Raw genomic sequence first — 114220 nt, forward strand, 5'->3', positions numbered from 1 at the left:
ATCGCCCCTGGCGCCCTTGCCCCCCTAAACACCGCCCCCACTGGACCCTCCCTCCCCGACCCGCCCATTGGCCAAGAGGTCTCGTGGGGCCCCCCCCGGCCGGGGGGCGCCCCACTTCACGTCTGGACCATGTGTGGATCACGTCTGGACACTGCGGCTGAGCGGCAGGACTCGCTGCTCACCTGGCCGTACAGTCCCCACCCCACCGCACCGCACCCGCCCTGCCCGCACCGGGCGCAGGGGGGCGCGAGGCCCGGTCGGTCTCAGCCCGCGAGGAGCTTCTTGACCTGGGCGGCCACCCGGCCGCCCTCCGCGCGCCCCGCGACCTTCGGGTTCACGATCTTCATGACGGCGCCCATCGCACGGGGGCCCTCGGCGCCGCCGGCCTTCGCCTCGTCGACCGCGGACGCCACGATCGCGGCCAGCTCGTCGTCGCTCAGCTGCTGCGGGAGGTAGGCGTCGAGCAGCTCGCCCTCCTTCTTCTCCCGCTCGGCCTGCTCGGTCCGGCCGCCCTGCGAGAAGGCCTCGGCCGCCTCGCGACGCTTCTTCGCCTCCCGGGCGATCACCTTCTGCACCTCGTCGTCGGAGAGTTCGCGGGCCGACTTGCCGCTGACCTCCTCCTTGGTGATCGCGGTGAGGGTCAGTCGGAGCGTGGACGAGGTCAGCTCGTCGCGCGCCTTCATGGCCGTGGTGAGGTCTTCCTTGAGCTTGGACTTGAGCGTGGTCATGTGGTGATTGTGGCAGGTGCGGGGCCTCCGCCGCCCGCCGGTTTTCCCGTGGACACGAACCGTCTGCGACGATGGGCGCATGCGCGCACGCTACGGAGTACCCCTGAAAATCACGGCGGTCACCGCCGCGGCCGGCGCCGCCGGTCTCGCCTACGCGGCCGGATTCGAGGCCCGCTCGTTCCGCCTGCGAAGGGTCACGGTCCCCGTACTCCCGCACGGAGCACGTCCGTTGCGCGTCCTGCAGATCTCCGACGTCCACATGGTGAGCGGTCAGCGGAAGAAGCGCGCCTGGCTGCAGTCACTCGCGGGCCTGCGGCCCGACTTCGTCGTGAACACCGGCGACAACCTCTCCGACCCCGAGGCGGTCCCGGAGCTGCTGGACGCGCTGGGCCCGCTGATGGAGCTCCCGGGCGTGTACGTCTTCGGCTCCAACGACTACTACGGGCCCAAGCTCCGTAACCCCGTCCGCTATCTCTTCGAGAAGACCGCGGGCAAGCACGGCCTCAACGGGAACGCCCCGGCGGTCAACGTCGTCCACAACCCGTGGGAGCCCATGCGGGACGCCTTCGACGAGGCGGGCTGGCTGAACCTGTCCAACACCCGCGGCCGCCTCAAGCTCGACGGCCTGGAGCTCGCCTTCACCGGCCTCGACGACCCGCACATCAAGCGCGACCGCTACGCGGAGGTCTCGGGCGGCCCCGAGACGGGCGCCGACCTCTCGATCGGCGTGGTCCACGCCCCCTACCTGCGCTCCCTGGACGCCTTCACGTCGGACGGCTACCCGCTGATCCTGGCCGGCCACACCCACGGCGGCCAGCTCTGCATCCCCTTCTACGGAGCCCTGGTCACCAACTGCGACCTGGACACGGACCGCGTGAAGGGCCTCTCCTCCCACTCGGTGGACGGCAACCGCGCCTATCTCCACGTCTCGGCCGGCTGCGGCACCAACCGCTACACCCCGGTCCGCTTCGCCTGTCCCCCCGAGGCGACACTGCTGACCCTGACGGCCCGGGACACGTAACCCCTCGGGCACTCTCTGACACACCTGCCTGGCACGAGCCCGGCACACCCCTCAGCCCCCTCCTCGTGCGGCCCTTCGCCCACACCATCAGGCCTACCCCACCCCGGTACCCCTCACCCACACCTCGATCGGGATAAAAACCGGATTTCGTCTCCGGCCGCAGGTGGGCTAAAGTAATCGATGTCGCCGGGACACTGGCGGCGATCGGGGTGTAGCGCAGCTTGGCAGCGCGCTTCGTTCGGGACGAAGAGGTCGTGGGTTCAAATCCCGCCACCCCGACAGCCAAAACAGCAGGTGAGGCGCCTACCGGATTCGGTAGGCGCCTCACCTGTCTCTGCGTGCGTGTGGGTCATGCCCTGGATACCCGGCGGGGTGTGCTGCCGAGCAGCGCCAGGAGATCCGACATCGGTCTCTGAGGTGGGCTCGGTTCATGACCGGGAGAAGGGGACCCGGCGACCGGCAGCCACCTGCCGAGCATGACGGTCGTTCCAGCTGGTCACCGGTGGCGGTGGCCGCGTTGGCGGGTATGCGCGGCAAGCGGCTGCGGGCCTTCTACGCCGTGGCGTTGTTCATGGCGGACGCAGCCGTGGTGGCCGCCGTGTGGACGTAGTCCCGCGGTGAGGGTCCCTGTACCACTGCGCAGCCCGGATCTAAGGTGTGTCGAACGGATCGTGACTCAGGGGAGCACTCTCATGGACCCGATCACAGCAGCGGCACTCACGGCACTGGCGTCAAGCGCGGGCGGCGAGGCCGGCCGGCAGACCTGGCAAGGGCTCACGGCGCTGGTGAGGCGTCCGTTCCGGCGCGGTACGGCGCAGGTCCCTGGAGAGGACGGATCGCCCGTGGTCAGCTCGGGCGAGCTGGAGGCCGCCGCTCTGGCGGCCGATCCCGCCGATCCCCTGCACGCACAGGCACTGGTGACGGCGCTGGGCGTACGGGCCGCCCTGGACGGGGAGTTCCGTGCACTCCTCGACGAGTGGTGGCGGGCCGCTCAGGCGGGCGCGGGCGGGTCCGTGCACAACAGCATCAGCGGTGGCTCACAGACCGCCCCGGTGATCCAGGCCCGTGACGTCTCCGGTCTCACCTTCCACATGCCCCCGGACACCGACCGCTGAGAGCCGGGCGCAGGGCGCCTCCGGCCGTGCCGCGGGCCACGAACGGGCCCCGCGCCCTGGTTTCCGGGACCCGGACCTCGTCGTCGGTCTACTGTCGAATCCGCCGAACTGCCCACCGTGGGCAACTGAGGAGGAACCCTGTGTCATCGCCCTGCGATCCCCAGAACGCTCCGGCCGGCGATGTGGGGACGGCGATCATGATGATCGACTCCAGGCTCAGATACGTCCACGCGGGCAGGTCAGAGACCGACCCCGAACAGCAGCAGATGGACGACCAGTTCGCCGCGTCCCTGGGACCGGAGGGGGCTCAGGATCTGCTGGACGGCGCGTGCACGCTCATCTTCATGTTCATGAAGTGGCTGCGGATGACTCACGAGGAAGTCGACAAGGACGTCATCGAGTACGTGGTGCCCACTCTGGTCGCCTCGATGCGCATGATGCCCAAGAGCTGCGCACCCGAGGTCATTCCCACCATGGCCGGCCTCGTCATCGCCGCGGGCACCGGGCTGAGCCCCAATCTCTGGCGCCAGCAGTACGGGGACTGGACCGAGGCGGAGATGACTCCCCTTGAGGCCACCGCGTTCCTGCTCGCGGAACACATCAACCGGATCGCCGACGACCCCGACTTCGCCACCCGCATGATTACCGAAGCGTTGTCCAGCGCGGACGCTGACTGATCTGCTGCGGTCACGGGTTCGGTGAGGCCGGGGATGAGGGCTTGCTGGGGTGCCGTGCGGTGGTGCGGTAGTTACTTCGGGTCGCGGTTGAAGGTCGATGTCGACCAGCGGTAGCCGAGGGCGGCGAGGGCGAGGGACCAGGCGATGGTGAGCCAGCCGTTGTTGCCGATCTCGGTGCCGAGGAGGAGTCCGCGCAGTGTCTCGATGGCGGGGGTGAAGGGCTGGTACTCGGCGATGGGCCGGAACCAGGCGGGCATGGTGTCGACGGGGATGAAGGCGCTGGAGAGCAGGGGCAGCAGGATCATCGGCATGGCGTTGTTGCTGGCGGCTTCGGCGTTGGGGCTGATGAGGCCCATGCCGACGGCGATCCAGGTGAGTGCGGTGGCGAAGAGGACGAGCAGGGCGAAGGCGGCGAGCCATTCCAGGAGCGTGGCGTCGGTGGACCGGAAGCCGATCGCCACGCCCACGGCCCCGACGAGGACGACGCTCATGACTGCCTGCAGCACGCTGCCGACGACGTGTCCGACGAGTACGGAGCCGCGGTGGATGGCCATGGTGCGGAAGCGGGCGATGATGCCTTCGGTCATGTCGGTGGAGACGGACACGGCGGTTCCGACGACCGTGCTGCCGATGGTCATGAGCAGGATGCCGGGGACGATGTAGGCGATGTAGTCGGAGCGGTCCCCGCCACCGCCGCCGAGGCCGGCGCTCATCACGCCGCCGAAGATGTAGACGAAGAGCAGGAGCAGCATGACGGGGGTGAGGAGGAGGTTGAGGGTGAGGGAGGGGTAGCGGCGGGCGTGCAGGAGGTTGCGGCGCAGCATGGTGGTGCAGTCACGGGCGGCGAGGGACAGAGTGCTCATCGGGATGTCTCCTTCAACTGGCCTGGGATGTCGGGGGTGGTGGGGGTGTTGGGGGACGCGGTGAGGGCGAAGAACACGTCGTCGAGGTCGGGGGTGTGGACGGTCAGCTCGTCTGCCTGGATGTCGGCGGCGTCGAGGCGGTCCAGGATGGTGCGCAGTTCGTGCTGGCTGCCGTTGCTGAGGATCTGCAGGGAGAGCCCTTCGTCGTCACGGGTGGCGTCCGGCAGGGCGGTGGCGGCGTGGCGGTAGGTGGCGGGGTCGGTGAAGCGGAGGCGGATGTGTCCGCCGGGGATGAGGCGTTTGAGTTCCTCGGCGGTGCCTTCGGCGGCGATCTTTCCGTCGTTGAGTACGGCGATGCGGTCGGCGAGTTCGTCGGCCTCTTCGAGGTACTGGGTGGTGAGGAAGATGGTGACGCCGTCGGAGACGAGTTCGCGGATGATCTGCCACATGTTGTGGCGGCTGCGGGGGTCCAGGCCGGTGGTGGGTTCGTCGAGGAAGATGATCCTGGGGCCGCCGACCAGGGTCATCGCGATGTCGAGGCGGCGCTTCATGCCCCCGGAGTAGGTGGAGGCGGGTTTCTTCGCGGCCTCGGTGAGGTCGAAGCGTTCCAGTAGCTCGGCGGCGGTGCGGCGGCCCTCGGTGCGGGACAGGTGGTGCAGGTCGGCCATCAGCAGCATGTTCTCCTCGCCGGTGATCAGGCCGTCGACGGCGGAGAACTGGCCGGTGACGCCGATCGCCGCGCGTACCGCCTGCCGGTCCGTGGTCACGCTGTGGCCGCCGACCCGGATGACGCCGGAGGCGGTTCCGGGGTCGGGCGACACCAGCGTGGAGAGGATCTTGACGGCGGTGGTCTTTCCCGCACCGTTCGGGCCGAGCAGCGCGAAGATCGTGCCGGCCGGGACGGCCAGATCGATCCCGTCGAGGACGACCTTGTCCCCGTAGGACTTGCGCAGTCCGATCGCCTCAATAGCCAGGTTCGTCATGTGAGTTGCTCCTCAGAGGCTGCGGGCGACGATGTCGCCCTGGGTGGTGGTCGCGCGGATGTTCAGACCGGCGGCGGCGCCCTCGGTGTTCTTCAGTGCGTTCTCGATCCGGCCGTAGCCGGTGCCGGCGTCCAGGGACGCGGACACGCCGCGGGCGGCGCCGACCGACACATCGCCGGACAGGGTGCGCAGGACGACCGTGCCGCGCACGGCCTCGACGATCCGGAGGTCGCCCTTCTGGGTGCTGATCTCCGCGGGGCCGCCCAGGTGGCCGACCGAGATGTCACCGGCGAGGAGGCTGATGCGTGCGCCGGCGACCTGGTCGAGCTTGACCGAGCCCTGAGCGCCCTCGAAGGCGACGTCACCGAGCCGCCCGACGCCCCGGAGATCGGCGGCGGCCGCGTTCGCCTCGACGCGGGAGTCGACGGGGAGTTGGATGGTCACCTCGACGGATCCGGAGCTGCCGAGGACGCGGTTCTTCGGCGGTGCGGCCGCGATCCGCAGGACGCCGTCGTCGTACTCGACGGTGATCCGTTCCGCGGCCTGTACGTCGCGGCCCTTAGAGGCGTCCGCGGGGAGGACCTCGACCGTGGTGTCCGCCCGGTCGGCGGCGATGAGCTGGATGCGTCCGGCGGGGATGTCGAGGACGGCCGAGACGGCGGCGGGGGTGTCGAACTTCTGCATGACGTTCTCCCTCTTCTCCGGCGGCCGCCCCTTGCGTCCGCCGTTTCTGATAGTGGAAACGCTACGTTGTGTTCAGTGAACTGGCAACGTATTCATTGCATAGAAGATTCATTTTTGCAGCTCAGGGCACTCATATCGTTGCAACGGTCGTGAATCTAATGCAACAACCCACCCGATGCTCGTTGCAATGAATTGAAAGTGAACGCTATGCTGACGGCACCGCAGATCACGAAGGAGACCGCGATGCCCGGAGGCAGGCTCACCCAGCAGGAACGTCAGCAGATCGCGCTGGGGCTGGCCGACGGCCTGGCCTACGCGGAGATCGCCAGACGGCTCGACCGTCCGACCTCGACCGTCACGCGCGAGGTCATGCGCAACGGCGGCCCCACCACGTACCGCGCCGACCTCGCCCACCGCGCGACCGAACGCCGCACCCACCGGCGTGCGCAGACCGCGCCCCGGAAGTCCGCGGCGCCCGCGCAGGCCCACGGGCGCGACGCGGAGGCGGTGCGCGAGTACGAGGAGGTCTTCACGACCGCCCTCATACAGTCGGGCACGCCCAAGATGATGGCCCGGGTGATGACCTGCCTGTACACCGCCGACTCGGGCAGCCTCACCGCCTCCGAACTGGTCCAGCGCCTGCAGGTCAGCCCGGCGTCCATCTCCAAGGCCGTCGCGTTCCTCGACAGCCAGGGCCTCGTTCGCCGGGAACGCGACGAACGCCGCCGTGAGCGCTACGTCGTCGACGACGACATCTGGTACCAGTCCATGATCTCCAGCGCCCGGTCAACCGCCCAGCTCGTCGATACCGCACGGCAGGGCGTCGATGTTCTCGGCCCCACCACCCCGGCCGGAGTCCGCCTCGAAAACATCGCCCGCTTCCTCGACTTCGTCACCGAAAGCCTCATCCGCTCCGCGGAGCAGGCCCGCGAGGTCCTCCACACCAAGCCCGAAACGCCGCCGAACAGCGACGACTGACGGGGCTTCAGAGGCGTACGGATACGAGTACGGGCCCGTGGGTACGGGGTTCGCGGGTATCGGGTTCGCGGATATGGGGCTGCTCCGGCAGATGTCCGCTCCGCGAGGGTCCTGCACGGCAAGGTGCGGGGCGGGCGGCTGCTGGTCAGGCACTCGATCGAGTGGAAGTTTCAGTCCATACACGCAGTTTGGGGGAGGTACTCCCGGTGCGGAAGCGATCATTCGGCCGTGATCTCAACAACCAGGACGGCACACCGTCCCAAGCCCCGCCTGCTGGCCGGGCTCGGCGCGCTCGCCGCGCTGACCCTGCTCCCGTCGCTCCCGGCCACCGCCGCGACCGCGACCGCGCCCACGAACGACGCGTCGTCACAGAGCGCCAGGCAGGTCCCGCCCCGTGCGGTGACCCCGGCCGAGCGCAGGACCGCCGCGTACCTCGACTCGTTGCGGAACAGGCCCGCGCGGCTGAAAGCCTTCTTCGAGGACCTGCCCAAGGGCGGTGACCTCCACAACCACCTGTCCGGTGCGGCCACCACCGAGTTCCTGATCAAGCTCGCGATCGAGCGCGGTCTCTGCATCGACGCGACGATGACGGCTGTCGCGCCTCCGTGCGGGTCGGGCACGCGGCCCGCGTCCGACTCCCGGACCGATGCCGCGTTCCGGCAGCAGATCATCAGGGCCTGGTCCATGCAGGACTTCCCGGCCGACCAGTCCGGGCACGACCACTTCTTCGACACGTTCGGCAAGTTCGGAATGGCGACCTGGGACCGCGGCAAGCTCCTCGCCAATGTGGCCGACTCCGTGGTCAAGCAGAACCAGTTCTATCTGGAGACCATGGTCACTCCGGCCTCCGACAGCGCCAAGAAGCTCGCCGACAAGGTGGGTTACGACGCCGACCTGGCCGCCTTCCACAGCAAGCTGCTGGCCGGAGGGCAGCTCGACCGGGTCATCGACGACGCGGTCCAGGAGGCCGATGACGCCGACGTGCAGTTCCGGGCCGCCGCGCACTGCGACACCGCGCGCCCCGATCCGGGCTGCCGGCTGCCCGTCCGGTGGATCTCCCAGGTCTCCCGGGGCAGCACCCCGGCGCGGGTGTTCACGCAGATCGCGGTGGGCATGCGGCTGGCGGAGCGCGACCCGAGGTTCGTCGCGGTCAACCTCGTGCAGCCCGAGGACGGGGAGAGCGCGCTGGCCGACTACCGGCTCCAGATGCGGATGCTGAAGTACCTGCGCGGCCAGTACCCCGGTGCCCACCTCACCCTGCACGCCGGTGAGCTGGCCCCCGGCCTGGTCAAGCCCGAGGACCTGACCTTCCACATCCGCGAGGCCGTGCTCGTCGCCGGTGCCGAGCGCATCGGACACGGTGTGGACCTGGTCCACGAGGACAACTGGCGGCAGCTCGCCCGGACCATGGCGCGGCGCAAGGTCGCCGTCGAGGTGCCGTTCTCCAGCAACAAGCAGATCCTCGGCATCGCGGGCGACGCCCACCCGTTCAACGCCTACCGCAGCTACGGCGTCCCGGTGATCCTGGCCACCGACGACCCGGGGGTCTCGCGGATCGACGTCAGCCACGAGTACCAGTACGCCGCCCGGACCTACGGACTCGGCTACACCGAACTGAAGGACCTGGCCCGCGCCTCGCTGGAGTACGCGTTCCGCGACGGCCGCAGCCTGTGGGCCGACGGCTCCGCGCCCTCCGGCTACCGGCTGGTCCCGGCCTGCAGCGGCGACCGGCCCGGCGCCGGACGACCGGGTCCGCGCTGCTCCCGCTACCTCGCCGCCAGCCCGAAGGCCGCGACGGAGTGGCGCCAGGAGGCAGCCTTCGCCACCTTCGAGCGCGACAACAGCGGACGCGGCTGAGGGTGTGATGGCTGAGGGTGTGATGGCTGCGGATGTGGCTTTGACTGCGGCTGTCGTGACGGTGTGACGGTGTGACGCCCGGTGCGGCTCATCCGTCACGCCCGGTGCGGCTCATCCGTCGGAGGCCACGCGGTCCAGCCACTCCCTCAGCAGGTGCTGCTCCGCGCCACTGAGAACCGTCTGCTCCGGCAGCGCGGCGCGCAGGGCGCGGGCAGCACCGGCCGGGCCCGCGTCCCGTACCGCTGGTTCCCGGTTGGTCACCGCGTCGACCATGGACTCCCGGAGCGTCGTCAACAGCGCGGGGTTGCGCCGGTCCTCGGGCAGGGACAGCCAGGTGAGGACCGCGCCCCGCGCCGTGGCGTGGATGAGCATCGCCGCGAGCTCCTCGTCGACGCGGAGCCAGCCCCCGGCGGCCAGCCGCCTGATCCGCCCCATGAGGATCTCCAGGCCTGCCCTGAAGGCCGCCGACGCGGGTCTCGTGGGCTCGCTGTACATCAGCGTGAACAACGCCGGATTGGCGAGGCCGAACTCGACCGCCAGATCCCATCCGCCCCTCAGGTCCTCTATGAGGTCCGGCGGGTCGGGGTCCACGTGCTTGGTCGCGAGGAACGTGGCGAACCCGTACTCCGCCACCGCGTCGAGCAGCCCGCCCTTGTCACCGAACATGCGGTAGATCGCCGGCGGCTGAACGCCCGCCGCGACCGCGACGGCGCGGGTGGTGACGGCGTCGCGCCCCTCCCGCGCGAGCAGACCGGCTGCCGCCTCGATGATCCGCTGCCTGGGCTGCGCATGCGTATGCGTATGCGTATCGACGTCGCCATCGCCGTCGACATCAGCGGCAGCCGAATCCGCAGCCGCAGCGATACCGGCAGCGGCACGGATGTCGCTGCCGTTGGCATCGCTGATGTCGCTGTCGTTGCTGGTGTCGGTGTCGCGTGAACGTGGTGCCATATATCGATGATACAGATCCACTGGTTCCATCGATAGTTCCAGTGTTACGGTGAATGTGATTCCACTGGAAACGCGGCATTGGAGCACATCATGATCATCGTGACCGGAGCCACCGGAAAGCTCGGGCGTCAGATCGTCGAGGGGCTGCTGACGCGCATGCCGGCGGACCGGATCGGCGTCAGCGTCCGCGACCCGCAGAAGGCAGAGGCGTTCGCGGACCGAGGCATAAGGGTCCGGCGGGGCAGCTTCACCGACCCCGACAGCCTCGCCGACGCCTTCGAGGGCGCCTCCCAGGTGCTCATCGTCTCCGTCGACAAGATGGGCGAGGAGTGCGTACGGCAGCACCGCGCCGCGATCGACGGGGCGGTAGCGGCGGGCGTCGGGCGCATCCTCTACACCAGCCAGATGGGCGCCGGCCACGCCTCGCACTTCCAGGCCTGCCGCGACCACGCCGCCACCGAGGACGCGTTGCGCGCCTCGGGCGTACCGTTCACCTCCCTGCGCAACGGCTTCTACGCCGCCAGCGCGGTGCAGTTCGCCGCCCAGGGTCTGGAGTCCGGTGAAGTCGCGCTCCCCGCGGACGGGCCGGTCGCCTGGACCACGCACGCCGACCTCGCGGAGGCGGCGGCCGCCATCCTGGCCGACGAGGGCCGCTTCGAGGGGCCCACACCACCGCTCACCGGCGCCCAGGCGCTCACGTTCGACGACATCGCGGGCATCGCCGCCGGGATCACGGGCCGCACCATCACCAGGGCCACCGTGCCCGACGCCGAATTCCGGGAACAGCTGTTGAGCCACGGCGCCCCCGCCGAGGTCGGGGACCAGCTGCTCGGCATCTTCGCGGCCGCCCGCGCCGGTGAATTCACCGCCGTCGACCCGACACTGGCCGACCTGCTCGGGCGTGAGCCCATCAGCATGAGCACCGTGCTGCGCGAGCAGGTGACCGGCGACAACAGCGGTCAGTAGGGGCGGGCCACCGGACCGGGGCGCTGTCCTTGCCCGAGCTTGGTCGCGCCCGGGTAGCGGCACCCATACCCCCCATTCACCTGCGTGAGTTCGTGAGGTGGCCGACCGTCGGGGCCACCGTGCCGAAGAGGTCCCCGACGGTGGTCAGGGCGGCGGCCTGGAGGGCGGCTGCGGGCAGTACGCCGCCGTCCGGGGCGGGCAGGGAACGGGTGGCGGTGGCCTCGGCGACAACTGTGGGCCGGTAGCCGTGGTTGAAGGCGCCCTGGGCGGTGAACGTGACGCACATATGGGTCATGAACCCGGCCAGCACCAGCTCCGGACCGGCGCCCCTCTCCCGCAGGACCTTCTCCAGGTCCGTGCCGCGGAAGGCGTCGGGGAACTGCTTGACGACGACCGGCTCACCCGCGATCGGGGCCACCTCCGCGCTGATGGCGCCGATCTCCGCACGAATGTCGTACGGACCGCCCTCACCACCGTCGTTGACGATGTGGATGACCGTCGCGCCGGCCTCACGGGCGGCGGCCAGCAGACGTGCCCCTGCGGCCAGGGCGGGTTCGGCGCCTTCCAGCGCCATGACGCCGGTGCGGTAGGTGTTCTGGAAGTCGATCATGAGCAGGGTGGCCGAGCCGAGGCTGGGCAGCGTGTTGTCGAGGCCGATGACGTCGCGCAGGGTCGTGGAGACGCTCATTACAGAAGGGTCCTTTCGGGCAGAGCATTTCGGACAGAGCAGTTCGGGCAGGACAGTTCGGGCGGGGAGGCCCGAACCTGCTGGGTCGGACAGGCTGGGTCGGGCATGCCGGGTCGGACATGCCGGTCGGACGCGCAAGGGCTGACCGGGCGCGGGCGCGCGTCGGCCGGGCAGTGAGAGGAGCAGGTCAGGTCGTGGTGCGGAAACGGCGGCGGTAGGCGGCCGGGGTGGTGCTGATCTGCTTGCGGAACGCTCGGTGCAACGTCTCCACCGAGCCCAGACCGGCCGCCGCCGCGACCCGTTCCAGCGGCTCATCGGTGGCTTCGAGCAATCGGCGCGCCGCCTCGACCCTGGCCGCTTCCACATACGCGGCCGGACTGGTGCCGGTCTCCTGATGGAAGACCCGGGCGAAGTGCCGCTCGCTCAGGCACATGCGTTCCGCCAGCGCGGGCGCCGAGAGGTCGGCGTCCAGGTGTCCGGTGATGAACACCCGCAGCTCGTCGATGTCCCGACGGCTCGCGGCCGGCCGGCTCAGCGGGACGCTGAACTGGCTCTGGCCGCCTTGCCGTCTGAGGTACATCACCAACTGCCTGGCCACCACCAGCGCCAGTTCCTCGCTGTGGTCCTCCGCCACCAGAGCCAGCGCCAGGTCCATGCAGGTGCTGATGCCCGCACCGGTCCACACCTTGCCGGAGCGTACGAAGATCGGGTCGGGGTCCACCCGCACCTCGGGGTGGTCGGCCGCCAGCTGTGCGGCGGTCGACCAGTGAGTGGTCGCCCGCCGCCCGTCCAGGAGACCGGCCGCCGCCAGGACGTGCGCGCCCACGCAGACCGACGCGATACGGCGGGCGTGCGGAGCCGTGTCCCGTACCCAGGCGACCACGTCGTCGTCGACCCGGGCGACCGGGCCTTCCGGGCGCATGTCGACGGCGCCGGGCACCAGCAGGGTGTCCACCGCGCCCGCCACCTCCGCGAACGCAAGATCCGCGACGAGACGCACCCCCGCCGACGTGACGACGGGGCCCCGCTCGGGGCCGGCCAGCCTGACCTCGTACCCCGCGCCGCCACCGGTCTCCCGGTTGGCCAGGGCGAACACCTCGGCCGGACCGGTGACGTCGAGGAGGTCGACATCGGCGAAGACCGCGATCACGACGCGGTGGGTGCTGGAGGACATGCGTCCATCGTGACCGTAAGAACGCACGGCAGCAATGACAGGGTTCTGTCACATTCGGACACCGCCCCGGACACCCACAAGCATGCGTCGGGCCGTGGCGCGTGTACCTGCGAAGTGACGACCGAGCAGACGTAAACCCCTTGTTTCGGGTGGAGTTCGAGGATTATCTACGCGCGGAGCTACGGGTACCGAACGATCATTCGGGCAATTCCGACAGGTTCCCGCCTGCCTATTACCGACTGGTACCGATAGCTGCTACAACAGGTGACGCTCCATCAACCCCCCACCCACCCCCCACACTTCGGAGGGCTGACAGCTATGTCAGTACGGAGATTCTGGGCGTCCGCATCCACTCTGCTCCTCGCCGCCGCGGCTGCTCTGGGTATGGCCCAGCCGGCCTCGGCGACCTCCTCGGCCGCCGCCGGCGGGTACGTCGCTCTCGGCGACTCGTACTCGTCCGGCGTCGGAGCGGGGAACTACCTCTCCGACAGCGGTGACTGCCGACGCAGCACCAACGCCTACGCCTACCTCTGGGCGGCGGCGAACTCACCGTCCTCGTTCGACTTCGTCGCCTGTTCCGGCGCCACCACGAGCTCGGTGGCGAGCAGCCAGCTCGGCCCGCTGAACTCGTCCACCTCCCTGGTCAGCGTGACGGCGGGCGGTAACGACGTCGGGTTCGCGGACGTCATGCAGGACTGCGTGCTCTCCGGTGAGGCCGCCTGCCTCTCCAGCGTGGCCTCGGCCGTCTCGCAGATGAACGGTTCGCTGCCGGCCGGTCTGAGCTCGCTCTACGGGTCCATCCACTCGAAGGCCCCGCAGGCACGTGTCGTGGTGCTCGGCTACCCGCGCTTCTACAAGATCGGCGGAAGCTGCGTCGCCGGGCTCACGGAAGCGGAGCGCACGGCCATCAACAACGCGTCCGACGTACTGAACGACGTGATCGCCAAGCAGGCCGCCGACGCCGGATTCACCTTCTCCGGCGTCGCGGACGAGTTCACCGGGCACGAGCTGTGCTCCGGCGACCCGTGGCTCCACAGCGTCTCGATCCCCATCGAGAACTCGTATCACCCCAAGGCCGAGGGACAGTCGGGCGGCTATCTGCCCGCCTTCAGCTCGGCCGCGTAGGACCCACGGGAAGCAGCGGCGCGGCAACGGCTCAGGAGCCCCGGCTCCGACGCCCTGCCGCGCCGCTGCCGTGAAGACCGCCACCGTGAAGGCTAGGGAAGCCGTTCCGGGCGGGTCGCCTTGATCGAGTACATCAGCGGGATGCGCGGCCGCTCCGTCGGGAAGCGGAAGCCGCCGTCCGGCTGCCGCTCCAGCACGGGAAAACGTGCGAAGAGTGAGGTGTCGTGCTCGTGCAGGAACTCGATCCGCAGTCCGGCGGCGGCCAGTGCCGAGACCACGCTGCCCAGCGGGTGCTGCCATTCGACGCTGCGGTTGTGGACGGTCGGCGCGTCGAAGTCCGCGTACGTGCCCGGCGTCTCGTCGACCCAGGCTTCGCGGCTGAAGTAGTCGTGCACGATCCGTTCACCGGTCGCGTCGTCGAGGCAGTCGGTCAGCGGGTGGAACTCCGCGAGGTAGAGGAACCCTCCGGGCGCCACGAGCGAGGCGGCCGTGTCGGCCCAGCGGTCGATGTCGGGCAGCCAGTTCAGCGCGCCGATGCCGGTGTAGACGATGTCGTACGAGGAGTCCGGGACGGCCTCCGCCGCGTCGTAGACGTCGGCGGCGACGAAGGCCGCGCGGTCCGGCGGGAGGCCGATCTCCTGGGCCAGCGAGCGCGCGGTCTCGACGGCCGGCTCGGAGAAGTCGAGGCCGACGACCTGGGCGGCGCCGTGCCGGGCCCAGGAGAGGGTGTCGAGCCCGATGTGGCACTGGAGGTGGAGCAGCGACCGGCCCGTCACGTCCCCGACCTCCGCCAGCTCGAAGGCCCGCAGGGCGTCCTTGCCCGCGCGGAAGGAGTCCAGGTCGTAGAAGTCACTGCCGTAATGGATGGGCACACGTTCATCCCACAGTGCGCGGTTGGCTTCGCGCCAGTCGGCAGGTATCGGAGTATGCATGGCGGCGAGGTTATCCACAGGCTGAGGACGGGGCGAACGAATTGTCGTCGGTCCGGCGCAGAATGGTGGGCATGACTGAGACCACTGGTTCGACGACCGATTCCGTTCCGGAGTGGGAGCAGCGTTTCCGGGCTCCCCGGGTGTCCCTGCCCGACTGGGCGGAGGACGCGCCGGACCGCGCGCTGTTCGTCTCCAACGCGACGGGGACGTACGAGCTGTACGCCTGGGACCGGGCCACCGGTGAGCAGCGCCGGGTGACCGACCGCCCCAATGGGACGACGGACGGCACGCTGACGCCGGACGGCGAGGCCATCTGGTGGTTCAACGACACCGACGGTGACGAGTTCGGGGTGTGGATGCGCCGGCCGTTCAACGATGTCGCGAGTGATGGCGGGGGTGACGGCGAGGGGGCGAAGGACGAGCCGGCGGTGCCCGGTCTGGAGGCCTCCTACCCCGCCGGGCTCGCGATCGGCCGGGACGGGACGGCGGTGGTAGGCCGTTCGACGGACGAGGACGGGACGACGGTCCACGTCGTACGGCCCGGGGCGGCGGAGCCCGTCGAGATCTACCGTCACCGCGAGTCGGCCGGGGTCGGTGACCTGTCGCACGACGGGACGCTGATCGCGCTGGAGCACACCGAGCACGGTGACGCGATGCACTCCGCGCTGCGCGTGGTGCGGCCGGACGGCAGCACGGTGGCGGAGCTGGACGACACCGAGGGGGGCACCAAGGAGCTGGGGCTCGCGGTTCTCGGCTTCGCCCCGGTGGCCGGGGACAGCAGGCTGCTGGTCGGGCATCAGCGGCGCGGCCGCTGGGAGCCGATGATCTGGGACCCGGTGGCGGGCACCGAGACGGACCTCGCGATCGACTTGCCCGGCGATGTGGGGGCGGAGTGGTATCCGGACGGTTCCGCGCTGCTGATCGAGCACGGTTTCGAGGCCCGCAGCGAGCTGTGGCGGTACGGTCCTGCGGCGGGCGACGGCACCCTGGTGCGGGTGGAGACGCCCACCGGTTCGGTCTCCGGGGCCACCGCCCGCCCGGACGGCACGGTGGAGTACCTCTGGTCATCGGCCGCGGAGCCGCCCGTCGTCCGGTCCACGAGCGGTGCGGTGGTGCTCGATCCGCCGGGTGCGAAGGCCCCTCGGTCCGTGCCCGTCGAGGACGTCTGGGTGGACGGGCCAGGAGGCCGGGTGCACGCGCTCGTCCAGCGTCCCGCGGCCCCGGCGGAGGGGCCGTTCCCGACGGTCTTCGAGATCCACGGCGGCCCGACCTGGCACGACAGCGACGCCTTCGCGGGCGGGCCCGCCGCCTGGGTCGACCACGGCTACGCGGTCGTCCGGGTCAACTACCGGGGCTCGACCGGCTACGGGCGGGCCTGGACGGACGCGCTCAAGCACCGGATCGGCCTGATCGAGCTGGAGGACATCGCGGCGGTGCGGGAGTGGGCGGTGAAGTCGGGCCTCGCGGACCCGGCGAAGCTGGTCCTGGCCGGTGGCTCCTGGGGCGGCTACCTCACGCTGCTCGGCCTCGGTACGCAGCCCGGTGACTGGGCCGTGGGCCTGGCCGCGGTCCCGGTCGCGGACTACGTCACGGCGTACCACGACGAGATGGAGGCGCTGAAGGCGATGGACCGCACCCTGCTGGGCGGTACGCCGGAAGAGGTGCCCGAGCGGTTCGAGGCCTCGTCACCCCTGACGTACGTCGACGCCGTACGGGCCCCGGTCTACATCTCGGCGGGCGTCAACGACCCGCGCTGCCCGATCCGCCAGGTGGAGAACTACGTGGACCGGCTGAAGAGCCGCGACGCGGTGCACGAGGTCTACCGCTACGACGCGGGGCACGGCTCGCTCGTCGTGGAGGAACGGATCAAGCAGGTGCGCCTTGAGCTCGACTTCGCCGCCCGCCACCTGGGGCCGCCCGACGGCCTCGCCGGACAGGGCTCCGGGGCCGCGTAGGGGCCGTATAAGGGGCGGCGCCACGGGTGCCCCCGCTCCGGGCGGCCGGAGCGGGGACCGTACCGTGGAGGGGTGTACCGGTTCCTGCTGACCCCGCGATGGTGGGGGATCAACCTCTTCGTCGTGCTGGCCATCCCGTTCTGCGTGTTCATGGGTACCTGGCAGCTCGGCCGCTTCGAGGACCGCGTGCAGACGCACGAGGCCGCCGAGAAGCAGCCCGCTCCTGGCACGAGGGCCGCCAAGCCGATCGATGAGCTGCTGCCCGTCGACACGGTGACCTCCGGGCGTCCCGCCACCGCGACCGGCCGGTACGCCGACCAGTTCCTGGTGCCCGGCCGGAAGCTGGACGACCGGACCGGCTTCTACGTCGTGGGCATGCTGCGCACCGACAGCGGCAAGGCGCTTCCCGTGGTGCGCGGCTGGCTCCCCGGGAAGGCCGGGCACACCTCCGTTCCGCCCGCGCCGACCGGCGACGTCACCGTGACCGGCGACCTCCAGGCCTCGGAGAGCACGGGCACGGCCGGGGTCGACGCGACGGGCGGGCTCCCCGACGGTCAGGTCGGCATGATCAGCGCCGCGTCGCTCGTCAACCTCGTGCCGTACGACGTGTACGACGCGTGGGTGACGCTCCAGCGGTCCGACGTCCGCACCGGCGGCGCGGAGACAGCGGGGAAGGGCGGAAAGGGCACAGCCGCCGCCACCGCCCTGCGTCCCGTACCGGCCGCCGCGGCGCAGGGCACCGGGCTCGATCTGAAGGCCTTCCAGAATCTGGGCTACCTGTGCGAGTGGTTCGTCTTCGCGGCGTTCGTGCTGTTCATGTGGTTCCGGCTGGTCCGGCGCGAGGCGGAAGCCGTCCGCGACGTGCGTTTGGGCCTCGTCGCGGACCCGGCCGCCGCGGCTTCGGACCCGAGCACCGCGACCTCGGAAGCGACGCCGGACCCGGAAGCGGCCTCGGACCGCCGAGCCAGTACGCCCACCATCTCCTGAACGGCGGCTCCCGCGGCGGCTCCCGCGATCGCCCCCGCGACTACTCCTGCGGCGAAGGCTCCAGCGCGCCCGTCCGGTAGATCGTGCCCGCGCAGGCGTTGCTGATCTTCGTCTCCGCGACCGGCGCTCCCGGCTCCGCCGTGTGCTTCACGGCGACGCTGCCCTCCGCCTTCCCCGGATCGTCCTCGCTGCCGAGCTGCGTGTCCGTGCCCGTCTCGGTTTCCCCGGTACCGTCGCCGCCCGTGCTCGACCCGGCCGAGCCCACCGCGCTGCCCGCCGTACCGTCCGTCGGGGTCGGTGACGGTGAACCGCCGGTCGTCGGACAGGTGTCCTCCGGAACCCAGGCGAACTGCACCTCGTACGCCATCTCCGGGGCCAGCAGCACCGTCGCCTCCTCCTCCGCGGGGTCGGGCAGCCCCGAGGCGGCGTCCCCCTGGGTGTGCCGGACGACCGCGATCTTGGCCGGGTCCGCCGCGCCCATCGCCTCGAAGCCCACCGTGCCGCCGCTGCTCACCGAGCAGTCCTTACCGGAGACATTGGCGATCCGGAACGTTCCGTACACCGTGCCGTCGGCGCCGGTCGCGCCGGTCTTGGCGGAGGCGACCCCGAGCTGGTCGGGCGAGCAGACCGGCATACCGGCCGCCTCGCTGGCCCTCGGGTCGGCCGAACCGCCGACCGCCGTGCCGCCCTCCACACCCTGGCCGCTGCTGGCGGACGGGCTGGCCGAGGTGTCCGGGACACCGCCGCCGGTGTCCTTGTGCCCCTCGCTCCCGCCGCCGTCGTCCGCGCCGCCGGCGCCGGGACCGGGCTCCTCGCCGCTGCCGCCCTGCGCCTGCTCGCCGTGACCGGCGATCGCGGGGCTGGCGGCGTTCGAGCCCTCGGAGTTCGCGACGTGGAGGAACGCGGGGATCGCGGTGCCGATGAGCAGGGCCGCCGCCGCCGCGCCCACGAGCGCCTGCCGCCGCCGGGCCCGGCGGGCGGGCACCGCGCGGTACAGGTGGTCGAGGGTGCCGTCGCGGGGTTCGAGCCCCTGCACGGCGCCGCGCATCATCCGGCGCAGGGCGTCCTCGTCGGCATCCGCACCCGTGCCGGTGCCGGCTCCGATACCGGCTCCGAAGAGGGCTGCCAGCGGGTCGCGGTCCGTGCCCGGAGTGCTGTCCGGGGCGCTGTCCTGGGTGCTGTCCGGGCTGTTCACCGGGGTGCTGTCCGGCCCGTGATTCACAATTCCGTTTCCAGTCCGGTCATTCCGATGTCCGAATGAGGGCCCGTGCCGGTGTCCGTGCCCGTGGTCGTCGCGCCGGCTCATGCCTGCGCCTCCATCACCACGCGCAGCGCCGCGATGCCGCGGGAACCGTACGCCTTCACCGAGCCCAGGGATATCCCCAGGGTCGTGGCGACCTGAGCCTCGGTCATGTCCGCGAAGTAGCGCAGCACCAGCACCTCCCGCTGGCGCCGTTGCAGCCCCCGCATCGCCTTGATCAGCGCGTCCCGCTCCAGCTGGTCGTACGCCCCCTCCTCCGCGCTCGCCATGTCCGGCATGGGCTTCGAGAGCAGCTTCAGCCCGAGGATGCGGCGGCGAAGTGCGGAGCGGGAGAGGTTGACGACGGTCTGGCGCAGGTACGCGAGCGTCTTCTCGGGCTCCCGTACCCGGTTGCGCGCCGAATGCACGCGGATGAACGCCTCCTGCACGACGTCCTCACAGGACGCCGTGTCGTCCAGGAGCAGGGCCGCGAGACCGAGCAGCGAACGGTAGTGGGCGCGGTAGGTTTCGGTGAGATGGTCAACTGTAGTTCCGGCCGCCACGCTGTCTTCAGCGCCCTCGCGCTGTGACGGCAGCCCCGCCTGGCGCGCGGCGGGCATGGGCGCGATCACCGGCATGCCGCCGGGCGTACGGGGCCGTCTGAGCGGCCGCACCGAAGCGCCGCGCAGGGGGCCCACCACTGTGATATCGAGTACCTCTGCCACGCCAGTTGGACACGTTTCCCCCCGTCAGGGTTGTACGCATACGGCACCGCGTTTGACACCATGCGATATGCCTTCATACGTAACCGCTCTTCCCCAAATACCCCGAATGTGCGCCTCGCCGCGCAAGAAGTGACGGCTTAGACGCGTGCTGCCCGACCGGCGGTTGCAGCGGGCCGAAAGGTCATCGTCGGACACCGCCGCGTCCCAGCTCAAGAGGTTCAGACCAGCAACTTGCTCACAGGTGCTTCACAGACCGTACAAAACAGGTTCGATCAGGACCGTGAAATTCAGGACGCGGAGAATTCAGGACGCGAGGACCTCAGGACGCCGGGAACTCAGGACGCGGGGAACTCAGGACGCGGAGAACTCGGCCGCCACGGCTTCGGCGATCTGCGCCACATTGAGCGCGGCACCCTTGCGGAGGTTGTCGCCGCAGACGAAGAGCTCCAGCGCCATCGGCTCATCCATCGAGCGGCGGACCCGGCCGACCCAGGTCGGATCGGTGCCCACCACGTCGGACGGGGTCGGGAAGTCGCCCGCTCCGGGGTTGTCGTACAGCACCACGCCGGGCGCGGTCGCCAGGATCTCGTGCGCCCGGTCGACCGTGACCTCGTTCTCGAAGCGCGCGTGCACGGACATCGAGTGAGTGGTGAGCACGGGGACGTACACACAGGTCGCCGCCACCCGCAGGGTCGGCAGGTCGAGGATCTTGCGGCACTCGTCGCGGATCGCCAGCTCCTCGGACGACCAGCCGTCCCCGGCGTCCGTCCCGGCCCACGGCACGACGTTGAGGGCGACGGGTGCGGCGAACGGGCCGCCGTGGGTGTCCCCCACGACCCGGCGCACGTCACCCGGCTTCGTACCCAGCTCGCTGCCGGCCACCAGCGAGAGCTGCTCGCGCAGGGCGGCGACGCCGTCGCGCCCGACCCCGCTCACGGCCTGGTACGAGGACACGACGAGTTCCCGGAGTCCGAATTCGGCGTGCAGCGCGCCGACCGCGACGATCAGGGCCAGCGTCGTGGAGTTCGGGCTCGCGACGATGCCGCGCTGCCTGATCCGGGCGGCGTGGGGGTTGATCTCGGGGACGACGAGCGGAACGTCGCCGTCCATCCGGAAGGCCGCGGAGTCGTCGATGACGACCGCGCCCCTGGACGCGGCGAGCGGCGCCCAGCGTTCGGACACCGCGTCGGGTGTCAGGAACAGCGCCACGTCCACGTCGTCGAAGATGTCCTCGGAGAGTTCGAGGACCTCGGTCTCCTCACCGCGCACGACCAGCTTGCCGCCGGCCGAGCGCGGTGAGGCGATGAGCTTCACCGCGCCCCAGACATCCGCGTGTTCGGAAAGGATCTGGAGCATGACGCCGCCGATCGCCCCGGTCGCGCCGACGACCGCGAGCGAAGGGCGGCGTGCGGTCATCGGCCGGTGCCCCCGTACACGACTGCCTCGTCGGAGTCGCTGTCGAGGCCGAAGGCGGTGTGCACGGCCCGCACTGCCTCGTTGACGTCGTCGGCGCGGGTGACCACCGAGATGCGGATCTCGGAGGTCGAGATCAGCTCGATGTTCACACCGACGTTGGACAGCGCCTCGAAGAAGCCCGCGGTGACGCCAGGGTTGGTCTTCATCCCGGCGCCGACCAGGGAGATCTTCGCGATCTGGTCGTCGTAGCGCAGCGACTCGAAGCCGATGCCGCCACGGCTGCGCTCCAGCGCGTCGATGGCCTTGCGGCCCTCCGTCTTCGGAAGCGTGAACGTGATGTCGGTCAGCCCGGTCGACGCGGCGGAGACGTTCTGCACCACCATGTCCATGTTGATCTCGGCGTCCGCGATCGCACGGAAGATCGCTGCCGCCTCGCCCGGCTTGTCGGGTACACCGACGACGGTGACCTTGGCCTCGGAGACGTCATGGGCGACTCCGGAGATGATCGCGTGCTCCACCTGCTGGTCCCCTAGCGGCTCGTTGCTGACCCAGGTTCCGCGCAGTCCCGAGAAGGACGAGCGGACGTGGATCGGGATGTTGTAACGGCGTGCGTATTCCACGCACCGGTGCAGCAGCACCTTGGAGCCGGACGCGGCCAGCTCCAGCATGTCCTCGAAGGAGATCCAGTCGATCTTCTGGGCCTTCTTGACGACCCGCGGGTCGGCGGTGAAGACACCGTCCACATCGGTATAGATCTCACAGACCTCGGCGTCCAGCGCGGCGGCGAGGGCCACTGCGGTGGTGTCGGAGCCGCCGCGACCCAGGGTGGTGATGTTCTTGCCCTCCTGGCTCACCCCCTGGAACCCGGCGACGATGGCGATGTTGCCCTCGTCGATCGAGGTCCGGATGCGGCCCGGCGTGACGTCGATGATCCGCGCTTTGTTGTGGACCGAGTCGGTGATGACACCGGCCTGGCTGCCGGTGAACGACTGGGCCTCGTGGCCCAGGTTCTTGATCGCCATGGCAAGCAGCGCCATGGAGATCCGCTCTCCGGCGGTCAGCAGCATGTCGAACTCGCGCCCGGCGGGCATCGGTGACACCTGCTCCGCGAGATCGATCAGCTCGTCCGTCGTGTCGCCCATCGCGGACACCACGACAACCACCTGGTTGCCGTTCTTCTTGGCATCGACGACTCGTTTGGCGACGCGCTTGATGCCCTCGGCATCGGCTACGGAGGAACCCCCGTACTTCTGCACGACAAGGCCCACGTGCGCTCCTCGCTCAATCCATTGCTGTCGGCTCAGTTTAACGAGCAGTCCGGAAACGCCTCGCTGATATCAGATGCTGAGATGTCCCGCTCAGCACGTGATCACCGACGCGTCATTCCGAACTGCTCGTACGAGGCTGTTGCCCGCCGATCCGCCGGGCACTCCCGGATGTGTCCCAGCCCACACAGTCGGGCCGGGACACATCCGACGCCGGAATCAGCAGCCGAGGCAGGGATCCGAGCCGAACCCGAGCTGGTTGACGGAGCTCTCGCTCAGCGCTCCGGAGAAGGCCTGCACCTCGTCGACCGAACCGTGCAGGTACTCGCCCCAACCGTCACCCGTACGGCTGCGCCCCAGCTGGAGGCCGCCGGTGCCTGTCCAGGACGAATGAAACTCCACTGCGGTGCTTGCCTGGCCGTCCAGGTACAACGTGATCCGGTCGGAGGCGGCGTCGTGGACGACAGCGACGCGATATCCCCGCCCCGAGTCGCCGTCCGGCAGCGCCCGGATGCCCACCACAGTCTCGTCGGCGTCCTGCGCGTCCGCGTGGTCCATCACGAGCTCGAACGTCAGCGTCGAGGGCACGTACCGCACCTTGAAGGCGTCCCCGTGCGCTCCGCCCTGTGACAGCACGGTCATGGGGTGCGCCGGTTCCCGGTCCGCCAGGTGGACCACCGCGCCGATGGTGAAGCTGTCTCCGGTATCGACGACCGGTCCCTCCGTGGCGGCGTACCCGCCGGCCCCGTCGAGTACCAGGTGCCCGGAGTCGACGAGGGGATCGGCAACCGGGACGCAGTCCGGATCGGCGGCCGGGTCGCACGCGTCGGCCGGGCGGTTGTAGATCGAGGCGCCTGCCGCGAGCCTCAGCGGCTGGCCGCCGTTCGCCTCCGGGCTGAGTCCGTCCGGTGCGGACTCCAGGGACCAGTGGCCGCGCTGCTGCGGGATGCGACGGGCCAGCTCGACGGCCTCCTCGGAAACGACGACCCGGTCGTAGGTACGGACGTCTCCGACTTCGCCGTGCCAGCGGTCCCGGTAGCCTGCCGCGCCACGCGCCCGGCCGATCTGGAAGGCACCGGCCACTGTCGCGGGGGTGGCCGCGACGGCTGTGCCCGTCTCCTGACCGTTCACGTACAGGTGCGCCATCCCGGTCTCGGCGTCGAACAGCCCGATCACCTGGGCCCATTCGCCGGCCTCCGGACGGCCGCCGCTGACGCGCGCGCCCCCGATGCCGAACGACCAGACCGGATCACCGCCGCCGGTACGGACTCCGAGGGTGAACGCCCTCCCCGTGCCGGAATCCTGACTGGCGATCGTCATGTCGTGGCCCACCGTCGCGGGCCGCGCCCAACCGCTGACCGCGAAGGTCTTCCCGGTATCGACGACCTGCGCGGCAGGCGTCAGAAACCCGTGCCCCGTCCCGTCGAGCGTCGCCGTGGACGTCAGCGGGGTGCCCGGCGGGACCGGGCCGCCGAAGGTGACACCCGCTCCGGCTCGGGCCGCGGGCCCCGCGGTCGCTGCGGCGGACCTGGAACCCGCCGGGTCGGAGAGCTCCCACTGTGCGACCGGGGTACGGCCCGCCTGTACGTAGAAGTTGTAGTACGTGGTCGAACTGCGCCGCCCGGAGCGGTCGTTCGCGTACACCTCAAGGATGCCCGGCGCCCTCGACGTCGGCATGAAGCGGACCTCCCCCGTGCCGTCAGGCCCGTCCGCCTTCACGGTTCCGCGCGGGCCTCCGAGGAAGCTGTACGTGTAGTCGACGACATCGTCGGACGGCGAGTCGAAACGGAATGTGCCGTAGACACCGACCCCGTCCGACCAGAACACGTCCTCCGGGTACTCGGCCGAAGTAACCGTCGGCTTCTCCGGGCTCGTGTCGTCGATCACGAATTCACAGCCCGCACCACTGGCATCGGCGGCGCTCCACGGTGAGACCGCGGCGCCGTCGTCCGCCCGCACCCGCCAGGAGATGACCGTCCAAGCCGGCAGATCGGAGGGCAGCTGCCAGAACGAGGTCGTTCCCGACGGCGTGGAAGCGGGCGTGTGGCGGCTCCGCCGCTGCTCGACGCCGTCCGCGTCCGTCCACCAGACCTCGAACTCACCGGAGACGTAGTTACCGTCGACCGGCCCGTCGTCCTCGACCGGGTCGTTCAGCACCGCCTGCGCCCGGGGGGCGCTTGCCACGTACGGCCGGTCCTCACCCGCCGCGCACGGCTCGGATCCGGTCTTCAGATCCGAGGCGAGCGGCTGGAGTGGCGGCAGATTGTCCACGGGCGCGGCCACGGCCGCGGCCGGCGCCGCCAGCACAGCGGCCACGACGACCGAAAGCCCCCCGAGCCATCTGGCTCCCCTGCGTCTTACCCCTCTTGCCATGCTTACGAGTCCCCTCCCCTGCAAGGCCCGTGATGATCACGGGCGAGGGGAGGCTAGCAGCGTGCACCGACAGAAGGAGCTCCTTGAGGTTGTGCGTGCGCCAGCCCGGACCGAGTCCTCCGGCGCCGCACCGGGCCCCCGCCCACTCCGCTACTTGACCGGACGCAGCCCCAGCGGGCCCGCGATCTCCTCGGCCATCACCCGGCCCGCCTCCTCGGCCAGGTCGTCGTCGCCGGCGTCCTGGTCGGTGTCCAGGCCGTCGAGGGCCTGGAGGGGCTGGTTGAGGCGGATGTGGGCGATCAGGGACTGGAGGGCGCGCAGGGCGGCGGAGGCGGTGGAGCCCCAGTTGGAGAAGTAGGAGAACTGCCACCACCACAGGGCCTCCGTGGTGCGGTCCTCCTCGTAGTGGGCCAGGCCGTGGCGCAGGTCCGTGACCAGGTCGGCCAGGTCGTCGGAGATGCGGGCCGGGACCGGGGCCTTGCGGGGCTCGTACGGGTCGAAGACCTCGGAGTAGACGTCGATCGGCTCCAGCAGGACCGCGAAGCGCTCGCGCAGGCCGTCCGCGTCCGGCTCCGCGCCGAGGTCGGGCTCGTAGCGCTCGTCCGGGAGGATGTCCTCGTACGCGCCCAGCCTGCCGCCCGCGAGGAGGAGCTGGGAGACCTGGAGCAGCAGCACCGGAACGGCTTCTTCCGGCTCCTCGACCTTGGACACCTCGGTGACCGCGACGATGAACGTCTTGATCTGGTCGGCGATCTGGACCGCGAAGTCGTCGGGGTCCTGGGTGACAGTGTTCAGCGTGGCGTCAGACATCGAGGAGACCTCCCGTGGGCACGGTCGCAGACGGTGGGTAGAACATAATCGCGCTGAACATAAAGCCGCCGTGAGTGGCCGGGCCGGTGTCAGACATCGAGCAGGCGCCTTCCCTCGAAGGCGCGGCCGAGCGTGACCTCGTCCGCGTACTCCAGGTCGCCGCCCACCGGAAGACCGCTGGCCAGCCGGGTGACCCGCAGGCCCATCGGCTTGATCATCCGCGCCAGGTACGTCGCGGTGGCCTCGCCCTCCAGGTTGGGGTCGGTCGCCAGGATCAGCTCCGTGATGGAGCCGTCGGCCAGCCGGGCCAGCAGCTCACGGATGCGCAGATCGTCCGGGCCGACGCCCTCGATGGGGCTGATCGCCCCGCCGAGTACGTGGTATCGGCCCCGGAACTCGCGGGTCCGCTCGATCGCGACGACGTCCTTCGGCTCCTCCACGACACAGATGACCGTCAGATCGCGGCGCGGGTCGCGGCAGATCCCGCACTGCTCCTGCTGCGCGACGTTGCCGCAGATCGCGCAGAAGCGGACCTTGTCCTTGACCTCAAGGAGGGCGTGGGCCAGGCGGCGCACATCCGTGGGCTCCGCCTGGAGGATGTGGAAGGCGATCCGCTGCGCGCTCTTGGGACCGACGCCGGGCAACCTGCCCAACTCGTCGATGAGTTCCTGAACCACGCCTTCGTACAACGGAGAGCCTTTCCTGCCGCCTGGTCGGCCGCGTCGTGGTACGTACCGTAGGGGGTGCGTACCGTCTTGGGTATGTCCTGGGTGCGTCCTGGGTCAGAAGGGGAGGCCGGGCATGCCGCCCAGGCCCTGGGCCAGCGGGCCGAGCTTCTGCTGCTGGAGCGCCTGGGCGTTCTCGTTCGCCGCCTGGACCGCCGCGACGACGAGGTCCGCGAGCGTCTCCGTGTCCTCCGGGTCCACCGCCTTCGGGTCGATCACCAGGCCGCGCAGCTCACCGGAGCCGGTGACGGTCGCCTTGACGAGACCGCCGCCCGCCTGGCCGTCGACCTCGGTCCTGGCCAGTTCCTCCTGGGCCTCCGCGAGGTCCTGCTGCATCTTCTGGGCCTGCTGCAGCAACTGCTGCATATTGGGCTGACCACCACCGGGAATCACGGTCACTCCAGGCATTTCGACGACAAATGTTTCGGTACGCCGAGCCTACGTTGTCCCCGGGCGGCGCGCTCCACCCACTGACGAGCAACTCTTTCGAGTGAGATCGAGTCAGTGAAGGCAGGACTCCTATACCTGATCACAGGCCCCGCACACCCAGGAATACCGCGATTCCGACCCCGCGGCCCACCATTCGGCGGTAGGAAGGGCATGCGTCCCGGTACGCGCACGCGCACCAGCCGTCACGCAAGGTTACGCACGGGGCACTGCCGGTCGCAGCGAGCGTCAGTGAGCAGAGGGCAGAGATCCGCCCATCGTCGAGGACGCGGTCGACATCACGCGTCGCAATGCAGCATGCAGAGGAGTACCCCGGTGAGTCAGCCGGAGATGCAGCCCGAAGGGCCGCCCCGCAACGATTCCGGTGCGCCCGGTCCGGCCGGTTCCGCCACTCCTTCCGGTACGGGCTCCGGGGCACCGGGCCGGGATCTGACCGGTACGCCCTTCCCGCTCGGCGACTGGGGCGAACCCGCCCAGCGGCTCGACGAGCTGTACCGCTGGATCGAGGCCGACGCGCTGCGCACCGCCGACTGGTATCTGGGCGACCGGGTGTGGAAGCGGCGCGCGGCCAGGGTGCTGCGGATGGGGACCGCGGTCGGCGCGGTGGCGGGCGCCGCGCTGCCGCTGCTCGATCTGACGGGGGCGCTGCACGGTGCGGCGGGCTGGGGCTATCTGTCGCTGCTGCTGGGCGCCGCGTGCATGGCGTGCGACCGGTACTTCGGCCTGACCTCCGGCTGGATAAGGAATCTCGCCACGGCACAGGCCGTGCAGCGCAGGCTCCAGGTGCTCCAGTTCGACTGGGCCTCCGAGTGCGTACGGGAGGTGCTCGGCCCGACAGAGGGGACGGCGAGCGAGGCCGCCGAGCGGTGCCTCGGTGTGCTGCGGCGGTTCTCGGAGGACGTCACGGAGCTCGTCCGCTCTGAGACGGCGGACTGGATGGTGGAGTTCCGGGCCGGTCCCGCGCCGATGGGGATGCAGGCGCTGGTGTCCGGCGGTACGGGTGGCGGGCGGGCGGAGCCGGGTGCGCAGCCGAGGTTCCCGTTGCAGTCGATGGGCCGGCCGAACATGCCCCGGCAGCGCCCGCCGGAGTCCCCGCGCTGACCGGTGGCCGGTGAATTCCGGCCGGTCACCGGTGCGGGGTTCCGGCGGGCGCCTCGGGCGTCAGGGCGTCCGTCAACTGAAGATGATCATCGAGCCCTGGGCGAGACTGCGGGTGACCGCCGCGTGCAGGCCGAGCCAGACGTGGCGTTCCCGGGCGAACGGGTTGTCGTCGTAAGGGATCGGGACCGCCGGTTCCTCCAGCTCGGTGGGGGCGGCGGGCGGCAGCGGGGCGGCCGGTGGATTGGCCGGATCGATACCGATGGACGGGGCGACGAACTCCAGCTCCCTGAGCAGCCCGTGCGCGGAGCCGAGCGGGCCGCCGCCCGCCAGCAGATCGTCGCTGGAGATCGGGTACGCGAAGTCCAGGGGGACGTACGCGCCCGCGTGGTCGTAATGCCACACCAGGTGCGACTGCAGGGCCGTCGGCTCGAACATCTCCAGCAACTGCTCGTAGTCGCCGCCCAGTTCGTCCACGGGCGTGACCGCGAGGCCGCTGATCTGGAGCAGATAGGCGCGGCGCAGGAAGTGCAGGGCGTCGTAGTCGAAGCCCGCGACCGGGGCCACGTCTCCGGTCAGGCCCGGCATATAGGCGTAGACGGGTACGGGCGGCAGTCCCGCCGCGCCCAGCGCCTGGTCGAAGACGGCTATCTCTTCGGCGAAGGGGTTGTCGGGGCTGTGGCACAGCACATCGACGAGGGGGACCAGCCACAGGTCACAGGCCACGAAGTCTCGCTCTCCAACGGGTGCGTGCGATGGTCGGCACAGCGTAATTCCGGACAGCGTAATGCGGTCGCCACGTCGCGGACAGTGGTCCCCCATGAGCGACTTCGGGGACCGGCGCCGCTCAGCCCTCCGGCGCCGCCGGATCCGGGTCCGCTGCCGCGCCGGGCGGCCGCGGTGCCCGGCCGGGTCGGTCCGGGTCGCCGGCCGCCAGCCGGTCCGCCCAGTTCAGCGCGTGGCCGTTGTAGTGGTCGACCACCGCGCGCAGCGCCTCACGGTCCCGGAGGGTGACCGCGGCGACGAGGTCGGAGTGCCCCTGCCAGAGCCAGTCCCGTACGTCCGCGTCGCCGCGCAGGTAGGGGACGGCGAACATCCAGGCCTGGACGCGCAGCCGGTGCAGGAAGTCACCGATGTACGCGTTGCCGGCGAGCGCGCCCAGCTCCCGCCAGAACCGCAGGTCGTAGCCGATCAGGATGTCCAGGTCGCCGCCGCGGGCCGCGCGGGCGGCCTCGTCGGCCCGGCGGCGCACCGAGACGAGCGCCTCCCGGTACCGCGTCTGCCGTGCGGCGGACGGGGGCGGCTCGCGGAACACGTCCCGGATCACCGCGTCCATGACCAGCGTGCGGGCCTCCACCATCGACCGGTAGTCCGCGACGGAGAACTGGTGCACCCTGAATCCGCGGTGCTGGTCGGATTCGAGCAGGCCCTGCGCGGAGAGGTCGAACAGCGCTTCGCGGACAGGCGTCGCGGAGACGCCGTACTGCTCCGCGATCTGCTTGACGGTGAATTCCCGGCCCGGCTGGAGACGCCCCGCGAGCACCTCGTCACGCAGCGCGTCCGCGATCTGCTGCCGCAGCGTACTGCGGGTGACAGCTCCGCTCGCGCGCATGAGCGCCCCTCCCCTGTTTCGGTTTCGGCCACCTTAGACCGAGCCCGCCGACCGGACCGGTGGGAGGGGAAGGGCGCTGCCGGTGCGCGGTGGTCCTAGACGGTGTAGCCGTCGGCCACCTCCAGCGCGGCGTCCAGTGCCGCCAGGCCCTCCTTGGCCTCGGCCTCGGTGACGTTGCAGGCCGGCACGGCGTGGGTGCGGTTCATGTTGATGAAGGGCCACAGGCCGTGCTTCTTGGCCGCCGCCCCGAAGGCCGCCATCGGAGCGTTGGCGGCGCCGGTCGCGTTGTACGGGACGAGCGGCTCGCGGGTCTCCTTGTCGCGGACCAGCTCCAGCGCCCAGAACGCGCCGATCCCGCGGACCTCGCCGACGGACGGGTGGTTGGCGGCGAGCTCGCGCAGACCGGGGCCGAGGACCGTCTCGCCGATGTGGGCGGCGTGCTCGATGACCTTCTCGTCCTCCATCACCTGGATGGTGGCGACGGCCGCCGCGCAGGCCAGCGGGTGACCGGAGTAGGTGAGGCCGCCGGGGTAGGGGCGGGTCTCGAAGGTGGCGGCGATCTCGGCGGAGATGGCGACGCCGCCGAGCGGTACGTAACCGGAGTTGACGCCCTTCGCGAAGGTCATCAGGTCGGGGGTGACGTCGAAGTGGTCGGCGGCGAACCACTTGCCGGTACGCCCGAAGCCCGCCATCACCTCGTCGAGGACGAAGACGATCCCGTACCGGTCGCAGATCTCGCGGACACCGGCGAGGTAGCCCGGCGGCGGGGTCATGATGCCGGCCGTGCCCGGGATCGTCTCCAGGATGATCGCGGCGATGGTCGAGGGACCCTCGTAGGCGAGGGTGTCCTCCAGGTGCTGGAGCGCGCGGGCGCACTCCTCGGCCTCGGTCTGCGCGTAGAACGGCGAGCGGTAGAGGAACGGGGCCCAGAACCGTACGACGCCCGCGGAGCCGTTGTCCGACGCCCAGCGGCGCGGGTCACCGGTCAGGTTGATCGCGGTGGAGGTGGCGCCGTGGTACGAGCGGTAGGCGGAGAGCACCTTCGTGCGGCCGGTGTGCAGCCGGGCCATCCGGACGGCGTTCTCGACGGCCTCCGCGCCGCCGTTGGTGAAGAAGATCTTGTCCAGGTCGCCCGGCGTGCGCTCCGCGATCAGGCGGGCGGCCTCGGAGCGCGACTCGATCGCGAAGGCGGGCGCGAAGGTCGTCATCCGCCCCGCCTGCTCCTGGATCGCGGCGACGACGGTGGGGTGCTGGTAGCCGATGTTGGTGTAGACGAGACCGCTGGTGAAGTCCAGGTAGCGGTTTCCGTCGTAGTCCCAGAAGTACGCCCCCTCGGCGCCGGCGACGGCGAGCGGGTCGATCAGGCCCTGGGCGGACCAGGAGTGGAACACGTGCGCGCGGTCGGCGGCCTTCACGGCCGCGCCGGTGGCGGGGTCGGCGGCATGACGGGGATGAGGGGTCATACGGCGAGCGTAGGCACCGCCGGGCACGGCCCGGTATGGCCACCTTGTATATGGAGGGGGGCGGGTGGTTCGGCAGGGTGTCGGGTCGCCGCGCGGTGGCAGGTGTCCGGGGCGGTGCCGGGCGGAGCGCCGCCGCTCCCCTCCTGGACCGGCCGCCCGTCACGGGGCGGCGGACGCGGTGCACAGCCCGTCCCGATCCGGGCGAAAGGCCCTGACTCCGGGCACGGACCGGCCACCGCCCCCCGCCGGGGCGCGACCGCGCCGCTATTCTCGACCCGTTCGGCGTGTGGCCGTACGGGGGAGGACTGCACACCATGGAAAAGCTCGGCTCCGTAGATCCGCAACGCATCGGCGCCTACCGACTGCTGGGCAGACTCGGCGCGGGCGGCATGGGGCAGGTCTATCTGGCCCGCTCGGACCGTGGGCGCACCGTCGCGATCAAGCTCGTCCGCGAGGAGCTCGCCGAGCAGCAGGAGTTCCGCGACCGGTTCCGCCGGGAGGTGATGGCCGCCCGCCGCCTCGGCTCCAGCTGGACCGCCCCCGTGCTGGACGCCGACACCGACGCCAACGTGCCCTGGGTCGCCACCGGTTACGTCGCGGGCCCCTCCCTCCAGGCCACCGTCTCGGGCCGCACGATCATCTCGGCGGGCCCCGCCCCCGGCGCGTACGGGCCGCTGCCCGAACGCTCGGTCCACATCCTGGGCAACGGTCTCGCGCACGCCCTGCGGGCCATCCACACCGCCGGGCTCATCCACCGCGACCTCAAGCCGTCCAACATCCTGCTGACGATCGACGGCCCCCGGGTCATCGACTTCGGCATCGCACGGGCCCTCGACACCGTCACCGACGGCGGCCTCACCCGCACCGGGGCGCTGGTCGGCTCCCCCGGCTTCATGTCGCCCGAGCAGGTGCGGGGCGAGCCGGTGACCACGGCGTGCGACGTGTTCTGTCTGGGCTCGGTGCTGGCGTACGCGTCGACCGGACGCCTCCCGTTCGGCGACTCGGCCAGCGGGGTGCACGCGATGCTGTTCCGGATCGCGCAGGAGGACCCGGACCTGACCGGGGTGCCGGTGGACCTGGTGGAGCTGATCCGGGACTGCCTGCGCAAGGACCCGGCGGCCAGACCGACGCCCGACGAGATACTGGACCGGCTGGCCGAGGACGACACCCCGGAGCCCTGGCTCCCGGGCGCGCTCATCGCCCAACTCGGCCGGCACGCGGTGGAACTGCTCGACTCGGAAGACCCCGAGGACGCGACGGACGCTGCGGACGCGGCGGACGCGACGGATTCCGGGGAGCGTGAGGACCGGGAGGAGCCGGGGAGAGCGGCTGAGGCTGAGACCCGTGCGGACGCCGCCCCCGGCGCGCACCCGGAGAGCCCCCAGGACGCGGCCCCGCAGGAGACGCCGCCCCCGGCCCCGATACCGCCCACCGTGGTCGGCCCGTCGCAGCCCGCCCAGCCGTACCCGGCCGCGTATCCGACGGCGACCCCGACCCCGGCTCCGGCTCCGACCCCGGCTCCGGGGTACGGAGCGACTCCCCCGCCGGGATTCGGAGCGACTCCCGCCCCGGGATACGGCTATCCGCCGCAACCGGCCCCCGCCCAGCACCAGGCGTACGGCTACCCGCCCCACCAGACGCCGGGCCAGAACCAGAACCAGGCGTACGGATACCCCCCGCAGACCCCGCAACCGCTGCATCCCCAGCCGCCCGCCGCCGAGCCGGCCCGGCGGCGGACCGGCTCGACCATCGCGCTCGTGGCGATCGCGGTGCTCGTCGCGATCGGGGCCGGCGGTTCCGTCTACGCGCTGATGAGCGACAGCGGCGACCCCGCGGCCGCCCCGGCCCACTCCAGCACGCCCTCTCCCGCGAAGGGCTCCTCCGGGGCCAACTCCGGTTCCCCCGAAGGCGGCCAGGACCCTTCCCCCACCGACGACGGGGGGAACGGCGACGAGGACGGCATCCCCGACGGATACCTGGGCACCTGGTCCACCGGCATCGACAACGCCGTCGGCCACTCCACCCGCCAACTCGTCATCAGGCAGGGCGGGGTCGGTGACACCGTCCTCAGCCTCACCGCCGAGGGCCCGACGGACACCGGCGGCACCTACCGCTGCGTCTTCGAGGCGGATCTGACGGACGTCGTCACCGGGGACGCCCCGCTCCGGATCGGCCCCTCCGAGGTGACGCTCGGCCAGCCCATGTCGTCCTGCACACCGGGCGGCCCGACCACGCTCACCCTGCTCCCGGACGGCACCCTGAGCCGCGAGAACACGGACACCGGCGAGACGCTCACGTACACGAAGTCCGACTGAGTCAGACCAGGCCGCGCAGCATCAGGCCGACGCCCACCGCCAGGACGGCCACCGCGGTCAGCACGCTCCCGTACGGGGTGTAGCGCCGCAGCGCGGGCAGCCGCCGCTCGGCCAGCGCGGCCACCCTGTTCCCGCCTCCGGAGAGCAGCAGCCCGGCGGAGGTGAGAGTGAGGGCCATGCCCACGCCGTAGCCGATGACCAGCAGGATGCCGAAGAACGTACGGCTGAGCGCGATGGCTCCCAGCAGGACGACGAGCGCGGACGGGCTGGGCACCAGTCCGCCGGCCAGCCCGACCCCGAGCAGCGCGGGCAGCCCCTTGCGCCTGTGTGAATGCCCGTGGTCATGTGAGTGCGTGTGCGTGTGCCCGTCCGCACCGTGACCATGTGAATGCCCGTGCGCGTGCGTCCGCGCACCCCCCGCTCTCAGTGCCCGTACCGCCGACAGCACAAGTCCCGCGCCCAGCACGGCGATCACCGCCCCGCTCACCGCGCCCAGCCGGCCCAGCAGCCGTTCCCCGAGGAAGCCGCCGCCCGCGGTCAGCGCGAGCCCCATGGCGAGCACCCCCGCGGTGTGCGTCGCCGTCACCGTCGCGCCGACCGCGAACGCGGCCCGCACCCCGCCCTCCCGGCGCGCCAGGCAGGCCGCGACCGCCAGTTTCGCGTGGCCCGGCAGCGCCGCGTGACCGGCCCCGAGCACCATCGTGAGCAGCACCGCGAGGAGCCCCACCGGCACGGTCAGGTCCCGGTACGAGGTGAGCGCGGTGAGCCGGTCCTCCAGCGCCGGGAAGAGGACCGCACCCCGGTCCACGGCCGGTGCCGCGCCGGGGTGGCCGGGTCCGGCGGCGCCGGCCGCGCCCGGTTCCGTACGGAGGTCCGCGGCCACCACGTCCGACGGCCGGCCGCCGGACGGGTAGCGGCGCAGGACCTCGCTGGTGCTCCGTGCCGGAACGGAGGAGCGGACCAGGCGGACGCCCTCGCCGCAGACCGCCGTCACCTCCTTCCAGCCGGTCCGTCCGGCGTCGGCCGCCGAGGTGAACACCACGTCGGCGGGGTCGGAGAGGTCGGCGTCCGCGCGGAGCTCGCACGTCAGCCGCGCGATGGGCAGGCCCGCCGCGCCGTTGCCGTACGTCAGCGTGCTGCTCCCGACCCGCCAGCTCACCCGCGCGCCGCCCACCGAGGCGCGGGTCCGTCCGGCGAGCGCCGAGCACCGGTCCGCCGCGCGGGCGGCGGCCTCCTCCGCGGAGACGGCGCCGTCGCCGTCCCGGTCGGTCGCGTCCTTGTCCTGGGCGGTGGGGATCTCCGCGCTGTCGACCACGGCGGTGTCCGTGATGCCGTCCCTGGCGAGCCGCAGCCCGTCGTAGTGGTTGAGGCTGAAGTTGCCCAGGGGGTGCGCGGGCCGGACGGACGGGGCGGCGGCCGCGAGGGGCGCGGCGGACAGGCAGAGGAGCAGTGCCACGGGCAGCACGCGGACGGTTCGCATCATCGACTCGGTCTCCGTCGGCTTCAGGTCGTCTTCGTGCCGGTCTCGCTCCGCTCCCGCGCCGGCTTCAACAGCCGTCGCGCCAGCGGTGCGTGGTACGGGGAGAAGTTCGGGTTCAGGGCGAGCGCCTCGCGCAGGTGCCGGTCGCCCCCGGGCAGCCCGAGGGCGTGTTCGATCGCGCCCCGGTGGTACCGGAAGAGCGCGTTGCCCCAGCCCGTCCTGGCGGCCTCGCGGGCGTATCCGACGGCTTCCGCGTCGTGCCCCGCGCGGTGCAGCGCCCAGCCCAGGGCGTCCGCGACGATGACGCTCCGGGCGCGCTTCCACTCGCCCCGCATCAGCTCCACCGCGACGTCCGGGTCGCCGTGGTCGGCGACGTACAGCGCGAGATGCGGATCGACCGCGCCGCCCGACGCCCGCAACAGCCGCACCTGCGCGTCCAGCGCGGCCTTCTCCGACCGCACCGACCCGCCGCCACCACTACCGCTACCGCTACCGCTGGCGCCCAACTCCACCGCTTCCGCGAGGAACTGCGGCAGCGGTGCGCGTCCGGTCAGCTCCCGGTACATGCCCAGGGCCTTCGACCGTTCACCGCGCACGGCGAGCACCCTGGCCAGTCCGGACTCCCCGTACACGTAGCCGGGTACGGCGTCGACCGCGAGCCGGAAGTGCCGCTCCGCCCGGTCCACCGCGCCCTGCGACCAGGCGAGCTCACCCAACCTGGCCTGGGCGAAGGCCCGTTCGTCGGCGGTGGACGAGCTGTCCACGGCCCGTTGAAGGGCGATGGCGGCGTCCTTCGGTCTGCCGTTGGTCTCCAGGTCGTAGGCCGCTCTGCTGTACGCCGCCCCGGCCGGGGCGATGTCCAGCAGGCGCTGCACGGCGGCCCTGGCAGCCGGGTAGTCACCGAGCTGGATCTGCGCGTCGGCCAGTACGGCGTAGCCGTCCGGCCGGTCGGGTGCCATCCGGGTGGCGCGGAGCCCGTAGTCACGGCCCTCGGCGAAGGCGTGGCGGGCGTTGGCCACCACCCCCTGACCCGTCACCGCCGCGTAGTTGTCCGTCTTCCGAAGGGCCAGGGAGTGGCGCAGTGCCTCGTCGGCCGCGTCGAGGCGGCTCGCGTCCAGGGTGACCCGCGCCTCCTCCGCCTCCGCGCGTGCCAGGTCCGACCAGGCCGTCGGGTCGTCCGGCGCGCGCCGCGCGCGCGTGCGGGCGGTGGCGACCGCGAGCCCTGCGGTCGCGGCGGGCGCCGCACCGGCCCGCGGGGCGGTGGCCGCCGGGTGCGGGTCCTCGGCGGGTCCGAGGTACAGGAGTCCCGCCACGCACCCGGCCGCGGCCACCACCCCGCCGGCTGCCAGGAGCGAGCGCCTCACGGGCCCGCGTGCGGCAGGTTGAGATACGGGAAGGTGCGCTGCGCGTCCGCGACCTCCACACCGGCGACCGGCTCGGGGAGCAGTCCGGGGGGCGAGGGCTGCGCGGGCTCGCCCTCCAGCAGCCGCAGCAGCGGGCCGTCGATGTTGTCGTTGAGCCGGCGGCCGTTGGGGAATCCCTGCCGGTCGCCGTCGAGCACGCCCATGGGCCGCGGGGAGGCGGTGACCGGCGTCGTCAGGTTGAGCCGGAGCTCCTCGGCCATCACGATGCGGCCGGGGTCCGCGTCCGCGTTCATGGTGTGGGTGTTCAGGTCGAAGCCGAACGCGGAGCCGTTGTCCTTGCCGATGCCCTTGAGGAAGAGGGCCTGGATGTCGGTACGCGGCGTGTCCGGTGCCTCGAACCCCTGAGCCGTCCGGATGCGGTGGGGCGGTACGGGGTCGAGCGTGTCGGCCAGGAACTCGTTCTCCAGGTGGTCGTCCTTCGGGGCCCGCGCCTGGAACCGGTCCTCGGGCCCGCCCGGCTTGAAGAAGCCGACGGTCGAGCCGTACACCGCGAACGCGAGGTGCGGCGTCCCGGCCCGAGAGACCTGCCGGAACACCGGCGCCTGCTTCGCCAGACTCCGCCCGAGGTCGGCACCCTGCCGCGAGACGCTCGCCCACACGCCGATCACCGGGTTGCGCGTTGGGTCGCCCTTGAGGGCCACCTCCCGCTTGGGCACCTGGATGATCAGGCTGTTCACGTTGAGCGCCGACAGCGGCTGGGCGTCCGGCAGCCAGCCGGGCACGGGTCCACGGGTGCCGAAGGTGTACAGCCCGAACACCTGGCTGTCGGCCTTGAACGAGTCCGCCACCTGGCTCGCCAGCGTCCGGCCGCCGCCCGGCAGGCTGCGGATCGCCTGTCCGCGGAGCTTGCCGTAGTCCGGCATGAGGAACCGGCCGGTGTCGGTGGGCGCGGCGATCGCGTCGTTCAGCAGGGTCGTGACGGCGCCGTCCCCGGTGACCCGCTCCAGGGTGTACTTCTGGCGCACGCCGAGCGACCGGTCGTCCAGCGAAGTCACCGGCGCCGGACCGACCTTGGGGCCGAGCCCGAGCGGCCTGCGGTCGTCGTCGCGGAACGTCCAGCGGTATGTGGTGTCCGGCACCCCGTCCCCGTCGGCGTCGGTGTGGATCTCGTACCGCGCACCCGTCGCGAACGGGTAGTCCACCAGGGCGTTCGCCGCGGTGCCCGGCAGCTCGAAGGGCCGGACGTTCGCTACCAGGGTGACCATGTCCGCGTTGTCGGGGCTGCTGAACGCGTAGACGTCGGTGAGGTCGGCCGCGGTGTCCGTCAGGGAGGACGGCGCGTCGATGTGCCCGCCCGCCTCACTGCTTCCGGTCAGGGGTCCCCAGAGGGACGCGGCGGTCAGCGCGGCGCCGGTCGCGGCCAGTGCGGCGGCGCGGACGCGGGGGACTCGTCGTGGAAGACGCGGTGGCCTGAGGCCAGTTGCGGGCATGCTGCGCTCCAGTGCTCGGCGTTCGGGGTACGCCCAGAGTGGTGCGTTGTTGATCATGACGGAGGTTCACCGCGCCGGTCAGACCCGATCGCGTGGTCGTTTCCGTCGAATAGGTGAGGCGCAGTTTGATCATGCGCACATGTATGCGTTGATGGACATACCCGACAGCCAAGCGAGTCGACGAGCCGGGTCAACCGTTGCGTCGTCAACTGGATTTTGCTTGAAACCTGTTGGAACTTCCCGGACTGCCGCGTCCGGCACCCCCCACACCGCTTCACCAGAGCTGGAAGGTTCATGAGTATGCGCGCAATCCGCCGCCTCGCCGTCCTCGCCGCAGTCGCCGCCCTGACCGTGCCGTTGGGCATGGCATCGGCCGGGGCGACCGCCGCCCAGGTCCCGTCCGCCCGCACGGCGGCCGCCGATCCGCTCCCGGGCGTGTACCTCTCCCCGTGGGGTGACGCCGATGTGGCGCTCAGCGACGAACTGCTCGGCTGGATGCGGGACCACGGCATCACGCTGGACGCCATCAGCCCCTTCGTGATGGCTCCGGACGGCCGCAGCTTCTCCATGCCGATCGGCTCGACGGCGGGCGACGGCCTCGACTCCCAGGGGCGCATCTTCTACCCCGGCGGCCTCAACTTCCACCACGCGCCCTCCGGCAAGACCATCACACTGAAGCCGACCTACATCCGCGTGATGCCGACGCCCGGCTACTCCGCGGGCGTCGCGGTGAACGGCGTGCCGCTCACCGACGAGCTGATGATCGCGGACACGACCCCGGCCGAGACGCTGGCCGGTGCCCGGCCCAGCCTCACGGGGTGGCGGCTGGAGAAGGTGCCGTTCCGCATCACCGCCGAGGCGTCGCGGATGTTCGCCCAGGTGACCGGTGACGAGGGGCCGCGCGTCGGCAGTCTGCTCGGCACGCTCACGCCGAACTTCGACTACATCCCGGGCCGCACCTCGTCCACCGGCTTCCCCGGCTTCTGACCCGGTCAGGTCCGGTCAGGTCCGGTTCCTGCAGGGCTGCCCCGCGCCCCCCACTCGCGGGGCCGCCCTCAGACCAACGGCCGTACCGACATCAGGAGATGCTCGTGCGCGGGCGGCGACGCCCCTTCCGCCGTGTCCAGCGCGTCCTCCTGGGTGTCGTGCCCGGTGAGCATGGCGCGCTGCCCCGGACCCATCAGCCGGAACCGGACGACCGGTGCGTCGAACGAGGCCAGCGCGTCCATCAGGTAGGAGGGGTTGAAGGCGGCCACCATCTCCTCGGCACCCGCCAGCGCGGCGGGCAGCCGCTGGGACGCCACGTCGTCCTCGTAACCGGCCTGGAGCAGCACCGAGTCGCCCTGGAAGGCGAATTGGAGCGGGCTGTCGTTGTCCGCCACCACCGAGACCCGCTTCACCGCCTCGACCAGGGGTTCGCGCTCCGTGACCGCCGTGACCGGGTCCCGCAGCGCGAACAGCTTGTCGTGGCGCGGCAGTCGGCCGTCCAGGAGCCGGACCGTGGTGCGCGTCCCGGCCAGTTCGAATCCGGCGGAGCCGCTGTCCAGCGCGAGGCTGACCATGCCCGCGCGGCCGAAGGAGCGGGCGATCTCGGTGAGCCGCCGGGCCGAGACCACGACATCCGCCGAGACGCCCGCGGCTTCGGGCTTCCAGCCGAGGGTGCGGACCGCGAAGCGGTAGCGGTCCGTCGCCGCCAGGGTCATCCGGTCGCCGTCCAGCCCCAGCCGGATCCCGGTGAGCGTCGGCAGGGTGTCGTCCCGGCCCGCCGCCACCGCCACATCCGCGACGGCCGCCGCGAACTCCGCGCTGTCCACCGCGCCGAGGACCTCCGGCAGCGGCGGCAGCGAGGGGTAGTCGTCGAGCGGCAGCACGGACAGGCCGAATCCGGCGCCGCTGCCCGTCACCGTGAAGCGGGAGCCCTCCACCGCGCACTCCACCGCGCCCTCGGGCAGCACCCGGCACACGTCCAGCAGCCTGCGGCCCATCACGAGGACCTTGCCGGGCCGCAGGATCTCGGCGTCCACCTCGATCCGGGCGGACGCCTCGTAGTCGAGCCCGGAGACGCACAGCCGGCCGTCCACCGCTTCCAGCAGCAGACCGCCCAGCACGGGAACGGGTGACCTCGTGGGCAGCACTCGGGCCGCCCAGCCGACGGCGTCGGCCAGTGCGCCGCGCTCGATCCGGAACTCCATGGTGGTGACCTCTCCTCGTGCGCCGACGACCATCTCTGGTTCCGACGCTAAGGGTCACCACTGACAACGCGGCTCTCGGCGGGAAGGGCGGCCGCGCCGACGACAGCGGCCACCCCCGTGGGCCGCTGCCGTCGTCCCCCGTGCCTCTCCCCCGAAAGGCCCGCAACCGCGTTCGGACTTTAGGCCGCGGGGTAGGGGGCGGTAAAGATTCGGTTCGCACTGTGTGGCCGGTGAGGGGTATCAGTTCGCACAGCCAAACCGGTACTCTGCATTCCGGTTTCTGGCCGGAGCAGGGCAGCAGCAGGGCAGAAGCGGGGGCGGTGTGCACGCGCGGAGTCGCGCCGACGACGTCATACGGATGCACGGACTCGCCCGTGCCGGTGGCTCACGGGAGCTGCTGCGCTGGGTGTCCGGCCGGGCCGCCGGCTGGGCGGGGCTGCTCGGCCGCGACGGGACCGTGCTGTACGGCGTCGCCCGGGACCCCGACGCCGCGACCGCCGGATCGGCCGCCACCGCCGCCGAGGGGGTACGGGAGCTGACGGCGCTCGGAGCCCGTTCCCTCGCCCTCGACCGGGGCGGGCACACCGCGTTGATGTTCGCCCTGGACGGACCGCCGGACAGCGCCGCACCGGTTCTCGCCGTGATCGCCCGCCGCCCGCTCCCGGAGCGGCTGGCCGTGCTCCTGTCCGACGCGGCCCTGCCGCTCTCCATGTGCTGGGCGGCCGAGACCGTGGAGCGCAAGCGGCGCCGGGTCGATCTGGCCGAGTCGCGTGGCCGCGAGGCCGTACTGCACCTGCTCATGACCGGCCAGCTGTCGATCGCGCACCAGGTGGCCGGCGCGCTGAAACCCGCCCTGCCCGACCCCGTCCGGGTCTGCGTCGTCGAGTGCCCCGGCGACAGCAGGGACGAGGTGGCCCGGATCTGTACGGACCTCTCCGGCGGCCGGACCTGGATCGTGCGGTGCCCGGTGTACGCGCGCCATCTGATCCTCATCGCGCCGGCCGGACCGGAACCGGCGGACGGGCGGCTCGGCCCCCGGGTGGCCGGGGTGGTGGACGACTGCGTGGTGGGCATCAGCGAGGACGTACCGCTGTCCGATACGGCGACCGCCTACCGCCAGGCGTTCCACGCGCTGGCCGTCGCCCGCGGGCTGCCCGGCCGGCACGCGGGATTCGGCGCGGCGCCCGAGCCCGCGCTGATGGTCGGCGCCGAGGGGGCGCGGTGGGCCGACGCGCTGCTGGCGCCGCTCCTCGGCCACCTGCCGAGGCGCGGCCAGGACCCGGGCAGTCAGGAGCTCGCGGCGACCCTGGCGTCCTGGCTCGCGTTCTCCTCGCACGCGACCGCGCACCTGAAGATCCACCGCAACACCCTGGCCGCACGGCTGCGGCTGATCGGCGAGCTGCTGGGCCTGGACCTGGACCGGGTCGCCGACCAGGCCGCGCTCGATCTGGCCCTGGCCGTCCGCGCCACGCCCACCCTGCCCAGGCCGGGCCGTCCGGCCGGGGGCGCCCGGACGCCCGCCCCCTCGCTGGACGAGATCCTGCGCACCCCGGCGGTCCGCGCCTGGGCGGCCCAGCAGCTGCGCCCGCTCGGCGCCCCCGGTACGGCCGGCCGCACCGCCGATCCGTACACCACCCTGCGCACCTGGCTGGAGTGCGAGGCCCAACTCGGTGCGACGGCGGCGGCGTTGTCCATCTCCGTACCGGCGGTGCGCAAGCGTCTCACCCGGCTGGAGGCCGTACTGCGGCGCTCGCTGCTGCGGACGCCGAGCGCCCGCTACGACCTGTGGCTGGCCTTCCGGGCGCTGGACCTCACCGGGGGCGGACAGCCGGACGGGGGGCACCCGCGGCCATGAGGCCGCCGGTGCCCCCCGTCCACGGGAGCCCGCGCGTCAGCAGCTCAGGTTGGATCCGGGCGTGGTGCCGAGGATCGATACGAAGGACTGGTAACGGTCGATCCGGCTCTGCACCTGGGCGGGGTTGCCGCCGTTGCACTCGATGGAGCCGTTGATGGAGCGGATCGTCTCGCCGAATCCGGCGCCGTTCACCATGGCGTTGTGGGCCGTCATGGTGCCGGGGCCGTTCTGGGTGTTCCAGTACCAGAGGCCGGTCTTCCAGGCCACGGCCGCGTCCTGCTCGACCAGGTAGGGGTTGCCCAGCAGGTCGATGCCGAGGGCGTCACCGGCGGCCTTGTAGTTGAAGTTCCAGCTGAGCTGGATCGGGCCGCGCCCGTAGTACGCGGCCTGGCCCGCCGGGCAGCCGTAGGGCTGGGTGCTGTCGCAGTAGTGGGGGTAGTTGGCCGTGTTCTGCTCGACCACGTACACCAGACCGCCGGTCTCGTGGCTGACGTTGGCGAGGAAGGCGGCCGCCTCCTGCTTCTTCACCGTGTCGCTGCCGGTGTTGGCGAAGCCGGGGTAGGCGTCCAGCGCGGCGGTCAGCCCGCTGTACGTGTAGAAGGGGTTGCGGCCCGGGAACATCTGGTTGAACTGCGCCTCGCTGACGATGAAGTCCGCGGAGGAGCCCGGGTCACCGGGGTCGGTGCCGCCGCCGCCACAACTGCCCGCGTCCGCCCAGACGTCGGAGCTGCCGGGCGTCTCGTTCTGGGTCCACCACTTGGCGGTCCAGTTGTGCCCGTTGTACGAGGCGGAGCCGCCGCCCGTGTAGACGGACGAGGAGTTCCAGGCGGCCGCGCAGTCGGCTGCCGAAGCGGTGGTGGCGGGGAGGATGACAAGCGTCGCGACGACCGCGCCCAGCGCGGTGAGCAGGCCCATGATGCGTCTGATCATGTGAACACTCCTTCGGCGCGGCGCACCGAGCTCATCGGTGCGCCGCCATGGGGGGTGCCGACACTCAAGCGCCCTGGTCTGGACCTGTCAAGGTCTAGACCATCGTTAGGAAACCTTCCCACTCCACCACCCCCACGCGCACCGATCACCCGGCTCCCACGTGACACGCAGCCCCAACAGCACTGATTTCGGAAGGAGTCGCTCCGCACCCGCCCCGGAGACCGCGACGGGCCCGAAGGTAAAACCTTCGGGCCCGTCCAGCATGCGGGACGTTCTACTGTCCGACCGGTCAGCCGCATCGGAGCCGACGGATCATCAACAGGTCAGCCCGGAACCGGGGTCGGTGCCGATGATCCCGGTGATCCGCTCGTACGCGGCGACCCGCGCCCGCACCGAATCGGGGTTGCCTCCGTCGCACTCCAGCGCGCCGTTGAGCGAGCGGATCGTCTCGCCGAACCCGGCGCCGCCGACCATGGCCTCGTGCGAGGTCATGGTGCCGGGGCCGTTCTGGGTGTTCCAGTACCAGAGCGCGGTCTGCCAGGCGACCGACGGGTCCTGCTCGACCAGCCACGGATCGTTCAGCAGGTCGAGGCCGAGCGCGTCACCGGCGGCCTTGTAGTTGAAGTTCCAGCTGAACATGATCGGGCCGCGCCCGTAGTACGCGGACTGACCGGCCGGACAGCCGAAGGGCTGGCTGTAGTCGCACTTGATCCAGTAGTTGGCCTCGTTGATCTCCTTCACGTACTGGAGCCCGACCGACTCGAAGTCGGCATGGGTCAGGAACGCCGCCGCCTCCCGGCTCCGCATCGCCTCGGTCCCGGTGTTCGCGAAGCGCGGGTAGGCGTGCAGGGCGTCGATCAGCCCCTGGTACGTGTAGAAGGGGGCGCGGTCCGGGAAGATCCGGTCGAACTCCGCCTCGCTGATGACGAAGTCGGAGACCCCTCCCGTACAGGCCCCGGCGTCGGTCCAGACGGTGGTGGCGCCCGGATTCTCGTTCTGCGTCCACCACTTGGCCGTCCAGTTGCGGCCGTGGTGCGAGACGGTGCCGCCTGCCGTGTAGGCGGTCGAGGAGCTCCAGAGCGGCGCGCACGCGGCGGCCGGGCCGGGCTCGGGGGCCGCCGCGTTCGCCGTGGCGGGGAAGAAGGCCGCCGTCGCGATGACGGCACTCAGGACGGTCAGGACGCTCTTGATGCGGTTCAGCGCTGCTCACTCCTTCGACAGGACCTCGGCGGACGGGCCGTCCGGGCATCCCGACACCCAACCCCGATTGGTCTGGACCTGTCAAGGTTCGGACCAATCGCAGTGCTGCGGACGCCTGTTGGTCATATTTCGGCCATCCGTCCGCCCATCGGCGCCCCTACGGTGACGCGCACCCGAACCCGTACAGGCGTCCGACAGGCAGGAGGCCGGAGCGTGGAGTGGCTCAGCGCAGAGAACGTCGTGGCCGTGGCGACCGCCGTACTGGGCGTCCTCGCCTCCGTCGGCGTGCTCTGGTACGAGCGCCGGGTGCCCCGGCGCAAACGCATCGGCTACCGGGTGCAGATGGACACCCCGATCGGCAGTGACGCCGGCCAGGGCCGGGCCAACGTCCGGCTCGGGCTCTTCGACGAGACACCGGACATGTCCGACGCCACCCTCGTCCTGCTGCGCGTCGAGAACGACGGATCGCAGTCCATCGCCCGCGGCGACTACACCGGGCCTGACGAACAACTGCACGGCCTGGTCGTCGAGTTCACCGAACGCCGGGTCCGCGGCATCGCCGTCACCCACTCCCCCGGCGCCGACCACCTCATGGACCACTTCACCCCGTCCGCCGGGCTGCGCGAGAGCGGCTCCCTGATCCGGCTGCCGCGCGTGCCGCTCAACCGGGGCGAGCACTTCAAGCTGCTGGTCCTGCTGACCGGTTCCCGGGTGGGCTCCCCGATCCGGGTCACCGGCGGCATCCGGGACGGCGAGGTGACGCCGAACAAGGCGGCCCGCCCCGACGAGAAGCCCCCGCTGTTCGGCCGGGCCGCCCGGTCCATCACCGTCGCGCTGACCGTCTGTGTCGTCACGCTGGCCGCCATCATCCTGGTACGGGACGACACCCGCCCGCCCATCGGCTGCGCCCGCGGCGAGCTGACCCTGACCGGCTCCACCGCCTTCGCCCCGGTCCTGCGGGAGCTGGCGGCGAAGTACGGCGAGGCGTGCGAGGGGGCCACCGTCACCGTGGACGCGCACGGCAGCACGGCGGGGATACGCGAACTGGCCGACCGGGGTACGGCGGCCGGGAAGTCCGGGTCGCCCGCTCTGGTGGCCTTCTCCGACGGGTCCAAGCCGAGCGGCTTCCCGCAACTGCGCGAGAACCGCGTCGCCGTCTCGCTCTTCCGCCTGGTCGTCAACGACCGGGTCCCGCTGAAGAACCTGACCGGCGACGACATCCGCCGGATCTACCGGGGCGACATCCACGACTGGCGGCAGCTGGGCGGCCCGGACCTGCCCGTACTGCTGGTCAGCCGGGACGCCAACTCCGGTACCCGCGAGGTGTTCCAGCGCCGCGTCCTGGGCCGCAACGAGCCCGCCCAGTCCTCCCGCGACTGCACCACGAAGGACGACCCGCGGGCCCCCGTCATCCGCTGCGAACTCGACTCCACCGAACAGGTCCTGGCCGAGGTGGGCCGGCTCCCCGGCGCGATCGGCTACAGCGAACTGCGCTCCGGCACCAAACCCGCCGGGGCGCACCCGGTCGCCATCGACGGCGACACCCCGTCCGTCGACACGATCGGCACCGGCGGCTACCCGTACCGGGAGATCGAGTACGCGTACACCTACGGCAGCCCGCCCGCCGACTCGCTGGCCTCCAGCTTCCTGGCCTACCTCAGCCGGGGCAGCGGCCAGGACGTCGTCCGCACCCACGGCCACCTGCCGTGCGCGACGCCCCAGGGGCTGCGGATCTGCGGGGAGGAATGAGAGGGGCGGCCGGGGCGCACTCCGCGCCCCGGCCGCCCCTCACGGTGTTCCCTACAGGAACGAGTTGATCTCGATCGTCTCGGTCCGGCCGGGGCCGACGCCGATCGCGGAGATCGGGGCGCCGGACATCTCCTCCAGCGCCTTCACGTAACCCTGCGCGTTCTTCGGCAGGTCGGAGAAGGTCTTCGCCTTGGTGATGTCCTCGGACCAGCCCGGCAGCATCTCGTAGACGGGCTTCGCGTGGTGGAAGTCGGTCTGGTTGTACGGGAGCTCCTCGACGCGCTTGCCGTCGATCTCGTACGCCACACACACCGGGATCCGCTCCCAGCCGGTCAGCACGTCCAGCTTGGTGAGGAAGAAGTCGGTGAGGCCGTTGACCCGGGTCGCGTACCGCGCGATCGGGGCGTCGAACCAGCCGCAGCGGCGGTCACGACCGGTGGTGACACCGCGCTCGCCACCGATCCTGCGCAGCGCCTCGCCGTCCTCGTCGAGCAGCTCCGTCGGGAACGGACCGGCGCCGACGCGCGTCGTATAGGCCTTGAGGATGCCGATGACCCGGCTGATCTTCGTCGGTCCCACGCCGGAACCGGTGCAGGCGCCGCCCGCGGTCGGGTTCGACGAGGTGACGAAGGGGTACGTGCCGTGGTCGACGTCGAGCAGCGTGCCCTGACCGCCCTCGAAGAGGACGACCTTGCCCGCGTCGATGGCGTCGTTCAGGATCAGCGAGGTGTCGGCGACGAAGGGCTTGATCTGCTCCGCGTACTGGAGCATGTCCTCGACGACCTTGGGGGCCTCGATGGCGCGCCGGTTGAAGACCTTGGCCAGCAGCTGGTTCTTCTGCTCCAGGGCCGCCTCGACCTTCTGCTCCAGGATCGACTCGTCGTAGAGGTCCTGGACGCGGATGCCGACCCGGTTGATCTTGTCGGCGTACGTCGGGCCGATACCGCGCCCGGTCGTGCCGATCTTGCGCTTCCCGAGGAACCGTTCCGTCACCTTGTCGACGGTGACGTTGTACGGGGTGATCAAATGGGCGTTACCGCTGATCAGCAGCTTGGACGTGTCCACGCCGCGGTCGTTCAGCCCACTCAGCTCGGAGAGCAGGACGGCCGGGTCGACCACGACACCGTTTCCGATGACCGGGGTACACCCCGGTGACAGGATTCCGGAGGGGAGGAGATGCAGTGCGTACTTCTGGTCGCCGACGACCACCGTGTGGCCGGCATTGTTGCCGCCCTGGTATCGCACCACATAGTCCACGGATCCACCGAGGAGGTCGGTGGCCTTCCCCTTGCCCTCGTCACCCCACTGAGCACCGAGCAGCACAAGTGCGGGCACAGGCGTACACCCCTTCCGGGCGGGGCATGTCCAAGGTCAGGGGGCGTACGTAAACGTCGTACATGCCGTACGACGTTGTACGACAAGGCCTGAACCGTCGAACCGGGTGCCCCGGAATAGACCAAGCCCCTGGCGCAATAGCGCAAGGGGCTCTTGCACCAAGATGCTACCCGAGGAAGGACCGAGGTGTCGGCTGCCCAGCCCCCCGGTAACGGTGCGCCCCATCTGCTGGTGGTGATCGATCCGGTCGCCCGCCGGACGGACGGCGAGTCCGTCCGTATCGCGAAGGACGTGCTGAGCGCGGGCTCGCACGCCAAGATCTGCCTCCCGGACGGGCCGGAGGAGTTCGCCCGCGCCCTCTCCCGCAGGGGCTCCCGGCGGCCGGTGGTGATCGGTGACGACCGGGCGCTGCGGCGGGCGGTGGCCCAGCTGCACCGGGAGCGGGAACCGGCCGGAAGCGCCCTTTCGCTGATCCCGGTCGGCGCGGCGGCGGCCCTGGAACTGGCTGTTTCCCTCGGCGTGCCGTCCAGCGCGGTGGAGGCGGCCCGCACCGCGCTGGACGGGGCCGTGCGGCGGCTGGACCTGATGGTCGACGACAGTGACGGCGTGGTCCTGGGCGCGCTGCGCATCCCGGCCCCGAGCAGCGCCCCGGGCACGGAGGGCTCCCACTCGGCCGTCACGGCGGTCTGGGACACCTGCCGCTCCCTGGTCCGGACCCTGGTGCGCCCGGCGCCCTCCGCCCTGCCCGCGCCGCTGCGCACGCACCGGCTGCGGATCGAGGCGGACGGGGTCCTGCTGAACGACCTGGATCGGCCGGTCGAAGCGGTGACGGTGACCTCGGGGTGCGGCGTCGGCGGCGTCGGCGGCCTCGCGGAGGTCACGATCCACCCGCCGGACGGCGACCCGGTGAGCACCGGGGCCAAGGCCGTCACGATCTCGGGGCCCGACTTCCGCTACCGCGCGGACATACAGGTCGGCGGGCCGGTGCGGACGCGCACCTGGACGGTGCGGGCGGGGGCGTGGGGGCTGATGCTGCCGGTGCAGGCGGCGTAGACCCCCGGTGCGGGCCGCCCCGGGCGGCGCTCAGGGGCCCGCGTATCCGTCCGCCGCCGGGAGGCCGAGCGTCTTGCGGTGGTCGTGCCAGCGGGCCATCAGCCCCTCCAGCTCCGACTGGAGGAACTCGAAGAAAGCCGCCGTCTCCGCGATCCGGGCGCCGGCGGGCGTGTGCTCGCCCAGCGTGCGGGCCCCCTCCCTGAGGGTGCGCTCCCAGCGGGTCAGCACCTGGTCGCGGCTGGCGAAGGTGGTGTACCAGATCTCGTTGTGCAGGCGGTAGCGGTCGCGGCGCGAGCCCGGTTCGCGCTCCCGGCCGACCATGCTGACCTGAGTGAGGTAATTCACCGCGCCGGACACGGCGGCCGGGCTGATCTGAAGCGCCAGGGCGAGCTCGGCGGAGGTCATCGAGGCGTCGTCGTCCGCGAGCAGGGCGGCGAAGACCCGGGACGCCATCCGCTGCATCCCCGCCTCCGTCATCTCGGACGCGAACCGCTCGACGAAGCGCGAGACCGCCTCCGCGTCCCGCTGCACGGGCGCCCCGGCCGGGTCCTGCCGGTCCTCTGCTGTCTCCGCGGATTCGCTGCTCATCAGCCCCATCGTCTCCCTGCGTACCCATCCCGGTCCCGCCCCCGTCACTCGTCCGAGTTTATACGTTTCCTTAACTTCACAAGTTTGTGAAAGTAGCGTACGTTCAAAATCATGACGAAGGCAATCACCGTGGCCGGACTGCACAAGTCGTTCGGCCGGACGCATGCGCTGGACGGGCTCGACCTGACCGTCGAGTCCGGTGAGGTCCACGGCTTCCTCGGGCCCAACGGATCGGGGAAGTCCACCACCATCCGGGTCCTGCTGGGCCTGCTGCGGGCCGATTCGGGCGCCGCCCAGCTGCTCGGCCGCGACCCTTGGCGCGACGCGGTGGAGCTGCACCGGCGGGTGGCGTATGTCCCCGGTGACGTCACGCTGTGGCGCAACCTCTCCGGCGGCGAGGTGATCGATCTGTACGGGCGGCTGCGCGGCGGGCTGGACGACGCCCGCCGCGCGGAGCTCGTGGAGCGGTTCGAGCTCGACCCGACCAAGAAGGGCCGTACGTACTCCAAGGGCAACCGGCAGAAGGTCGCGCTGGTCGCCGCGTTCGCCTCCGATGTGGACCTGCTGGTCCTGGACGAGCCGACGAGCGGGCTCGATCCGTTGATGGAGGAGGTCTTCCAGAGCTGTGTCGCCGAGGAGCGCGAGCGCGGGCGCACGGTGCTGCTCTCCAGCCACATCCTCAGCGAGGTCGAGTCGCTCTGCGACCGGGTCTCCATCATCCGCCAGGGCCGGACGGTGGAGACGGGCTCGCTGGCCGGGATGCGCCACCTGACGCGTACGAACATCAAGGCCGAGCTGGCCGGTGAGCCGGAGGGGCTGTCCGCGCTGCCCGGGGTGCACGACCTGGACGTGCGGGGGCACGAGGTCTCGCTCCAGGTCGATACGGACAAGCTCGACGCCGTCCTGAGATCGCTCACCGCGTCCGGGGTCCGGTCGCTGACCAGCACCCCGCCCACGCTGGAGGAGCTGTTCCTGCGCCACTACACGGCCGACGCGGGCGCGGGCGCCGACACGGGGGTGGCGGCGCGATGACCGCCGTGACCATGACCGCACAGGCCGGCAGCGGCCGCCGGACCGGGACCGGCACCGGACAGCTCGCGGGGACCTGGGCCCTGCTGAGGCTCGCCCTGCGGCGCGACCGGGTCATCATGCCGCTCTGGGTGATCGTGCTCGGCGGCTCCTTCTCCTCCGTCGGGAAGTCCATCTCCTCGCTCTACGGCACCGAGGCCCAACGCGCCGAGCTCGCCGCCTCGATGAACGGCAACAGCTCCCTGCGGGCGATGTACGGGCCGGTGTTCAGCGACTCCGTCGGCGGGCTCGTCAGCTGGCGCATGATCGCCTTCGGCGCCGCGCTGGCCGCGGTGATGAGCCTGGTGGTCGTCGTGCGGCACACCCGAGAGGAGGAGGAGACCGGCCGTCAGGAGATGCTCTCCTCCGCCATGGTGGGCCGCCGCGCCCCGCTGACCGCCGCACTCCTCGCGGCCGTCGTCGCCAACGCCGCGCTGGCCCTGGTGATCATGGCCGGGATGGCCGGCTCCGGGGCGGGCGGCGCGGGGGCGGTGGCGATCGCGCTGGCCGTCGCCGGGGTCGGTGTGCTGTTCGCCTGCACCGCCGCGATCGCCGCCCAGTTCACCGAGAGCGCCCGGCTCGCGAAGGGGCTGACGGCCGCGGTGATCGGCGCCGCGTTCGTCCTGAAGGCGGCGGGCGACTCCGCGACGGACGACGGTTCGTCCGTGTTCACCTGGCTCTCCCCGATCGGCTGGGCGGAGAACGTCAGACCGTACGCGGACGAACGCTGGTGGGTGCTCCTGGTGATCGGCGGGGCCGTGGCGGTGCAGTGCGCCGCGGCGTACGCGCTGACCGGGCGGCGCGATGTCGGCATGAGCTTCCTGGCGACCCGGCCGGGGCCCGCCCGGGGCCGGATCTCCACCGCCTTCGGGCTGGCCGTGCGGCTCCAGCGCGGCGCGCTGCTGGGCTGGACGGTGTCGTTCGCCGCGGTCGGCGCCGTCTTCGGCGGGCTGACCGGCGGAGCCGCCGATCTCGTGGGGGACAACGAGAAGACCAGGGAGATCTTCGAGCGGATGGGCGGCCAGGCCGGTCTGACCGACGCGTTCCTCGCCTCGATGGTCTCCGTGCTCGGCACGGTGGCGGCGCTGTACATCGTCTCCTCCGTGCTGCGCCCGCACGGCGAGGAGACCGCCGGGCGGGCCGAGCCGGTGCTGGCGGGCGGGGTCGGCCGGATCGGCTGGGCGGCCGGCCATCTGCTCATCGCCTTCGGCGGCGCCGCCCTGATCATGGTGGCCGGCGGCCTCGGCCTCGCCGCCGGATACGGGCACGAACTGCCCGCCGTGCTCGGCGCCGCAATGATACAACTGCCCGCCGTCTGGCTGCTGGGCGGGGTGACGGCCCTGCTGTACGGGGCGCTGCCCAAGGCCGCCCCGGCCGCCTGGGGGCTGGTCGGGATCTGTCTGGCCCTGGGCTGGATCGGCCCGGCCCTGGATCTGCCGCAGCCGGTGATGGACCTGTCGCCGTTCACGCACCTGCCGAAGCTGCCGGGGGCGGAGCTGGTGTGGGGTCCGGCGGTGCTGCTCACCGTGCTCGCGGCAGCCCTGACAGCGGGAGGACTGGCCGCGCTGCGGCGGCGCGACATGCTGAGCTGAGGAGTCCGCTCCCCGCGCGTGCGGGGATGCCGCCCGAGCGGGACGGTCCGCAACCACGCGTGGCCCGGTGGGCGTCATCGCCCATATGGATGACCGCAGGGAAGCGCTCGACGGAGTTGCCGGATTCGCCGTGGCCGCAGCCGGGGCCGCCGCGGGGATGCTCGTCTGGGCGCCCTACGCGCGGCGCGGCATCCTGGGCGGCTTCGAGGGTGAGGCCGAGTGGGACATCCTCTGGCAGGGGCTGCCGGTCATGACGCTGGGCGGCGTCGCGGCCGCGCTGGGCACGCTGTGCCTGGTACGGGGGAGATGGCGGCGGGCCCTCGCGTTCGGAGCGCTCCTCACGGCACTGGCAGTCGTCGGGGTCACGTTCCAGGTACTCGAAGGACCGCCCTCGCCCTGCGGGTATTCGCCCTGCTGAGACCCACCGGGGCCCGCCGTTCACAGCTCGACGCGCAGTTCCTTCACGCCACGGATCACGTACCCGGGGTTCCACTCCGGTTCCTCCGCCAGCCGCATGTCCGGTGCCTTGCGCAGCAACTCTCCGAAGGAGGCGGCCAGTTCCACCCGGGCCAGCGGGGCGCCCAGGCAGAAGTGGATGCCGGCGCCGAAGGTGATGTGCGGGTTCTCCTGCCGGGAGAGGTCCAGGGTGTCCGGCTCGGGGAAGCGGGCCGGGTCGCGGTTGGCCGAGCCGAAGAGCAGCGCCACCTCGGAACCCCGAGGGATGACCGTGCCGCCGATCTCGATGTCGTCCAGGACCCAGCGCTCGAACATCTGAAGAGGGGTGTCGTACCGCATCAGCTCCTCGATCGCGGACGGCAGCAGCCCGTGGTCGGCCCGCAGCGCGGCCAGCTGCTCGGGGTGGCGCAGCAGCGTCCACCAGCCGTTCACCGTGGTGTTGACGGTCGCCTCGTGCCCGGCGTTCAGCAGCAGCACGCAGGTGGAGACCATCTCCTGCTCGGTCAGCCGCTCGCCCTCGTCGTGGGCGGCGATGAGCGCGGAGATCAGATCCGTACCCGGGTCGCCGCGCCGCTGGGCGATCAGTTCGCGCAGGTACGCGGAGAAGTCGACCGAGGCGCGCACGGCGGCGCGGGCGGTTTCCTCGGACGGGTTCAGCTCGTACATCCCGCAGATCGCCGCGGACCAGGGCCGCAGCGGTGCGCGGTCGGACTCCGGGATGCCGAGCATCTCGGCGATCACCGCGACGGGCAGTGGCTCGGCCACCGCCGTGAGCAGATCGCCCCCGCCCCGCGCGACGAAGTCGTCGACGAGCCCGGCGGCCAGCCGCCGGACGGTCGGCGCGAGCTGCTCGACGGTGCGCGGGGTGAACGCCTTGGAGACCAGCCGCCGGATCCGGGTGTGGTCCGGGGGCTCCAGGTCCAGCAGCCCCTGCCCGTTGAGCGTCTCGAACGGCTCGTGCTCGGCGGGCGGGGCGGTCCGGCCGAACTCCTCGTGGGTGAACCGGTGCAGGTACGTCCGCCCCAGCCGCCGGTCGCGCAGCAGCGCGGACACATCGGCGTGGTGCGGGACGAGCCACTGGTCCGTGGGCTCGAAGTAGTGCGCCCGGCCGGTGGCGCGCAGCTCGGCGTAGGCGGGATACGGGTCGGCGACGAACGCCGCCGACCACGGATCGAAGGGGGCGGCGGAGCCTGCGGCGGCACGCGGGGGCTGGTTCATGAACCGACGCTAACCGGCCACCCGCCACCGGACCAGCCCCCACCTGCCGAAACCGGAACCGGGGCCCGGCCCGCTCGGCCCAGCCCGGCCCGCTCGGCCCAGTCCCGGCCCGCCCCGGACCGCCCCCTCAGGCCGGCGTGACCAGCCGGGCCTCGTAGGCGAAGACGGCCGCCTGGGTGCGGTCGCGCAGGCCCAGCTTGACCAGGATGCGGCTCACATGGGTCTTGATGGTGGACTCCGCGACCACCAGGTGCGAGGCGATCTCCCCGTTCGACAGACCCTGGGCGATGAGGACCAGCACCTCCGTCTCGCGCTCGGTGAGGTCACCGATCCGGGCGAGCGCGGGCGGGCGCGGGGCGGCCGCGAGCTTGGAGAACTCGTTGATCAGCCGCTTGGTGACGGTGGGGGCGAGCAGCGCCTCTCCGGAGGCAACCACCCGTACGCCGTCCGCGAGCTGCCGGGCCGAGGCGTCCTTGAGGAGGAAGCCGGACGCGCCGGCGCGCAGCGCCTGGTAGACGTACTCGTCGAGGTCGAAGGTGGTCAGCACCAGCACCTTGGCGTCCCGGTCGGCGGCGACGATCTCGCGGGTCGCCTCGATCCCGTTCAGCTCCGGCATCCGGATGTCCATCAGCACCACGTCGGGGCGGAGGGCGGCGACCTGCGAGACCGCCTCGCGGCCGTTGACCGCCTCGCCCACGACCTCGATGCCCGGCATCGCGTTGAGCAGCACGGAGAACCCCTCGCGGACCATCATCTGGTCGTCGACGATCAGGACCCGGATCACCGCGTCCGGGGCGATGGGGGTCGTCATGACTGCTCCACGGGGGCCTCGGAGGGGGTGTGCTGGACCGGGATGAAGGCGGTGACCTCGTAACCGCCTTCCGCGGTCGCCTCCGCGGTCATCTCACCGTTCAGCATCCCGACCCGCTCCCGCATCCCGGTGATCCCGTGCCCGGCCCCCGGCGAGGGTTTCACCGGGCCGGTCGGCGGGCCGTTGACCACGCGCAGCCCCAGCCCGCCCAGCACATAGCCGATCTCGACCCCGGCGGTGGCGCCCGGCGCGTGGCGCAGGGTGTTGCTGAGGGCCTCCTGGATGATCCGGTACGCCGACAGCTCGACGCCCTGCGGCAGTTCGCGCACCGCGCCGGTCACCGTCTTGCTGGTCGTCAGTCCCGCCTCCGCGACATTGGCGAGGAGCCCGTCCAGCTCGGCCAGGGTGGGCTGGGGCGCGTCCGGCGCCTCGTAGCCCTCGGCCCGTACGACGCCGAGCACCCGGCGCAGTTCGGTGAGCGCCGCGACGGCGTTCTCCCGGATCGTGATGAAGGCCTGCTCCAGCTCGGGCGGCGGATTCTCCACCCGGTACGGGGCGGCCTCGGCCTGGATCGCCACGACGGACATGTGGTGGGCGACCACGTCGTGCAGTTCGCGGGCGATGGTGGTGCGCTCCTCCAGCAGCGTGCGCCGGTCGCGCTCGACGGCGGTGACGGTGCGCTGCACGGTGACCTCGCGCTCCGCCTCCCGGCGGATGTGCACCAGGCTCACGACGAGCAGGGCGAACGCGGAGGACACGGCCATGGCAGCCGTGCCCGAGGAGGAGTCCCCGCCGGCGACGTTCACCACGAACGTGCCGAGCAGCAGGGTCAGCCCCCACATCCAGGCGGCGGTACGCGGCCGGGTCCGGGCCGCGACGACGTTCAGCACGACCAGATGGGCGAAGAAGGAGCTCGGCCCCCAAGGCCCGCCCCCGCCGCCGAACAGCGAGGTCACCGGGATCAGCGCCATCGACAGCCAGAACGCCCCGACCGGCCTGATCAGCGTCATCGCGACACAGACGGCGGGCAGCAGCCCGGACAGCAGGACACCGGCGTTGCCCGTCCTGGCGAAACCCTCCATGAACGCGATCAGCGCGGCGCCCAGCACCATCGCGTGCGGGGTCCACCCGGCGCGGGCCCTGAGCCGCGCCGGCAGCCGACGGGTCAGTGGCCCGTCGGTCCGCATGGGCGGCAGCGGGCGGTAGGCGAACGCGTCGTGTATCAGGTCCTGCCGCAGGCCTGCCATCGCTCCTGCGGCAGCCCGGAGCTCAGGGTTCGTGGTCTTGGTCTCGGTCACGTTTCCAAGGTAGGCGGCGCGGCGGGCGGGGTCGTCAGCACAGATACGGATCCTGCGCCGTCCGTCGCAAGTACTACGCGGCCACCGCGCGGGTCCGCCCGCGCCGCCCACCGCGGGTCTCACCAGGCGAGCTGGGCGATCTCCTCTGCCACCACCGCGCACGCGTCGGCCGCCGGATCGATCAGCGGGAAGTGCCCGACGCCGGGCAGCAGGGTCAGCATCACGGTCTCGCCCTCCTTGGCCGCCGCGTCGACGAACGCCTCCACGACCGTCTGCGGAACCGTGAGGTCCATGGTTCCCTGCACCACGGCGGTCGCGATGCCGGTGGGCAGCAGCTGCGCCGGGTCGGCCTGCGCGCTCCGCTCGGCGTAGTCCTCCTCGCGCCCCAGGAACTGCCCGATCGCCCCGGAGCACACATCGAGCCCGGTCGCCGACGCGAAGTCCGCGATGGGTGCGAGGGCCACCACGCCGCGCAGCGCGGGCGGCCGCGGCAGCCGCCACGGCGACCCTTCCGGCAGCACGTGCCGGGCGGCCGCCCACAGGGCCAGCTGCCCGCCCGCCGAGTGGCCGGTGACCACGATCCGCCGGGCGTCCGCCGCGGGCAGCTCCCGCGCCAGCAGCTCGGGCAGCGCGTCCATCGCCGCCGCGACGTCGTCGAAGGTCTCCGGCCAGCGGCCGGCGACCGGGCCCGAGCCGCGCTGCTGCGGGAGCTCGCTGCCGCGCCGGTACTCGACGCTGGCGACGGCGAATCCGCGCCGGGCCAGGAACCCCGCGAACGGGGAAATGTGGAGCCGGTCGTACGGGGCCCGCCACGCCCCGCCGTGCAGGACGACGACGACGGGCGCGCCGGTGCGGCCGTCGTGCGGGGCGTAGAAGTCGATCGTCTGGTCCGGGTGGCTGCCGTAGGAGGCGGAGGCGTCGGGGGCGACGACCGGATGCGAGAACGCGGACTCGGTCTCGGCTGCGTCCTGATCACGCGCGGCAGAATCCGACATGCTGCTCCAACCGTCCCTGACAATGCCCAACTGGGCTGACCTGCGGGGACGGTATCAGTATGAAGGCGCTCCCCGCCCCGGCGGCGGCCACCGCGACCGCCCGCCCGGACGGGGGTGCCGACAGGGGGTCCTAGTAGGCCGGGTCGTACATCCCGTTCCGCAGGTCCCCGAAGAAGTAGACCCAGAGGCTCTCCCTGGAGCTCGCCTCGGAGAAGACGAGCGGGTCGAGGCCGTCGAACTCGGCCTCGACGCCGTCCGCGAACCGGTCGAGCGCGGCCCGCGGCGAGGGAAGGATGAGGGGGCCGGTCCGCTCACGCGCCGTCAGCAGCTGGCGCCGGTGCAGCAGTTCCAGCATGTGCCGGAGCGAGGAGAGGTCCGTGTGCACCGGCCGGAAGTCCCCCTCGAAGAGCGCCATCCCGTCGGGGAACGCGTGCACCGTGCCGTCACCGAGGTGCAGGAAGAGGAACCAGCCCTGAACCGCGCCGAAGAGCAGCAGGTCACCGCAGTCCGCCTCGGCGATCTCGACGTCCGTACCGAGGTCGACCACGCTGGTCGGCTCTGCCTCGCAGTCGTCCGCGACGAGGGCCGGGGCCATCCGGAAGGGGCTCTGCGGGAAGCCCTCGTCGCACAACATGCGGAGGTCGTCCGGCCGCCGCACCACATCGGTGAGGACCGTGCGCGAGGCCCGTACGAAGCCGGAACGGCCGCTTCCGGCCGCCCCGTCGATGTCGAAGATCATGCGGTGCCACCCCCTCCGCCGCCCGCCCGCGACGAGGGCGGAGCCCGTCCGGCGACCGGGGCGAGCCGGTCGCCGGACTGACCCGGGAGCCTACGCCACCGGACAGCCCCTATCCGGCCAACACGTCCGCGAGGAGCCGCGCCGCGCATTCCGCGTCCGCGAATCCCACGTACAGCGGGGTGAATCCGAACCGCAGCACATCCGGGCGGCGCAGGTCCCCGACGACTCCGCGCGCGATGAGCGCGGCCATCACCGGTTCGGCGTCCTCGCACCGCAGCGCGACCTGGCTGCCGCGTTCGGCGTGGGCGGCCGGGGTGACCGAGGTGACGCGCCCTTCGGGGACGTACGCCGCGACGCACTCCAGGAAGAAGTCCGTCAGCGCCAGGGACTTGGCCCGTACCGCCTCGATCCCGACGCCGTCCCACACGTCGAGGGACGACTCCAGGGCCAGCATCGACAGGATGTCGGGGGTCCCGACCCGGCCCCGTACGGCACCTTCCGCCGCCTCGTAGCCGGGGGTCATCGCGAACGGGTCGGCGTGCGACGTCCACCCCGGCAGGGGCGAGTCGAACACCGGCTGGTGGCGGGCGGCGACGTACAGGTAAGCGGGCGAACCGGGCCCGCCGTTGAGGTACTTGTACGTGCAGCCGACCGCCAGGTCCACCCCGTGCCGGTCCAGGTCCACGGGCAGGGCGCCCGCGCTGTGGCACAGGTCCCAGACCGCGACGGCGCCCGCCGCCCGCACGGCGGCGGTGAGCGCGGGCAGGTCGTGGAGCCTGCCCGAGCGGTAGTCGACGTGGTTGAGCAGGACGGCCGCGGTACGCGGACCGAGGGCGTCCGGCACGTCCGCGGGGGCCACCGGGACGATCCGGTGGCCGGTCATCCGGGCGGCGGACGCGGCGATGTAGCCGTCGGTGGGGAAGGTGTGCGCGTCGACGAGGATCTCGTCGCGGCCCTCCGGTGCCAGCCGGGTCGCGGCGACGACGGCCTTGAAGACGTTGACGCTGGTGGAGTCCCCGACGACGATCTGCCCGGCGGCGGCCCCGACGATCGGCGCGATCCGGTCACCGATCCGCTCCGGCGCGGTCCACCAGCCGCTCTCGCCCCAGGACCGGATGCGCAGCTCGCCCCACTCGCGGGTGAGGACCTCCTGGATCCGGGCGGGTACGTGGCGGGGCAGCGCGCCCAGCGAGTTGCCGTCCAGGTAGACGGTGTCGTCGAGCGTGAACAGCTCGCGCAGCGGTGCCAGTTCGTCGGCGGTGTCGAGCGCCCGTGCGCGCTCCTGCAGGTCAGACATGGCTGCGGGCCGTCCAGAGCTCGGGGAACACGTTCTTGGTGGCGCGCTTCTCCAGCCAGGCGACGCCCGCCGAACCACCGGTCCCGGTCTTGGAGCCCATGGCCCGCCGGGTGGCGACGAGGTGGTCGTTGCGCCAGCGCCACACCAGCTCACCGACGTCGGTGAGCGCCTCGCCGAGCCTGACCAACTCGTCGTGCTGATCGGGGTTGGCGTAGATCTCCGCCCAGACGGCCTCGACCTCGGGCGAGGGCTCGTACTTCTGGCTGAGGTCGCGGCCGAGCACGTCCTGCGGGACGGCGTGGCCGCGCCGGGCGAGCAGCGCGAGGGCCTCGTCGTACAGCCCCGGCTCCCCGAGCGCCTTCTCCAGCTCGGCGTGCACGCGGGGCGCGCCCCGGTGCGGCACGAGCATGGACGCGGACTTGTCGCCGAGCAGGAACTCCATCCGCCGGTACATCGCCGACTGGAAACCGGATCCCTCGCCGAGGGCGGACCGGTAGGAGTTGAACTGTGCGGGGGTGAGCTGCGCGAGCGGCGTCCAGGACGCGTTGAGCGCCTCCAGCTCGCGCACGGACCGCTTCAGCGCGTCGCGCGCGACGGGAATCCGGTCCTCGCGCAGGGCGTGCGCGGCGGTCTCCCACTCGTGGACGATGACGGTGAACCACAGCTCCATGACCTGGGTGGTGACCAGGAAGACCATCTCGCCCGGATCGTCGGAGCGCAGGTGCTGGAGGTGGGTCAGGACGTCCGCCTGGACATAGTCCTCGTACGGAGTCGTTCCCGCGAAGTCGAGGTGCGGGGTCTGCGCACCGGTGGCTTCGGGGTCGGGGTGAATCGTCGACATCACTGTCTCCTCGACACGAGCTTCCGGGTAGCGGTCCGCCCCTTCCGTGAGGTGATGGAGCTCCGGTCCCCTGTTCGCATCCTAAACGGCGGCCCCGGGGAGCGCGCAGGCCCCGCGGACGGGGATACGTCTGCGGGGCCTGCGCGGCACGTGGTGCGGGTGGGGTCTAGCCGAGGGTCTCGGCGGCGGTCGGGGAGGAGTCCCGGAGGAACGTCGAGCAGCGCTCGTACTCCTCCTGCTCACCGATCGCCTGCGCGGCGCGCGCCAGGGCGTGCAGGGCGCGCAGGAATCCGCGGTTCGGCTCGTGCTCGAACGGTACGGGGCCGTGGCCCTTCCAGCCGGCCCGGCGCAGTGCGTCCAGGCCGCGGTGGTAGCCGGTACGGGCGTACGCGTACGACTCGATGACCCGGCCGCCTTCGAACGCCTCGTCGGCGAGCTGGGCCCAGGCCAGGGAGGAGGTCGGGTATTTCGCGGCGACCTCGGCGGGAGCGACGTCCGCGGCGAGCAGTTCGCGCGGTCCCGGTTCGTCGGGCAGGTGGGTCGGGGCGGGGCCCCCGAGCAGGTTCTCGTGGATCGACATGGTCCAAGTGTGCCTGGCACCGGCGCCGCCGGTGCGCAAACGGCGGGCACCGGGGCGCAGGGCGGCCTGCGGCCGCTCAGGCGTCGTCCGCCCGGCGTGCCGTTTCGGGGGCCGGTTCCAGCGGCGGGGCGATGACGCCGCAGTTCACCGTGCACTCGGGGCGCGCGGCGTCCCGCACGGCCGCGTGGGGTGTGCGGACGGTCGCCCAGGCGATCAGGGCGCCCACCACCAGCAGCCCGGCGCACATCGGCATCGCGCGCCGGAAGGTCACGGCGAACTCCCCGGCGTCCCGGTAGGCCTCCGGCCCCATCCCGGCGAGCAGCGGCAGCGCGGCCACCGCGATCAGCCCGGCGGCACGGGCCGCGGCGTTGTTGATCCCGCTGGCGAGACCGGCCCGGCCGGTGTCCACGGAGGCCAGGACGGTCGCGGTGAGCGGGGCCACCACGGTGACCAGCCCGACGCCGAGCACGGCGACGGCCGGCAGGACGTCGGTCAGGTACCCGGAGACGGTGTTGGAGCCCGGCCCCACGCGCAGCATCAGCAGCATGCCGGTGGCGGCGATCAGCGGGCCCGCGGTGAGCGGGATGCGGGGGCCGATGCGCTGGCCCAGCTCGCCCGACCTGGCGGAGAACAACAGCATCAGGACGGTCGTCGGCAGCAGCGCGGTGCCCGCGCCGAGCGCCGAGTACCCGGCGACGACCTGGAGCTGGATCGCGGAGAGGAAGAAGTAGCCGCCGAGCGCCGCGTACACGCAGAGGGTGACGATGTTGACGGTGGTGAACTGCCGGGACGCGAACACCGAAGGCGGCAGCATCGGGTGCGCCCGCCGCCGCTCGACCTGGACGAACACGACGCCGAGCAGCACCCCGCCCACCGCGGACCCGATCACCGCAGGGGAGGCGCCCGCCCCCGGCGCCTCGATCAGCGCGTACGTCACCAGCGCGAGGGAGAGCGCGCCGAGCGCCGCCCCGAGGACGTCGAAGCGCCCGCCGGCGTACGGGTCGCGGGACTCCGGTACGTGGCGCAGCGCGATGGGTACGCAGACGGCGGCGAGCGGCAGGTTGAGCAGGAACACCCACCGCCAGCCGGGCCCGTCGACGAGCCAGCCGCCCACGAACGGCCCGACAGCGGCCCCGACCCCGCCGAACCCGGACCACAGCCCGACCGCGCGGGCCCGGTCGTCCGGGTGGAAGCTCGCCTGGATCAGGGCCAGGGAGCCGGGGGTGAGGAGCGCCCCGCCGACGCCCTGGAGGGCACGGGCGGCGATGAGCACGAAGGCGTTGGGCGCGATGCCGCAGAGCAGCGAGGCGAGGGCGAACCACACGACCCCGATGACGAAGACCCGCCGCCGCCCGTACCGGTCCCCGAGCGCCCCGCCGAGCAGGATCAGCCCGGCGAGCGTCAGCATGTACGCGTTGACGGTCCACTGGAGCGCGGCCAGGTCGGTGCCGAGGTCCTCACCGATCCGGGGCAGGGCGACGTTGATGACGGTGGAGTCCAGCATGGCCATGCTCGACCCGAGCACGGTCGTGAGAACGACCCACCGTCCGGCGGCGGAAACAACCCGAATCCCGGGCCCGTCCGCCTCTGACTTCTCCATGCCCCCAGCATCGACGCCACCGCCCCAAGAGGCCACCGGGCAGCCCCGAATCACCCACCGCTCAAGCCACTCAGCCCACCGAATCAACTCCGGCCGGCCGACTCAAGCCCCTCCGGCGATTGAGGAGCGGGGGCCCGGGGGCAGCGCCCCCGAAACCACCCGCGCCCCCACGCCCCGCCGCTACGCGGCGCCCCGCACCGCCTCCACACCCCGGATCAACGCGGCCACCCCCGCCTCCACCTTGCTCCGCGCGCACCCCACGTTCAGCCGCACGAAGCCCTCCGCCCCGTACACGCTCCCCGGCATCACCGCGACCCGCTCCCGCTCGATCAGCACCCGCTGGAGCTCCGCCTCGTCCTCGACGCCCGCCTTCCGCAGGTCGATCCAGGCGAGGTATCCGGCCTGCGGCGGCTCCCACTCCAGCTCGGGGAAGGCCGCGTTCAGGCGTTCCGCGACGAACTCCAGGTTCCCGGTGACGTACGTGCGGACTGCGTCCAGCCAGGCCGCGCCCTCCCGGTACGCGGCGATGTGCGCGGTCAGCGAGAGCACCGCGGGCGAGGCGAGCCCTTCCGCGGTCTCCATCCGGCGCAGGAACTCCGTCCGGTCGTCCTGCCTGCCTATGAGCCCGTAGGAGCCCGACAGCGCGGGGAAGTTGAACGACTTCGAGGCGGACGTGATGAGGGCCCAGCGCCCGTCGCCCGCCACCCGTGTCCACGGCACGTGCCGCCGCCCGCCGTGCACGAAGTCCGCGTGGATCTCGTCGCTGATCACCGCGGCCCCGTGCCGGGCGGCGAGCGAGGCCATCTCCGCGAGCTCGGACTCCGTCCACACCCGCCCGCTGGGGTTGTGCGGCGAGCAGAGCAGCAGCACCTTGCTGTCCGCTCGGGCCAGCTCCCGCTCCAGCGCGTCCGGGTCCCCCAGCGGCACCCCGCGCAGCTCCCGCCCGAGCCCGGTGATCGCCTTGCGGAAACCGTCGTACGTGGGGGTGTGGACGACGACGCCCTCTCCTTCCACCGTCCACATCTGGAGCAGCTGCGACAGCTGGCTGAGCACGGACGGCGCGTACACCAGCCCGCCGGTGTCGACCGTCGTGCCGTAGCGGGTCTCGTACCAGTGCGCGATCGCGGACCTGAAGTCGTCCTGCTGCCAGCTGGTGTACCCGAACACCCCGTGGTCGAGGCGGGTCCGCAGGGCGGCCAGCACCTCGGGGGCCGTCGCGAAGTCCATGTCCGAGATAGTGAACGGCAGCAGCCCGTCCACCCCGAACCGGTCCGCCACCCCGTCCCACTGGACGCACCAGGTGCCTCGGCGGTCGATGACGGTGTCGAAGTCGTAGGACGTGCTCACAGCTGTTACCTCGGATCGTCGTTGCTGCCGGGTGCGGACATGCCGTGGGCCCGGCACCCCAAGGGATGCCGGGCCCACGCACACAGCCGTCCGGGACTACTTCAGCTTGGTGCCGGTGGACCGCAGGTTGGCGCAGGCCTCCGTGACGCGCTTGGCCATGCCCGCCTCGGCGGCCTTGCCCCAGGTGCGCGGGTCGTAGGTCTTCTTGTTGCCGACCTCGCCGTCGACCTTCAGCACGCCGTCGTAGTTGCGGAACATGTGGTCCGCGACCGGGCGGGTGAAGGCGTACTGGGTGTCGGTGTCGAGGTTCATCTTCACGACGCCGTTCTCCAGCGCGGTGGCGATCTCCTCCGCGGTGGAGCCGGAGCCGCCGTGGAAGACGAAGTCGAACGGCTGGCTGCCGGCCGGCTTGCCGTACTTGGCGGAGACGCCGACCTGGAGGTCCTTCAGGAGCTCGGGGCGGAGCACGACGTTGCCCGGCTTGTAGACGCCGTGCACGTTGCCGAAGGACGCGGCCAGCAGGTAGCGGCCCTTCTCGCCCAGACCGAGGGCCTCAGCGGTGCGCAGCGCGTCGTCGACGGTCGTGTACAGCTCGTCGTTGATCTCGTGCGTGACGCCGTCCTCCTCGCCGCCGGTCGGGGTGATCTCGACCTCAAGGATGATCTTGGCGGCGGCGGCCTTGGCCAGCAGCTCCTGGCCGATGGCGAGGTTGTCGGCCAGCGTCTCGGCCGAACCGTCCCACATGTGCGACTGGAACAGCGGGTTCAGACCCTTGGCGACGCGCTCCGCAGAGACCTCGATCAGCGGACGGACGTAGGTGTCCAGCTTGTCCTTGGGGCAGTGGTCGGTGTGCAGCGCGACCGTGATGTCGTACTTGGCGGCGACGATGTGCGCGAACTCGGCCAGCGCGACGGCGCCCGTGACCATGTCCTTGTTGTACTGGCCGCCCAGGAACTCCGCCCCACCGGTGGACATCTGGATGATGCCGTCGCTCTCGGCCTCCGCGAAACCGCGCAGCGCAGCGTGCAGGGTCTGGGTCGAGGTCACGTTGATGGCCGGGTAGGCGAACTTGCCTGCCTTCGCCCGGTCGAGCATCTCGGCGTAGACCTCGGGGGTTGCGATGGGCATCTGTCCGCTCCTTGGGATGTGCGGGTGTGCGTTGCTGGTTCCCTGACCTGGGGGCGACGTCATCGTCGCCCCCATCTTCCCAGACTCCTGGTCCGGCTCCACCCGGCACCTGCCCCCAGTATTCGGGGCAGCCCTCCGCGGACATACGACAAGGGCCGGCTGTTTCACGTGAAACAGCCGGCCCTCGCAAGAAACCGCAGGTCAGGACAGGTCGAGGTCCGCGACCGAGTACACGTGGACATACGGGAGACCGGCCTCGGCGATGGCCGGGGCAGCGCCCCGCTCCACGATCACGGCGACGGCGACGACCTCGCCGCCCGCCTCGCGCACCGCCTCGACCGCGGTCAGCGGCGAGCCGCCCGTCGTCGAGGTGTCCTCGACGACCAGGCAGCGCCGGCCCTTGACCTCGGCGCCCTCGATCCGGCGCTGCATCCCGTGGGCCTTCTGCGCCTTGCGGACGACGAACGCGTCCAGCTCCTGGCCGCGGGCGGCGGAGGCGTGCAGCATCGAGGTGGCGACCGGGTCGGCGCCCAGCGTCAGCCCGCCCACGCAGTCGTAGTCCAGCTCAGCGGTCGCGTCGAGCATGACCTGGCCGACCATCGGAGCAGCCTTGCCGTCCAGCGTGATGCGGCGCAGGTCGATGTACCAGTCGGCCTCCAGACCGGAGGAGAGCGTCACCTTGCCGTGAACGACGGCCTTGTCCTTGATCTGCTGCAGCAGCTCAGCGCGTACGTCTGTCATGGCTACGAGGATAAGGCGCCCGGCAGCACCACGGTTCCGGCGCCCGCCCCGGCCCCCGCCCCGGCTCAGAGCCTGCGCCAGCTCCACGTCGTCGCGATCTCCAGCGGATCGATCGGGGTGACGTAGCGGGGCGCGGTGTTCAGTCCGTTCGGCGGACCGGACTGCGGCTCCACGCAGACCGCCTCGGCCTGCTCGTCGTAGACCACCACCCACTCGGCCCGGCTCTTCACCGTCAGCTCCAGCTGCTCCGGCCAGGTGAGGGTCACGTCGACGCCGTCGGGCATCCCGAAGGCGTCGTCCCACGGGCCGTCCAGCGGCGGGATGCGGCGGCCGGTCGGCAGATGGTCCGCGCCCCGCTCCTCCTGCCAGGCCGCGTCGAACGCGACCCGGACGTCCTCGCCGCCGCCGAGGCTGCGCCGGAACCAGGGGTGCCAGCCTGCCTGCGCCGGGAAGGAGTCCCCGTACGTCTCGATGCCGAACGCCAGCGTGAGCGAGTCCTCCGACAGTTCGAAGGTCTGCGTCACCCGTCCCGGGTACGGCCACGGCTCCGCCAGGTCGTAGTGGAACGAGGCCTCCGTCCCGGTCTCCCGGTCGGTCCGCCAGGCCGTGTCACGGCCCGTGCCGTGGATGGCGTGCGGCGGGGCGGTCAGCGGCATCCGGTGCGATACACCGCCGTTGCGGAACTGCCCGTTCTCCATGCGCCCGCACCACGGCACCATCGGGAAGCAGCCGTACCGCTCCCCCTGCCGCAACAGTTCGGTGCCACCGATCCGCAGGCTGCTGATACGGCAGCCGTTGGCGGGGCTCACGGTCAACTCTGCGTCGCCGGCGGACAGCCGGACGTCCTTCTCGCTGCTGCTCACACGACGACACTACTGGCGCTGCTACCTCCGGCGCCGCAGCGCCCGGCCCACCACCACGGCCGAGGCGAGGGCGAGCGCGGCGGCCGGGGCCACCCAGCGCAGCGTGGCACTCGCACCGGTGGAGCCGGGTGCCGGCACGGGTGCGTACCGGCCGCGCGGCGGAGCGTGGTCGACCTCTTCCGCGCTGCGCCCGATCATGGTGCGCCGGGCATGGGCGGCCTCGGCCGGGGGCTCGTCCGGAACGGTGAACTCGATACCGGCCACCGGGTCCAGCGAGGACGGCGGCACCGACGTGTCGAAGACCGAGGCCCCGTCCGGCAGCGGATCACCCCCGGGCGCCTCGTCGGCGGCGGCGTCGTGCCGGGTCGGGGCCTCCCCGACCCCGGTGTCGTCCGCCTCCTCCGCGGCCTCCTCGATGGCCTTCTCCACGGCGTCCCCGACCGACTGCTCATCGGCACCGGCCACGGAACCGGCCCCGGAGTCCCCCTCCGAGCCGTCCTCGGAGCCGTCCGAGCCGGGCCGCTCGTCCGCACCGGCCCCGTGCTCGGCGAGCGCCTCGGTCACCAGCTGCTGCGCGAACCGGTCCAGCAGGCGGTGGGCCGCGGCGAGCGCTGCCGCCGCCTCCAGCTCCACCAGGCGGCCGTCGCCGCTCACCGTGCCCTCGAAGGTGATCGCCGTACCGCCGTCGTGTTCGGCCAGCCGGACGGCCAGGGCGAGCTTCACCGAGCCGGTGCCGCGCGCCTCCACGCCCTCGCCCGTCACGGAGACGCCGTCGGCCGACTCGGTGAGCCGCAGCGCGCCCCGGTAGGTGATGGTGTGGCCGCCGACCCGTACCTTGAGCCGGCCGGCCAGGGGGCCCGCGGACGCGTCGGCGTCCTGCTGAAGCCCCGGCACACAGCGCGCGACCCGGGCAGGATCGCCCAGCGTCCGCCGCAGGACGGGGACCGGAACCGGAACGAACACCTCATGCTCCATGGAAACCGAGCCTACTCAGCCCCGGCCGTCCCGTCAGCGCTTCGCCCCCTCCGGAACCCCGCTCACGGCTCGTCCCAGTACCTCGGGTGCACCAGGGTCGAGGGCGCCATCCCCGGCAGCCTGCCGGACTCCGCCTGCCGCCCCGCCTCCTGGAGCGCCGGTTCCGTCAGGGACCTCAGCCGGGGCGCCCGCGGGTCCAGACCGAGCGCCGGGGTCCGGCCCAGCCCGGCCAGGACGAACCCCCAGCCGTGCGCCTTCGTATCGTCGCCCGTCGCCCGGTCGGGGCCCGACTCGAAACCGGCGTACCGGCCGCCGATCCGGTAGGGGCGGGTACGCAGCCCCGCCGCCCTCATCGACGCCTCCACCGTCCAGAAGGTGTGCGGCCGGCCGACCGGCGGCCCGCCGTGCACCACCAGCCGGCCGCCCGGCGCGAGGGCCTCGGCGACCAGGCCGTAGAACTCCGCGGAGTAGAGCTTCGTACTGGCCGAGATCCCCGGGTCCGGCAGGTCGGAGATCACCGCGTCGTAGCGGCCGTGCCCCGTCCGCAGCCAGCTGAACGCGTCCCCGGTGACGGCGGTCAGCCGGGGGTCCCGGTACGCGTGGGCATTGAGCGCGGAGAGGGCCCGGTCCGTACGGGCCAACCGGGTGACGGCCGGGTCCAGCTCGACCACCGTGACGCTCCGCACGCCGGGGTAGCGCAGCACCTCGCGGGCCGCCAGACCGTCGCCGCCGCCCAGGATCAGCACCCGGGCGTGCGGGCCGTTCATCACCGGGTGCACCAGCGCCTCGTGGTACCGGTACTCGTCGCGCGAGCTGACCCGCAGCCGCCCGTCCAGGTAGAGGTCGAGGGAGCTGCGGCCCGCACCGGTCAGCACCACCTCCTGGACGTCGGTCTGCATCGCGACCCGCACCCGGTCCCCGTACACCGCCCGCCTCGCCGCCCGCTCGAAGTCGTCGGCCAGCACCGCGACCGTGGCCAGCAGGGCGATCACCGTCACGTTGGCGACGATGAGCAGCCACCGGGACCGGCAGCTGAGGTCCCGCCGGAACACCCACATCACCAGCGCCCCGCCCGCCGCCGCGTTGACCGCGCCGGTGAGCAGCGCCCCGGTGAGCTGTCCGAGCATCGGCAGCAGCAGGAACGGGAACGCCAGCCCGCCGACCAGGGCCCCCACGTAGTCCGCGGCGAACAGATCGGCGACGGCCCCGCCCGCGTCCTGCCGGTCGACGCGCTGGATCAGCGTCATCAGCAGCGGGATCTCCGCGCCGATCAGCACCCCGATGGTCAGTGAGAACCCGACCAGGGCGTACCGCGACTCCCCGATCCAGGCGAACGTCGCGTAGAGCACCAGCGCGGAGGAGCCGCCGACCAGGGCGAGCGCCGCCTCGATCAGTCCGAAGCCGACCGCGGCCCGGCTGCATAAACGTTTCGCGAGCAACGAACCGATGCCCATGGCGAACACCATCACGGAGAGCACGACGGACGCCTGGGTGACGGAGTCACCGATCAGATAGGAGGCGAGCGCGACCAGTTCGAGCTCGTACACCAGACCGCACGCGGCGCAGACGAAGACCGCGGCCAGCACGAGGTACCGGCCGGTCCTCGGCCGTACGGGAAGCCGCGCCGCGCCCCCTCGCAGCGACACCTGCTGGTCGATCATGCCGCGAACGCTACGTCACTGGAGTGTCGCCGCTTGTCACCCACAAGGGTGTAAGTGGTTCCGCCGCAACGGAGTTGCCCCCGTCACAGCACTGCCGCCGGCATCCGCACACCCACCCGGGTGCGCGTCACCACCAACTGCCCCTCCTGCGGGTACGCGTGCCAGGTGCGCCACCGCACCTGTCCCTCGGTCCGCTGGGCGAGCATGGCGGTGAAGGCGTGCGGGCTGCCGGGGAACGTCCCGGCCAGGCCGTGGGGGTGGTCGGAGACGAGCGCGAGGAGCTCCTGCGCGCGCCCCGCGAACGAGCCCGCGCCGAGCGTCTCCACCCGGGCCGCGAACTCGTACTCCCAGTCACCGAGGCGCTTGGAGACGCCGAGGGGCAGCGGGGTGCTGCTGCCGGGCATACAGGCGACGGTCTCTGAACAACTGCCGTCGTCCTCCTCCAGGAGGACCTGATGGGAGGCGCCGAGCAGGCGCAACTGGAGTTGCGCACCGGCGAGATGGAGATCGAGCACGGCGAGCGCCGGGAGCGGTTCACGCCCCAGCGCCCAGGCCAGATCTGCGGCACGGGTGTCGGAATAGGCCGTATGGAGGGTCGTGAGCATGGGTCGGCTCCGCAAACACACATGGACACATGGACAGGGGGGCGTCCCCGAGCGTGATGCACGTGGGAGGTGGGAAGCGCCCGATCAGGTCCAACTGGGGTCCGAGGGCTGAATGTTCTCTCCACTGAGGGAATCACGAACTAAGCCGCACTCGCAGTGTTTTTACCCAACTTGACGTGGTTTCCATCCCCCCGGGGGCCCTCCGGTTCACCTGTTCACCGGTGACTCGCCGCAAGGCCCGACAAAAAGGTGTCCGGCGGGACTCAGGGGCCTCGCGGGCCTCCTGCGAAGCCCGCACCACCCCTGTTCCCGCCGGACACCTCCACCGGCACCGGGCTCGCGTACACCCCGCCCGGTCGCGGACCAGCTGCCCCGTGTCAGCTGCCTCCGCCGCATCCGCCCCCGCCGCCGCACGAAGAACCCCCGCCGCACGAGGACCCGCCCCCGCAGGAATGGCCGCCTCCGCACGAATGACCTCCGGAGTGACCGCCCGAGTGGCCCCCCGAGTGACCGCTGCCGCTGCCGCACGACGAGCCGCCCCCGCCACCCGCCCACCAGCTGCCGCCCGCCGCGCCTCCACCGGCCGCACGACGGCGGCCCTTGCTCCCGGCCAGTGACTTGTTGCGCTTCGTCGTGTCCGCCACCGACGCGACGAGAACCGCCACCGCCATGACCACGAGCACGAGTACCGCACCGATTGCCAGATTCACGGACCTCACGTCCTTCCGTCCCCCGAAGCGAGTCCCCCGCTTCTCACCCGTTTCCTGCGTGCAGGGGGGATGCCCCCGCCCCCGTTCGGCCAAAGCAGACTTGAGCAACTCCAGAGCTTCCGCGCAGGATGGCGGTCATGACACAGGGACGACCGCTGCTCAACCGCCGCCTCGCCGAGTTCGGCACGACGATCTTCGCGGAGATGTCCGCGCTGGCCGTCCGCACCGGCGCCATCAACCTCGGCCAGGGGTTCCCGGACACCGACGGGCCCGAGGAGGTCCGCGAGGCCGCCGTCCGCGCCCTGCGCGCCGGCCACGGCAACCAGTACCCGCCGGGGCCCGGCATCCCCGAACTGCGCACCGCGATCACCGAGCACCAACTGCGGCGCTACGCCCTGGCGTACGACCCCGACACCGAGGTCCTGGTCACCGCGGGCGCCACCGAGGCCGTCGCGGCATCGATGCTGGCCCTCCTGGAACCCGGCGACGAGGTCATCGCGCTGGAGCCGTACTACGACTCGTACGCCGCCTGCATCGCGATGGCCGGCGCCACCCGCGTCCCCGTGACCCTGCGTCCCGAGCCGTCCTCCGGCAGCTACCGGCTCGACCTCGACGAGCTGCGCGCCGCCGTCACCCCCCGCACCCGGCTGCTGCTGCTCAACACCCCGCACAACCCCACCGGCACCGTCCTGACCCGCGAGGAACTCGCCGCGATCGCCGCCCTGGCGTGCGAGCGCGACCTCCTCGTCGTCACCGACGAGGTCTACGAGCACCTGGTCTTCGAGGGCGAACACCTGCCGCTCGCCTCGTTCCCCGGCATGCGCGAGCGGACGGTCACCATCAGCTCGGCCGGCAAGACGTTCTCGTTCACCGGCTGGAAGGTCGGCTGGATCACCGCGAGCCCCGAGCTGGTGACGGCGGTCCGCTCCGCGAAGCAGTTCCTGACGTACGTCTCCGCGGGCCCGTTCCAGTACGCGGTCGCCGAGGCGCTGCGGCTGCCCGACAGCTACTTCGACACGCTGCGCGCGGATCTGCGGGCCAAGCGGGACCTGCTGAGCGCCGGACTTGCCGAGGCCGGTTTCCAGGTCTACCGTCCGGCCGGCACGTACTTCGTCACCACCGACATCCGCCCGCTGGACAGCTCCGGGGACGGCTTCGCGTTCTGCCGGTCGCTGCCGGAGCGGTGCGGGGTGGTGGCGGTCCCGAACGCGGTCTTCTACGACCACCGGGAACAGGGCGCGCCCTTCGTCCGCTTCGCGTTCTGCAAGCGTACGGAGGTGCTGGCGGAGGCGGTCTCCCGGCTGAAGGGCCTGTAGAGCTTCGCGGGCCTGTGACAGAGCCCGGTGGGGTGAACGGTCCGGACGGACCGTTCACCCCACCGGGCTCTCGTGGGACGGGGTGGGGCTCAGGCCTCCGGAGCGTCCTGCTCCGCGCCTTCCGCCTTCTCCTCGGCCGGGGCCAGGCCGAGGCGCTCCAGCAGCCACTTGTCGAACTCGATCGAGGCCCGCACCCAGCTGACCGTCGAGGAGACGAAGTGCTCCAGGCTGACGCCGGTGCCGATGAGCATCTGCGCCTCACCGATCAGGCGGACCGAGGTGGTGGTGTCCTCGGCGCCCTCCTCGGGCTCGTGCGTGTGCGTGTAGACCTTGGGCCACAGGGTGCGGCGGTTCCAGTCGTCGATCGCGTCGAGCAGGACCGGGCGCTGGTCCGTGTCGTGCGGGCGGTCGTAGAACGTACGGACCGAGAAGACCTGCTGCTCGCCCTCACCACGGAACATGAAGTACGTGCGGAAGTCTTCCCACGGCGCCGCGAGGTCGCCCTCGTCGTCGACGACGTACTTCAGCTCCATCTGCTCCAGGAGCTGCTTGACGAGGTCCTGGTCAGGGACGACGGGGCCCTCCGGTCCTGCCGCCTGCGGTTCGGGCTGGCCCCCGAAGTTAGGAATCGAGGACGGATCGATGCTCACCGTAATTTCCCTTCGTGCGGTTGGCTGCCATCCTCTCCCATGCCGGGCGGGGCATGGCAAGCGGGAACGGCCCCGATCCGCCACAAGCTGATATCCAGCCGGTGCGGACCGGGGCCGCCGCTCACCTCGCGGGTGTCCGGGTCAGTTCGCCGCGCCGACGGCCAGACCGTCGCCGTCCCGGTCCACCAGGACCGTGTCGCCGTCCGTGACCTCGCCGGAGAGGATCTCCTTCGCGAGCCGGTCACCGATCGCCGTCTGGATGAGCCGGCGCAGCGGCCGGGCGCCGTACGCCGGGTCGTTGCCCTCCTCCGCCAGCCAGGCCAGGGCGGCCGGGGTGACGTCGAGGGTCAGCCGGCGGTCGGCCAGCCGCTTGGCGAGGCGGTCGATCTGGAGCCCCGCGATATGGGCGAGCTCGTCGCCGGACAGCGCGGAGAAGACCACCAGATCGTCCAGCCGGTTCAGGAACTCCGGCTTGAAGGAGGCCCGCACCACGTCCAGGACCTGCTTCTTCTTCTCCTCGGGCTTGGTCAGGGGGTCGACCAGGTACTGGCTGCCGAGGTTGGAGGTCAGGATCAGGATGGTGTTGCGGAAATCCACCGTCCGGCCCTGTCCGTCGGTGAGCCGCCCGTCGTCCAGGACCTGGAGCAGGATGTCGAAGACCTCGGGGTGGGCCTTCTCGACCTCGTCCAGCAGGACGACGCTGTACGGGCGGCGGCGGACCGCCTCGGTGAGCTGGCCGCCCTCCTCGTAGCCGACGTAGCCGGGCGGGGCGCCGACCAGCCGGGCCACGCTGTGCTTCTCGCTGTACTCGCTCATGTCGATGCGGACCATGGCCCGCTCGTCGTCGAAGAGGAAGTCCGCGAGGGCCTTGGCCAGCTCCGTCTTGCCGACGCCGGTCGGGCCGAGGAAGAGGAAGGAGCCGGTGGGCCGGTCGGGGTCGGCGATTCCGGCCCGGGTGCGGCGTACCGCGTCCGAGACGGCCTGCACGGCCTCGGTCTGGCCGATGAGGCGCCGGCCCAGCTCCGCCTCCATGCGCAGCAGCTTCTGGGTCTCGCCCTCCAGCAGCCGGCCGGCCGGGATGCCGGTCCAGGCGCCGACGACATCAGCGATGTCGTCCGGGCCGACCTCCTCCTTGACCAGCGTCTCCTTGGGCTCCTTCGCGGCCTCCTGCTCGGCCTCCGCGGCCTCGGCCAACTCCCGCTCCAGACCCGGGATCTCCCCGTACAGCAGCTTGGAGGCGCTGTCGAAGTCGCCGTCGCGCTGAGCCCGTTCGGCCTGTCCGCGCAGCTCGTCGAGGCGTTCCTTCAGCTCACCGACCCGGTTGAGGCCCTGCTTCTCCTTCTCCCAGCGGGCGTTGAGGCCGCGCAGCTCCTCCTCCTTGTCGGCGAGGTCGCGGCGGAGCTTCTCCAGGCGCTGCTTGGAAGCGGCGTCGGTCTCGTTCTTGAGGGCCAGCTCCTCCATGTGCAACCGGTCGACGGCGCGCTGGAGTTCGTCGATCTCTACGGGCGAGGAGTCGATCTCCATGCGCAGCCGGGAGGCCGCCTCGTCGACGAGGTCGATGGCCTTGTCGGGGAGGAAGCGCGAGGTGATGTAGCGGTCGGAGAGCGTGGCGGCGGCGACCAGTGAGGAGTCCGCGATCTGCACCTTGTGGTGGGCCTCGTAGCGGCCCTTGAGCCCGCGCAGGATCGCGATGGTGTCCTCGACCGACGGCTCCGCCACCAGCACCTGCTGGAAGCGGCGCTCCAGGGCCGGGTCCTTCTCGATCCGCTCGCGGTACTCGTCGAGCGTGGTGGCCCCGACCATCCGCAGCTCGCCGCGGGCCAGCATCGGCTTGAGCATGTTGCCCGCGTCCATGGCGGAGTCGCCGCCCGCACCGGCGCCTACGACGGTGTGCAGCTCGTCGATGAACGTGATGATCTGGCCGCCGCTCTCCTTGATCTCGGAGAGGACGGTCTTCAGCCGCTCCTCGAACTCGCCGCGGTACTTCGCGCCCGCGACCATCGCGCCGAGGTCCAGCGAGACGAGCCGCTTGTTCTTGAGGGACTCGGGGACGTCGCCCTTGACGATGCGCTGGGCGAGCCCCTCGACGACGGCGGTCTTGCCGACGCCGGGCTCACCGATGAGCACCGGGTTGTTCTTGGTGCGGCGGGACAGCACCTGGACCACGCGGCGGATCTCCTGGTCCCGGCCGATGACCGGGTCGAGCTTGCCCTCGCGGGCGGCCGCGGTGAAGTCCGTACCGAATTTCTCCAGGGCCTTGTACTGGCCCTCCGGGTCGGGTGTGGTCACCCGGCGCCCTCCCCTGCTCTTCTCGAACGCGTCCAGCAGCTTCTTCGCACTGGCCCCCTGCCCGTCGAGGATCTCACCGGCACGGCCGCCCTCGGCCGCGATCCCGATCAGCAGGTGCTCGGTGGAGATGTAGTCGTCGCCCAGCTCCTTGGCCCGCTGCGCCGCGTCAGAGATCACTGCGAGCAGCTCGCGGTTGGGCTGCGGGGGTGCGACGGTCGACCCGGTCACGCTGGGCAGTGCGGACAGCAGCCGCTCCGTCTCGGTGCGGACGGCGATCTGGTCCGCCTCTACGGCGGCCAGCAGATCGACGAGATTCTCGTTGTCCTCACCCGCGAGCAGCGCCAGCAGCAGATGCCCCGGGGTCAGATCGGGGTGCCCGTCCTTCACGGCCCTGCTGGTGGCCGCGTTGATGGCGTCCCGGCTCCTGTTGGTCAGCTCGGCGTCCACGTGCGCTCTCTCCTCCTTGCGACGACTGGCCCGTACTCACTACTGACACGATCAACGTGCACAAAGTTGAGTCTATTCCACTCAAGGCAGAAAGCGGGCCACTCCCGCACCGCCGCACACCCTTGCGCGCTGCCGCGCGCCTCATCTCCGAGTGAACCGGCCGACCGGCCCGCCCGCCACCGCGGAGCGACGGCGGGCTGCCTACGCTGACCCCATGGCAGTCGACGTACGCGATCCCGGCCCCGAGTACCTGGCCTTCTGGCGCGAGCCCCATGTATGCACCCTCACGACACTCCGCCCCGACGGCACCCCGCACGTGGTCCCGGTCTGCGTGACGTACGACCCAGAGGCGGGCCTCGCCCGCATCATCACCGGCAGGCACAGCCGCAAGGTCGCCAACATCCTGGCCGCCGGGCCGGACGGCGCACGGGTCGCGGTCTGCCAGGCCGAAGGACGCCGCTGGGCGACCCTGGAGGGCGTCGCCAGGGTGCGCACGGAGCAGGACAGGGTCGAGGACGCGGTACGCCGCAAGACGGCCCGCTACGGACGCGCGCCGAAGCCCAACCCGGACCGCGTCGCCATCGAGATCACCCTGGACCGGGCACTCGGCCGCGGCTGACCGGCCGGCGCCCTCCGGGCGGGCACAGCACAACGGCGTCACCGTGTTCAGGTCACGGTGACGCCGTTGTGTGGGGGAGTGTCTGAGCGACGTGGAACGACGGGGGATCGCTCAGGCACTGCGGGGGGTGGCGGAGATGGCTTCAGGCTCGAACAGCTGGTGGTCACGCTGTGCGAGATTCACAAAGATCATGTCGTACCGGATGGCGCAGCGCACCTGCTGCGGCGCCCCGCGCGGCTTGCGCAGACAGCGGTAGGCGCGAACCTCGCCGTCATCCTCACGAGCGACGACGACCGGGTCGCCGAACAGAGTGACCATCAACGAATCACCACGGTGGGGGAGTGCCGTGACGAGGTCGATGAAATGCCACCCTGAGCGGTAGGCGGTTGCCATTTCGCGCCTGAAGGTCCGGTCGTCCGGCGGGGTGGTCACAAGTCTGCCCTGTTCTCCGCGGAATTCCCCCAGCCCACGTCGGACTGGTGAAGGTCACCGGCGGCGGCGGGCGCTACGTAGCCCCAGCCGACATCGCCCTGGGCCTGGTCGACGGCAGCGGTTGCCTGCGCATTGCCCCATCCAACGTCCGACGTAGAGCCATGTGCCACGAGCAGCAGTGCAGCAGCCGCGAACGCAGTGCCAAGCACTGACCGAAGCATTCTCTTGTACATAATCGGCTTCGTCCTCACCTGTTGGATTCTCTCCCCCGCTCTTCAGAGACGATGGCTCATTCGGACGCGTCAATGCCACAGGAGCGATGCATCATGTTCCTGAATGTTCAGGACCCTGGGGGGTGGAGTTTTGCCTATAATGGACACGAAACCGACACATACTCATGCGGTCACGAACCTGTGCACCGAGGGTGCGAGGCTGTATGCGGCCGCGCTCAGCGTGGGCCGTCTGGCCCGCGCCGAGGTCAGGCCCGCGCCCTGCCTCGTCCAATTCGGCCTTCTGCTGCCCGATCCGGACGACGCCTCGTGGCTGCGCCCGGTTCCGCCTTCGGCAGCTCTGGCACAGCGTCTCTACCCGCTGGAACGCGAGATCCAGGACCGCAGGCGGACCTCTGTCGAGCTGGCCGAAGCCTTCGAACCGTTCCTGGCCATCAGTGCCCAGAGCCCCGCGCCCACACATGCGATCACGGTGCTTGAAGGCATTGACCGGATCAACGGAGCACTCGACCTGGCCATCGCGGAGAGCCGGACGGAAGTGCTGACCGTCCAGCCCGGAGGCAAACGCAGCGAGGAGGTCCTCAGCGAGGCCCTGACCCGCAGCAAACCTCTCATAGATTCCGGCATCAGCGTCCGCACTCTTTACCAGCACACGGTCCGGCACAGCCAGCGCACGTTCGCCTACGTCGACCTCATGGCGGGCGCCCGGATGGAGATCCGCACGCTCGAAGAGCTCATCGAGCGCCTCATCATCTGCGACGAGACCGTAGCGTTCATCCCCGTCCAGGACGACCTGCCCGTTGCCCTGGAGCTGCGGCACCCCGCACTGGTCGCCTACCTGACGAAGGTCTTCGAACAACTCTGGCGCCGGGCTGTCCCGCTGGACGAGGCCGCTCCGTACGACCCGGCCCGCGACGGCATCACGGGCGTCCAGCGCGCCATCGCCACGCTCCTGATCGAGGGGCACGTCGACGAAGCGATAGCCCGTCGGCTCGGCATGAACGTCCGCACCTGCCGCGCCCATGTCGCCAAGCTGTCCGCGGTGCTGGGAAGCACGAGCCGCGCCCAGCTCGGCTACCTGATCGCCCAGTCGGGAATCCTCGATCAGGACTCCTGAGCGGACGGCACTCCGGAGATCCCCCGCCCCGGGTCGGGCCGGGAGGACTTCCGGCTCCCCCGCAACACCCACAGTGGACCGCGCACTACGCTGCCACCACCGTCATCTTGCTGCACTGCCGAAAGTGGGGGGCACGAATGGGCAGAGATGAGGACACACCGGCGCACGCCCACGAGGACCGCGCCCTGTGCGACACGGCGGTCGGCATCTACACCGAGGCGCTGAGCGCGGGACGGATACCCCGGACCGCCATCGAACCGGCGCCCTGCCTCACCGAGCTGGCGCTGGTCCACCCCGACCCGCAGGACGAGGCCTGGGTACGTCCCGTGCCGCCCTCCGCCGCCCTGGCCCATCTGTTGCAGCCCGTCGTGCGGGAGATCCACGAACGCCTCAGCCTCTCGGCCGCGCTGGCCGACTCGCTGGCACCACTGACGACCGTGGCCAGTACGGACCCCAACCTCGCCATCACCGTCCTCGAAGGCCTGCCCCTGATCGACGCCGCCGTCCAGAACGCGACGGAGAGCGCCACGGAGGAGATCCGGACGCTGCAGCCGGGCAGCACCCGACCGCCCGACCAGCTCCAGAGGGCCCTGTCGCGGGCCAGGCTGACCCTGGAGCGGGGCACCCCGCTCCGGCACATCTACCAGCACCCCGTCCGCTACAACCAGGCCTTCAAGGCCTATCTGAGGCAGATGCCGCCGGGCCTCCTCCAGATCCGCACACTGGAGCAGACGGTCGACCGGCTGCTCGTCTTCGACCACACCGTGGCCTTCATCCCGGCCAACGCCGCGCGCGATGTCGCGCTGGAGATCCGGCACCCCGCGCTGGTCCGCTATCTGATCCAGATGTACGAAGTCCTGTGGGCGCAGGCCATCCCGCTCACGGAGCCGCTGCCGGCCGCCCCGGCCGGCACCTCGGTCACCGCCGTCCAGCTGAGCGTCGCCCGGCTCCTGGTCGAGGGCCACGCCGACCAGGTCGTGGCCGGAAAGCTCGGCATCAGCGTCCGCACCTGCCGCGCCCACGTCTCCAAGCTCATGCACACGCTCAACGCCACCAGCCGCACCCAGCTCGGCGCCCTGCTCGTCAGCTCCGGGATCGCCGGGCCCCGGCCGGGACAAGGCGAGGGCCCGCCGCCCCGCGCGAGCGGGACGACGGGCCTCGGTGAAGCCTGAGCCGAACGAGAAGCACTACTCCTTGGGCCGCTTGGGCCGCCAGACCACCAACGCGCTGGTGTGCTGCACGTCCTGGTACGGCACCAGATCGCGCCGGTAGGAGGCGTGCACCTGGGCCTCGCGCTGCTGGAGCGCCGCGTCCGCGCCGTCCACGGCCGCCGAGAGCTCGGCGATCCGCTGCTGGAGCGCGGCGACCTGGTTCTCCAGCTCGATGATGCGCTTGATGCCGGCCAGGTTGATGCCCTCGTCCTGCGACAGCTGCTGCACGGTGCGCAGCAGCTCGATGTCGCGGGCCGAATAGCGCCTGCCGCGCCCGGCCGTGCGGTCGGGGGAGACCAGGCCGAGGCGGTCGTACTGGCGCAGCGTCTGGGGATGCAGCCCCGAGAGCTGGGCCGCGATCGAGATCACGTACACCGGGGACTCATCGGTCAGCTGGTACGGATTACGCCGGCGGCCGTCCATCTCAAGCTCCCTTCGCTGCCTGGAACAGCTCCGCCCGCGGGTCCTGGTCCGCGGTGGCCTTGCGATAGGCCTCCAGGGCGTCCCGGGCGTCCGTGCCCAGGTCCTTGGGGACCACCACCTCCACGGTGACCAGGAGGTCGCCGCGGCTGCCGTCCTTGCGCACCGCGCCCTTGCCCCTGGCGCGCATGGTGCGGCCGTTGGGCGTGCCGGCCGGCAGTTTCAGGGTGACCGGGGGGCCGCCGAGCGTGGGCACCTTCACCTCGCCGCCGAGCGCCGCCTCCGTGAAGGTGACGGGCACGGTGACCGTGAGGTTGTCGCCCTTGCGGCCGAAGACCGGGTGGGCGTCGACGTGGACGATGACGTAGAGGTCACCGGCCGGTCCGCCGCGCTCGCCCGGACTGCCCTTGCCGCGCAGCCGGATCCGCTGGCTGTCGGAGACGCCCGCCGGGATCCGCACCTGCATGGTGCGGGACGACTTCGCCCGGCCGCTGCCCTTGCAGACGTCGCAGGGGTCCTGGGCGATGAGGCCCCGGCCCTTGCAGTCCACGCAGGGATCGGTGAGCGAGAACCCGCCGCCGGTGCCGCGCGAGACCTGTCCGGTGCCGACGCAGGTCGGGCAGACCCTGGGGGTGCCGTTCTTGTCGCCGGTGCCGGAGCACGCCTTGCAGGGCGCCTGGCTGGACATCCGCAGCGGGACCGTGGCCCCGTCGACCGCCTCGGTGAAGCTGAGCGTCACCTCGGACTCGATGTCCTGGCCGCGGCGCGGCTGCACCCGGGTGCCGGCGCCGCCGCCCCGGTTGAAGAGGCCGCCGAACACGTCGCCCAGGCCGCCGCCACCGCCGCCGAAGCCGCCGGCTCCGCCGCCCTGGCCGGCCCCGCCCGGAGTGCCTCCGAAGAGGTCGCCCAGGTCGAAGTTGAAGTTGCCGCCACCGCTGCCGGGTCCGGGGCGGAAGCCGCCGTTGCCGAAGAGGGCGCGGGCCTCGTCGTACTCCTTGCGCTTCTTGGTGTCACCGAGGATGTCGTTGGCCTCGGAGATCTCCTTGAAGCGCTCCTCCGCCTTGTTGTCACCCTTGTTGGCGTCCGGGTGGAACTCGCGGGCGAGCTTCCGGTACGCCTTCTTGATCTCGGCGTCCGTGGCGTCCTTCGGGACGCCGAGAACCTTGTAGTAGTCCTTCTCGACGAAGTCCTTCGTACTCATCGACGTCCCTCCTTCCGGACGACCGGCCCGGGGCCTCGCGTACGGACCGTGCCGCTGTGCGGCGTGATCCGTACGCGAGGCCCGGTGGCCGGGCGATGTGCTGCCAGGTGGTCGGACAGAATGTCAGACCTCCTCGCCGCCACCGCTCTCCTCGTCGGCTGCCTGCTCTTCTTTCGCGTCCTTCGCGGCCGCGGGCGTCGCCCCCGGCTGGGGCTCGGCCACCGCCACCCGTGCGGGACGGATGGTGCGCTCGCCGATCCGGTACCCGGGCTGCAGGATCGCCACGCAGGTCGTCTCGGTGACGTCCGGCGCGTACGAGTGCATCAGGGCCTCGTGGATCGTCGGGTCGAAGGGCTCGCCCTCCTTGCCGAACTGCTGGAGGCCGAGCTTGGCGACGACCGTCTCCAGCGATTCGGCCACCGACTTGAACCCGCCCAGCAGCTCGCCGTGTTCCCGGGCCCTGCCGACGTCGTCGAGCACGGGCAGCAGCTCGGACAGGAGACCCGCGACCGCGATCTCCTTGACCGTGACCCGGTCCCGCTCCACGCGGCGGCGGTAGTTCTGGTACTCGGCCTGGAGCCGCTGGAGGTCTGCGGTGCGCTCGGAGAGCGCGGTGCGGACCTGGTCCAGCTGTGCCGTCAGACCGGCTGTCTCGTTCGCGTCCCCGGCGGGGGCCGCCGCCTCCTCGGAAGAGGGGGTGGCGGCCTCCGTCCCGGCGTCTTCAGGGGTGGCGCCGGAGGGGACGTCGGGCTTCTCCTCGAAGCCCGGAGTCTCCTCGGTCACGCCGCACCGCCCTTGGTGTCCTTCTCGTCGTCGACGATCTCGGCGTCGACGACATCGTCCTGGGCGTCGCCCTGCGCCTGCTCGGCACCCGGCTGGCCCTCGGCCTGCGGGCCGCCCTCGGCCTGGGCGTTGGCGTACATCGCCTGGCCCAGCTTCTGGGAGACGGCCGCGACCTTCTCGGTGGCGGTACGGATCTCGGCGGTGTCCTCGCCCTTGAGCTTCTCCTTCAGCTCGGTGAGCGCGGTCTCCACCTCCGTCTTCACGTCACCGGGGACCTTGTCCTCGTTGTCCTTGAGGAACTTCTCCGTCTGGTAGACGAGCTGCTCGCCCTGGTTGCGCGATTCGGCGGCCTCGCGGCGGCGGTGGTCCTCGTCCGCGTACTGCTCGGCCTCTTCACGCATCCGGTTGACCTCGTCCTTCGGCAGCGAGGAGCCACCGGTGACGGTCATCTTCTGCTCCTTGCCGGTGCCGAGGTCCTTGGCAGCGACGTGCATGATGCCGTTGGCGTCGATGTCGAACGCGACCTCGATCTGCGGCACGCCACGCGGGGCCGGCGGCAGACCGGTCAGCTCGAACATTCCGAGCTTCTTGTTGTACGCCGCGATCTCGCGCTCGCCCTGGTAGACCTGGATCTGCACGGACGGCTGGTTGTCCTCTGCCGTCGTGAAGATCTCGGAACGCTTGGTCGGGATCGTGGTGTTGCGCTCGATGAGCTTCGTCATGATCCCTCCCTTGGTCTCGATACCGAGGGACAGCGGGGTCACGTCGAGGAGCAGGACGTCCTTGACCTCGCCCTTGAGGACACCGGCCTGGAGCGAGGCGCCGATGGCGACGACCTCGTCCGGGTTCACACCCTTGTTGGCGTCCTGGCCGCCCGTGAGCTCCTTGACGAGCTCGGCGACGGCCGGCATACGGGTCGAGCCACCGACGAGAACGACGTGGTCGATCTCGGAGAGCTGGATGCCCGCGTCCTTGATGACGTTGTGGAACGGGTTCTTGCAGCGGTCCAGGAGGTCCGCGGTGAGCTGCTGGAACTGCGAGCGCGTGAGCTTCTCGTCCAGGTGCAGCGGGCCCTCGGCCGACGCCGTGATGTACGGCAGGTTGATCGTGGTCTCCGTCGAGGACGACAGCTCGATCTTCGCCTTCTCCGCGGCCTCGCGGAGACGCTGGAGAGCCATCTTGTCCTTGGACAGGTCCACGCCGTGCCCGTTGGCGAACTGCTTCACCAGGTAGTCGACGACGCGCTGGTCCCAGTCGTCACCACCGAGGTTGTTGTCACCGTTGGTGGCCTTCACCTCGACGACGCCGTCGCCGATCTCCAGGAGGGACACGTCGAAGGTGCCGCCACCGAGGTCGAAGACGAGGATCGTCTGGTCGTCCTTGTCGAGCCCGTACGCCAGCGCGGCGGCCGTCGGCTCGTTGACGATACGCAGGACGTTCAGGCCCGCGATCTCGCCGGCCTCCTTCGTCGCCTGACGCTCGGAGTCGTTGAAGTACGCCGGAACGGTGATCACCGCGTCGGCGACCTTCTCGCCCAGGTACGACTCGGCGTCACGCTTCAGCTTCTGCAGGATGAAGGCGCTCATCTGCTGCGGGTTGAAGCTCTTGCCGTCCAGGTCGATCTTCCAGTCAGTGCCCATGTGGCGCTTGACGGAGCGGATGGTCCTGTCGACGTTCGTCACTGCCTGGCGCTTGGCGACCTCGCCGACCAGAACCTCGCCGTTCTTCGCGAAGGCGACGACGGACGGCGTGGTCCTGGCGCCTTCGGCGTTGGTGATGACGGTGGGCTCGCCGCCTTCGAGAACGCTGACGACGGAGTTAGTCGTGCCCAGGTCGATGCCGACCGCACGTGCCATTTCAATTCCTCCAACTGACTACTTGAGTGGATCTGGCTCAAGGATGCATGACATCACCCTCGGAGTCAACAGACCTGAGTCGAGGCGACTCAACTATCGTGCACACACCTCGCGCCACCAGCGAATTGTCCATCTTTGTGACGGCGGACACATACGAGGCGCAGGCCGCATACGCACCACACGGGACGAATCCGAGCCGCTCCCCCGGCGACACCTGCCCGCCTCACGGGCCACACACCGCCCCACCATCATCGCGCCGTGGGATCGTTCTGTCACAAAATGCCGCGAGTCACACAAAACAGGCAACCACACCAGGGCTACACCAGGCAGGTGAGAACGATGCGGAAGCAGCGGCCGGGACGACGTCACACGCCGGGACGACGGCACATGCCGGGGCGGCGGCAGGAATGGAGTCGGCGGCCGGGCCCGGCGCGGCGCCCCTGGCAGCCCCCGCGGCCACCCCGCACGGCGCACGCCCTCGCAGTCCTCGCCCGCCTGAGAGCCCTCGCCCCGCCGCGCCCCACCGCCAAACGCACCCTGGACCTGCTCCTCGGCTCGGCCCTCCTGCTGCTGGCCGCCCCCGCCCTCGCGGCGGCCGCCCTCGCCCTCGCCGTACGGCGGCGGCCCGGCGGCGTACTGGACCGCTCCCCGCGCACCGGACCGGCGGGCAGGCCCTTCGTACTGCGGACACTGCGCACCCGGCGGCTGCGGCTCGACGTGCTCTCCCGGCTGCCGCACGTCGTACGGGGCGAGCTCTCCCTGGTCGGCCCCGAACCGCTCGCACCGGACGACGAACGGGGCACGGCCGCCGGTGCGAGAGACTGGCGGCGTGAACTGAAGCCAGGGCTGACCGGCCTGGCGCAGGTACGCCGCCGCTCCACGATGCCGTGGGACGAGGCGGACCTCCTCGACCAGCACTACGCCGAGCACCGGGGCACCGCACTGGACCTGGCGATCCTGGCAGAGGCCGTACACACTCCGCTACGCCGGACGGTCCGCGGACTCGCCCGGCGGGGCCAGGCATGCCTGAGCGACACAGATCACCGCCTGCCCAACTACAGCGTGGCGGAATAAGTGGATAGTGTCAGCACAGACTGATTAAGTTACTGCTTAGTAAGCATCTGAGTAACATCTTGAGTAGTCAGCGATCACCGCTGAATCCCACCCTCGCAGGCCCGAGGAGCCCCCAATGCAACTCGCCGCGATCATCGTGTCGCTGGTGCTGACCGTGGTCGGCGTTGCGCTCATCGCCCGAGCCGTCGCGCAGATCTACCGGTTCGTCACGCTCGGACAGCCGGTCCCGGCCGGCAGTCGCACGGACAACCCGAAACAGCGCACGATCACCCTGGTCAAGGAGTTCCTCGGCCACACCCGGATGAACCGGTGGGGGATCGTCGGCTTCGCGCACTGGTTCGTCGCCATCGGCTTCCTGACACTGCCGCCGACGCTGCTCCAGGCGTACGGACAGCTCTTCAAGGCGGACTGGGTCCTGCCGATCATCGGTGAATGGCTGCCGTTCGAGCTGTACATCGAGTTCATCGGCCTGATGACGACGGTCGGCATTCTCGTGCTGATCGCCATCCGGCTGCTGAACCTGCCCTCCCGGGCCGGCCGCAAGTCGCGGTTCGCGGGCTCGAAGGCCTGGCAGGCGTACTTCGTCGAGTACGTCATCCTCGTCATCGGCCTGGCGATCCTGACCCTGCGCGGCCTTGAGGGCGCGATCCACCACGTCGGCGGCTACGAGGCCGCGTACTTCGTCTCGTACCCGCTGGTCCTCGCCTTCAAGGGACTCGCGCTCGGCACCCTGCAGAACCTCATCTACCTCACCGCGATGATCAAGATCGGCGTCTCGCTGATCTGGATGATCACGGTCTCGCTCAACACCAACATGGGTGTCGCCTGGCACCGCTTCCTCGCCTTCCCGAACATCTGGTTCAAGCGCAACGCCGACGGCGAGGTCGCGCTCGGCGCGCTGCAGCCGATGACGTCGGGCGGCAAGCCGATCGACTGGGAGGACCCGGGCGAGGACGACACCTTCGGTGTCTCCCAGGTCGAGCAGTTCTCCTGGAAGGGCATCCTCGACTTCTCCACGTGCACCGAGTGCGGCCGCTGCCAGTCGCAGTGCCCCGCCTGGAACACCGGCAAGCCGCTCTCCCCCAAGCTCCTGATCATGTCCCTGCGCGACCACGCGCACGCCAAGGCCCCGTACCTGCTGGCCGGTGGCGGCAAGGACATGGAGGGCAACGAGAAGGCGACGGAGGAGCAGCTCAAGGACGTCCCCGCGGCCGCCCTCGCGGAGGCCGAGCGCCCGCTGATCGGCACGGCGGAGGAGAACGGCGTCATCGACCCGGACGTCCTCTGGTCCTGCACCACCTGCGGTGCGTGCGTGGAGCAGTGCCCGGTCGACATCGAGCACATCGACCACATCGTCGACATGCGCCGCTACCAGGTGATGATCGAGTCCGCGTTCCCGTCGGAGGCGGGCACGATGCTCAAGAACCTGGAGAAGAAGGGCAACCCCTGGGGGCTCGCCAAGAAGCAGCGCGTCGAGTGGACCAAGGAGGTCGACTTCGAGGTCCCGATCGTCGGCAAGGACGTCGAGGACCTCACCGAGGTCGACTACCTCTACTGGGTCGGCTGCGCCGGCGCCCTGGAGGACCGCGCGAAGAAGACCACCAAGGCCTTCGCGGAGCTGCTGCACATCGCGGGCGTCAAGTTCGCGATCATGGGCGGCGACGAGAAGTGCACGGGTGACTCGGCCCGCCGCCTGGGCAACGAGCCGCTGTTCCAGCAGCTCGGCCAGGAGAACGTGGCGATGCTGAACATGGCCTTCGGCGAGGACGACGAGGACGACTCGACGAAGAAGGCCAGGGCGACGAAGAAGATCGTCGCGACCTGCCCGCACTGCTTCAACACCATCGCGAACGAGTACCCGCAGCTCGGCGGCGAGTACGAGGTCATCCACCACACGCAGCTGCTCCAGCACCTGGTGGACGAGGGCAAGCTGATCCCGGTGACGCCGGTCGAGGGTCTGATCACGTACCACGACCCCTGCTACCTGGGCCGTCACAACAAGATCTACACGCCCCCGCGCGAGATCATCGCGAAGGTCCCGGGGCTGCGGAACGAGGAGATGCACCGCCACAAGGAGCGCGGCTTCTGCTGCGGCGCCGGTGGTGCCCGGATGTGGATGGAGGAGCGGATCGGCAAGCGCGTCAACAACGAGCGCGTCGACGAGGCCCTCTCCCTCAACCCGGACATCGTCTCCACGGCCTGCCCGTTCTGCCTGGTCATGCTGACCGACTCGGTCAACGGCAAGAAGAACGACGGCAAGGCGAAGGAGTCGATCCAGGTGGTCGACGTGTCGCAGCTGCTGCTCGACTCCGTGAAGACCCCGGCAGACCCGGCGGGCGAGCCGGAAACGGCTGACGCGCCGGAGCCGGAACCGGTGAAGTAACCGGCAGACGCCCGACGGCGTCGCGGAAGCGGCCGGACCTGCCTCGGGGGCAGGACCGGCCGCTTCTGCTTTCCGGCCCCGGTGCCGCATCATGTGGGACGGCCACTGGCAGGTATGACGGCACCAGAGCTTCGCGCCGAACACCCAGGGCACATGGGACGAACGAGGACGGGCGGGCGGGCTAGTGCGGATACGAATCGCGAGGGCGACGGCCACCGCCGCGGCCGGCTGCGCCTGCGCCCTCCTGCTCGCGGCCTGCGGGGGCTCCCCGGACTCCGCCGGTCCCGCCGGGCCGGGCAAGAACGGCGACGCCCCGCCCACCGCGCTGTCCGGACTCGCCGGCGCGCAGCGCCACCCGGTCCCGCGCGGCACCGGCAGCCGCACCCCGGACGACTTCAACGGCGACGGCCACCGCGACCTCGTCCTGAACGACCTGGTGAAGCCGGCGGCGGACGCCCACGGCGACGACGCGGGCATCGGCATCGTGTACGGCTCCGCCTCCCGGGGCCTGGACCCGTCGGTACGCCAGTTGCTGAGCGCGCACGCGAACGCCGCCAAGATCGGCGACACCCTCCCCTCGGCGTTCGACGCGGAGGCCTCCTGCGACCTGGACCGGGACGGCTTCACCGACCTGGTCGTGGCCACCGACCCCCCGTACAACGGCATCGGGCGCCCGCCCGTACCGCTCCAGATCCTCTTCGGCTCCCCCGCGGGCCTCACCGGCAGGGCGGTCGCGCTCCGCATCCCGGACCGGGCCCGCTTCGGCAACGAGTGGGCGGACCAGCCGGTCTGCGGCGACTTCGACGGGGACGGGAAGCCCGATCTGGCCGTGACGGCGAGCGCGGGCCGGCTCAGCTTCCTGCGCGGCCCCTTCACCCGCGACGGCCGCCCGCACGCGGCCGGGGGCACGATCCCGGGGGCAGGGCCCGCGCTGTCCGCGCCCGAACCCCGGGCGGACGTGAACGGGGACGGCTACGACGACCTGGTGTACGCCGCCCGCCCCCACGAGCCGGGTACGCCGGCCAAGGGCACGCTGCTGCTCGGCAGCCCCGACGGACCGGGCAGGCCGGGCGGCCCGTACCGCTTCAAGGCCCCCACCGGAAAGCTCCCGGAGGCGCCCCTGCGCAGGAGCCCGGGGGCCGGTGCGGGGTCCGGCGCGGAAACGACCCTGCTCGTGCGGTACGCGGACTTCGACGGCGACCGGAAGCCCGACACGGTGGTGCGCACGCACCGCGGGGAGACGGCCGACCTGATCGCCCTGTACCCGGCGGCCACCCCGGACCGCCCGCTGATCACGTTCACCAGCGCACTGTTCAACACGAGCTGACCGCACCTCGCGCGCCCCCTCCCCGTCCCCTGGGGGCAACCCCCCAGGGTTCCCTTAGGGGATGTCACAGCTGAGCGTCAAAGGCGGCCCAGTTCCCCCGCCCCTCCCACCCACCCCGGACGGACCAGGTACGTTCGATTACGTGGCTGGATTCAGGATCGGACGCGGCCGGGACAACCGCACCCCGCAGCAAGCGCAGCAGCAACCGCGGCAGCAGCCGTACGGCAATCAGGCACCGCCGCCGTACGGACAGCAGCAATGGCCGCCGACGGGAGGAAACGGAGCCCCGCACAACGGCGGCGGGAACCACCCCGGCGGCTACCAGGGCGGTGGCGGCTACCAGGGCGGCGGCTACCAGGCGGGTGGCGGGCACCAGACCGGTGGCGGGTACCAGGGCGGCGGACCGGACGAGCCGGAGTACTTCGCCGACCCGTACCCCCAGCAGCACCCGCAGCACCCTCAGCAGCACCCGCACCAGAGCGGCGACCCGTACGCGAACAACCCGGGCCACACGCAGGCCTTCAGCATCAACGAGGACCCCTACGGCGACGGCAACACCTACCGCGCCGGCCAGGCCCCCGTCCAGCCGTCGGGCCCGCGCCTGCACTGGAAGCAGTTGCTGACCGGCATCGTGACGCGCCCCGGCCCGACGTTCTGGCAGATGCGCGACTACCCCGTCTGGGGCCCGGCGCTCATCGTCACGTTCCTCTACGGCCTGCTGGCGCTCTTCGGCTTCGACCAGGCCCGCGACGACGCGATCAACGCCCCGGTCGGCAACGCCATCCCCTACGTCATCATCACCGGCGTCGGCTTCGTCATCGGCGGCCTGGTGCTCGGCGCGGTCACCCACTCGCTCGCCCGCCAGCTGGGCGGCGACGGCGCCTGGCAGCCGACGGTGGGCCTCTCCATGCTGATCATGTCGATCACGGACGCCCCGCGCCTGATCTTCGCGCTGTTCCTGGGCGGCGAGAACTCCCTGGTGCAGATCCTCGGCTGGCTGACCTGGCTGGCGGCGGCGGCCCTGCTCACCTCGATGGTGAGCAAGTCCCACGACCTGCCGTGGCCGAAGGCGCTGGGCGCGAGCGCGATCCAGCTGATCGCGCTGGTGTCGATCCTCAAGCTGGGCACGATCTGAACCGACCGACCCGAAAAGACCCCCGGAGCAGCCACAGGGCCCGGGGGTCTTTCACGTCCGCGTCCGCACCGCCTCAGGCGTCGAGAACCTGCCCACTGCGCCGCACGACGGGCTTCTCCACGCTCCACGGGAAGTTGATCCAGCGATCGGTCTTCTTCCACACGTACTCGCACTTCACCAGCGAGTGCGACTTCTCGTAGATGACGGCGGACCGCACCTCGGCGACGTGATCGATGCAGAAGTCACGCACCAGCTTCAGCGTCTTCCCGGTGTCGGCGACATCGTCGGCGATCAGGACCTTCTTGTCCGAGAAATCGATGGCGTTCGGCACCGGCGCCAGCATGACCGGCATCTCCAGCGTGGTGCCCACCCCGGTGTAGAACTCGACATTCACCAGGTGGATGTTCTTGCAGTCCAGCGCGTACGCGAGCCCGCCCGCGACGAACACCCCGCCGCGCGCGATGGACAGCACCACATCCGGCTCGTACCCGTCATCGGCCACGGCCTGCGCCAGCTCCCGCACGGCGTGCCCGAAGCCGTCGTAAGTCAGGTTCTCCCGCACGTCATCACTCATCGGGCATCACACCTGCGTCCGGTGGAAGTTCATGAACGAACGCGACGCGGTGGGACCGCGCTGCCCCTGATACCGCGACCCGTACCGCTCGGAGCCGTACGGGAACTCCGACGGAGAACTCAGCCGGAACATGCACAGCTGCCCGATCTTCATCCCCGGCCAGAGCTTGATCGGCAGCGTCGCCAGATTCGACAGCTCCAGCGTCACGTGCCCGGAGAACCCCGGATCGATGAACCCGGCCGTCGAGTGCGTCACCAGCCCGAGCCGGCCGAGCGAACTCTTACCCTCCAGCCGCGACGCGAGATCGTCGGGCAACGAGATGACCTCGTACGTCGAGGCGAGCACGAACTCACCGGGGTGCAGGATGAACGCCTCGTCCCCGTCCGGCTCGACCGTGCGGGTCAGATCGACCTGCTCGACCGCGGGATCGATATGCGGATAGCGGTGGTTCTCGAACACCCGGAAGTAGCGGTCGAGCCGCACATCGATGCTCGACGGCTGCACCATCGACGTATCGAACGGATCAATACGTACGCGTCCGGCGTCGATCTCGGCCCGGATGTCCTTGTCTGAGAGAAGCACCCACCGAGGATACGCAGAACGCGCGGACCCACCCACATCGGGCCGCCCCGCGCGCCTGTCACCACGCTCCCTAAAGCCCTACCGCTCCTCGAACCCCACCGGCACGGCATGCCGCAACCGGGCGCATCGAGGACATCGGATAAGCCGCCCGGGACCGATCCGCCCGGCCCCGAGCTGCTGCATCGGGAACGAGGCGGTAGCGAAAACGTGCCCTTCGGCACAGCGGACGACGGTGCGCTCCATGGACTCCATCAAGTCCCTTCCCCATCAAACCGTGGACGAGAAAGCCACATTAGGGGATGAACAGGACGCCACTCCACACGGCACTCCGACACCCCACGCTACGCCCCCAACTCCCGCCCCACCCAACCCCATCCACCTCGCACCACAACCCCATCCACCCCCACCCACCACCCGGGCAAGCACAACGAGGGCCCCGCCATGGGGTACAGTGTGGGACGATGCGTCGCTGGTCAGCCAGCGCGTTACGCGGGTGTAGTTTAATGGTAGAACATGAGCTTCCCAAGCTCAGAGCGCGAGTTCGATTCTCGTCACCCGCTCCATGATGAAGGCCCTGGTCAATGACCGGGGCCTTTCTTGTTGTCTAGACCACTTCGGGGGCGGCATGCCCTTCGCGTGCCCCATCTTGTGCGGGTGCGCAGCCCAGAGGGCGCGCGACGCACTACGTGGGTCGACTCCCCACACGCTCACCCCACACCACGAGACGCACGCCGGGTGATCCGCGACACACGTAAGCGTGGGACGACAAGTTCACATCTACCAAGGACAGGTCGGGCTCACCTGTAGACCTACCGCCCGGGCAGCCCGCCAGTGGCGCCAGTTGAACACTTACGGCAATCGTTTTGTGACGCGTTGTCAGCGTCGGGTGCTTTCATGGGGCCGTCGTGCAGGGAGACATGGCTCAACTGGATGGGAGATACGGCCGTGCCCGTGATTGAGCAGTACGTGAAGCCGGACAGAACCCTGGTGAGGAGGCGTGCCCATCTTCCAGCCGGCGCCCGCCGGAAAACTCCCATCCTGGGAGCGGTCGCAGCCGAGGTGTCCGTCCTTGGCGACGGCAGCACCGTCACTGCAGTCGCCGATACGCATTCGAGGCAGTTCCGGTTACCGCAGCAGCAATCACAGCAGCAACCCACAGGGGCCTACATGAGCAAGCCGCCCGAATGGGACAAGTCTGCCGTGCGGCCAACACCAACTGTCTCGTATCCGATCGTCCTTCCCAGCCCAGGGAGTGGACGATGATCCGCCGTCCGGTCCGGCGTCGCCGGAGCAGTCGCCCCCGCAAACAGAAGGGATCCGATCTTCATTTTCTGCTGATGATCGGCCTGGTCGGTGCGGTGACGTCCAGCCTCATCGCGTCGGTGGCGTCTTGGGTGGCCGAGCGCCCATGGGTCTTCGCACTTCCGGTCATCGCGGCAGCGGGTATGGGTACCGTCGGCGTGTACCTGCAGAGGAAAGAGGTCCGCCGAGATGCCATCCGAGCACAAGAGTTCCGATACTCGGCAGAGCATTTGGATGGCCTGCACTACACCCAGTTCGAATACGCCGTAAGAGACTTGATGTATCGAGATGGCTGTCGAGACGCGCAGCAAGTTGGTAGGGGCGGCGACCAGGGAGCTGACGTAAAGGCCACCGATCCTCACGGCCGCCGCTGGGTGATCCAGTGCAAGCATCGCAAAGACGGCGTGCGGGGATCAGCGGTCGGCTCGCCCGACCTTTTCGCCCTCAACGGCACAGGCCGCCAAGTACACGGCGGTGACGTCGTGGTCATGCTCACCAACGGCCGCTTCTCCAAGCCTGCCCTGGAGTTCGCCGACTCCCAGGGCCTCCACCTCGTGGACTGCCATCTCCTCGCCCAGTGGGCCAGCGGTTCTCGTCCGCTGTGGGAACTACTCGGATCTGTACCGCCTCCCCGCAGGTCCCCCTTGCTCTCCTGGCGCCTGCGTACGAGGAACCCCCGGTTACGCGTACGGGCGCGCGGTAAATCACCAAGCGGGCCCGCCGGGTGAGCGGGGGAAGCTGGCCACTCTGCATTCGACAATGCCTGCCCGCAAGGCGGAACGTCGTCGAGCGGTGCTTCACTCGGCTGAGACGATTCCTAGACGTGAACTGCATCTGGCAGTACTCGGCGAAGCGCGCTCCCCACGGCAGGGCCGGCCTCTGATACCTGAGATAGGTCAGCGCTACTCAGATAGCGGTAGCTCTGCGGCGGATGGAAAGTTCCCGCCGCCCGCAGCGCACTGAGCGGCACCGGATCCTCGAAGGAGATGGGGTCCTCCAAGGTCAGCCCGCTCGCCTGGACAGCCCCGTCCATGTAGACGTCGTATTCGCGTCGGGTGATTCCCGTCTGGGCACGATGCGCCGACCAGACCTCCTTGGGCAAGGCCACATGAATCGATGAGATACGCGCCATGCCCACCAGGGCCATGGTGGGCGCGGTCGCATAGAGCAGGACTGGCGTTCCGGGAGGCGCGGCGACGCGTTGGCGGCGGACCTCCACCGTCTTGCTGCCCGCCAGAATCGCGTTGGCGAAGCGCGGGTGGACGGACAGCAGCATCGCGCGTTCCGGATCGCTCACGTCGTTCGGTGCCCGTCTTGGTAAACAGCCTGGAACAGCTCGCTGCTGATCTTGGACAGCGAGATCAACGAGCCCGGCGACCACGGTATCCCTCGCCCCCTGGCCAGCGAGGTCAATCGCCGCAGCGTCACCGGCTTCGGGAAGATCTCGGTATCTGAGAACCGCAGCGCCATGGCGCGGCCGGAGGCATCAGCAGCCTCTCGGACCTCAGCCTGACCATATACGCCCAGGTGTTCGAATTTCGAGAAGAGGGTGTCAGGTGTGTCGATCAGTACCTCGTCAAGTCGCGAACTGCCCACCACCATCTGGCCTTCGCTTGGCGAGCTGCCCTCGCTGACCTACCAGAGCAGCCGAGCGGGGACGCTCTCCCCGCGGCGCCCCGAAGAGCGGTAGTACACATGCTCTCTGCTGATGCCGAGGCTCTCACTTCGCGGAATGAGCATGGCGGGGACGTTGAAGAGCAAGGAAGCCTGCCGCTGGGTCGCCGTCCGCCACGCCGACGACCACATCCACATCGCCGCCACCCTCGTACGCCAGGACGGCCGCCGCCCCCGCCGCGACCACGGCATCCGCGCCGTCCAGCGCGAAGCCCGCAGCATCGAGATCGACTTCGGCCTGCGCCGGCTCAAGCCCGGAGACGGTACCGCCGCCAAACGCCCCACCAGCAAGGAACACTTCAAGGCCAAACGGCAAGGCCAGGCCACCACGAGCCGCGAGATCCTGCGCCGGCGCGTCCGCCGAGCAGTGGCAGCCGCCTCCAGCGAGACGGAGTTCTTCGCCCTGCTGGAAGCCACCGGCGTGGACGTGCGGCCCAAGACCGGCCCGTCCGGCGACACCCTCGGCTACAGCGTCGCCCTGCCCGGCGACCTCAACAAGCACGGCGACCCCGTCTGGTTCTCCGGCTCCACCCTCGCCGGCGACCTCTCCCTGCCCAAGATCCGCCACCTCCTCACCAACACCAGCCCCGAACCCGCCGCCGCCCGAGCAGCCGATCCATGGCACCAGGCAACCGCCGCGCCCGAACGCATCCCCCACCACCTCACCCATGGCGGCGCCGAGGCAGCCCAAGGCCAGCTCGTCGCGCTCGGCGGGAGCCCTCGACCTGCTGCCGCTCACCGCACCGCCCCAGGCACGACGGGAACTCGAACAGGCAGCCGCCGTCTTCGAGCGCGCCACCCGCTCCCGTATCACCGCCGACCTCAGCAGCACCCGCGCCCTTCGCAGCAGCATCCAGACGATCCTGCTCACCCCCACCACCACAGGCGACGGGGCCGGGCTGGCGATGCTGCTGAACGCCGTCCTCATCGCCGTGGCCTTCGCCCGGCACTGGCACCACACGCACCAGCACGCCCAACAGGAAGCAGCAGCCCACCAGGCCCTCGTCCACCTCCAAACCGCATACGCGCAGGTCGCCGCCCCGGTTCTGGCCACCCTCGCTCACCGCGCTCCCGGCCCCCAGACCACACACCGCTACGCCCGCCACCTTCAGGAAGCCGCTCCCAAGCACGCCGACCGCATCCTGAACGACCCCGCCTGGGACGCCCTCGCTGCCGTCCTCGCCGAAGCCGAGACAGCGGGCCACAACCCAGCCACACTCCTCGAACAGGCCCTCGACCAACGCACCCTCGACGACGCCCGCAACCCCGCCCGCGCTCTGACCTGGCGCATCCACCGCCTCGGCCAACGCCACACACCCAGCCCACGCGCCCAAGCAGCCATGGCCCGCAGCACCGTCCGACGTCCTACCGCTGCGATCCCGCCCCCGACAGGCAGCACGCCGACTGCCGCGCGCTCGTCCTCACACAGTCGCCGGCGTTGACCAGCAGCCCCAAACGACGATCAGCTTCCGGGAAGATCGGCGATCTTGCCCTCCAACAGCTCCAGCGCCTCCTCCCACCGGAAGCGGTCCGCCCCACCGCCCGCCTTCGGCCGGTGGGGCTCGTACGACCCGATCAGTACGCCCATCCCGCGGAGCTGGTCCAGGCTCCGGCCGTAAGCCGGGTGGGCGGCCAGGGCCGTGTTCACGTACGGGAGGACGGCGGTCGGGATGCCGAGCCCGTATGCCTCGCACAGGATGCCGAGAGCCAGGGTGTCGGCGATGCCGGCCGTCCACTTGTTGATCGTGTTGAAGGTGGCAGGCGCGACGGCGATGGCGTCGGCGGGCGGGAGCGGACGCGGGTCTCCGGGACTGCGCCAGGCCGAGCGGATCGGATAGCCGGTCTGGGCCTCGATCGCCTCCGCGTCGAGGAAACCGAGCCCCTGAGGTGTGGCCACGACCCCGACGCCCCAGCCCTTGTTCTGTGCCGCGGTGATCAGCTTGTGGGCGCCGCCCGCGATACCGGCTGCGCAGACGACGACGTGCAGGAAGGGTTGTGTCGTCACGCTGGGGCTCCCAGTCGTCGGCTCAGTCGGTGGAGTTCGGGCAGCGTACGTCGCCTGTCGCGGGCGGCCATGTCGACTACCAGGTCGCGCACCGCTGGGCGGCGTACATCCTGGGCGGCGCAGGATTCGGCGATACGCAGAGCCTGGTAGCCCTCCGCGAGGCGGCCCTGCTGGTTGTACGCGCGGGCTGCTTCGACCCACAGGGCCGCTCGGCGTTCGGGGACGGGGATGTGGCGCCGCATGAGGGGCGCTGCGGTGTTCAGGGCGATGCCGGCATCGCCGAAGGCGACCGCGGCACTAACGGCGTGCAGGGAGAGGTTGGTGGGGCTGAAGTTCGCCCAGGCGTCGGGCTGGTCGAGCGCGACGTAGCGGGCGACGTTCCGGGCTTCGTCGAGGAATTCGCGTGCGGCTGCGCGGTCTCCGGCGGTGCTGGCGGCTGTGACGCCCCGGAGGAGGAGCAGACCTACAGCGGCCAGGTAGCGAGGGGACCGCTGGTCGTACGCCCCGGCGAGTTGGCCCGCCGTGTGCCGGACGAGAGTGACGGCCTGGGCGGTGTGTTTCTCTCGCGTCAGGACGTGCGCGTGCACGCGGACGCTGGAGGCCAGGACAACTGGGTCGCCGGAGCGCTCGGCTTCGGAGAGTGCGCGGCCCACCGCGAGCCAGGCATTGCCGTGGTCGCCCTGCTTGAGCAGAAGGCTGGTCGACGTCTGATACGCGGTGGCCAGGAGTCCGGACGCTTCGGTCCCGTTGCGGTGGCCGGCCGCAGCCTCCCGCAGGTCGGCGAGCAAGGCGGGCAGGACGGCTTCCAGCTGTGCGTAGTCGCACACGGAGAACAGGCGCCGGGCGGCGGCGACGCGGGACTCCAGAGAGGCTGTGTCCGAGGCTCCTGCCTGAGCGGACGCGATCTGGGGGCCGGGGAGGAGGGCGCGGACGAGGTCGGCGTGGGCAGCCGTGGCAGGTGCGGTGTGGGCCGTGAAGGAGGCGATGCTCCCGGCGAGGAAGGTGCGGCGGCGCATGTCTTCTGTCTCGGGATCGTCGGTCGGTTCTGTGGACGGGCCGGTAGTGCTCAGGCCGAGGAGGCTTAAAGGGATGCCGAGTTCGGCCGCGACTGCACGTAAGACCCGGGTGTCCTCCGTGCCCCGCCCGTTCTCCAGGCGGCTGAGCTTCGACTGGTGGTAGCCCAGGGCAGTGGCAACGTCCGTCTGCGAGCGGCCGGCGCGCTGGCGGGCGTGCTTGATCGCCTCGCCGATCTTCTCGGCTTCGGTCTTCACGTCTGCCATCCATGCCCTTCCGTCCTCACCGAGCATGCCCTCGTGAACGAGCGTAGGCGAGCGGTGCAGGGGCTTCATGCAGCTTCTGCATAGACGATGCGGTACGGGCACAGGGCATCGCGAACTGCGTCGTGAGCGCGGTTTCTTGGGGTGGTCGCAACCGATCCCGGGAGGCCGCTCGTGGAAGCGCACCAGCTCACCTTTACTCTCCCGCCGACGCCGGTTGCCGTGCCCGTGGCACGGCGCCGGGTGCGGGAGGCCATAGCCGCATGGCCGACGGTGGTCGCGATGCCGGAAGCCGTCCACACGGTCGAATTGGTCGTCAGCGAGCTCGTCACGAACGCGGTCCGTTACGCCGGTCACCAGCCGATCGGCGTCAGGGCTCAGCTCTCCGGCGGGGTTGTGCGGGTGGAGGTCAGCGACGCGAGCCGCACCGCGCCGAAGCCGGCGCTGCCGGACAAGGACAGCGAGGGCGGACGCGGTCTCTTCCTCGTCGGTGTCCTCGCGGACCGCTTCGGTACGGCACCGACGGACTCCGGCAAGTGCTGCTGGGCCGAGATCGACGCGGCGGTTCCACCTTCCGCCGGGGCTGTGTCCGCCTCGGCCCCTCCTACGCAGAGGAGCTGCATGTGAATACCTGTGCCCCCGCAGTCACATCCGAGGTCATCGCGATCCGGCCCGGACGGCCGCTCACCGGTGCTGTGACGGTCGACGGTTCGAAGAATGCCGCGCTCCCGCTCGTCGCGGCTGCGGCTGCCCTCCTTCGACCCGTGCGCCTCGACAACGTGCCCGCCAGCTCCGACGTACGGACTCTGCTCGACCTGCTGCAGCAGGCGGGCTGGAACACCGCTAACCCGCTCAGTGAGGGCGCAACCGCCCTTGTCCTCCCTGGTGAGACGGCCCTGACGCCCGACGATCTGGGTGAGGCCGCGTCCAGCATCCGTGCTTCGTACTACCTCGTCCCCGCCCTCATCGCCCGGTGCGGCCGGGCCCGGCTCCCCTGGCCCGGCGGGTGCCGGATCGGCGACCGTGGCATGGAGCAGCACTTCAAGGTGTACGAAGCCTTCGGCGACCGGATCCGCGTGGATGATCGCGGGTACCTGGTCGAAGTCGGCAAGGCGGTCCGAGGCACGGTGTCGCTGGTCCTGCCGTTCCGCTCACGCGGGGCGACGATCGCCGCGATCCTGCGCGCCGTGGTCGCCGGTACACCCCTCCGGCTCGGTCAGCCGAACCTCTCCCCGGAGGTCCTCGGCGTACTGAACGCGCTGAAGGCCATCGGCTACGAGTGCCGTGCCGGCGAGCGCGTCCTCACCCTCGTAGCGCCGTCCTCGGTTTCGCAGGACGTACCCGTCTGGAAAGTACCCGGAGACAAGATCGAGGCCGGGACGCTGGCCTGTGCCGTAGCCGCAACCGGGGGCACCGCCCGGGTCGAGGGTGTCCTCGCCTCCGACATAGCACCGCTGATCACTGCGCTGAACCGGGTAGGCATCCCCACCGCCTACGAAGCCGAGGCGCTCGTCGTACAAGGTCAGGACATCCAGCCGACCGGTCGACCACTCCGGGCCATGGCCTCCCTCACTCCCAACGGCCTCGACGCCGACTTCGAGCCACCGCTCCTCGGCCTCGCGCTGGGATTCCCCGGCACCCATTTCTTCTCTGACCCGATCAACCCGGGCCGCCACAGCAATCTCATCCCTCAGCTCGTCCGCATGGGCGGAGTCATCACCGAACTGTCCACCACCGAATGCCGGTTCACCGGACCGCAGCGCATGACGGGCGCCGGGGTGGAGGCGACCGACATCCGTACGGGTTCGGCGCTGATGATCGCCGGGCTCACCGCCCGAGGCGTCACCACGCTCGGCAGAGTCGACCAGATCCGCCGCGGCCACGCCGATCTGCCCGGCAAGCTCCTCTCACTCGGCGCCGACATCTGCGAGGTCACCCCATGACCGCCCCGAGACGCCTCCAGCGCATCATCGCCACCACCGATTTCCACTCGGCGTTCGACGAGGCCGCACCGATGCTCGCGCACCTGCACGCCGTGAGACACGACAGCCTCATCGTCGACTGCGGGGACTTCTTCGAGGGCACGGGCTACTACCGGCTCGGCCGGGGACGGATCGAACGAGACGTCCTGCTGGGCCTCTACGACGCCGTCGTTCCGGGCAATCACGGCTGGAGCCACCACCTCGAACCCGCCCTCCACGACATCAGCGTGTGCGCGAACGTCGTCGGCGACGACACCGGTGAGCCGCTCTTCCACCAAGTCCGCCTGGTGCGCATCGGCACCCGCCGTATCGCGCTCACGGGTGTGATCGGGCCGCAGGCGTTCAACGCCATCCCGCCCGACCAGCGCGCCGGCCACCGTGTCGTCGAGCCCGTGCGTGCACTGCGCGAGCTGATGCTGGCCCATCACCATCACGCGGACTCCTGGGTGGTGCTGAGCCACTCCGGGTTCGACGAGGACCTCAAGCTGGCCGCCGCCTGCCCGTTCCTGGACGTCGTCTTCGCCGGACACTGCCACAGCGACCGTCCGAAGCCGGTGCCCGTCGGAGACACGCTCGTCCTCAAGGGACGCGAGCTGGCAGCGGGATACGCACTCGCGCAGCCTTTGCACTCCGGCTGGGCGGGTCAACTGGCCGACTTCCCAGCAGCAGGCAGTCTTCCGGACGAGCTCACGCCGGTACGAGAAGCCATCGACACTGTCCGCGAGGAGCTGAGCACACCGCTCGGGCCGATCCGGCATCCGTACGAGAACCGCCCTCTCGAACGTCGGGCCCTTATCCAGGACCTCTCCAACCGCCTCCACAGCGGCCTGGGCGCCGAAGCCGTCGTACTCAACGAAACGGCCCTCCGCGCAGTCCAGCTCGGGACCATGCTCACCACGGGAACGCTCCTGGCCATCGAGCCCTTCAACAACCAGCTCGTCCACGCCAGCGTGCCCGAGCCCTTCGCCACAGACCCGGCGGCCCTCCTCTCCCATCTCGCGGAGAGAGCCGGCCCGATCGTGTTCGCCCCCGAGCCCCTGCCCGACCGCGTGCCGACCGTACTCACCACCGGCTATCTGGCCGAGACGTACCTCGGAGGCCGCACCCGGCAGGCCGGCATCCCCCTCGGCCAAGCCTTGCAGCACACGCTCACTGATGGAGGCTTGCGATGATCCTTACCGGCCCCGAGATCACCCAGGCCGCGGCCGACGGCCGCATCCACATCTCCCCGTTCGAACCGACGCAGGTCAACCCGAACAGCTACAACGTCCGTCTCGGCGGGACCCTGCTCACGTACGCCGCCGACACGCTCGACGCCCACCAGCCGAATCCCACTGTGCCGATCGAGATCGGCCCCGACGGTTACGAACTCCAACCCGGCCAGCTCTACCTCGGCCACACCATCGAAGAGGTCGGCTCCAACACGTTCGTGCCGCTGCTCTTCGGCCGGTCCTCGGTGGGCCGCCTCGGCCTGTTCGTGGAGATCACCGCCCCCATCGGCGACATCGGCTTCCACGGCCAGTGGACGCTCATGCTCTCCCCGATACGACCGTTGCGCGTGTACTCCGGCATGCGGATCGGTCAGATCATGTTCTTCGTGTCCGTCGGCCCGGTGGCGCTCTACTCGGGCAAGTACCAGTCCGCTGCCGGCCCCCAGCCCTCCGCGTACTGGCGCGACCTCGCTGCCTTACGGGCGGTGGCCTCGTGATCCTCACCGGCCCCGCCATCGCCGCCGCCAGAGCCGCCGGCGAGATCACCATCGAGCCGTACGAGCCGCAGAGGATCTCCCCCAACGCCTACGACTGGAGCCTCGGCGACACTCTGCGCTTCCACGACGGCTCCTTGGACGCAGCCAAGCCGACCGAGTTCCAGGAGGTGCCGATCCCCGCCACCGGCTACCTGCTTCGGCCGGAATTCCTCTACCTGGGAACGACGCACGAGCGAACCGGCTCGGAGACGTACGCGCAGTTCCTCAACGGCAACCGGACCATCGGCGCACTCGGCATCTGGGTCCACGTCTCCGCGCCCCTCGGACACCAGGGCCACGCCATCCGCTGGACCCTGGAGATCCGCGCCAGCCGAGCGGTCCGGGTCTACCCACGCATGACCTTCGGGAAGCTGGTCTTCCTCCAGGCACTCGGCGCTGCGGCCAGCTACCAGGACCACGGCCTCAAATACCGGGCAAGCCAGGGCATCGAAACGTCCCGCCTCTACGAGGAAAACCCAGGAGGCCCCGCGTGAACCCCACCATCCTCACGGCCCTCGACCTGCCGTTTCCGAGCCCCGGCGGAAGCGTCGAACTCTTCCTGGACCTGTACACCGGCAGTGATCCGCTCCTGCCCGCCAGAGCCTTCATGCTCGCGCCGGAGGGCAGGGGGCCGAGGCCGATAGCGCCAGCAGGGCTGGGTCTGGTGGAGGCGCCGGGCAAGTGCCTGACTGGTTATGCCTTCCAGCGCTACGTTGCCACCCTCCAGCGGGCGATGGTCAGGGCGGTTGATCCGGCAGACGTCGGAATCCTGCATCTGCACCACCTCGCATTCGGGGCGACACCGGCGCTGGTCCGGGCCTTCCCCGAGCACCCCCGAATCGCGTTGGTGCACGGCACCGATCTGATCTTCGCCGAAGCCCACCACGAGCAGCTCCAGGTCCTGCGAGCGACCGCCCGCGCCGCCGACGCCATCGTCGTGCCCACCAACGCGATGGCAGATCACCTTCTCAAGCTCGCTCCGGAGACCGACCGCCGCAAGATCACCCGCATTCCCTGGGGGATCCCCGACCACCTCCTCGCGCAGCCGCCCACCCGGCCCGTACGCACGACCACGAGCCACTTCCGCATGCTCTATGCGGGCCGACTTACCGCTGAGAAGGGCGTGGAGGCGCTGATCCGGAGCGTGGCCCCGCTCAAGGGCGTCGAACTGTCGATCGCCGCTCCCAGCGCTCAGTTCCGCGCGCTGGCCCCACAGCTACAGCAAGCAGGGGTGAGGGCCCGCTATCTCGGCTGGCTCCGCCGCCCCCAGCTGTGGAGTACGTTCGCCGAGCACGACCTACTCGTCATGTCCTCCACGACCCTGGAGGCCATGGGCCTGGTCGCCCTCGAAGCCCAAGCCTGCGGACTCCCCGTCCTCTACCAGCCAGTCCCCGGCCTCAGCGAAGCCCTCGGTGGCTCCGGCATGACTGCCGACTTCACGCGCCCTTCCGTGCTCAGCCGGGATCTGGATCGCTTGCGAAGCGAACCCGGACTCCTCGCGGCCCTCATGCAGGCCGGATACGCCAACGCCGCCCGCTACCCCCTGTCGAAGACCGCCCGAGAGCTGGCCAGCCTCGGCCGCCAGCTCTCCTGAGACCAACGGGCCGGGCAACGCACCCTGCATCCCAGCGGCACGCCGCTGCCCGTACCGCACCACTCACTTCACTACGCTGGCCGCCGGGATGCCCACACGAAGAGGGAGACCATGCCGTTCCACACCAACCGCATCAAGAACCTGCTGAGCGAAGGCGTCCGCGACAAGGTCTATCCGGGCGCAGTGTGGGCAGTCGGCGACTCCGGCGAAGTTCAGGCGTCCGGTTCCACCGGGGCCTTGGATCCCGACGAACCCGACGTGAGGATGCGGCGGGACACTGTCTTCGACGCCGCCAGTCTGACCAAGATCCTTGCAGTCTGGGCGTCCATCGGCGCGCTGTGGGAGGACAGCGTCCTCGACCTCGACGCCCCGCTCGGCACCTTCTGGGACGAGGTCGCGGGTCATCCCCTCGGCGCCGCAACAGCTCGCCAGCTCCTGACCCATACCGCCGGGCTGCCCCTCCGCGCCCAGCTGAAGAACCTCTACGGCCCCGACCCCGTCGCCATCCGCCGCGGGGCTCTGCACGAAGCCCTCAACCGGCCCCCCGGGGAAGCCGTCGAGTACACCGACCGGGCCGCACTCATTCTCGGCTACCTCGCCGAACACCTCTCCGGTCAACCGCTCGACCAGCTGGCCGAGAAGAGGACCTGGCACCCGCTCGGAATGCACTCCACCCGGTACGGGCCGCTGCCCGCCGACCTCGCGGCCAAGTGTGCTCCCACGGAACTCGACCAGGACACCGACACCCACCTCAAGGGCGTCGCCCACGACTTCTCCGCCCGGCTCCTCGGAGGCGTGTGCGGTATCGCCGGCGTCTTCACCGTCCTCGACGACCTGGCCGTCTTCCTGCGCTACATGCTCGCCCCGACCACGGCCCCCGCCGAGGCCGGCTTCGGCGCCAAGTGGAGCGCCCACTCCCTCACCGTGCAGACCGGCGGCCTCCAACCGGAACGCGGCCTGTTCTGGCACCCGGCCCCCGGCACCACGGACGAGCAGGACATCTGGGTCCACTACGGCTTCACCGGCACCGGCATGTGGATCTCCCCCACCCAGGACCGGTGGGCAGTGCTGCTGACCAACAAGCTCTACTACACCCGCGACCGCCAGCCGCTGACCGACGTCCGCAACGCCTTCCGCCAGGAGGCATTGGCCTGACCTTGCCGTGCGGTCGGGAGCGGAGCGCTGTATGCCGAACGAATAGATTGAGAGTGGAGGCGCCCTCCCGTACCTTCTGGAACATGGGAGAGCGACGGGGCGTCACCAACAACGTAAGTAACGGCGTGAGCGGCCATGTCAACGGGCCTGTGGTCCAGGCTGGATCTATCAACGGCAATGTGATCCTGCCTGCTACGTCGAGCCCAGAGGAGGCAGAGTTACGGGCTCGCTGGGCGGCACGCACGAAACGAATTCTGGACGCCGAAGATGCAGAACGAGCAGCACGGTACGCCCAGTCTCAGTTTCGGAGACAGAGATTCCTCAAGAAGGCACGTCGTGGAATCTACGGGTCGGTCGTAGGGATCTTGTTCGGCCTGTTCCTGGTTGTTGGTGGTCACGGATCCGGGGGCGACGGCACACGAGTGATGTGGGAGTCGATTGGGTGGTTCGACGTGGCGATCGGTTCGGGATCCCTGGCGAAGCACTGGTTCGCTCTTCGACGTTACCGCTGAGTCCCGGGCTTCGCGGTTGATCAACCGCTGTCCCTCAATACGTCTGGCCTTGGCGCTACTCGTGCGCAGTCGAGTGGATCACGTGGCAACCCCTCGCAGGAGTTGTCGTGGCACTTGATCGGCTTGCCCTCGCCTCGTGCTGGTCTCTTATTACCCGGCGCAGCCGGGCAGCTCGTCGAGGAGGCCCCGAGATGAGCGGCGCGCAGCGCGTCGATGTAGGCCGCGGGAGAGGCTCGGCTTGTCGTCGAGCCGGAAGTGCCGCGAACGCAAGTCAACACACCAGTGCGTTTGCAGCGCCGGCCTATCCGTCACACCGGCGACCTACTCGTCGAGCTGGTACGCAATTCTGCATGGCTGATTGGCGAGCAGGCGACGCCAATCGTAGGCAGTGAAGTGGACGGTGTAACGCAGGGCTACGACGCCGTGGTCGTCGAGTGTCAGGAGGTACGGTGGCTGCCTCAGATACTGCGAAGGGGGCTCGATGGAGGCGGAGTTGGTGGCACTTGCTGCCGCAGGCGCTACGGCATTGGTTCAGCAGATGGCAGTGGACTCCTGGGCACAAGCTCGTGACCGAGTGGTGTCGTTCTTCTCGCGTCGCGGTGGCGACGAGGACGCAGTGATCGAGGGCGAGCTGGAGACCTCGCGCGAAGAACTGGCGGCAGCGATGGAGGCCAGCGACGAGCAGGCCGCCTTGGATGTCCAGGCTGAGTGGCGTACACGATTGCGGCGGGCCTTGCTGGCCAATCCGGCCGTGGCTTCCGAACTACGGTCTTTGATCGCTGACTTGGAGCTCCCAGAGCGGGATCAACAGGTCGCGAATGTCCATAACACCATCAGCGGGGGCGTGCAGCACGGCCCAGTGATTCAGGCTGGCAACGTGGGCTCGCTGAGCTTCGGGACACCTTCCGGTCAGACCTGAGCCTGACGGGATTACGGGGCCCACGCCTGCGACGGCCACGGGTGCCGAAGCGGTGGATCACATAAATCCGTGGTCGAAGACGGTCGGCACGGATCGGTTGCCGTCGAGGATGTCGTTGCGAGCCGGGGTGCCCGTCATCGTCCCGCTAATTTGGGGGGGGCGCCGACGGGGCCGCGACGGTGGTGCTTCGGGCTTAGACGGATCGGGCTCACTACGATGCCCACCGCCGACGGCATGGTCCGGGACTAGGTACCGCCACACTGCCTGGTCCGCGACCATCACGTCTTGCGGCAAATCGCGTACGCGCTCCAACACTCCTGATGCAGGATAGTCGCCTCGAACGTTGCGAACGGGAGTGAAGTGGTGGAAGAGCACCGCGCAGCCGGCAACCCCCGGCGGCAAAGTACGGCATCTCACATAAACAACGAGGCCAGCGGCGGTACCTTCCACGGCCCTGTGATCATGGGTGGTCAGGTTCAGTTCGGGCAGACCCAGAATCCGGTCCGGAACGGAACCAGGCTGGGGGCACATGAACAGATGTACTCCTGTGGTGAGTGGGTCGACCTGGCTTACGATCCTGTACCGGACGCGGGCACCGGCGACTTCTATGATGATCTCCGCGCGGCGGAATTCTATCCTTGGCTCGCCGCAGACGGATTCGCGGACAAGGTCGACAGCCGCTACGCCCACGACCACCACGTGCCGCTGAACTTGGTCGTGTACGAGAGGCACTCGCGTGTGCCCCGCTTCGTGATCGTGCTGACGGGCAACACCTACGGATCCGTACTCAGCACCTACGCTGCTTCTCTGCGCGATCTGATGGATCTCCTGGCCAAATGGACCCCGACCATAAATCTGCTGGCCCAGATTGACAGTTTGGCAAAGGAGCAGAGGAATTCGGAGAGGGCTGACAAGCATTCCGCTCCAGCTCTCTCGCCGCTCGCGTCCTCCCTCCTCTCACGTGTGGTGAGCCCGGATGGGCCTCGTACCCCGTGACGGGCCAACTGACGAGACCCTGGGGTCCGACTGTGCCTCCACCCGGTTCCGAGCCATCCCGGTCACAGCAATCTTCACGGGTGAACCGATCTCTCCCATCGCGCCTTGGGTCCTGCCACAACGTGCCAGTAGGGGCGGTAAGCAGCGGTCATTAAGGGCTTCACGGGAGCTGCTCGCGACCATCCCAGATAGGAATCGGCGCAGGTCAGAGGCCATCCATGGCTCGAAGTCCCGGGTGATTCCCAAGCTCAGAGCGCGAGTTCGATTCTCGTCACCCGCTCTTCGATGAAGGCCCTGGTCAGCGACCGGGGTCTTTTGCGTTTCCGCTCCGGGTTCAGGACAGCAGTCCGAATGCTCTGGCCCTCCCCTCCCTAGGCGTTCCTGGCACTCGTCAACCTCCTGGAGCACTGGCGCACTTTCCCGACCTGTGGAAAGGGGACCGCTCCGAACAAGGGCGCTAGCGTGGCCAACTCGGTCGGCCCGGAGTCGCTGGGCGGGCGAGACAGGGAGAGGAGCGTCGACCATGCGCGTATCCGTCATCGGCTGCGGTCACCTGGGCATCCCCCACGCCGCCGCCATGGCCAAGATCGGCCACGAGGTCATCGGCGTGGACCTGGACCAGGCCAAGATCGACCGCCTCAACGCCGGGGAGTGCCCGATCTACGAGGAGGGCCTGCCGGAACTCCTGGCTACGCACACCGCGTCCGGGCGGCTGCGGTTCACGACCAGCCTGGCCGAGACGGGCGGGTTCGCGGACGTCCACTTCCTCGCGGTGGGCACGCCGATCGACGCGGACGGGCGGAGCTACGACACCGGGCAGGTCTTCGGCGCCGCCCGCGCGCTGGCCCCGCACCTGACCCGCCCGACGGTGATCATCGGCAAGTCCACGGTCACCGTCGGCACCTCCCGCGATCTCGGCGCACTTCTCGCCCGGCTCTCCCCGGCCGGTGAGGACGTGGAGGTCGTCTGGAACCCGGAATTCCTGCGCGAGGGCCACGCCATCGATGACACCCTGCGCCCCGACCGGATCGTGGTCGGTGTCCCCTCGGCCCGCGCGGAGGGCGTCGTACGCGAGGTGTACGCGCCGCTCCTGGCCGGCGGCATCCCGTTGTTCGTCACCGACCCGGCCACGGCCGAGCTGATCAAGGGCGCGGCGAACGCGTACCTCGGCATGAAGATCTCGTTCATCAACGGCGTCGCCGACATGTGCGCCGCGGCGGGGGCCGACGTCCAACAGCTGACCGAGGCCATCGGAGTTGACCCGCGCATCGGCCGCGGCGGCCTGAACGCCGGCCCCGGATACGGCGGCGGCTGCCTCCCCAAGGACGTCCGCGCCTTCACCGCTTCCGCCCGCACCTTGGGCGCCACCGAAGCCGCGACCATGCTGCGCGCGGCGGAGGAGGTCAACGAATCACGCCCCACCGCCGCGCTGAAGCTCATCGAGCAGACCCTCGGCCGCACGGTGGACGGCGTACGCGTGACCGTCTGGGGCGCCTCCTTCAAGGCCGGCACCAACGACGTACGCGAATCCCCGGCCCTGGCGATCGCCGCGCTGATGCACCAGCGCGGCGCGACGGTCACGGTCCACGACCCGCACGCCGTGCCCAGCGCGCTGCGCCGTAACCCCGAACTCGACTACGCCAACACCCTCGACGCCTCAGTCCAGGGCGCCGAACTGATCGTCCTGGCCACCGAGTGGCCCCACTTCCGCGAGGCCGATCCCAAGGCCCTCGCCCCATTGGTCGCGGCCCCGGTCCTCGTCGACCTCCGCAACCTCATCGACGCCGACGCTTGGCGCATGGCCGGATGGACCGTACGCCAGCTCGGACGCCCCGCACAGGAATAACCGAACCCATCGATGAGAGGCCCGCCGTCACCGTCCTTACGACCTGGCGAAGGTTGCGGGACTGGAACGAGGCCGCCGTCTGGCAGCAAATGCGCGACGTACTTCTGGCCGATCTCAACGCGGCAGGCCCGTCTCGACTCGTCGCGTGCAGTCGTCGTCTCCAGCAACGTGCGGGCCGCAGAAAGGGAAGCCGGACAGGACCGAGTCCGGTCGACCGTGGCCGCACCAGATCGAAACACCACCTGATCACCGACGGACACTGCACACCGCTCACCGTCATCCTCACCAGAGGCAGCCGCAACGGCGTCCCCCTGCCCCTGCTCAACGCCATCCCACCCATCAGGGGGGCAGGACCGGGCGCCCCGGCGCAGGCTGGACGCGCTCACCGCCGACCGCGGATACGACCACGGTCTCTGCCGCGACCAGGCCCGACAACGCCCCACCCTCCCGGCCATCGTCCCGTCGCGGCACCCTGCACGGCGCAGCACTGGGCACCTTCCTCTGGGGCGACGAACGCAGCTTCGCCTGACTCCACGGCTGCATATGCCTCCGCATCTGCGAAGGCATCCACAACGCCTTCCTCAAGCCCGCCCGCTGCCTCATCAACACCGACACATCGGGCCATTGTGTTAGCCAATGCAGGGCCCTCTACGGCAGATGCATCACGCTTGGGGTGTTACGCACCGTTCATCACAGTCGAACGCGCCCCGATGTGGCCCCTCGGCGCCGATAGTCTCTGCCCATCGCTGGGATCTTCACAAGTAGTCCCCCCAAGTAGCGCGGGGAGATAAGCTGGCGGCCCTGGACCTAGGACCGACTCTTTCCACAGAGCAGCCTGCCCTGCATTTTCGCGCGCAGGTCGAATAGAAAGACTGGGAACCAGTGGCGAAGATCATTTCAATATTCAACCATAAGGGCGGGGTCAGCAAGACCACCACAACTTTTAATCTGGGCTGGATGCTTGCAGAGATGGGAAAACGCGTCATCATGGTCGACGCGGATCCGCAGAGCAATCTAACCGGTGTCGCTCTTGGCATGCTAGAGCCCCCGCAGCCAGACTTTTCGGACGACGCCCAGAGTGAACGCTTCTCTGCAACGGAAGCCGAAAAGGGGAGATTTTTCGAACATAACACCGAAAAAACTCTCTATGGTGCATTGAAGCCTGCGTTCGAGTCTGAACCGCGCCTCTTGGAGCCGGTTGAATGCATCGAAATCCCGGATCGCCCCGGCCTGTACATCCTTCCCGGACATCTACAGCTTGGTGAGTATGAAGTTTCTTTGAGTATCGCGCAGGAGCTTTCAGGATCACTGGTTGCCCTCAAGAACATTCCTGGTGCATTCCATTATTTGATTCACCAAACCGCAGAAGCGCTCGACATCGATTACGTACTGGTCGACATGAGCCCTAGCCTCGGAGCGCTTAACCAAAATATTGTCTGCTCCAGCGACTTGCTCTTCGTTCCCACGTCACCAGATTTTTTCTCAATTATGGCCCTCAGATCGTTGGCTAGAATCCTGCCTCGCTGGAACAGATGGGCGCTTTCGGCGCGCGAAAACGAGGTGCTGAGGACCGCAACCTATGCGTTCCCAAATCCCAAACTTCGATATGCGGGAGCAGTCATTCAGCGCTACCGCCTCTACAGGGCGCCAACGAAAGACAACCCCTACGGAGATCCAACCGGACCATTCCAGCAGTGGATCGACAAGGTTTCCGACGCTCTTCAAGAAACTTTTGTCCCCGCGCTCGGCTCTGCCGGCTTGCTGCTCCCGCAGGATGCATACTCGGATGCCGGCATGAGTGACGATCTAGTTCTAGGGAAAATCCAAGAATTTAACAGCCTGCTGCCGAAATCACAGGATCACCGCGTCCCTGTTTTCGCCCTAACGCCTGATCAACTAAATCAGGCGGGTGTTGTCCTGCAAGGCTCCCTTCGACAGATCGAGAGCCTGCACGTAATTTTCCAAGATATCGCCAACAAGATTATTCAGATTTCGGCGGCGCAGAGGTAACGCGGCGATGACTAATCAGAATGCTGATTCCCTCTTCGTTCTACTCAATAGTCGAGTGGAGGATCTAGAGGGCGTTGCGATTTTGCAATCAGAGGCCGGCAGTTCTGATTCTGCAGAGTCCGTCTTCCGGGCTTGCGTACTGCTAGCCGTTTCCTCTCTGGATGCATACGTGCACGAAAAATCCGTGGAGATATATCTAGATCGCATCTCCACTAACGCTGCCGCCCTCCCATCCATTGCAGGCTATCTAGGAGTTTCGACCTCGGATCTTCAATCTGTGACGGCCGCAAGCCTAATAAGATACAGGCTTTCCTTCAAAACGCTCGTTTCGCCGGATAAGATTGATCAGGCTATTGATGCTAGCGGCTCACAATCAAGCAGCGTTTGGAAGGATATTGGTATTGCCACCGGGGCACGAGAGTCGCGATTGCGGAATGCTCTGGATTTGCAGGTTGACCGCCGAAACCAGATTGCGCATGAAGGAGACTGGGATCCTGTCGACGTCGCACTGAGACATATCTCTGTCTCTCACTCGCAGGATTGCAGGAAGTGCATTAAAGCCGTGGTCGAAGGGCTCGGAACTCACTGGTCCTAAGCTGAACTAGCCTCCGATTCCCTCGCTGCCCAACCCGCCAGTTTTGTTCACCAATCTGGCAGACGTGCGTGGCCGGCCGAGGAGCAGGGCTGGATAACTTGCAATGCGTAGATCGTCTGACCTCCAGCGGCGGCTCACATCTTTCTCATGATGGTGCGCACAGCTCATGCGATGGCCCACCAAGAAGGTGCGAGCCGTGTGCGAGAAGCGATAGTGCTCCACCAACCGAAACCAGTCGCCCTCCTGACCTCCGACAGCGACGACATGACCAAACTCTGCCGAAACCAAGTCCGCATCATCTCTCTCTGACTCGCCGACCCACCCCAAGCACGCTCCCTGGCGGGGTCCGTCGTCCCCGTGCCCCATCCGTGCCCAGCAGAGCGGACAAAAGCGGTCAGGTACAGCCTCCAGAGGCGATGGCAATCCCAGTTTCCTCTCAGGAAAGTGCAGGTCAGAGCCCTTCCATAGGCCCAAGACCCGCTGATTCCCAAGCTCAGAGCGCAAGTTCGATTCTCGTCACCCGCTCCACGGCTCGAAAAATCGAAGCCCCAGGCCAACGGTCGGGGGCTTCTCTGCTGTCTGAACCAGTTCAGGATTCCCGCACCAGATCCGCACCGGAAGGCTCCTCCTCAGCCTTCTCGCGGGCGGTGCGTACAAGGGTGGCCCGCCCGCTCGCGACCTCCTGCCGCCACTCAAGGTCCGACCACTGCCCGCATGCATACAACGATGCGGGCATGGAGACCCTCGACGCATCTGTTCAGGACGCCAAGGAATGTAGGGCCGCTCCTATGGAGGACCCCGTGGAGAAGCCATCAAGAACGTTCCGGTGAGCTGCACCGTGTCGGGATGCAGCAGCTCGCCAGTCGCCATGCCCACCTCAGGCGTCGGTGAGATGGGTGATTCTCTCGGCGACCGGGCGCGCCCCGCCGCCGTGAAGCGAACATCGAAGGGCCCCACCGGGAGCGGTGGGGCCCTTCACAGGCATCGGATCCGTGAAGCGATCCGGACGAAACGGCCTACTTGGAGAAGTACAGGTACTTCCAGGAGCCGAACGTCGTGGAGTTCACGGTGTCGCCGGACGACGCGTTGACGTACACCGGCCGCATCCGTGCCTTGATCCCGGACTTCCCCGGCGCCCCCAGGCGTACGGCCGACTTGCCGTTCGTGCCGAGCGGGAAGTACTCCGAGCCGGCGGAGTACCACTTTCCGCCCGAATAGACCTGGAGGTCGAGACGTTGCTTACGTCCCTTGTAGTAGGTCATCGTCGTCGTGAGCAGCGGATCGGTGTTCTTGTGGAACCAGTAGTACGACGTCGAGCCGATCTTGGCCGTCTTGTAGTGCTTGGAGACTGCTGTGGAAGCCTTGACCCGGGCGTATGCCGTGGACTTCACCGTCCTGGGCGCGGTGCGGGTGTCCCCCTTGAAGACCGCGGTAACTTCCGTGTCCCGCGTCATGTCCACCGTCGCGGAAAAGTTACCGCTGGAGTTGACTGTCCCGGTCTTCAGTAGCTTGTTGGGCTTGTCGCCGCCGAAAGGATTCGCCCAGATCTCGACCGTGCGGTTCTTGTACGTCGAGCCGAGGTGCGCGGTGAAGGAGACGTCAGCACCGTAGTTGTAGATGTTGCCGTTCTTGTTCAGGGTCAGCGTCGGCTTCGTGTGGGGAACCGTGACCTTGTCGGACGCGCTGACCGCCATGTGCGCGGCGTCGCCCGCATAGGCGACCTTGTACGTGACCGTGCCGCCGGCCAGCGGGGTGTCCTTGAAGGTGTACGAACCGTCCGCCTTCACCGCGACAGCGGGCAGCGCCTTGCCCTTGGGGCTCTCCGGGTCGGTTCGGGTGACCTGCAGTTTGGCGCCACTCGGCAGCGGCACTGTCGCCGACAGCTTCCCGGTCACGGTGAGCTGATTGCCACGCGTGGCGGTCGATGGTGCGTTCACCGTCAGGCTCGGGACGTTCAGCGTCGGGTCGGTGAGCGCCTTGAGGGTGTAGCCGCCGAACGAGTTCACGAGCGCGAAGATACGGGAGGCGTCCGGGGCCCAGGCGAGGGCGGAGGTGTCGGCCGCGTAGGTGCGGATCGGCTTGGTCGCGCCGGGCCGGTAGACCGCCACGTTCGCACCGCTGACCTGGGCGACCAGGCCGTTCGGGGCGATGTCCGCTCGCTGCCCGGCCGGGTAGGCGCCGGCGGCGGTGAACTTCCCGTCCGCGTAGGCGTGCCGGTCCGTGCCGTCGACCAGCACCTGCCGGCTGCCGGGCACGAGGTCGATGTCGCTGACGTAGTTCAGCGAATAGTCGCCGTTGTGCCAGGCGGTCACCTGGGGGGTGCCGCCGGAGACGTCGACGACGGCCATCAGGTCCTTGGTCCTGTCGAAGAAGTCGGTTGTACCGAGGGCCAGCAGTCCAGGTGCGGACGGGTCGGTGTCGAGGAACGGCGCGCCCCCGAATCCGGGATCCCGAGAGAGCTGCCCGAGCGTCACCGGGTCCGTCCCGTCGGCCGGGTCCACCGCCGGGTCGACCGTGCCCAGGTTGCCGTGGCCGTCCGACCGGTTCTCGTAGCTGAACCAGGCCCTGCCGCCGGTGAACTCGACGTACAGCGGGCCGATGTTGGTGGCCACGGGGTACCGGGCCTTGATGTCGAGGGTGGCCGCGTCAAGGGCCACGATCTCGTGGCTGACCCGCGCAGTCGCGAACAGGGTGGCGCCGTCGTCGGAGAGAGCCAGGTCGAAGATCCCGTCGATGCCACTCACCGAGTCGACAAGCTTGCCGTTGTAGTCGGCGGCGATGATCCTGTCGTTCGTGTCGTCGCCGATGAAGACCCGATGTCTAACGCCGTCGACGACGATGCCCCCGGGCGAGCCGACGGTCGCGGTGTTCGCCGACGCGGGACCAGCCGCGGCGACACTCAGTACTACCGAGCTGAAAAGGACCGCGAGCGCTGTCGCGGTCGAGATGCTGCGCGTACGCACAGTGTTTACCCCCCAAAAGAAAACCCGGTGGATGACCGGGAGTTGATACTGACCTTGCATGTGTGATGTCGGCCTGATCGCGTCAGATCGTTCCCGCCGCAACACCCGTCGGCAGGCCCATCGGTCCCGAAAGGTGTTGGTGAGGCGGCTGGGGAGTGAGATCGTGTTCGCATGTGCATTCAGTGAACGCGAGTTCTTCTGGGGGGACTTCGTACTATGGCTGTAGCTGTGCCCGACTGGGCCGACACCTTACTTGACGTCGTTGATGTCAATTCGCCGGACGCCGATGAAGACGCGTACCGGGACATGGCTGACGCCCTCCGGGAGTTCTCGGAGGGTGTGGACGAAGCCGGCTGCCTCGCCAATCAGCATGCACAACTTCGTCTGTCGTCCGGCTGCGGCGAAGCTCTCGACGCGCTCGGCGGCGGCTGGGGCAAGGTCAAGAAGAGCATGTGACGGATCTGGCGACCAGCCCGCGATCATGATGCGCATAACGATGCGGGCGTCGCGGCCCTGCTATGCCCCAGCTCCCTTGGGAACAGGCGACTTCGTGGCGGAGGTTCGCTGCCCGTCGGTGGCGGGCCTGCCCCGGCTCGCTGTCGTAGTAGAGGTCCGGACGCTAGCGGAGAGTGGAGTCAAGCAGCAGTTCGCTCAGCTCCGACGGCATGGTGATCATGCAGTCGTGTCCGGTCGGCAGCTCCCGTATCCGTGCCGGGGAGCCGTTGGGCTGTGTCGCGGGGACGGGGCGGCGCACGATGCCTTCCGGCTCCGCGCCGACGCAGTGGATGTGCGTACGCGGGACCGAGTCCAGGGCGGGGTTGTCCAGCCGGGCCGGCTGCCGCAGGCAGTCCACCGGCTGGTCGGAGAGCATCGCACGCAGCCATGCGACGTCCGCCGGGTCGGTGACTCCGAACAGCCCGAGGGGCGGCGCCATTTCGGGCAGCGGCGGGATGCGCCAGCCGTTGTCGGACTCGGCGGCCAGGTCGATCAGGTGCTGGCTCATGGGCTGTACGTCGACGGCGGTCTCGCCGTGCTCCGGGACCATCGCGTCCAGGTACACCAGATGCGCGATCCGCTCCGGCACCTCGTTGGCGACGGACGAGATGACCAGCCCCGCGTAGCTGTGGCCCACGAGCACCACCTCGCTCAGGTCCTCCTCGTGGATCAGCTTCACCATGTCCTCGACGTGCGTGTCGAGCCCCACGTCGGGGCCGAGCAGGTGCGCCTTGTCGCCGTAGCCGGTCAGCGAGGGTGCGAGCACGCGGTGTCCGGCCGACTCCAGCAGCGGGACCACCCGCTCCCAGCACCGACCGCTGTGCCAGGCACCGTGCACCAGTAGAAAAGTTGCCATGAGGGGGATTTCTTCCTCTTCGGGGTGTGACGGCACGGAAGCATCGCAGTTCCTGTTCGTGCCTCGGTACTCTTTAGGAACCGTCATCATGGTGCTGCGCCTGCCGCACCCCGATCAATAAGGCACTTTTAGGTGCCCCGGTTCTCTGGAGGTAACCATGAGCGGCACAGCGGGCGGCGAGTCACGGGCGGCACGGGCGGACGAGGACCCGTGCAAGGCCCGTGAAGTACTCGGAATCGTCGGCGACAAGTGGTCGCTGCTGATCGTGCGCAACCTCAGCCAGGGGCCACGGCGCTTCACCGAGCTCAAGCGGGCCGTCGACGGGATCAGCCAGCGCATGCTCACCGTCACCCTGCGCGGCCTGGAGCGCGATGGGATCCTCACACGGACCGTGCACAACGTCATGCCACCGCACGTCAGTTACGAGCTCACTCCGATGGGCGTGACCCTCCGCGAAGCCACCGCGCCCCTGCTGAAGTGGAGCATCACGCATCTCACGCACATCGACGCCGCCCGTTCCACGTACGACGCCCGCCCCGACACCCCGCCCGCCTGACCCGGCCCAACCGGTCAGCCCGCAGGCCAGTGCGGGTTCAGCATGCCGTCATCCCTCATGTGCGCCCGGCGCCAGATCCCGTTCCAGTTGAACGGGGTCTCCGGGACGAACCGGTGCCGCTGCCCGCACGGACATGGCGCCAGCACCCGCGCGCAGCCACGGCACAGCTCCACCCAGCCGTGTCCGGTCGAGTTCGACACCCGCGGTCTCTCGTCCCCACAGGCGGGGCAGCCGGGGAGGTCGGCGCCGCCCATGATCGCGTTCTGACGCCGGACGAACTCGGGCAGCCGCAGCGACGGGTGGCGGAACGGGGCGTCGTACCAGGCGCGGTCCGGGCCGTCCCAGCTGCTCCGCAGCCACCACGGTCGCGGGTTCGGTACGGCCCGCCGCCCGGCCCGCTTGTCCGCGCGGCGTTGCGCGGCGTACTCCTCCGCCCGCGCGAGCCACAGCATCCGCGCCTCATGCAGTTCCTCCACCGCCCGCACCAGCGCGTCCGGGTCCGCCTCCAGCCGCCGGGGCATCGCGGCGCTGAGCGTGAGGTGGTGGTACGTCGCCCGGAAGCCGTACGGAGCGAAGAGGGTGACGCAGGTCCGCAGCGCGCTGTGCCGGCGGCGGAGCAGAAGGCGGGCATCGTGCACGCGCGCTCGGTGGGTCAGGAAACTGCTCATGGTGTGGGCGCCGGGTCCAGTGCCCGTGCCGGGGCGGCGGTGACGGTCTCCAGAACGGGTCGCATCAGAATCACAGGGGAATGGTGCCGGACCCACTGCTACGCCGCCACGGGCTTTCAGCTGCCGCACTGGGCTCGGAGACGGCTTAGGGGGTGAAGGCGCGGACGTGGGTGTGGACGTGGGCGCCGCCTGCCGGTCACCGATACCCCCGTGCTCGGTGACAGCCCCCGGCCGAGAGCGGGGCGGCATTAGCTGGTGTGCGGGGTCAGCGGAACCGGGTAACGTCTTTGGCATGTTCTTCCAGACGGCCATCTTCTTCCAGACGCCGATTTACGAGTGAGCGCGTGACGGGCTCCCGTCAGCGTCCGCCGATGTCGCCGTGCCCGTCCCCCACCGATGAATCCGTAGATCACCTCACACCATTCATTTCATTCCGGGAGAACCCATGACCGTGAGCAAGAACATCAACAATCCCGTAGGCATGGGCG

102 protein-coding genes, 2 tRNA genes and 2 pseudogenes (1 of these 106 running past the window's edge) are annotated in these 114220 nt (G+C 70.2%); 47 read left to right on the forward strand and 59 right to left on the reverse strand.

Features of this window, described 5'->3' with window-relative positions; translation table 11 throughout:
* Positions 1 to 263 precede the first annotated feature (263 nt).
* Positions 264 to 728, reverse strand: coding sequence for a GatB/YqeY domain-containing protein (locus tag ACFVQ0_RS14515; protein WP_390087901.1), 465 nt, complete (start codon positions 726 to 728; stop codon positions 264 to 266).
* Positions 729 to 807: 79 nt separating this feature from the next.
* On the opposite strand from ACFVQ0_RS14515, the gene ACFVQ0_RS14520 reads away from it, so the two are divergent.
* The 5 genes from ACFVQ0_RS14520 to ACFVQ0_RS14540 all read left to right on the forward strand — a co-directional run bounded on the left by ACFVQ0_RS14520 (position 808) and on the right by ACFVQ0_RS14540 (position 3541).
* Positions 808 to 1749 (forward strand): metallophosphoesterase, encoded by a 942-nt coding sequence (locus ACFVQ0_RS14520; protein WP_390087903.1) that lies wholly within the window; start codon positions 808 to 810, stop codon positions 1747 to 1749.
* A gap of 205 nt (positions 1750 to 1954) precedes the next feature.
* Positions 1955 to 2028 (forward strand) — tRNA-Pro (locus tag ACFVQ0_RS14525).
* 151 nt (positions 2029 to 2179) lie between these two features.
* Complete coding sequence (locus ACFVQ0_RS14530) at positions 2180 to 2359, forward strand: hypothetical protein (RefSeq protein WP_390087905.1); 180 nt, start codon at positions 2180 to 2182, stop codon at positions 2357 to 2359.
* Positions 2360 to 2441: 82 nt separating this feature from the next.
* The gene (locus tag ACFVQ0_RS14535) at positions 2442 to 2864 is read left to right on the forward strand and encodes a hypothetical protein (RefSeq protein WP_390087907.1); all 423 of its coding nucleotides are present in this window, start codon (positions 2442 to 2444) and stop codon (positions 2862 to 2864) included.
* 140 nt (positions 2865 to 3004) lie between these two features.
* Complete coding sequence (locus ACFVQ0_RS14540; protein WP_390087909.1) at positions 3005 to 3541, forward strand: hypothetical protein; 537 nt, start codon at positions 3005 to 3007, stop codon at positions 3539 to 3541.
* A 71-nt stretch (positions 3542 to 3612) separates the two neighbouring features.
* Here the strand turns inward: ACFVQ0_RS14540 and ACFVQ0_RS14545 are convergent, their stop codons facing one another.
* The 3 genes from ACFVQ0_RS14545 to ACFVQ0_RS14555 are packed head-to-tail and all read right to left on the reverse strand — an operon-like array spanning position 3613 to position 6071.
* Positions 3613 to 4404 (reverse strand): ABC transporter permease, encoded by a 792-nt coding sequence (locus ACFVQ0_RS14545; protein ID WP_390087911.1) that lies wholly within the window; start codon positions 4402 to 4404, stop codon positions 3613 to 3615.
* Positions 4401 to 5387 (reverse strand): ATP-binding cassette domain-containing protein, encoded by a 987-nt coding sequence (locus ACFVQ0_RS14550; RefSeq protein WP_390087913.1) that lies wholly within the window; start codon positions 5385 to 5387, stop codon positions 4401 to 4403. The genes ACFVQ0_RS14545 and ACFVQ0_RS14550 overlap by 4 nt, the downstream gene beginning before the upstream one ends.
* Before the next feature lie 12 nt (positions 5388 to 5399).
* Positions 5400 to 6071, reverse strand: a complete 672-nt coding sequence (locus ACFVQ0_RS14555; protein ID WP_390087915.1) for a DUF4097 family beta strand repeat-containing protein — start codon at positions 6069 to 6071, stop codon at positions 5400 to 5402.
* Positions 6072 to 6314: 243 nt separating this feature from the next.
* On the opposite strand from ACFVQ0_RS14555, the gene ACFVQ0_RS14560 reads away from it, so the two are divergent.
* On the forward strand, positions 6315 to 7049 hold the full coding sequence (locus ACFVQ0_RS14560) for a helix-turn-helix domain-containing protein (protein ID WP_390088830.1): 735 nt from the start codon (positions 6315 to 6317) through the stop codon (positions 7047 to 7049).
* Between the two features lie 228 nt (positions 7050 to 7277).
* Positions 7278 to 8906, forward strand: a complete 1629-nt coding sequence (locus ACFVQ0_RS14565) for an adenosine deaminase (protein WP_390087917.1) — start codon at positions 7278 to 7280, stop codon at positions 8904 to 8906.
* A 111-nt stretch (positions 8907 to 9017) separates the two neighbouring features.
* On the opposite strand, the gene ACFVQ0_RS14570 is transcribed toward ACFVQ0_RS14565, so the two are convergent.
* Positions 9018 to 9857, reverse strand: coding sequence for a TetR/AcrR family transcriptional regulator (locus ACFVQ0_RS14570; RefSeq protein ID WP_390087918.1), 840 nt, complete (start codon positions 9855 to 9857; stop codon positions 9018 to 9020).
* 90 nt (positions 9858 to 9947) lie between these two features.
* Between ACFVQ0_RS14570 and ACFVQ0_RS14575 the strand changes: the two genes are divergently transcribed.
* Complete coding sequence (locus ACFVQ0_RS14575; RefSeq protein ID WP_390087920.1) at positions 9948 to 10823, forward strand: SDR family oxidoreductase; 876 nt, start codon at positions 9948 to 9950, stop codon at positions 10821 to 10823.
* A gap of 76 nt (positions 10824 to 10899) precedes the next feature.
* On the opposite strand, the gene ACFVQ0_RS14580 is transcribed toward ACFVQ0_RS14575, so the two are convergent.
* Positions 10900 to 11511 (reverse strand): isochorismatase family protein, encoded by a 612-nt coding sequence (locus tag ACFVQ0_RS14580; protein ID WP_390087922.1) that lies wholly within the window; start codon positions 11509 to 11511, stop codon positions 10900 to 10902.
* A gap of 187 nt (positions 11512 to 11698) precedes the next feature.
* The gene (locus ACFVQ0_RS14585; protein WP_390087924.1) at positions 11699 to 12685 is read right to left on the reverse strand and encodes a GlxA family transcriptional regulator; all 987 of its coding nucleotides are present in this window, start codon (positions 12683 to 12685) and stop codon (positions 11699 to 11701) included.
* Positions 12686 to 13003: 318 nt separating this feature from the next.
* Here ACFVQ0_RS14585 and ACFVQ0_RS14590 point away from each other — a divergent pair, with 318 nt between their 5' ends.
* Entirely contained in the window at positions 13004 to 13810 is an 807-nt protein-coding gene (locus ACFVQ0_RS14590; RefSeq protein ID WP_390087926.1) for an SGNH/GDSL hydrolase family protein, read from the forward strand.
* Between the two features lie 92 nt (positions 13811 to 13902).
* On the opposite strand, the gene ACFVQ0_RS14595 is transcribed toward ACFVQ0_RS14590, so the two are convergent.
* Complete coding sequence (locus ACFVQ0_RS14595; protein WP_390087928.1) at positions 13903 to 14742, reverse strand: class I SAM-dependent methyltransferase; 840 nt, start codon at positions 14740 to 14742, stop codon at positions 13903 to 13905.
* A 71-nt stretch (positions 14743 to 14813) separates the two neighbouring features.
* Between ACFVQ0_RS14595 and ACFVQ0_RS14600 the strand changes: the two genes are divergently transcribed.
* Together ACFVQ0_RS14600 and ACFVQ0_RS14605 are read left to right on the forward strand one after the other, a co-directional pair.
* Entirely contained in the window at positions 14814 to 16697 is a 1884-nt protein-coding gene (locus tag ACFVQ0_RS14600; protein ID WP_390087929.1) for a prolyl oligopeptidase family serine peptidase, read from the forward strand.
* Between the two features lie 72 nt (positions 16698 to 16769).
* Positions 16770 to 17684, forward strand: a complete 915-nt coding sequence (locus ACFVQ0_RS14605) for an SURF1 family protein (protein WP_390087931.1) — start codon at positions 16770 to 16772, stop codon at positions 17682 to 17684.
* 40 nt (positions 17685 to 17724) lie between these two features.
* On the opposite strand, the gene ACFVQ0_RS14610 is transcribed toward ACFVQ0_RS14605, so the two are convergent.
* The 8 genes from ACFVQ0_RS14610 to ACFVQ0_RS14645 all read right to left on the reverse strand — a co-directional run bounded on the left by ACFVQ0_RS14610 (position 17725) and on the right by ACFVQ0_RS14645 (position 26631).
* Complete coding sequence (locus ACFVQ0_RS14610; RefSeq protein ID WP_390087933.1) at positions 17725 to 18879, reverse strand: hypothetical protein; 1155 nt, start codon at positions 18877 to 18879, stop codon at positions 17725 to 17727.
* A gap of 107 nt (positions 18880 to 18986) precedes the next feature.
* Positions 18987 to 19562 (reverse strand): SigE family RNA polymerase sigma factor, encoded by a 576-nt coding sequence (locus ACFVQ0_RS14615; protein ID WP_390088833.1) that lies wholly within the window; start codon positions 19560 to 19562, stop codon positions 18987 to 18989.
* Between the two features lie 438 nt (positions 19563 to 20000).
* Entirely contained in the window at positions 20001 to 21065 is a 1065-nt protein-coding gene (locus ACFVQ0_RS14620) for an aspartate-semialdehyde dehydrogenase (RefSeq protein ID WP_390087934.1), read from the reverse strand.
* Positions 21062 to 22333 carry an aspartate kinase gene (locus tag ACFVQ0_RS14625; protein WP_390087936.1) on the reverse strand — a complete coding sequence of 424 codons (1272 nt, stop codon included), beginning with the start codon at positions 22331 to 22333 and terminating at the stop codon, positions 21062 to 21064. Before ACFVQ0_RS14625 ends, ACFVQ0_RS14620 begins: the two co-directional genes overlap by 4 nt.
* 216 nt (positions 22334 to 22549) lie before the next feature.
* On the reverse strand, positions 22550 to 24646 hold the full coding sequence (locus ACFVQ0_RS14630; protein WP_390087938.1) for a LamG-like jellyroll fold domain-containing protein: 2097 nt from the start codon (positions 24644 to 24646) through the stop codon (positions 22550 to 22552).
* Between the two features lie 207 nt (positions 24647 to 24853).
* Entirely contained in the window at positions 24854 to 25513 is a 660-nt protein-coding gene (locus ACFVQ0_RS14635; RefSeq protein ID WP_390087940.1) for a DUF5063 domain-containing protein, read from the reverse strand.
* Between the two features lie 89 nt (positions 25514 to 25602).
* Positions 25603 to 26202, reverse strand: a complete 600-nt coding sequence (gene recR / locus ACFVQ0_RS14640) for a recombination mediator RecR (RefSeq protein ID WP_390087942.1) — start codon at positions 26200 to 26202, stop codon at positions 25603 to 25605.
* A 93-nt stretch (positions 26203 to 26295) separates the two neighbouring features.
* A complete protein-coding gene (locus tag ACFVQ0_RS14645) occupies positions 26296 to 26631 on the reverse strand; it encodes a YbaB/EbfC family nucleoid-associated protein (RefSeq protein ID WP_073733753.1) in 336 nt (111 codons plus the stop codon).
* A 369-nt stretch (positions 26632 to 27000) separates the two neighbouring features.
* On the opposite strand from ACFVQ0_RS14645, the gene ACFVQ0_RS14650 reads away from it, so the two are divergent.
* Positions 27001 to 27786 carry an SLATT domain-containing protein gene (locus ACFVQ0_RS14650; RefSeq protein ID WP_390087944.1) on the forward strand — a complete coding sequence of 262 codons (786 nt, stop codon included), beginning with the start codon at positions 27001 to 27003 and terminating at the stop codon, positions 27784 to 27786.
* 72 nt (positions 27787 to 27858) lie between these two features.
* Here ACFVQ0_RS14650 and ACFVQ0_RS14655 read toward each other — a convergent pair whose 3' ends face one another.
* The 3 genes from ACFVQ0_RS14655 to ACFVQ0_RS14665 all read right to left on the reverse strand — a co-directional run bounded on the left by ACFVQ0_RS14655 (position 27859) and on the right by ACFVQ0_RS14665 (position 30858).
* Entirely contained in the window at positions 27859 to 28509 is a 651-nt protein-coding gene (locus tag ACFVQ0_RS14655) for a hypothetical protein (protein ID WP_390087946.1), read from the reverse strand.
* 121 nt (positions 28510 to 28630) lie between these two features.
* Positions 28631 to 29395, reverse strand: coding sequence for a GntR family transcriptional regulator (locus ACFVQ0_RS14660; RefSeq protein ID WP_390087948.1), 765 nt, complete (start codon positions 29393 to 29395; stop codon positions 28631 to 28633).
* 95 nt (positions 29396 to 29490) lie between these two features.
* Entirely contained in the window at positions 29491 to 30858 is a 1368-nt protein-coding gene (locus tag ACFVQ0_RS14665; protein WP_390087950.1) for an aspartate aminotransferase family protein, read from the reverse strand.
* A gap of 314 nt (positions 30859 to 31172) precedes the next feature.
* Between ACFVQ0_RS14665 and ACFVQ0_RS14670 the strand changes: the two genes are divergently transcribed.
* Positions 31173 to 33173, forward strand: a complete 2001-nt coding sequence (locus tag ACFVQ0_RS14670; RefSeq protein WP_390087952.1) for a protein kinase — start codon at positions 31173 to 31175, stop codon at positions 33171 to 33173.
* A gap of 1 nt (position 33174) precedes the next feature.
* Here the strand turns inward: ACFVQ0_RS14670 and ACFVQ0_RS14675 are convergent, their stop codons facing one another.
* From ACFVQ0_RS14675 to ACFVQ0_RS14685, 3 genes are read right to left on the reverse strand one after another with little or no spacing between them, the layout of a single operon-like run.
* The gene (locus ACFVQ0_RS14675; protein ID WP_390087953.1) at positions 33175 to 34656 is read right to left on the reverse strand and encodes a nickel transporter; all 1482 of its coding nucleotides are present in this window, start codon (positions 34654 to 34656) and stop codon (positions 33175 to 33177) included.
* A 20-nt stretch (positions 34657 to 34676) separates the two neighbouring features.
* Entirely contained in the window at positions 34677 to 36017 is a 1341-nt protein-coding gene (locus tag ACFVQ0_RS14680; protein WP_390087955.1) for a tetratricopeptide repeat protein, read from the reverse strand.
* Positions 36014 to 37507, reverse strand: a complete 1494-nt coding sequence (locus tag ACFVQ0_RS14685; RefSeq protein WP_390087957.1) for a DUF4331 domain-containing protein — start codon at positions 37505 to 37507, stop codon at positions 36014 to 36016. The genes ACFVQ0_RS14680 and ACFVQ0_RS14685 overlap by 4 nt, the downstream gene beginning before the upstream one ends.
* A 294-nt stretch (positions 37508 to 37801) precedes the next feature.
* Between ACFVQ0_RS14685 and ACFVQ0_RS14690 the strand changes: the two genes are divergently transcribed.
* Entirely contained in the window at positions 37802 to 38494 is a 693-nt protein-coding gene (locus ACFVQ0_RS14690; protein ID WP_390087959.1) for a hypothetical protein, read from the forward strand.
* Between the two features lie 68 nt (positions 38495 to 38562).
* On the opposite strand, the gene dnaN is transcribed toward ACFVQ0_RS14690, so the two are convergent.
* The gene (gene dnaN / locus ACFVQ0_RS14695; protein ID WP_390087961.1) at positions 38563 to 39699 is read right to left on the reverse strand and encodes a DNA polymerase III subunit beta; all 1137 of its coding nucleotides are present in this window, start codon (positions 39697 to 39699) and stop codon (positions 38563 to 38565) included.
* 358 nt (positions 39700 to 40057) lie between these two features.
* On the opposite strand from dnaN, the gene ACFVQ0_RS14700 reads away from it, so the two are divergent.
* Positions 40058 to 41554, forward strand: a complete 1497-nt coding sequence (locus ACFVQ0_RS14700; RefSeq protein ID WP_390088836.1) for a helix-turn-helix domain-containing protein — start codon at positions 40058 to 40060, stop codon at positions 41552 to 41554.
* A 36-nt stretch (positions 41555 to 41590) separates the two neighbouring features.
* On the opposite strand, the gene ACFVQ0_RS14705 is transcribed toward ACFVQ0_RS14700, so the two are convergent.
* Entirely contained in the window at positions 41591 to 42484 is an 894-nt protein-coding gene (locus ACFVQ0_RS14705) for a glycoside hydrolase family 19 protein (RefSeq protein WP_390087963.1), read from the reverse strand.
* Positions 42485 to 42799: 315 nt separating this feature from the next.
* A complete protein-coding gene (locus tag ACFVQ0_RS14710) occupies positions 42800 to 43654 on the reverse strand; it encodes a glycoside hydrolase family 19 protein (RefSeq protein WP_390088838.1) in 855 nt (284 codons plus the stop codon).
* A gap of 243 nt (positions 43655 to 43897) precedes the next feature.
* Here ACFVQ0_RS14710 and ACFVQ0_RS14715 point away from each other — a divergent pair, with 243 nt between their 5' ends.
* Entirely contained in the window at positions 43898 to 45433 is a 1536-nt protein-coding gene (locus ACFVQ0_RS14715) for a substrate-binding domain-containing protein (protein WP_390087965.1), read from the forward strand.
* A gap of 51 nt (positions 45434 to 45484) precedes the next feature.
* Here the strand turns inward: ACFVQ0_RS14715 and ACFVQ0_RS14720 are convergent, their stop codons facing one another.
* Positions 45485 to 46768, reverse strand: a complete 1284-nt coding sequence (locus tag ACFVQ0_RS14720) for an adenylosuccinate synthase (RefSeq protein WP_390087967.1) — start codon at positions 46766 to 46768, stop codon at positions 45485 to 45487.
* 186 nt (positions 46769 to 46954) lie between these two features.
* On the opposite strand from ACFVQ0_RS14720, the gene ACFVQ0_RS14725 reads away from it, so the two are divergent.
* A complete protein-coding gene (locus ACFVQ0_RS14725; protein WP_390087968.1) occupies positions 46955 to 47821 on the forward strand; it encodes a diacylglycerol kinase in 867 nt (288 codons plus the stop codon).
* Between the two features lie 30 nt (positions 47822 to 47851).
* Here ACFVQ0_RS14725 and ACFVQ0_RS14730 read toward each other — a convergent pair whose 3' ends face one another.
* Entirely contained in the window at positions 47852 to 48409 is a 558-nt protein-coding gene (locus ACFVQ0_RS14730; protein ID WP_390087969.1) for a GbsR/MarR family transcriptional regulator, read from the reverse strand.
* A gap of 111 nt (positions 48410 to 48520) precedes the next feature.
* Here ACFVQ0_RS14730 and ACFVQ0_RS14735 point away from each other — a divergent pair, with 111 nt between their 5' ends.
* From ACFVQ0_RS14735 to ACFVQ0_RS14745, 3 genes are all read left to right on the forward strand, one after another.
* Entirely contained in the window at positions 48521 to 49441 is a 921-nt protein-coding gene (locus ACFVQ0_RS14735; RefSeq protein ID WP_390087970.1) for an ATP-binding cassette domain-containing protein, read from the forward strand.
* On the forward strand, positions 49438 to 51069 hold the full coding sequence (locus ACFVQ0_RS14740; RefSeq protein WP_390087972.1) for an ABC transporter permease: 1632 nt from the start codon (positions 49438 to 49440) through the stop codon (positions 51067 to 51069). The genes ACFVQ0_RS14735 and ACFVQ0_RS14740 overlap by 4 nt, the downstream gene beginning before the upstream one ends.
* Before the next feature lie 85 nt (positions 51070 to 51154).
* Positions 51155 to 51487: a hypothetical protein gene (locus tag ACFVQ0_RS14745; protein ID WP_390087974.1), complete on the forward strand. Its 333-nt coding sequence runs from the start codon at positions 51155 to 51157 to the stop codon at positions 51485 to 51487.
* 20 nt (positions 51488 to 51507) lie between these two features.
* On the opposite strand, the gene ACFVQ0_RS14750 is transcribed toward ACFVQ0_RS14745, so the two are convergent.
* The 16 genes from ACFVQ0_RS14750 to ACFVQ0_RS14825 all read right to left on the reverse strand — a co-directional run bounded on the left by ACFVQ0_RS14750 (position 51508) and on the right by ACFVQ0_RS14825 (position 68224).
* Complete coding sequence (locus ACFVQ0_RS14750; RefSeq protein ID WP_390087976.1) at positions 51508 to 52743, reverse strand: cytochrome P450; 1236 nt, start codon at positions 52741 to 52743, stop codon at positions 51508 to 51510.
* Positions 52744 to 52870: 127 nt separating this feature from the next.
* Complete coding sequence (locus ACFVQ0_RS14755) at positions 52871 to 53554, reverse strand: response regulator (protein WP_390087978.1); 684 nt, start codon at positions 53552 to 53554, stop codon at positions 52871 to 52873.
* On the reverse strand, positions 53551 to 54801 hold the full coding sequence (locus ACFVQ0_RS14760) for a sensor histidine kinase (RefSeq protein WP_390088840.1): 1251 nt from the start codon (positions 54799 to 54801) through the stop codon (positions 53551 to 53553). The genes ACFVQ0_RS14755 and ACFVQ0_RS14760 overlap by 4 nt, the downstream gene beginning before the upstream one ends.
* Positions 54802 to 54971: 170 nt before the next feature.
* Positions 54972 to 55847 carry an alpha/beta hydrolase family protein gene (locus ACFVQ0_RS14765; RefSeq protein WP_390087980.1) on the reverse strand — a complete coding sequence of 292 codons (876 nt, stop codon included), beginning with the start codon at positions 55845 to 55847 and terminating at the stop codon, positions 54972 to 54974.
* A gap of 130 nt (positions 55848 to 55977) precedes the next feature.
* The gene (locus ACFVQ0_RS14770; RefSeq protein ID WP_390087982.1) at positions 55978 to 56586 is read right to left on the reverse strand and encodes an SUKH-4 family immunity protein; all 609 of its coding nucleotides are present in this window, start codon (positions 56584 to 56586) and stop codon (positions 55978 to 55980) included.
* A 109-nt stretch (positions 56587 to 56695) separates the two neighbouring features.
* Complete coding sequence (gene kynU / locus ACFVQ0_RS14775; RefSeq protein ID WP_390087984.1) at positions 56696 to 57883, reverse strand: kynureninase; 1188 nt, start codon at positions 57881 to 57883, stop codon at positions 56696 to 56698.
* Positions 57876 to 58724, reverse strand: a complete 849-nt coding sequence (locus ACFVQ0_RS14780; protein ID WP_390087986.1) for a tryptophan 2,3-dioxygenase family protein — start codon at positions 58722 to 58724, stop codon at positions 57876 to 57878. Before ACFVQ0_RS14780 ends, kynU begins: the two co-directional genes overlap by 8 nt.
* Before the next feature lie 166 nt (positions 58725 to 58890).
* Complete coding sequence (locus ACFVQ0_RS14785) at positions 58891 to 59304, reverse strand: DUF3151 domain-containing protein (protein WP_390087988.1); 414 nt, start codon at positions 59302 to 59304, stop codon at positions 58891 to 58893.
* 76 nt (positions 59305 to 59380) lie between these two features.
* Positions 59381 to 60904 carry an MFS transporter gene (locus tag ACFVQ0_RS14790; protein ID WP_390087990.1) on the reverse strand — a complete coding sequence of 508 codons (1524 nt, stop codon included), beginning with the start codon at positions 60902 to 60904 and terminating at the stop codon, positions 59381 to 59383.
* A gap of 180 nt (positions 60905 to 61084) precedes the next feature.
* Complete coding sequence (locus ACFVQ0_RS14795) at positions 61085 to 62251, reverse strand: MalY/PatB family protein (protein WP_390087992.1); 1167 nt, start codon at positions 62249 to 62251, stop codon at positions 61085 to 61087.
* Positions 62252 to 62347: 96 nt separating this feature from the next.
* Positions 62348 to 63379 carry a class II fructose-bisphosphate aldolase gene (gene fbaA / locus ACFVQ0_RS14800; protein ID WP_024494502.1) on the reverse strand — a complete coding sequence of 344 codons (1032 nt, stop codon included), beginning with the start codon at positions 63377 to 63379 and terminating at the stop codon, positions 62348 to 62350.
* 201 nt (positions 63380 to 63580) lie between these two features.
* Positions 63581 to 64120 carry an orotate phosphoribosyltransferase gene (gene pyrE, locus ACFVQ0_RS14805; protein ID WP_123525106.1) on the reverse strand — a complete coding sequence of 180 codons (540 nt, stop codon included), beginning with the start codon at positions 64118 to 64120 and terminating at the stop codon, positions 63581 to 63583.
* Between the two features lie 65 nt (positions 64121 to 64185).
* The gene (locus ACFVQ0_RS14810) at positions 64186 to 64983 is read right to left on the reverse strand and encodes an aldose 1-epimerase (RefSeq protein ID WP_390087995.1); all 798 of its coding nucleotides are present in this window, start codon (positions 64981 to 64983) and stop codon (positions 64186 to 64188) included.
* Between the two features lie 21 nt (positions 64984 to 65004).
* Positions 65005 to 65958 (reverse strand): SRPBCC domain-containing protein, encoded by a 954-nt coding sequence (locus tag ACFVQ0_RS14815; protein ID WP_390087997.1) that lies wholly within the window; start codon positions 65956 to 65958, stop codon positions 65005 to 65007.
* Positions 65959 to 66020: 62 nt separating this feature from the next.
* Complete coding sequence (locus ACFVQ0_RS14820) at positions 66021 to 67619, reverse strand: polyamine aminopropyltransferase (protein ID WP_390087999.1); 1599 nt, start codon at positions 67617 to 67619, stop codon at positions 66021 to 66023.
* Positions 67620 to 67702: 83 nt separating this feature from the next.
* Positions 67703 to 68224, reverse strand: a complete 522-nt coding sequence (locus tag ACFVQ0_RS14825) for a DUF2617 family protein (protein ID WP_390088000.1) — start codon at positions 68222 to 68224, stop codon at positions 67703 to 67705.
* An 847-nt stretch (positions 68225 to 69071) separates the two neighbouring features.
* Here ACFVQ0_RS14825 and ACFVQ0_RS14830 point away from each other — a divergent pair.
* A complete protein-coding gene (locus ACFVQ0_RS14830) occupies positions 69072 to 70250 on the forward strand; it encodes a pyridoxal phosphate-dependent aminotransferase (protein ID WP_390088002.1) in 1179 nt (392 codons plus the stop codon).
* Positions 70251 to 70339: 89 nt separating this feature from the next.
* Here the strand turns inward: ACFVQ0_RS14830 and ACFVQ0_RS14835 are convergent, their stop codons facing one another.
* Together ACFVQ0_RS14835 and clpB are read right to left on the reverse strand one after the other, a co-directional pair.
* Positions 70340 to 70900 (reverse strand): YbjN domain-containing protein, encoded by a 561-nt coding sequence (locus ACFVQ0_RS14835; protein WP_311304667.1) that lies wholly within the window; start codon positions 70898 to 70900, stop codon positions 70340 to 70342.
* Between the two features lie 141 nt (positions 70901 to 71041).
* Positions 71042 to 73636 carry an ATP-dependent chaperone ClpB gene (gene clpB, locus ACFVQ0_RS14840; protein WP_390088004.1) on the reverse strand — a complete coding sequence of 865 codons (2595 nt, stop codon included), beginning with the start codon at positions 73634 to 73636 and terminating at the stop codon, positions 71042 to 71044.
* 214 nt (positions 73637 to 73850) lie between these two features.
* Between clpB and ACFVQ0_RS14845 the strand changes: the two genes are divergently transcribed.
* Positions 73851 to 74255: a pyridoxamine 5'-phosphate oxidase family protein gene (locus tag ACFVQ0_RS14845; RefSeq protein ID WP_390088005.1), complete on the forward strand. Its 405-nt coding sequence runs from the start codon at positions 73851 to 73853 to the stop codon at positions 74253 to 74255.
* Positions 74256 to 74366: 111 nt separating this feature from the next.
* Here the strand turns inward: ACFVQ0_RS14845 and ACFVQ0_RS14850 are convergent, their stop codons facing one another.
* A complete protein-coding gene (locus tag ACFVQ0_RS14850; RefSeq protein WP_390088007.1) occupies positions 74367 to 74687 on the reverse strand; it encodes a (2Fe-2S)-binding protein in 321 nt (106 codons plus the stop codon).
* A gap of 372 nt (positions 74688 to 75059) precedes the next feature.
* Between ACFVQ0_RS14850 and ACFVQ0_RS14855 the strand changes: the two genes are divergently transcribed.
* The gene (locus tag ACFVQ0_RS14855; RefSeq protein WP_390088009.1) at positions 75060 to 76034 is read left to right on the forward strand and encodes a helix-turn-helix transcriptional regulator; all 975 of its coding nucleotides are present in this window, start codon (positions 75060 to 75062) and stop codon (positions 76032 to 76034) included.
* A gap of 137 nt (positions 76035 to 76171) precedes the next feature.
* Complete coding sequence (locus ACFVQ0_RS14860) at positions 76172 to 77206, forward strand: LuxR C-terminal-related transcriptional regulator (RefSeq protein WP_390088011.1); 1035 nt, start codon at positions 76172 to 76174, stop codon at positions 77204 to 77206.
* Between the two features lie 15 nt (positions 77207 to 77221).
* Here ACFVQ0_RS14860 and ACFVQ0_RS14865 read toward each other — a convergent pair whose 3' ends face one another.
* The 4 genes from ACFVQ0_RS14865 to dnaK all read right to left on the reverse strand — a co-directional run bounded on the left by ACFVQ0_RS14865 (position 77222) and on the right by dnaK (position 81505).
* Positions 77222 to 77668: a heat shock protein transcriptional repressor HspR gene (locus ACFVQ0_RS14865; RefSeq protein ID WP_311304662.1), complete on the reverse strand. Its 447-nt coding sequence runs from the start codon at positions 77666 to 77668 to the stop codon at positions 77222 to 77224.
* A gap of 1 nt (position 77669) precedes the next feature.
* Complete coding sequence (dnaJ, locus tag ACFVQ0_RS14870; protein ID WP_390088013.1) at positions 77670 to 78866, reverse strand: molecular chaperone DnaJ; 1197 nt, start codon at positions 78864 to 78866, stop codon at positions 77670 to 77672.
* Between the two features lie 123 nt (positions 78867 to 78989).
* Positions 78990 to 79649, reverse strand: a complete 660-nt coding sequence (gene grpE, locus ACFVQ0_RS14875) for a nucleotide exchange factor GrpE (RefSeq protein WP_311304660.1) — start codon at positions 79647 to 79649, stop codon at positions 78990 to 78992.
* A complete protein-coding gene (gene dnaK / locus ACFVQ0_RS14880) occupies positions 79646 to 81505 on the reverse strand; it encodes a molecular chaperone DnaK (RefSeq protein ID WP_390088015.1) in 1860 nt (619 codons plus the stop codon). Before dnaK ends, grpE begins: the two co-directional genes overlap by 4 nt.
* A gap of 387 nt (positions 81506 to 81892) precedes the next feature.
* On the opposite strand from dnaK, the gene ACFVQ0_RS14885 reads away from it, so the two are divergent.
* The 4 genes from ACFVQ0_RS14885 to ACFVQ0_RS14900 all read left to right on the forward strand — a co-directional run bounded on the left by ACFVQ0_RS14885 (position 81893) and on the right by ACFVQ0_RS14900 (position 87424).
* Positions 81893 to 82579, forward strand: a complete 687-nt coding sequence (locus ACFVQ0_RS14885) for a sugar transferase (protein ID WP_390088017.1) — start codon at positions 81893 to 81895, stop codon at positions 82577 to 82579.
* A 115-nt stretch (positions 82580 to 82694) separates the two neighbouring features.
* Positions 82695 to 84962 (forward strand): (Fe-S)-binding protein, encoded by a 2268-nt coding sequence (locus tag ACFVQ0_RS14890; RefSeq protein ID WP_390088019.1) that lies wholly within the window; start codon positions 82695 to 82697, stop codon positions 84960 to 84962.
* A gap of 184 nt (positions 84963 to 85146) precedes the next feature.
* Entirely contained in the window at positions 85147 to 86289 is a 1143-nt protein-coding gene (locus tag ACFVQ0_RS14895; protein ID WP_390088021.1) for an FG-GAP repeat domain-containing protein, read from the forward strand.
* A gap of 142 nt (positions 86290 to 86431) precedes the next feature.
* On the forward strand, positions 86432 to 87424 hold the full coding sequence (locus tag ACFVQ0_RS14900) for a Yip1 family protein (protein WP_390088023.1): 993 nt from the start codon (positions 86432 to 86434) through the stop codon (positions 87422 to 87424).
* A 73-nt stretch (positions 87425 to 87497) separates the two neighbouring features.
* On the opposite strand, the gene ACFVQ0_RS14905 is transcribed toward ACFVQ0_RS14900, so the two are convergent.
* Both ACFVQ0_RS14905 and dcd (ACFVQ0_RS14910) read right to left on the reverse strand, forming a co-directional pair.
* The gene (locus tag ACFVQ0_RS14905) at positions 87498 to 87998 is read right to left on the reverse strand and encodes a phosphoribosyltransferase (RefSeq protein ID WP_326737201.1); all 501 of its coding nucleotides are present in this window, start codon (positions 87996 to 87998) and stop codon (positions 87498 to 87500) included.
* Positions 87999 to 88004: 6 nt separating this feature from the next.
* Positions 88005 to 88580 (reverse strand): dCTP deaminase, encoded by a 576-nt coding sequence (dcd, locus tag ACFVQ0_RS14910; RefSeq protein ID WP_390088025.1) that lies wholly within the window; start codon positions 88578 to 88580, stop codon positions 88005 to 88007.
* A gap of 489 nt (positions 88581 to 89069) precedes the next feature.
* Between dcd (ACFVQ0_RS14910) and ACFVQ0_RS14915 the strand changes: the two genes are divergently transcribed.
* Positions 89070 to 89143, forward strand: a tRNA-Gly gene (locus tag ACFVQ0_RS14915).
* 696 nt (positions 89144 to 89839) lie between these two features.
* Complete coding sequence (locus ACFVQ0_RS14920) at positions 89840 to 90610, forward strand: restriction endonuclease (protein ID WP_390088027.1); 771 nt, start codon at positions 89840 to 89842, stop codon at positions 90608 to 90610.
* An 89-nt stretch (positions 90611 to 90699) separates the two neighbouring features.
* Here ACFVQ0_RS14920 and ACFVQ0_RS14925 read toward each other — a convergent pair whose 3' ends face one another.
* Entirely contained in the window at positions 90700 to 91179 is a 480-nt protein-coding gene (locus ACFVQ0_RS14925) for an ASCH domain-containing protein (protein WP_390088029.1), read from the reverse strand.
* Positions 91176 to 91484, reverse strand: a complete 309-nt coding sequence (locus ACFVQ0_RS14930) for a hypothetical protein (protein WP_390088030.1) — start codon at positions 91482 to 91484, stop codon at positions 91176 to 91178. Before ACFVQ0_RS14930 ends, ACFVQ0_RS14925 begins: the two co-directional genes overlap by 4 nt.
* Before the next feature lie 157 nt (positions 91485 to 91641).
* Between ACFVQ0_RS14930 and ACFVQ0_RS14935 the strand changes: the two are divergent.
* A pseudogene (locus ACFVQ0_RS14935) lies at positions 91642 to 92998 on the forward strand (mobilization protein); the annotation flags it as partial.
* A gap of 20 nt (positions 92999 to 93018) precedes the next feature.
* On the opposite strand, the gene ACFVQ0_RS14940 reads toward ACFVQ0_RS14935, so the two are convergent.
* Together ACFVQ0_RS14940 and ACFVQ0_RS14945 are read right to left on the reverse strand one after the other, a co-directional pair.
* Positions 93019 to 93561 carry a flavoprotein gene (locus ACFVQ0_RS14940; protein WP_390088032.1) on the reverse strand — a complete coding sequence of 181 codons (543 nt, stop codon included), beginning with the start codon at positions 93559 to 93561 and terminating at the stop codon, positions 93019 to 93021.
* Entirely contained in the window at positions 93558 to 94841 is a 1284-nt protein-coding gene (locus tag ACFVQ0_RS14945) for a helix-turn-helix domain-containing protein (protein ID WP_390088034.1), read from the reverse strand. The genes ACFVQ0_RS14940 and ACFVQ0_RS14945 overlap by 4 nt, the downstream gene beginning before the upstream one ends.
* Positions 94842 to 95060: 219 nt before the next feature.
* Here ACFVQ0_RS14945 and ACFVQ0_RS14950 point away from each other — a divergent pair, with 219 nt between their 5' ends.
* The 13 genes and pseudogenes from ACFVQ0_RS14950 to ACFVQ0_RS15010 form a co-directional block, all read left to right on the forward strand.
* Complete coding sequence (locus ACFVQ0_RS14950) at positions 95061 to 95465, forward strand: ATP-binding protein (protein ID WP_390088036.1); 405 nt, start codon at positions 95061 to 95063, stop codon at positions 95463 to 95465.
* On the forward strand, positions 95462 to 96781 hold the full coding sequence (locus ACFVQ0_RS14955; protein WP_390088038.1) for a UDP-N-acetylglucosamine 1-carboxyvinyltransferase: 1320 nt from the start codon (positions 95462 to 95464) through the stop codon (positions 96779 to 96781). Before ACFVQ0_RS14950 ends, ACFVQ0_RS14955 begins: the two co-directional genes overlap by 4 nt.
* A complete protein-coding gene (locus ACFVQ0_RS14960; RefSeq protein WP_390088040.1) occupies positions 96778 to 97992 on the forward strand; it encodes a bifunctional metallophosphatase/5'-nucleotidase in 1215 nt (404 codons plus the stop codon). Before ACFVQ0_RS14955 ends, ACFVQ0_RS14960 begins: the two co-directional genes overlap by 4 nt.
* On the forward strand, positions 97989 to 98528 hold the full coding sequence (gene dcd, locus ACFVQ0_RS14965) for a dCTP deaminase (protein ID WP_390088042.1): 540 nt from the start codon (positions 97989 to 97991) through the stop codon (positions 98526 to 98528). The genes ACFVQ0_RS14960 and dcd (ACFVQ0_RS14965) overlap by 4 nt, the downstream gene beginning before the upstream one ends.
* Positions 98525 to 99061 carry a deoxycytidine triphosphate deaminase gene (locus ACFVQ0_RS14970; RefSeq protein ID WP_384192572.1) on the forward strand — a complete coding sequence of 179 codons (537 nt, stop codon included), beginning with the start codon at positions 98525 to 98527 and terminating at the stop codon, positions 99059 to 99061. Before dcd (ACFVQ0_RS14965) ends, ACFVQ0_RS14970 begins: the two co-directional genes overlap by 4 nt.
* Positions 99058 to 100161 (forward strand): glycosyltransferase family 4 protein, encoded by a 1104-nt coding sequence (locus ACFVQ0_RS14975; RefSeq protein WP_390088044.1) that lies wholly within the window; start codon positions 99058 to 99060, stop codon positions 100159 to 100161. Before ACFVQ0_RS14970 ends, ACFVQ0_RS14975 begins: the two co-directional genes overlap by 4 nt.
* A 111-nt stretch (positions 100162 to 100272) precedes the next feature.
* A complete protein-coding gene (locus ACFVQ0_RS14980) occupies positions 100273 to 101316 on the forward strand; it encodes a serine hydrolase domain-containing protein (protein WP_390088046.1) in 1044 nt (347 codons plus the stop codon).
* Between the two features lie 993 nt (positions 101317 to 102309).
* Complete coding sequence (locus tag ACFVQ0_RS14985) at positions 102310 to 102747, forward strand: hypothetical protein (RefSeq protein ID WP_390088048.1); 438 nt, start codon at positions 102310 to 102312, stop codon at positions 102745 to 102747.
* Between the two features lie 363 nt (positions 102748 to 103110).
* Positions 103111 to 103743 (forward strand): hypothetical protein, encoded by a 633-nt coding sequence (locus ACFVQ0_RS14990; protein WP_390088050.1) that lies wholly within the window; start codon positions 103111 to 103113, stop codon positions 103741 to 103743.
* Between the two features lie 523 nt (positions 103744 to 104266).
* Complete coding sequence (locus ACFVQ0_RS14995; RefSeq protein ID WP_390088052.1) at positions 104267 to 105589, forward strand: UDP-glucose dehydrogenase family protein; 1323 nt, start codon at positions 104267 to 104269, stop codon at positions 105587 to 105589.
* Positions 105590 to 106471: 882 nt separating this feature from the next.
* On the forward strand, positions 106472 to 107599 hold the full coding sequence (locus ACFVQ0_RS15000; RefSeq protein ID WP_390088053.1) for a ParA family protein: 1128 nt from the start codon (positions 106472 to 106474) through the stop codon (positions 107597 to 107599).
* A 7-nt stretch (positions 107600 to 107606) separates the two neighbouring features.
* Positions 107607 to 108194 carry a HEPN domain-containing protein gene (locus ACFVQ0_RS15005; protein WP_390088055.1) on the forward strand — a complete coding sequence of 196 codons (588 nt, stop codon included), beginning with the start codon at positions 107607 to 107609 and terminating at the stop codon, positions 108192 to 108194.
* Between the two features lie 216 nt (positions 108195 to 108410).
* Positions 108411 to 108503 (forward strand): annotated as a pseudogene (locus ACFVQ0_RS15010) (DNA-binding protein); the annotation flags it as partial.
* A 707-nt stretch (positions 108504 to 109210) separates the two neighbouring features.
* Here the strand turns inward: ACFVQ0_RS15010 and ACFVQ0_RS15015 are convergent.
* The gene (locus ACFVQ0_RS15015) at positions 109211 to 111157 is read right to left on the reverse strand and encodes an Ig-like domain repeat protein (protein ID WP_390088057.1); all 1947 of its coding nucleotides are present in this window, start codon (positions 111155 to 111157) and stop codon (positions 109211 to 109213) included.
* A 228-nt stretch (positions 111158 to 111385) separates the two neighbouring features.
* Here ACFVQ0_RS15015 and ACFVQ0_RS15020 point away from each other — a divergent pair, with 228 nt between their 5' ends.
* On the forward strand, positions 111386 to 111613 hold the full coding sequence (locus ACFVQ0_RS15020) for a hypothetical protein (protein ID WP_390088059.1): 228 nt from the start codon (positions 111386 to 111388) through the stop codon (positions 111611 to 111613).
* 163 nt (positions 111614 to 111776) lie between these two features.
* On the opposite strand, the gene ACFVQ0_RS15025 is transcribed toward ACFVQ0_RS15020, so the two are convergent.
* A complete protein-coding gene (locus ACFVQ0_RS15025) occupies positions 111777 to 112508 on the reverse strand; it encodes an alpha/beta hydrolase (protein ID WP_390088061.1) in 732 nt (243 codons plus the stop codon).
* A 157-nt stretch (positions 112509 to 112665) separates the two neighbouring features.
* Between ACFVQ0_RS15025 and ACFVQ0_RS15030 the strand changes: the two genes are divergently transcribed.
* A complete protein-coding gene (locus ACFVQ0_RS15030; RefSeq protein WP_390088063.1) occupies positions 112666 to 113064 on the forward strand; it encodes a winged helix-turn-helix transcriptional regulator in 399 nt (132 codons plus the stop codon).
* Positions 113065 to 113078: 14 nt separating this feature from the next.
* Here ACFVQ0_RS15030 and ACFVQ0_RS15035 read toward each other — a convergent pair whose 3' ends face one another.
* Complete coding sequence (locus ACFVQ0_RS15035; protein ID WP_390088064.1) at positions 113079 to 113702, reverse strand: hypothetical protein; 624 nt, start codon at positions 113700 to 113702, stop codon at positions 113079 to 113081.
* A 475-nt stretch (positions 113703 to 114177) separates the two neighbouring features.
* On the opposite strand from ACFVQ0_RS15035, the gene ACFVQ0_RS15040 reads away from it, so the two are divergent.
* Positions 114178 to 114220, forward strand: partial view of a DUF6243 family protein gene (locus tag ACFVQ0_RS15040; RefSeq protein WP_390088066.1) — the start only. It continues 188 nt past the right edge of the window; only the first 43 of its 231 coding nucleotides appear in the window; its start codon is at positions 114178 to 114180; its stop codon lies off the right edge, out of view.

This window comes from Streptomyces sp. NPDC057900 (assembly GCF_042887885.1).
Lineage (GTDB): Bacteria > Actinomycetota > Actinomycetes > Streptomycetales > Streptomycetaceae > Streptomyces.

Excerpts from the sequence above, each read along its gene's own strand:
- ACFVQ0_RS14515 (WP_390087901.1), bottom strand. The coding sequence starts at position 728 with ATGACCACGCTCAAGTCCAAGCTCAAGGAAGACCTCACCACGGCCATG.
- ACFVQ0_RS14520 (WP_390087903.1), top strand. The coding sequence starts at position 808 with ATGCGCGCACGCTACGGAGTACCCCTGAAAATCACGGCGGTCACCGCC.
- ACFVQ0_RS14530 (WP_390087905.1), top strand. The coding sequence starts at position 2,180 with ATGACCGGGAGAAGGGGACCCGGCGACCGGCAGCCACCTGCCGAGCAT.
- ACFVQ0_RS14535 (WP_390087907.1), top strand. The coding sequence starts at position 2,442 with ATGGACCCGATCACAGCAGCGGCACTCACGGCACTGGCGTCAAGCGCG.
- ACFVQ0_RS14545 (WP_390087911.1), bottom strand. The coding sequence starts at position 4,404 with ATGAGCACTCTGTCCCTCGCCGCCCGTGACTGCACCACCATGCTGCGC.
- ACFVQ0_RS14550 (WP_390087913.1), bottom strand. The coding sequence starts at position 5,387 with ATGACGAACCTGGCTATTGAGGCGATCGGACTGCGCAAGTCCTACGGG.
- ACFVQ0_RS14555 (WP_390087915.1), bottom strand. The coding sequence starts at position 6,071 with ATGCAGAAGTTCGACACCCCCGCCGCCGTCTCGGCCGTCCTCGACATC.
- ACFVQ0_RS14560 (WP_390088830.1), top strand. The coding sequence starts at position 6,315 with ATGCCCGGAGGCAGGCTCACCCAGCAGGAACGTCAGCAGATCGCGCTG.
- ACFVQ0_RS14570 (WP_390087918.1), bottom strand. The coding sequence starts at position 9,857 with ATGGCACCACGTTCACGCGACACCGACACCAGCAACGACAGCGACATC.
- ACFVQ0_RS14575 (WP_390087920.1), top strand. The coding sequence starts at position 9,948 with ATGATCATCGTGACCGGAGCCACCGGAAAGCTCGGGCGTCAGATCGTC.
- ACFVQ0_RS14580 (WP_390087922.1), bottom strand. The coding sequence starts at position 11,511 with ATGAGCGTCTCCACGACCCTGCGCGACGTCATCGGCCTCGACAACACG.
- ACFVQ0_RS14585 (WP_390087924.1), bottom strand. The coding sequence starts at position 12,685 with ATGTCCTCCAGCACCCACCGCGTCGTGATCGCGGTCTTCGCCGATGTC.
- ACFVQ0_RS14590 (WP_390087926.1), top strand. The coding sequence starts at position 13,004 with ATGTCAGTACGGAGATTCTGGGCGTCCGCATCCACTCTGCTCCTCGCC.
- ACFVQ0_RS14595 (WP_390087928.1), bottom strand. The coding sequence starts at position 14,742 with ATGCATACTCCGATACCTGCCGACTGGCGCGAAGCCAACCGCGCACTG.
- ACFVQ0_RS14600 (WP_390087929.1), top strand. The coding sequence starts at position 14,814 with ATGACTGAGACCACTGGTTCGACGACCGATTCCGTTCCGGAGTGGGAG.
- ACFVQ0_RS14615 (WP_390088833.1), bottom strand. The coding sequence starts at position 19,562 with ATGCCGGTGATCGCGCCCATGCCCGCCGCGCGCCAGGCGGGGCTGCCG.
- ACFVQ0_RS14620 (WP_390087934.1), bottom strand. The coding sequence starts at position 21,065 with ATGACCGCACGCCGCCCTTCGCTCGCGGTCGTCGGCGCGACCGGGGCG.
- ACFVQ0_RS14635 (WP_390087940.1), bottom strand. The coding sequence starts at position 25,513 with ATGTCTGACGCCACGCTGAACACTGTCACCCAGGACCCCGACGACTTC.
- ACFVQ0_RS14660 (WP_390087948.1), bottom strand. The coding sequence starts at position 29,395 with ATGCGCGCGAGCGGAGCTGTCACCCGCAGTACGCTGCGGCAGCAGATC.
- ACFVQ0_RS14665 (WP_390087950.1), bottom strand. The coding sequence starts at position 30,858 with ATGACCCCTCATCCCCGTCATGCCGCCGACCCCGCCACCGGCGCGGCC.
- ACFVQ0_RS14670 (WP_390087952.1), top strand. The coding sequence starts at position 31,173 with ATGGAAAAGCTCGGCTCCGTAGATCCGCAACGCATCGGCGCCTACCGA.
- ACFVQ0_RS14675 (WP_390087953.1), bottom strand. The coding sequence starts at position 34,656 with ATGATGCGAACCGTCCGCGTGCTGCCCGTGGCACTGCTCCTCTGCCTG.
- ACFVQ0_RS14685 (WP_390087957.1), bottom strand. The coding sequence starts at position 37,507 with ATGCCCGCAACTGGCCTCAGGCCACCGCGTCTTCCACGACGAGTCCCC.
- ACFVQ0_RS14690 (WP_390087959.1), top strand. The coding sequence starts at position 37,802 with ATGAGTATGCGCGCAATCCGCCGCCTCGCCGTCCTCGCCGCAGTCGCC.
- dnaN (WP_390087961.1), bottom strand. The coding sequence starts at position 39,699 with ATGGAGTTCCGGATCGAGCGCGGCGCACTGGCCGACGCCGTCGGCTGG.
- ACFVQ0_RS14700 (WP_390088836.1), top strand. The coding sequence starts at position 40,058 with ATGCACGGACTCGCCCGTGCCGGTGGCTCACGGGAGCTGCTGCGCTGG.
- ACFVQ0_RS14705 (WP_390087963.1), bottom strand. The coding sequence starts at position 42,484 with ATGATCAGACGCATCATGGGCCTGCTCACCGCGCTGGGCGCGGTCGTC.
- ACFVQ0_RS14730 (WP_390087969.1), bottom strand. The coding sequence starts at position 48,409 with ATGAGCAGCGAATCCGCGGAGACAGCAGAGGACCGGCAGGACCCGGCC.
- ACFVQ0_RS14735 (WP_390087970.1), top strand. The coding sequence starts at position 48,521 with ATGACGAAGGCAATCACCGTGGCCGGACTGCACAAGTCGTTCGGCCGG.
- ACFVQ0_RS14740 (WP_390087972.1), top strand. The coding sequence starts at position 49,438 with ATGACCGCCGTGACCATGACCGCACAGGCCGGCAGCGGCCGCCGGACC.
- ACFVQ0_RS14745 (WP_390087974.1), top strand. The coding sequence starts at position 51,155 with ATGGATGACCGCAGGGAAGCGCTCGACGGAGTTGCCGGATTCGCCGTG.
- ACFVQ0_RS14750 (WP_390087976.1), bottom strand. The coding sequence starts at position 52,743 with ATGAACCAGCCCCCGCGTGCCGCCGCAGGCTCCGCCGCCCCCTTCGAT.
- ACFVQ0_RS14755 (WP_390087978.1), bottom strand. The coding sequence starts at position 53,554 with ATGACGACCCCCATCGCCCCGGACGCGGTGATCCGGGTCCTGATCGTC.
- ACFVQ0_RS14760 (WP_390088840.1), bottom strand. The coding sequence starts at position 54,801 with ATGGCAGGCCTGCGGCAGGACCTGATACACGACGCGTTCGCCTACCGC.
- ACFVQ0_RS14765 (WP_390087980.1), bottom strand. The coding sequence starts at position 55,847 with ATGTCGGATTCTGCCGCGCGTGATCAGGACGCAGCCGAGACCGAGTCC.
- ACFVQ0_RS14770 (WP_390087982.1), bottom strand. The coding sequence starts at position 56,586 with ATGATCTTCGACATCGACGGGGCGGCCGGAAGCGGCCGTTCCGGCTTC.
- kynU (WP_390087984.1), bottom strand. The coding sequence starts at position 57,883 with ATGTCTGACCTGCAGGAGCGCGCACGGGCGCTCGACACCGCCGACGAA.
- ACFVQ0_RS14780 (WP_390087986.1), bottom strand. The coding sequence starts at position 58,724 with ATGTCGACGATTCACCCCGACCCCGAAGCCACCGGTGCGCAGACCCCG.
- ACFVQ0_RS14785 (WP_390087988.1), bottom strand. The coding sequence starts at position 59,304 with ATGTCGATCCACGAGAACCTGCTCGGGGGCCCCGCCCCGACCCACCTG.
- ACFVQ0_RS14790 (WP_390087990.1), bottom strand. The coding sequence starts at position 60,904 with ATGGAGAAGTCAGAGGCGGACGGGCCCGGGATTCGGGTTGTTTCCGCC.
- fbaA (WP_024494502.1), bottom strand. The coding sequence starts at position 63,379 with ATGCCCATCGCAACCCCCGAGGTCTACGCCGAGATGCTCGACCGGGCG.
- pyrE (WP_123525106.1), bottom strand. The coding sequence starts at position 64,120 with ATGACAGACGTACGCGCTGAGCTGCTGCAGCAGATCAAGGACAAGGCC.
- ACFVQ0_RS14815 (WP_390087997.1), bottom strand. The coding sequence starts at position 65,958 with ATGGAGCATGAGGTGTTCGTTCCGGTTCCGGTCCCCGTCCTGCGGCGG.
- ACFVQ0_RS14820 (WP_390087999.1), bottom strand. The coding sequence starts at position 67,619 with ATGATCGACCAGCAGGTGTCGCTGCGAGGGGGCGCGGCGCGGCTTCCC.
- ACFVQ0_RS14825 (WP_390088000.1), bottom strand. The coding sequence starts at position 68,224 with ATGCTCACGACCCTCCATACGGCCTATTCCGACACCCGTGCCGCAGAT.
- ACFVQ0_RS14830 (WP_390088002.1), top strand. The coding sequence starts at position 69,072 with ATGACACAGGGACGACCGCTGCTCAACCGCCGCCTCGCCGAGTTCGGC.
- ACFVQ0_RS14845 (WP_390088005.1), top strand. The coding sequence starts at position 73,851 with ATGGCAGTCGACGTACGCGATCCCGGCCCCGAGTACCTGGCCTTCTGG.
- ACFVQ0_RS14855 (WP_390088009.1), top strand. The coding sequence starts at position 75,060 with ATGGACACGAAACCGACACATACTCATGCGGTCACGAACCTGTGCACC.
- ACFVQ0_RS14860 (WP_390088011.1), top strand. The coding sequence starts at position 76,172 with ATGGGCAGAGATGAGGACACACCGGCGCACGCCCACGAGGACCGCGCC.
- ACFVQ0_RS14865 (WP_311304662.1), bottom strand. The coding sequence starts at position 77,668 with ATGGACGGCCGCCGGCGTAATCCGTACCAGCTGACCGATGAGTCCCCG.
- dnaJ (WP_390088013.1), bottom strand. The coding sequence starts at position 78,866 with ATGAGTACGAAGGACTTCGTCGAGAAGGACTACTACAAGGTTCTCGGC.
- dnaK (WP_390088015.1), bottom strand. The coding sequence starts at position 81,505 with ATGGCACGTGCGGTCGGCATCGACCTGGGCACGACTAACTCCGTCGTC.
- ACFVQ0_RS14885 (WP_390088017.1), top strand. The coding sequence starts at position 81,893 with ATGCCGGGGCGGCGGCAGGAATGGAGTCGGCGGCCGGGCCCGGCGCGG.
- ACFVQ0_RS14890 (WP_390088019.1), top strand. The coding sequence starts at position 82,695 with ATGCAACTCGCCGCGATCATCGTGTCGCTGGTGCTGACCGTGGTCGGC.
- ACFVQ0_RS14905 (WP_326737201.1), bottom strand. The coding sequence starts at position 87,998 with ATGAGTGATGACGTGCGGGAGAACCTGACTTACGACGGCTTCGGGCAC.
- ACFVQ0_RS14920 (WP_390088027.1), top strand. The coding sequence starts at position 89,840 with ATGATCCGCCGTCCGGTCCGGCGTCGCCGGAGCAGTCGCCCCCGCAAA.
- ACFVQ0_RS14930 (WP_390088030.1), bottom strand. The coding sequence starts at position 91,484 with ATGGTGGTGGGCAGTTCGCGACTTGACGAGGTACTGATCGACACACCT.
- ACFVQ0_RS14945 (WP_390088034.1), bottom strand. The coding sequence starts at position 94,841 with ATGGCAGACGTGAAGACCGAAGCCGAGAAGATCGGCGAGGCGATCAAG.
- ACFVQ0_RS14960 (WP_390088040.1), top strand. The coding sequence starts at position 96,778 with ATGACCGCCCCGAGACGCCTCCAGCGCATCATCGCCACCACCGATTTC.
- dcd (WP_390088042.1), top strand. The coding sequence starts at position 97,989 with ATGATCCTTACCGGCCCCGAGATCACCCAGGCCGCGGCCGACGGCCGC.
- ACFVQ0_RS14980 (WP_390088046.1), top strand. The coding sequence starts at position 100,273 with ATGCCGTTCCACACCAACCGCATCAAGAACCTGCTGAGCGAAGGCGTC.
- ACFVQ0_RS14985 (WP_390088048.1), top strand. The coding sequence starts at position 102,310 with ATGGAGGCGGAGTTGGTGGCACTTGCTGCCGCAGGCGCTACGGCATTG.
- ACFVQ0_RS14995 (WP_390088052.1), top strand. The coding sequence starts at position 104,267 with ATGCGCGTATCCGTCATCGGCTGCGGTCACCTGGGCATCCCCCACGCC.
- ACFVQ0_RS15005 (WP_390088055.1), top strand. The coding sequence starts at position 107,607 with ATGACTAATCAGAATGCTGATTCCCTCTTCGTTCTACTCAATAGTCGA.
- ACFVQ0_RS15025 (WP_390088061.1), bottom strand. The coding sequence starts at position 112,508 with ATGGCAACTTTTCTACTGGTGCACGGTGCCTGGCACAGCGGTCGGTGC.
- ACFVQ0_RS15030 (WP_390088063.1), top strand. The coding sequence starts at position 112,666 with ATGAGCGGCACAGCGGGCGGCGAGTCACGGGCGGCACGGGCGGACGAG.